The sequence below is a fragment of the Pseudomonas sp. LBUM1657 genome, assembly GCF_059716075.1.
Genome location: NZ_CP166799.1, coordinates 4,140,106 through 4,255,448, shown reverse-complemented (window position 1 = coordinate 4,255,448; position 115,343 = coordinate 4,140,106). Strand labels below are relative to the sequence as shown.

The window sequence follows — 115,343 nt, the reverse complement described above, 5'->3', positions numbered from 1 at the left end:
AAAAGCCTGGCTGAACCCCGGCAGTTGATCGGTCTTGCTCAACATCAGGTAGATCGGCGGGTTGGCGTCCAGGCAGTCGGTGTATTCCTCAATGCGTGACACCAGTTGTGCAGCGAGCTCGTTGCGCTCGGTGGCGCTGGCGGCCAGCAGTTCAGGCAGGCTCACCACCAGCACCAGGCCGTTGACGGCGGCTTTGTTGCGTTGTTTTTTCAGCATCCGCAGGAACGCGGCGAATTCGCTGGCCGACTGGTCGTCCCGCAGGTAGCGACCGGCCGTGTCGATCATCACGGCCTCAGGGCTGAAGTACCAGTCGCAATGTTGCGTACCGCTTTGTGTGTCATTGGCGCTGTTGGCGATGCTCGCGGACAGGCCGGAACGCGTCAGCAATGAGGTTTTGCCGGCACCGGACATACCGATGACCAGGTACCACGGTAAGTCATACAGCGCCGACGAGCCGCCGCCACCGGCCGAGCGGTCGGTGCGCAGCATCGCGATGGCGTGCTTGAGCCGTTCGCGCAGCACTTGCTGGTCGCGGAATTCACCGGTGGATTTAAGCGATCGATCCACCTCGATCTGCACCAGGTTCTCAAGGTTGTGTTCAGCGCGGATCCGCTTGTACTGACGCAGCACAATGATCAGCAAATAGAAGGCGCTGATGATCGCCATCGCCTCCAGCGTGTAACCACGCAACCAGCTCACGTGCGGTGCCGCGAACCAGCCAACCGCCAGGCTCGCCAGCCACAGAACGGGGATGACAAACCAAAAGCTTTTCAACAAACGCAATAATGTCTTCATGTCTTCCTGACTCGATTACCTGAGGTGTGCTCAGGCACTGAACAGCTGGCTGATTTGTTCGGACAATGCGGCTACGTCCTTGGCCAACAGCCAGTCCAGCGTCAGGTAGACACCCACGCAGACCAGCGCAATGAGCGCCAGATAGAGCCAAACGGGAACTTCATGGCGCAGCATCTGCGAGACCTGGTCGGGCAATGCCCAATCCGGCGAGAGCGCCTTGGGCGTCTTGCGGTATCGCGCGATGTCCTGGCCCAGGGTGTTGGCCAGATAACGCAATTGGTCTTTTTGGCCGAGACTGAATTTGCCTTCGAAACCCAGCGCCAGACACAGGTGATAGACCTCAAGCACATCCAGGTTTTGCTTGACGTCACTGCGCAACGAATCGATTTTCTCGAAAAAGCCTTCGCCCGCCAGGTGCACGCCGAAATAGCGGAACTGCAACGGCTGCAGTTCGAAGTGACGACGCAGATCGTTTTCCCCGGAGCGCAACACGCTTTCGTCGAGGAACGCACACAGTGCGTATTGCGTATCCTTCACCTGTTCAACGCTGTAGTTGGCGTTACGGGCTTCGCATTCCAGTGTCGAGAAGAAGGCATCGATGCTCGCCTCAAAAGCGGTGACCGAGGTCACTTGACGGCCTTTGCGCACGATCAGCGCCATGCTGATGAAGTCTTGCACCAGGTCTTTCAACACCGGTTTTTCAGTGGCGGCCGCCACGGCGCCTTGCATTACGGCTTCGTTCATTTGAGTACCGCCATCAGTTCAAGCTTGAGATTGGTAAAGGCGCTGGGTGCGTAAAAAGAGATGGCCTGGGCACTCATCATGCGTTCATACACCCGGCCATGCGGCTCGATGGAGAAGTAGTGATTGTCCAGTCGCACCGGAATTGCATTGGGCAAGCGGGTCGAGTGATTGAGCGTGACGCCGGGCATGGCGCTGTTGACCACCACTTCAATGTCTTCCGGCGAGCCGACTTTGAACGCGCGCGGCACCAGTTCGAGCAGGCTGGAACCGGGCATGTCGGCGTGCACCGAAATATAAAAATCAGCCTCGGCCAGGCGCGGATCGAGCAGCTGTCCCTGCCAGTACGAAGGCTTGGTCTGGGTCAGGTTGATCATCACGCACTGGTTAGGCACGACGTTGTCGAGCAGTACACGAATCATTTCATCGAGCTTGACCAGCGAGGCCGCCGGGTCGTGATGGTCATACTCGGGGATGTCGTTGAGTTGCGTGTCCAGCGAAAACGTCAGCAAGCCGCCCGCGAGTTCCGCCAGAAACAGATACAAGCGCTCGGGGTGCAGGCGCGGGTGGGCGAGCAGGTGCGCCAGGCCCGGGTGCGCACGGTTCACCGTGTTCAACAGCCAGAACAAGGTCACATCGCTGGAGCCGAACTCGGCAATCTGGTCCGCGCGTTCGCGACGACGACCCGACAGCGCCTTGCTTTTGGATTGCAGCGCGCCGAGCAATCGCTTGCCCAGACCGGTCAGGGTTTCGTGAGTGCCGACATGCAAGGTCGGGTGCACGAAGTGTGCATCGAGGTTGAAGCCGCCGATGTTGTTGCGCGACAGCCGGGCGATCGGGCAGTGGCTGTAGCCATCCAGGTTATCGCCGTCGATCAGCATCACCACGTTCAGGCGCAGGCTGGTGATTTCGTTCTCGAGGTCGCCTTCGTTGAGGTCCGGCAAGGTGTCGAACTGCTTGCGAAACCGCCTTGCGCTTTTTTGTTCCTGGCCGTCTTCGACGTAATTCATGCCGAACGGCTCAGGCAGTTTCAGCGCGGCGTAGACCTTCAGGTCGTTGCCCTTGAGCAAGTCCTTCAAGTCACGCGCTGCCGGCAGCGGGTCATGCTGCGGTGCGTCGTACAGGCTGCCGTCGGGAAACACCAGTTTCAACCGTTTCAGCTGCAAAGAGCCGGTTGCGAGCGCCTCTTCATCGACCTGCAGCATTTGCACACCCCAATGGAAAGGCGTGTTGCGCAGCGTCGCCTCTGCCAGCTGATGCTGGTGGAACTCATCCTGATATTGGAAATGTTGTGGCAAAAGGAACATGCCTTCCGACCACATCACCCGGCTTTGCTTACTCATGAACGCCTTCCAATAGAGAGTTTAATTTTGATTCGGTGGTTTTTTGCGCGGAGCTGGTCGCCGTGTCTTCAGCCTGTTGCACGGCCGCGTCCTGCACACGCTGGGGGAGGGTTGGCTTCGCTGGCGGGTCGGGCAGGGCAGAGGCTTGGGCGAGCTGCTCCTGAGTTTTGGGTTTGTTCAAAACATCGACACCGCTCACGGCGGAAACGGTGTTGTTGTCCACCAACACCCGCAGGCCATCGGCGGAAAGCCAGATGCCATCCTTGCGCAGCGAGTTGGCGTCAAACGCAACCTTCCAGCGGCTGTTTTCATCCGAGCGGAAAAACGCGGCAACGCCGACGTAGCCCGCGGCCTTTTTCAACGGCCACTTGTCGACTTGCCCCATGCCCGGCAGCAAGGTGATTTCACGGTTTTCGAGCAGCGTATTGCCGAGGGCTTTTTGCGGGTCGTCCCACAGCGTGTCGGCGTCGATCGACGAAAAGCGCTCCAGCGACGTCAGCTGATACACGCGAATCACTACGGACAGCGGTTTGCCGGACTCGTCGGGATTGAGCTGATTGCCGCCATCCGACGTCAGGATGACCTTCTCGTTATCGTCGAACAGCATGTCGCCGGCCCACGTATCGTCGACCCGCTTGCTGACACGGTCGGTGACGCCACAGGCCGTCAACGCCATCATCAATGCCACTGCGATCAGGCATTTTGCCAATGCCGGCTGCGCAGGGCGCTTCCTTGAATGTCTGTTATCCATGATGGCTACCTTTAAATACTCATTCAGCACAGGCTGTAGGCGAAATCGCCGTCGCTGCCCAACGCGATGTTCAAACTCTGGATCGGCTTGTCCTGCGCCATCCGCTCCAGGACCCGTTGCGCCAGTTCCGGCATCAGGGTTTTCGACAGGATGTTGTCGATGTTGCGGGCGCCGCTGTCGACTTCGGTGCAGCGCGAGGCAATGGCTTTGACCAGTGCTTCGTCGTAGCTCAGGACGGCTTGATGGTTGCGCTCGAAACGCTGGCGGATGCGCTCGAGTTTGAGCGCGACGATGCGCTCCAGAATGGCGTCCTTGACCGGGTAGTACGGGACGATGGTCAGGCGGCCGAGGAACGCCGGTTTGAACACCTGGTTCAACTCGTCGCGCAGACCTTCGACGATGTCTTCCGGCGTCGGTTGCTGCTCGGCATTCAGGCACCATTGCATGATGCGATCGGTGCCGGTGTTGGAGGTGAGGATGATCACGGTGTTGCGGAAGTTGATCTCCCGGCCTTCACCGTCATCCAGCACACCTTTATCGAACACCTGGAAAAACAGTTCGAGCACGTCCGGGTGAGCTTTTTCCACTTCATCCAGCAGCACCACGCTGTAAGGCTTGCGTCGCACGGCTTCGGTCAGCACGCCGCCTTCGCCATAACCGACGTAACCCGGTGGCGAACCCTTAAGGCTCGACACCGTGTGGGCTTCCTGGTACTCGGACATGTTGATGGTGATCAGGTTACGTTCGCCGCCGTACAAAGTGTCGGCCAGGGCCAGCGCGGTTTCCGTCTTGCCGACACCGCTCGGGCCAAGCAACAGGAACACCCCGATCGGCTTGTTCGGGTCTTCCATGCGTGCGCGGGATACCTTGATGCGCTTGCCGATTTCCTGCAGGGCGTGATCTTGTCCGAGTACCCGTTCGCCCAGCAGCGCGGGCAGGCGCTGGACGGTGTCGATTTCATCACGGAGCATTTTGCCCAACGGAATGCCGGTCCAACCGGAAATCACTTCGCCAATGGTCCCCCCGTCGACCAACGCATGCACCAGCGGTTGTTCACCCTGGACGCTGGTCAGCTCGGCGCGTACCGCTGCAATCTCGCGGGCATCGGGTGTCTGGTTGTCCGGATGGCTGAGCGCGCCGAGTTTTTCCACCAGTTCCAGTTCGCGTTGCCACTGTTGCTCCAATGCATCGCGGGTTTGCTGTTGCGCCAGTAACTCGGCGTCGAGGATCGCCAGGCGCCGGGCATGGTCGCTGCCTTTGGCGGCTTCTTGCTGCAGCACCGCGATTTCAGCCTGAAGGTTGTCGATGGTTCTTTTGCAGTCTTCCAGCGGCCCCGGCTGCGACGATTGGCCGAGGGCAACCCGCGCGCAGGCGGTGTCCAATACGCTGACGGCCTTGTCCGGCAACTGGCGCCCGGTGATGTAGCGATTGGACAAACGCACGGCTTGCACCAGCGCTTCGTCCATCACCGTGACTTTGTGGTGATCCTGCATCTTGGCCAGCAGGCCGCGAAGCATGTGGATCGCCTTGTCTTCGTCCGGCTCTTCGACCTTCACCACCTGGAAGCGACGTGCCAGGGCGGCATCTTTCTCGAAGTACTTCTTGTACTCGGCCCACGTGGTCGCCGCGATGGTGCGCAATTCGCCTCGGGCCAAGGCTGGTTTGAGCAGGTTGGCTGCGTCGTTTTGCCCGGCCTGGCCACCGGAGCCGATCAGGGTGTGGGCTTCGTCGATGAACAGGATGATCGGGTGCAGGCTGCGCTTGGTTTCTTCGATGACCGACTTGAGGCGGCTTTCAAACTCGCCTTTCACCCCGGCACCGGCCTGGAGCAAGCCCAGGTCCAACGTATGGATGGCCACGTCTTTAAGCACCGACGGCACATCTCCCTGGATGATGCGCAGCGCCAGGCCTTCAACCACGGCGGTTTTACCCACGCCGGCTTCACCGGTCAGGATCGGGTTGTTCTGGCGCCGACGGGTGAGGATGTCGACCATCTGCCGAACCTCGAACTCACGTCCCAGCACTGGATCAATTCGGCCTTCGCGCGCACTTTGCGTCAGGTTGATGGTGTATTGATCGAGAGCCGGAGTCTTGCCGTTGCCTTTAACCGTACTGCGCGCAGCGACGTCCGCACCCGCCAACGGCTTGGCTTGCTGCGATTCGGCGCTGCCTTCGACCAGCGCGCCGAGGTTGACCCGCAGGTCGTCGGCATTGATTTTTTCCAGCTCGGGGGCGGACGCGATCACTACCCGGCGCAGCTCGTTGTCATCCAGCAATGCTTGCAACAGATAACCGGTGCGAATCTGTCCTTGCCCGAACTCGATAGAGGCCAGCACCCAGGCTTGCTCAATCATTCGCGTAATGTGCGGCGACAGTGCAGGCGTGCGGGTGTTGCCTTTTTTGAAGGTCCCCAGCGCGGTCACCAACTGAGCCTGCAGGCGATCCGGCACCACATCGTAGTGACGCAGAATGGCCGGCAGGTCGTTGTCGTTGCTGTCGAGCAACTGCAATAACAGGTGCTCGATCTCGACGTCGTAATGCTGTTCCGACAGGCACAAGGCCGCAGCACTTTCGGTGGCGGTGCGACTGGTGTCGTTCAGTTTGGCAAACAGGGACTTCAGGTTCACAGGGAGACCCCATCAAAAGGAATGTGGAAGAGGGCACAACGGGAAGGTTCCACGTCGACACCAGGACGTTTGAGCCAGCCTTGCCAGCCCAGTGCAACGTTGCCCTGGCGACCGAGGCGGGCCACGGGGATTGCTTCGGGTTTGAGCCGGGGCGACAACTGGAAGTCCAGTTCGGCGCCGACGTAGAACCGCACCAGCTCCACCAGTTTCTGGTAGTCGACGGTGCCTGGCTGGAAGCGCTGATAGTCGACCAGGTCCAGCGGACCCAGCTCGATGCGCACGCACGATTGGTAATCCCAGACCCGGTTACCGGCGACTGCGCTTTGCCCGAGCACGGCGTTTTTGCGGCCCAATTGCGTGCATTGGCTGGCGTCGAGTTTCAGCCAGCGTCCGGCAAATGGCTTGACCTTGAATGGCAGCGAAAAATAGAAGGACAGCATCACTTCAAGGTTCAGCGAGTTGCGCGGCTTCTGGGCAAACAGGCCGGAGAAATAGCTGAACAATTCGCGCCGCAGCGGTGAGCCTTGCTTGTCGAATTTCTGCTTCTGCGCCTCAGGCCCGAAACCCACCAGGTTGAGCAGGTAGCGATCGAAATCCGAGGTGCCGTTGCGTTCGTACTCGATGTAGAACTTGTATTTCTGCCAGGCCTCGTAGAACAGCGTGGTCATGCGATGCGAGAACATATCGAGGAAAGCATGGGCCGCATCATCCCGATGCTGGATATGCCGCTCGATCAACAACTCGGTGTAGGGACGCGGCAACACGCCGGACGGTCCGACCAGTCCCATGAACGTGACTTGCACTTCAGACAGCGGCAAACCTGCCGCGGACACCTTGCCTTCACGCTCAAACTGCAAGTCGCTGACTTCACTCGCAGGGAAGTTCAGCGACAGCTGCGAGCGAAAACGCAAAGGGTCTTCGTGCGGTCGAGTGTCCAGGTCCATGCGACCGGTTCTGCTGTAATGCAGGCGGAGCAAACGCACCAATTGGAAAAACTCGAATCGGTGCGGCTCAGCCCGTGCCTGATCGATCAGACCAGGGGTTGATCGCCGGTTCGCGGTGGCCATTGGACGACTCTCTTTTCGCGCTGCAAGGTGCGAAGGGTTAATTGGGTAAAACTGTTCATGGTGCAGTACTGGCCAAAGAAGTGGTCGAGCACCATGCCGAACAAAAACACACCGCTGCCGGTGTATTGGCTTTCATCGAAATTCAGGGTGATGCCGACGCCTCGGACAAAGTTCGGACGCGGATGGCCGATGCGTGCCACCACCGGCTCGCTGCTGACCGAGACAATGCCATTGATCTGTTTGCGCAGCGCCGACACGTTGCGGTAGTTGTAGAGCGACAGCAGCTCCAGCAGCACTTCGCGCCCCTGGGACACCAGCGACATGTGGTTGAGCGAGAGGTGTGAAATCAGCCGCCAGATCACCCCGTTACCCAGCGGCACGCGCGCGGTTGCGGTGGGTTTGCGCAAGCAGCGGATGTCCTGGATCACCGAGTTGCCGGGGATGTTGAAGTCTCCGCGCTCACCGCCGAACGGCAGCATCAACGGCAGGTCACGATTGCTGCAGGTCAGGCGCAGGCTCAAGGTGTCGTTGCTGGAGTTGATCAACTCCAGTTCGCGATCCACCACCCGGATAAACACGTCCGAGCCATCACGCTGGCGCGACTGCACCGGCCGACGTCGTGCGATCCAGAAGCTCTGGCCGGGGCCTTGATCGCCACGCGGTTCGAAGAACGGATGACAGGTGCCGACCTGATCGACACCGCCGACTTTGCGCACCCGACGCACACGATCGATCGACACCACTTCCGCCGAGCCTTGCAGGCGCACATCCGGCGTCACGGCATACTCGTGCTGGGCGTGGGTCAACTTGATTGGCTCTGCCTGTTGGCGGAACAGATTGATGATCGGCGTGCAGTTGAGCTTGAAGTTATTGCGCCCGATGTTCTGCGTCAGGCGCGCCAGGCGATCGCTCAGGTCGTAGTCGGAAAAGTAGAAGTTGATCTCGATTTTCTCGAGGTTCTTGCCCGCTAACAGCCGCGCAAAACCCGACAGGTCGAAGAACATGAACTTGTCCGGGAAGGTGAAGTACTCGTGCAGCAAGCGATAACCCAGGAACGAGCGCTCCGAGTAATCCACCAGTCCTTCATCGCGACCATAACCGACGGCTTTCAATGCGTTCGCCGGCAGCGTGATCTCGCGGGTTCGCCCCTCATCCTCGAACGACAACGTAGCCTTGGCCAGATTGTTGAACAGCAGCTCATAGAGCTGCAGCATCAGGGTGCTTTCGCCGTCGAGGAAAAAGCGCAGGCTGTCCAGTTCCATCTTGCCGAACATCACGTCGGAGGTCGCCGTCAGGCCGATGCGCAGGCGTGCGACCAGGTCAGCGCTATGACCGTTGAACGCCGAGCGCTCCATTTCAATGAACGAGGCCTGATGCACCGCCACCGGCCAGAGTTCAACGGGGTAACAGGTGCGGAACTTGCACACCACGCCATCAATCGGGTTGGCGCTGAGTTCGGTGTGCCGGGCGACGTGGAAGGCTTCGGTGACTTTTTCCTGCTTGCCCAGGTTGAACTCGACGATCGACATCGACGGGGTAGGGCGCAGGTAATGCGGGTACAGCACTTCGAGAAACGACTCGACGATTTCCGGCAGCTCATCGTCGAGTTTTTTGTGCACGCGAGCGGACAGGAACGAGAACGCTTCGATCAAGCGCTCGGTATGCGGGTCTTCGCAGTTATCGCCCTCGATGAGCAACCGCGAAGCAATCTTCGGGTACTGGCTCGCAAACTCCTGCCCTAAAAAGCGCAGGTGCGACAGTTCCTTTTCGTAATAGGGCAGCAGATCGTCGAGCATCAGTTGAGGTTCTGCACTTTGTATTCCTGGGTGTTGACCTGCAGCACCGCGTCGAAGGACACCTGACGGGTGATGTCCTGCAGGCGCAGTACTGCGTCCACGCGAAAGGTCAGCATGCGTTGGCCGGTTTGTTGGGCGAGCAGTTGGACTTTTACGCTGCGAAACCGTCGATCGCCGACGGTGATCGCCTTCTCCAGTTGTCGTTGAATCAATAGACGGTCTTGTGGATCAAGCACGCTGCGACTGGTGAAATCCGGCATGCCGTAGTCGAGGATGGTTCCGTTCAAATTGACGAAACCCTCCAGCTCGTTGGCGACCAGGGACTGGCGCGTGTTGACCAGCACCTCCAGATCGCGAACGATGCTGGCCTTGTAATCGGCCAGCGAACACAAGCGTTGCGACGAGGCTTCCATGGATTGATGCGGATGATCGTCCAGCAATCGATCCAGCAGCGATGGCAACAGCTTGTGTTGACTACTCATATTGCCTCCCTGGCAATGGGGTGGATCAACCGCGAGTCGATTGCGGCAATTCAGCGACCAGGCGCAACGAAGCGGTCAGCTCGTCCAGTTGGTAATGCGGACGCAGATACGTCACGGCCTTATACACACCGGGCTTGCCTGGAACTTCGAACACTTCGGCCCGCGCTTCGCGCAACGGGAACTTGGCCTTGGCTTCCTGGCTGGCGGTGTCATCCAGCAGCACATAGCTCGACAGCCACTTGTTGAGGAACATCTCGACGTCCTTGCGGGACGCGAAGCTGCCGATCTTGTCGCGCATGATCGCCTTCATGTAGTGCGCGATGCGCGACGTGGCGAAGATGTATTGCAGCTGCGCGGAAAGCCGGGCGTTGGCGTTGGCGATGTCGGTGTTGTAGTGCTTCTGTTTCTGCGCCGACTGAGTGCCGAAGAACGCGGCGTAGTCGGTGCCTTTGCAGTGCACCAGCGGAATGAAGCCGAGGTCCGACAGCTCTTTTTCACGACGGTCGGTGATGGCTATTTCGGTCGGGCACTTGAGGGCGATTTCGCCGTCATCGGTTTTGAACGTGTGCGTCGGCAGGCCTTCCACCAGACCGCCACCCTCGACACCGCGAATCGCCACGCACCAGCCATAACGGGAAAACGCGTCAGTGACCCGGGTGCCCAGCGCGTAGGCGGCGTTCATCCACAGGTATTTGTTGTGGTCGCGGCCATCGACGCTTTCGACGAAGTTGAATTCTTCAACGGGCGTGGTATCCGGGCCATAAGGTAGGCGACCCAGCACGTGCGGCAGGGTCAGACCGACATAACGCGAGTCTTCGGAGGCGCGGAACGACTTCCACTTGGCGTATTCGACGGTGTCGAAAATCTTCGCCAGGTCCCGTGGGCCGGACATGTCGGTAAACGAATCCCAGCCAAACAGCTCAGGCGAGGCCGCCGAGATGAACGGGGCGTGGGCCGCCGCGGCGACATGGGAAATCTCTTCGAGCAGGTACATGTCTTCGGGGCTGCGATTGAACTCGTAGTCACCCAACAACATGCCGAACGGCGCACCACCGAAGGTGCCGTATTCTTCTTCGTAGATCTTTTTGAACAGCGCGCTCTGGTCGAATTCGGAGGCCGACTTGAGGTCGCGCACCAGGTCTTTCTTCGACGCATTGAGCAGGTGAATCTTCAGCGTGGTGCTAGTTTCGGTCTGGTCCACCTGATACTTCAGACCACGCCACGACGCTTCCAGTTGCTGGAATTCGCGAGCATGCATGATTTCGTTCATCTGCTCGGAGAGCATCGCATCGATTTCGGCGATGCGCGCGTCGAGCACGGCAATCAGGTCCTTGCTCGGCGTCATTTCGCCTTCCAGCACCTGGCTGACCAGCTCGCCGATCAAGTCACGTGTGCGGGTACGTTCGGTTTCGGAACGCGCGACGCGGCTTTGCGAAATGATGCTGTCGAGCAGCGAGGATTGCGGGGCGAAGTTTTCCACTTCAACCAGATCGCCGTCCTGTTGAGTCACGGTTTGCTTATCGTTCATCTTCAGGCTCCTACTCTTTGCCATCGGTGGCTGGAACAGCGGCTTCACGGCCGAATTCCTTGCCCAGCGTTTTCAACTTTTCGGTGTTCTGCAACACGTCCATGAGCAGCTCTTCGAGTTTGTCGTTGCCGCCCATCTTGTTGCGCAGATCTGCCAGCTTGTTGCGTACTTCCAGCAGCTTGCGCAGTGGCTCGACCTGCTTCACCACGTTCTGCGGCTCGAAGTCTTCGAGGGCGTTGAAGTTGAGCTCGACGCCCAACTGCGTGCCGTTCCTGGCCAGCGTGTTGTCGACCCGATAACTCAGGCGCGGTTTGATGCCCTTGAGCACGCCGTTGAAGTTGTCGCGGTCGATGAAAATGAACTTGCGGTCCTTGAGCTTCGGCAGCGGCTCCAGCGGGTTGCCGGAGAAATCGCCCAGCACTCCGACGACAAAGGGCAGCTCTTTCTTTTCCTGAGCGTCACCGATATCCACGTCGTAGGTGATATGGACCCGAGGCGCGCGAACGCGGTCGAGTTTGTGCTGGGTACTTTCCTTCTTCGCCATCGTGATCTCCTGGTGCGAACAATTCGCTGCAAGTCGTTTGCGTTCCGGCCATCGGGTGGTCGGACGCGTTACATTCCTTCGATCGTCAGCAGAAGGCGCTGACGGATTTCATCGTTCATTTCAATAATGTTTTCGTGCCCCACCAACTCTTCGAAGCTGGTGTTGCCGGCGATTTGCGTGCTGCTGCGGATAACCGATTCATCAGGCAATTGGGAGCGCACCGGTGAGCCAATGACGCAAAAGGGCAGGTCACCAAAATCTTTGAGTCGCTCGAAACTGAGGGGGAAGCGCAGGCCGCCAAACAAACGGCCCAGGCCAGGTGACTGGCTCAGGCAATAGAACAACACCAGGTAGTGCACGACGAAGCGGTACAACTCGGCGCTGCTGCGATTGGGGTCTTTGATGACGGTGCGAAAGCGCGCCAGGTCGAACGAGTTGAAGCCCACGACCCAGCGCACAGGGCTGGTGATGCGGATGGTCTGGCCGCTTTGCGAGAGCACCTTGTCGTACTCCAGCGGAAACAGTTCCGGCGTCGTGCCGATCAGGTTGAGAGGTACTTCCAGCTCATTGACCAGCTGGAAGGGCGCTGCCGACCCGATGCGGTCATAGAGTTCCTTGAACTCCTTGAAGTGATGCTGGGTTTCGCGGCCGCTGCTGCGTTGCGCACCTTGCAGGTATTCACCGAAAAACGTCTGCGGACGGATCAGCAATGCGAGTGTCGACAGATAATCCGAAGCCTGCGCCTTGAGCGCATCGGAAATGGCCCGGGTCTGGCTTCGCAATTTGATCAGTGCTTCAACGTCAAACGTCTGAGTCATCGGTATATCGTCCTTGAACCCTTCACGATTGCTTCCCGATTATTCAGGGAAAACGTGAAGAGCTACGAATTTCTCAATTGAGCACCTGTTCACAAAGTGCGATGACCGATGTTTCTACGTCGGAAATGCACATTGCCAGGATTTTGTAGGAACACAGTGCTGGCATATGGATGTCGAGTGGCCAGCAACGTCGTATATGGCAACATCTCGTACGGAAAAGTTCAGTCAGGAAAGGATTTTTTCTCGTTTTTGATACATGCCGCAATGATGTCCGCTTGCCATTAGGCGGTGGATCTGTCTGACAGAAGCCTCTGAAACCCAGCAGGTTCAATGGTTTCAGGCGGGTAATGGATCCAATTTTTAATTAAATAAAATTGCAAAAAGGTGAACCGGTTCACCTACTTCGAGGAATTTCCCTCCTGGAAAAACAATATCGAAACGCAGCGAACGACTTTTTTCAGGGTAAAAGTGATGGCCCTACGTCCATTGGGTTCATTTCTCAATAAAGATTGCCGGGTTGACACCACGTGTTACATGGGTGTTTCCTTTCGCACGTGTTCGGATTCGGCTTCACCAAATGTGACAGGGTTCTCTATTGTTGTTTGGCTCCGGCACTTATCAACAAGGTAGTTGTCGCAAGCCCGGATAAATTTCTGTTTGGTCGCTTCGCAGGGTAGGGAAGGTTGAGGGGATGTATTCGTCCTCGTTTGCTGCAGTGATGCAACCGTAATTTGAGCGTAATAGCCGGGTAAGTGAGTTCGCCCCTGCGCGATGGATAGTTTCCCTACGGAGTTTTTCGGGGGCGGAAATAGGAGAAAGGGACATGGACGAAATGTTTTTACCCTGCGCCGTGGCGAGTTCACGGGGAACTAGGGCCGCACTGAACCAAAGTGAAGGTTTGGCAGTCGCCTATGCTGTCGCGCTGAATGCAGGCTTTCGCCCTTCTGAAAGAGGGTTCGTTGAGTGAATAATGGATTGTATCCATGTACGGCTGCCGATCCGATGGGGATTGGGCCACAGGATGGACTATTGGGGGAGGGGTCATTACCTTGGCCAAGTGAAATAGCCGCCCGAGCGTTCCCTTCCTCGTTAGGTATCGGAGGGCTCTATTCGACAGACGATCTGAGCGCTGCGGAATTTTTGATAAAAGAATTAAGCTCGCAAGAGTCAGAGTTGAGTCAAGAGGAGTCCGAGGAGTACTGCACGCTGCTGATTTTTCTGATGGGCAAGCTGAAGACAGCTGCGAACATCACAAGCAAACAGTTTGTAGACATCAAACAAAAGGCCGAAGCGATACCTGTAGTGGGGCCTCTATTGTTCTCAACGGCCAACCTGCCGGGCACACTAGCAAGTGTTGGAGGCCTGATACACGCGGGTTCAAGAGCGACGAAAGTAGAAAACCTGCTCGATATCAGCCAATCAACCAAGAAACAACTAAAGAAGTGGGCTGCCTCACGTGGCAAACCTGGAGCTGTCTCTGCCCGAAAGGCATTCCGGGGGCGGATAAAGTTAATTCGCATGGGCGGTAACCTCTTCTTTGAAGTACCTGCTACGGCCAACGCCAGTATCTATAGGGTGGCGGGTAAAGTTGTAGGTGATGTTATTCATGTTCCCGCCTATAACACCGCTAAAGCTTTACGAGCAACAAGTCATGTCGATGCCGGTGCCTATGGTCAGCGTGGTGTGGGTCGAGTGCTGGTTGGTAGTGCGGCTGGACCATTGCTCGCCTTTGGGCCGCAGCTCGTGATGGATATTCATAGTTCAACGAGCACTGACGAGTTCCTGAGAAAGTCTGCTTATAGTCAACCTACAAATGGTTTGGTCTTCGCGAGCGGGGTCATAATCGGTGCGACCGTTAGTGCCCCCGCGATTGTAATAATTGCGCTGGGACTTGGGGCCGGATTGGTGATTCAGATGGTCATGAGTGATGAGGGAACAGGCTGGGGCACTGCGTTCGGTAATCTTATTACGGGGAAAAATCAATAATGTTCCACATTGAGTCTCATCGTTTTTTATCCAGGGTTTTCGGCGCTTGGTTTCTGTTTTCGATGCTGGCTGTTTTTTCGGCCGGTATTCAGCCGAAAGTGCTTATTCTGCCAGCAGTCATTGTGGTCCTTGGGCTGAGCTATTGGTGTGTGAACTGCGCTTACAGAACCGAGCGCTTCAGCAAGTACGCCAGCCTACGATTGTTCACCAATCTTGCTGTTGCACCTGGTTTTGCATTCGTTATGGCGTTGATGACTTGCTACAAGCAATTGAAGCTTGATCCAGTCACCTCTTTATTACTCAGCAGTATCCCCATCATTCTTGCAGTGGTGGTCTACGCGGTCTTATACGGCTGGCGCAGTAGTCGCAGTCCTTTGATAGTCCGAGGGGAACGTGTTGAGGTGATTGAGGCTGTACAGGACAATCATTGGTGGCTTGGTGCGCTTGGCGCGGGCTTGGGCACGTTAGTCTATCCGGTGTTCCACGCTTATAAGTCATCATCGTCAATGCTCGTTTTTATTTTTATCGTCATATCATTATTTATGTTGTTTTATCATCGCTCCAGCATCGCTGCGTTGCGGACATTGAAAGAGCAAGAGTCACGCGAGCGCCGCTACTTCACATTTATGAATGTGGAAGAAATTCGTGAAAAGCGCGCTGCGTCTCTGATTGGCCGAATGTTCACAGCAAGGGCAGATCGTTGAGGTCCGTCAGTAATCAGTTTTCAAGGAGAAACCTATGTTGATGGACGTGCTTTCGATGTTGAGCCCGCAGAATAAACGGCTTTTCAAGCTCAACACCTTTGCCCAGGCGGGTGACGAAGATCTGATGCTGGAGCACTTCTCCGGAACGGAAGGATTGTCACGACTTTTCCAAATGGATTTAGCCCTGCTAAGTCAGCGGACGGACGTGAAACTAAAATCTTTGATCGGCCGTCCTGCAACCGTTGAAATTGAACTTGCCGATGGCTCTACACGTTACATCAATGGATACATCAATCGCTTTAGCAGCAGAGGCAGTGATGGCGGTATCGTTCGCTACAGTGCGGTGCTTGCGCCGTGGTTGTGGATGCTGACCTGTCGATTTGATTCGCGAATCTTCCAGGGCAAGACTGTGCAGGACGTGGTGACTGAAGTTTTTGGTGAGTTTGGTGCTTTACCCAAGTTTGAGTTCCGACTGAGCAAGCCGCTTAAACAGCACAGTTACATTACGCAATATCGTGAGAGTGACTTCAATTTTGTACAGCGGTTACTAGAAAGTGAAGGGCTGTTTTACTACTTCGAACACACGGCTGACTCTCATGTAATGATCATCGCCGATGACTCCAGTACGTTGATGCCTTTGCCGGAGCAGCCCCAAATACGTTTTCATAGCGCTTCCGTGACAGAAACGGCCGATGCGATCACTCAATGGAGTGCGACTCGCCAGTTGCAATCAGGAAAAATTGCCGTACGTACGTTTGATTACCGGCAGCCGCGAAATTTCTTGCCTATTACTATGCAAAGTCTCAACGAGCAAGGGGATGTTGATAGTTTTGAAATCTATGATTTCCCAGGCCAGTACACCCATGGTACGTACGAGGCCGGCGAAGCACTGGTACGTAATCGGGTAGAAGCGCTAGAGTTGCTCGGGAAAACATTCTATGGCGACAGTAACTGTCGCGCCATGAAACCAGGTTTCACATTTGAACTGACTCAGCATTACGAACACGATCTGGGCTCTGCTGAAAATCGGCAGTTTTTGCTCATAAGCGTTGAGCAAAGTGGAAGTAACAACTACATGACCGGTGACCAGGCGGGTTACCAGAACAAATTCGTTTGTGTACGAAAAAAAATTGCCTACCGACCTCAACTAGCTACGCGCAAGCCGTCAATTAATGGCCCACAAACTGCCATTATCGTCGGTCCTCCTGGCGAGGAGATCTACACCGACGAGCTCGGACGCGTAAAAGTGCAATTCCACTGGGATCGCTACGGCGAATTTAACGACAAAAGCTCCTGCTGGGTTCGCGTGGCCCAATCGGGAGCCAGCGGCGGCTTCGGCAGCATTCTCATTCCACGGGTCGGCGATGAAGTTGTCGTGGTCTTTCTGGACGGCAACCCCGACCGCCCATTGATCATGGGCAGTCTCTACAACAGCCAGAACACACCGCCGTGGTCGCTGCCGGCGAACAAGACGCAGAGCGGGTTTTTGACGCGGTCGATGAAGGGCGATGGCGGCACGGCGAACTTTTTCCGCTTTGAAGACAAGGCGGGGGCCGAGCAGGTCATCGTGCATGCCGAGCGCAACATGGACACCGAGATCGAGGTCGACGAGATCCACAGCGTCGGCAGCAATCGCACGATCACGGTCGGTGGCACGCACACTGAAACGATCAAGAAAGACACGGTGATGAATGTCCAGGAAGGCTCGTTGACGATCCAAGTCGACAATCAGTTCATTCAGGTCAATGCCAAGCAACACATCATTCTTCAGGTGGGGGAGAGCAGCATCACCCTCACTCCGGATGGCATCGAAATCAAAGGCAAGACGATTGTCACGACCAGCACTGGCACCACCCAAATTACGGGCTCCGAGGTTCGGGTCAATGACTAGGGAATCGTGTCTATGACCAGAACCAGTATTTACGATCGTATTTCCGCCAAGCGTATTGCGCTGGAGGAAGCTGCGCGCCTTGAGCAGCAAAATGCGCCGGTCGTTGAACAAGCGCACGAGCCGGAACCCGTGCCTGTCGTTGCACTGCAAAGCACGCCCAGCAGCTTCAATTTCGGTGGTTTCAATCTGGCATTCCCAGCGGGTTTCAACTTCCGCGATATCCAGACGACCATCGAGCACGAAGGCGAGCCGATCATCTTGACGATCAAGCGTCGTGATGTCGCGCAGGGGCAGAATCTGGAAAAGCTGTTCGACGCCTCCGTGCAGATGTTTCGCACGATTTATCCGCAGTTGCGCATCATCCGTCAACGCGACTACAGCGTGGCGGGCAGTGCCGCGAAGTGCCTGGATTTTCACTTCAAGATCGGTCACGCCGAACGTCACGGACGCCTCGTCGGCGCCATCGTTCCGGTCGCCGGCAGTGACGAAGTGCAGTGGCTGAATATTTCTTGCGTGATTGATCCAACCAAGCCTGTCCTCAGTCTTTGGCTGGTTGATTTTGACAGCATGCTCGAAGGCCTCGCAGCCCGCTGAACGCATACTTTTTTCGATTTTCAGGAATTTACATCACATGGATTACGAGTTGCAGGAAGGCAGCATCGCGTTGCCGCAGGGTTTTCAGGACCGCACGGTCAATATGTTTGTACTGGGGGCGAGTGTTCCTGCGCCGTTAAGCATCACCATCTCCAGGGACATGCTGCTGCCCGCCGAGGCGCTCAAAGCCTACGTTGATCGTCAGGTGAAAATGCTTGCCTCCAAACTGCGCGGCTACACCCTGCTAGGCAAAAAGGCGGTTTCGCTGTCTACCTCTGCGCCGATCGACGGCATCCAGATCGATGCGTATTACATGACCGATGGTCGACCGTTCTATCAGCGCCAAGCGGCCTTTCTGATTGAGCCCGGCCGCGCGATTATTTTCTCCACCACGGCCCAGGCCGATTTCAGCAGCGAGCAAAACCAGAACTGGGTGGACTTGCTGGCCAGCTTCCAGCCTCGCCAGCCCGGCGCAACCAAGACCGACTCCAGCGAACAGGAGTAACGGCCATGTTTGAAGCCGCAAGGTTTGGCGATGAAATCGCCCACACCAGTGCGCTGGGCGGGTTTCTGATCGGTGCCGCGCTCGGTATTGCGCTGATTGCTACGGTTGCCATCGCGACGTTCACCTGTGGGTTTGGTGTGGCTTTGTTGGCGGGTCTCGCGGCAGGCATCGGAGGTAGTTTGCTGACTGCCGCAGGGGAGGCGATCGGCAGTATGTTTTCATCGCCCTCCGGAACCATCGTCACCGCGTCGGACAACGTATTCATCAATAGCCGCAAGGCCGCCCATGTCGAAAAAAGCATTGGCGCCTGTGACAAGCATCCCGGTCCGGTGCAAGTCGCGGAGGGCTCGACCAACGTCTTCATCAATGGCACGGCGGCGGCGCGCAAGGGCGACAAGATTACCTGCGGTGCGAAGATTTCCAGCGGCTCTGGCGATGTCTACATTGGCGGTGGAACACACCGCTATCTACCGGTAGACGACGAGATCCCCGGCTGGCTACGAACCACGGTCGATATCCTCATGGCAGTCGCCGGTGCGGCGGGCGGTATCGCTCAATTGATCAAGGCCGGGACACAGGCCGGCATGAAAGCCATCATGCCCTGCGTGTTGAAATTCACCGCCGGCTTCGTCGCCGGTGAGGTGGCCAGCCGTTACGTGATCGGGCCGTCCATCGAGCGTGCGGTCGGTGGTCTGGTGGGCAATCCCGTTGACGCTACCACTGGCCGCAAGGTCATTCCTGACGAAACCGACTTCAGCCTCCCTGGCCTGATGCCCATCGAATGGTCACGCTTTTATGCTAGTGACTTGACCGTCGACAGTGTGCTCGGCAAGGGTTGGGTGCTGCCATGGGAACAAAGCCTGCGTCGCAGTGGAAGTTTCGTTTACCTGACCGACAACCAGGGGCGCAGCGTGCCGTTTGTGGACGTGCCGCCGGGGGACCGCATCTACAATCCCCACGAGCAGGTTTATCTCGTCTGCACCGAAGGCGGTCACTACCTGCTGCAAACCCTCGACAACATCTTCTTCTACTTCGGCGAAGTACCGGACGACAACGTCCCCGTACCCCTGCAACGCATCGAAAATGCGCTGGGCCATTTCCTGCATTTCACCCACACGGTCGAAGGCACGCTCACCGACATCAGCGCCACCGGCGGCGTTCGTGTTCACTTGCATTACGACAACCCTCTGGGTCGCCTGACCGACGTCAAACGCGTCGTCGACAACCAGGCCGTCGAAACCCTGGCGCAGTATCGCTACGACGACAATGGCCAGCTCATCGAGGTGATCAATCGCAACAGCGATTCGGTCCGGCGCTTCAGCTACGTCGACGGCGTCATGGCCAGTCACAGCAACGCCTTGGGTCTGACCTGCAATTACCGCTGGGAAACCATTGGTGAGCAGCCCCGCGTGGTGGAACACTGGACCAGCGATGGCGAACATTTCCATTTCCGCTACGACGTGAAGGCCCGCACCACCTGGGTTACCGATGTGCTCGGGCGCGAAGCCGAAATTCACTACAACGGCGATCATCGCGTCACCGCCAGTCGCGACTTCGGTGGCGAGCACTACGTCATCGACATCGACGACAACGGCAACATGACTGGCCTCACCCTGCCAGACGGCAATGTCGTCAAGCTCAAGTACGACGAGTACGCGCGACTGCTGGAAGAAACCGACCCGCTCGGGCGCAAGATCAAGTACGAGTATCACCACCTGACGACCCTGGTCACGCAGGTCGATTACCCCGACGGCAGCACCTGGAAAGCCCGCTACGACGCCAAAGGCAACCTCATCGCCGAAGTCGACGCGATGGGCCACAAAACCGAATACCTCAACAGCGATGACGGCCTGCCCCACACCATCATCGATGCCACGCAAAAGTCCAAATACCTGTGGTGGAACACCCTGGCCCAGGTCGAACGCTTCCAGGATTGCTCGGGCAAAAACACCCATTACCGTTTCGACGAACGCCATCACCTGATCGCCGTCACCGACGCCCTGAACCAGACCACCACCCTGGAACGCAAACCCGACGGCGAAGTACTGCGCATCCAGCACCCGGACGGCAGCGCCGAGTCGTTTACCTACAATGCCCTCGGCCAAGTGCTGACGCACACCGACGGCAAAGGCCAGACCACGCGCCTGCTGCGCACCGCCCGAGGCCTGCCGAGCAGCCGTCAGGACGCCAAAGGCCAGCGCATCCGCTACGAATACGATCAGGCCATTAGGCTGACAGCATTGGTCAACGAGAACAACGCGGCGTACCAGTTTGCCTACGACGCGTCCGATCGCTTGATCGAAGAAAAACGCATCGACAACCTGACGCGCCGGTTCAGCTACAACCTGGGCGGGCATCTCACGCGGGTCGACGAAATCGGCTACGGCGAACGCGCCGAACGACCGCAACGCAGTACCGAATTCGAGCGCGATAGCATCGGCCGACTGCTCGCCAAGCTCAACGCCGATGCCCGCCAGGACTACACCTACGACGACGGCGATCGCTTGCTGTCCATCAATCGTTTACCGACAACCGCCGGCAAAAAACTCGGCGTCAGCGAAGAAAAACTCGATTTCTCCTACGACCTGCTGGGCCGTCTGATCAAGGAGACCACACCCCAAGGGGCTCTGTCCTACGACTACGATCCACTGAGCAACCTGACCACGCTGACCCTGCCCACCGGTCAACACCTGAACCACCTGTATTACGGCAGCGGCCACCTGCATCAACTCAACCTCGACGGCCAGCTGATCAGCGACATGGAACGCGATGACCTGCACCGCGAAGTGCTGCGCACGCAGGGCACGCTCACCAGCTGCTTCGGCTACGACGCCATGGGCCGCAAGGCCTGGCAGTTCGCCTCGAGCCTGCCGGCGGAAAAACTCTCGCAACTGCACAACCCCGGCATCCAGCCCGAACTGCTGGTGGAGCACGCCTACAACCCGATCCACCGCCGTCACCAGTACGACCCAGCCGGCGAACTGACCCGCACCCTCGACAAGTTGCGCGGCGAGATCAAGTACGACTACGAAGCCAACGGCCAACTGCACAGCCGTGACACCGGCAAGTTGGTGGACAGTGAAGAGTTCCGCTACGACGCGGCGGCGAACCGGTTGAACTTCAACACCAGTCAGTTTGATCACGTCAAAGACAACCGGATCAAGCAGTGGCGGGATCAGGAATATGCCTACGATGCGTGGGGCAACCTGATTGAAAAACGCAGCGGGATGAGCAGGCTGCAGACGTTCAGCTATGACGGTGAGAATCGGTTGGTTAAGGCTGAGACGTTGGTCAACGGCAAGCTGGAAAGTACCGGCACTTATCGTTACGACAGCCTGGGACGTCGTGTGGCCAAGGTGTCGCGGGTCAACGGCGTCACTAAACAGACGAATTTTCTCTGGCAAGGCTTGCGCATGTTGCGCGAGGAAACGCCGGGGCAGAGCAGCCTCTACATTTACGAGCCGGGTAGTTATGCGCCGTTGGCGCGGGTGGATCAGGCCGAGGGTGAGGAGCAGAAGCTTTACTATTTCCACACCGACCAGATTGGTACGCCGCTGGAGATGACTGACCGGGAAGGGCAGATCGTCTGGCAAGCGACGTACAAGGCGTGGGGGGCGGTGGAGCGGTTGGACGTCAACGAAGTGCAGCAGAATCTGCGGTTCCAGGGGCAGTATTTCGATGATGAGACTGGGCTGCACTACAACACGTTTCGGTATTACGATCCGGAGGTGGGGCGGTTTGTTACGCAGGATCCGATTGGGTTAGCAGGCGGATTTAACCTGTATCGATACGCCCCGAACACAAATAGTTGGGTCGACCCGTTAGGTTGGAGTTGCTGGGCTGCTAAAAGTGTTGCGGGTCGGAAGGTGTACCAGAGAAATGATATTTTTGATTCCAACTACGTAGATGACATAGGAAGAACGAATGTTCAAAGGATGAGAAAAGGGGATGCACCAATAGGTAAGGACGGACGTGAGGTCAACCTCCACCATCTCACACAAGACGAGCCTGGTTCTATGGCCGAAATTCTTAGTAGTTTTCACTCAAAAAATGACCGAGTCTTGCATATTTACTCTAATCAGTGGGATAAAAGTTGGGTTGGGTCGGATGGTGTTAGACGGCTTTACAATAGTGCGCCGCAAAGTATGAATCGAGGACCGTTTAATACTTGGAAGAAAAGCTATTGGAAAGAAAGATCTTTAGACTTTTGAGGATGCCTTATGAGCTATGTTGATTTAATTGAATCCGAGATCAATGCTTCTAGTGATGATCCGGCATATGCGGGTGGCGCAAGTGACACAATGATAGCTGAATTTGAAAAGAGGCTTGGTGTCAGTTTTCCGACTTCGTATAGGTTGTTTCTTAAAAAATTCGGAGCTTTGTCATTTGCTGGAGATACATATTACGGGATCACAAAAAGCGGTTTAGGCGCCACTTCCGTCCCTAGCGTTTTATTTGCTACACAGGACGCACGGTCTCTTGGAGATGCTGACGAGAATATGATTGTCATAAAGTCTTCGGGATATGGTCCTATATACTCTATTGATACTTCTATTATTGGAGAAACAGGTGAGCCGGTAGTTGTGCTGACGGAGCTTTCCTTCAAGAGGGATGGGGAAAAATCTATTATTTTTCAAAGCTTTGAAGATTTTTTTCGTGACACGATTCGACAGTCTATCATTGAGCTTTAAAGTCTTGGCGATGGACTATTCATAATCTGCACAGCAGGGTTATATGGCTCTTGGTGTGGCCTTGCTGGGTGGGATATCGGGAATGAGGACACTAGATGAGAGTATTCCTGAGTGTAACGCTGAAACCTATTCATGCTGGCGCTTCTAGAAGCCCTCGGCAGTCAATGAGGTCCAGTTAAATCTACGATAGGAGTAGTGTTCGATGGCGAGTCGAGGATGCACATGATAAAGAAAAAAGAAAGTATGACTTATGATGATAAATGGAAGCGCTCACCTTTGTGATGTATTAAAACGAAATCAAAAATGTTGAATGTTCTTCTGTTGTGACCATATTCTGGTTCTTTAAAAATTAATTATTGAGGGGCTGTATTGCATTTCAGCTATTCAGTTGTGTAATAACGTTGGCCGACGTCAAACGCATCGTCGACAACCAGGCCGTCGAAACCCTGGCGCAGTATCGCTACGACGACAATGGCCAGCTCATCGAGGTGATCAATCGCAACAACGATTCGGTCCGCCGCTTCAGCTACATCGATGGCGTCATGGCCAGTCACAGTAACGCCCTCGGCCTGACCTGCAATTACCGCTGGCAGACTATCGGCGACCAGCCTCGCGTGGTGGAACACTGGACCAGCGATGGCGAGCATTTTCATTTCCGCTATGACGTGACGGTCCGCACCACCTGGGTTACCGATGTGCTCGGGCGCGAAGCTGAAATTCACTACAACGGCGATCATCGCGTCACCGCCAGTCGCGACTTCGGTGGCGAGCACTACGTCATCGACATCGACGACAACGGCAACATGACTGGCCTCACCCTGCCAGACGGCAATGTCGTCAAGCTCAAGTACGACGAGTACGCGCGACTGCTGGAAGAAACCGACCCGCTCGGGCGCAAGATCAAGTACCAGTATCACCACCTGACGACCCTGGTCACGCAGGTCGATTACCCCGACGGCAGCACCTGGAAAGCCCGCTACGACGTCAAAGGCAACCTCATCGCCGAAGTCGACGCGCTGGGCCACAAAACCGAATACCTCAACAGCGACGACGGCCTGCCCCACACCCTCATCGATGCCACGCAAAAGTCCAAATACCTGTGGTGGAACACCCTGGCCCAGGTTGAACGCTTCCAGGATTGCTCGGGCAAAAACACCCACTACCGCTTCGACGAACGCCATCACCTCGTCGCCGTCACCGACGCCCTGAACCAGACCACCACCCTGGAACGCAAACCCGACGGCGAAGTGCTGCGCATCCAGCACCCGGACGGCAGCGCCGAGTCGTTTACCTACAATGCCCTCGGCCAAGTGCTGACGCACACCGACGGCAAAGGCCAGACCACGCGCCTGCTGCGCACCGCCCGAGGCCTGCCGAGCAGCCGTCAGGACGCCAAAGGCCAGCGCATCCGCTACGAATACGATCAGGCCATTAGGCTGACAGCATTGGTCAACGAGAACAACGCGGCCTACCAGTTTGCCTACGACGCGTCCGATCGCTTGATCGAAGAAAACCGCATCGACAACCTGACGCGCCAGTTTAGCTACAACCTCGGCGGGCACCTCACACGGGTGGATGAAATTGGCTACGGCGAGCGCGGCGAACGCCCACAGCGTCATACCGAATTCGGCCGACTGCTCGCCAAGCTCAACGCCGATGCCCGCCAGGACTACACCTACGACGACGGCGATCGCTTGCTGTCCATCAATCGTTTACCGACAACCGCCGGCAAAAAACTCGGCGTCAGCGAAGAAAAACTCGATTTCTCCTACGACCTGCTGGGCCGTCTGATCAAGGAGACCATACCCCAAGGGGCTCTGTCCTACGACTACGATCCGCTGAGCAACCTGACCACGCTGACGCTGCCAACAGGCCAGCACCTGAACCACCTGTATTACGGCAGCGGCCACCTGCATCAACTCAACCTCGACGGCCAGCTCATCAGCGACATGGAGCGCGATGACCTGCACCGCGAAGTCCTGCGCACCCAAGGCCAGCTCACCAGTTGTTTTGGCTATGACGCGATGGGGCGCAAAGCCTGGCAGTTCGCCTCGACCTTGCCGGCAGAGAAGCTCTCGCAAATTCTTAACCCGGGCATCCAGCCTGACCTATTGGTAGAACACGCCTACAACCCGATCCACCGCCGTCACCAGTACGACCCCGCCGGCGAACTGACCCGCACCCTCGACAAGTTGCGCGGCGAGATCAAGTACGACTACGAAGCCAATGGCCAACTGCACAGCCGTGACACCGGCAAGTTGGTGGACAGTGAAGAGTTCCGCTACGACGCGGCGGCGAACCGGTTGAACTTCAACACCAGTCAGTTCGATCACGTCAAAGACAACCGGATTAACCAGTGGCGCGATCAGGAGTACAGTTACGACCCATGGGGCAACTTGATCGAGAAACGCGTTGGTCTGACTACCCTGCAGACCTTTAGCTACGACTGTGAAAACCGCCTCGTCAAAGCGGAAACACTGGTTAACAGCAAGCTCGAAAGTATTGGCGCGTATCGCTATGACAGCCTCGGTCGACGGGTAGGCAAGACCTCAACCGTTAGCAATACCCAGCACAAAATCTTCCTCTGGCAAGGCCTGCGTATGCTGCGCGAGGAAGCGCCTGGGCAGAGCAGCCTCTACATCTACGAGCCCGGCAGCTATGCGCCGTTGGCCCGCGTTGATCAAAGCGAAGGCGAGGAGCAAAAGCTCTACTACTTCCACACCGACCAGATCGGCACGCCGCTGGAGATGACTGACGCCGAGGGCCAGATCGTTTGGCAGGCGACGTACAAGGCGTGGGGTCCATCGAAACGCTGGCGGTGAACGAGGTTGAGCAGAACCTGAGGTTTCAGGGTCAGTATTTCGATGATGAGACGGGGCTGCATTACAATACGTTTAGGTATTACGATCCGCAGGTTGGGCGCTTTATAACGCAGGATCCGATTGGGCTGGATGGTGGACTCAACCTTTATCGATACGTTACGAGTCCTACTGGTTGGATCGATCCTCTTGGATGGACTGGAATAGATGGAAGCGGCAGGCCGCTATCGAGCAGTCAGTATAGTGTGTGGACCAGTGTGGAAATGCCATCAGAAATTCATGCGTCTGACCGGCCGGTACACTTCCGGTATGCAAACGAAGAGTTATACAATCGGACGTTAAAATATCCAGAGCTGAAATCCTCTCTTCCACCTGAAGTGGTGACGCATATTCAGCCTGGGCTTAGAGGAGGATTTAAGCAAACCAGTCCGCCAAATCATTCTTGGCACCATAATGCTCAGACTCCTAAGGATATCGAGTTGATACCTAGGGCTCAGCATCAGGCGGCCGGACCGGTACAGCAAAGCCTCCATCCTAATCAGCAGGGTGGCTTCAAAAAATTGCAAGACTCTGCGTGTTGAGGTGAGTATGAAAACCTATAGTATTAGAGAAGTTTTAGAGAATATCGGGCAGATGCCAGAGACATGGTTTTATTTGCCAGCTACGACATGGACGTTGGATACGAAAGGAGCATTTTCTTTAGATAGTTGGGATTTTCCGCCCGACTCAACGGATTACCTTCCTCCACAGGTAGCTAGCGAGGGATGGAAGGCATCACTTGATAAAGCATCAATTGAAGATGTGATTTCAAATCTTGATCAGCAGTTACCTAGCCCAACAATTGATGAGTATTTTGAAGCGTTTAAGTTTTACTTTGAAAATGATGCGTTCATTGTTTTATAAGTCTTTCAGTTTTTAGAAGCAAGAGCAATGCGCTTGCTCGTTAGCGGCAAGCGCAGCTCTTTGAAGCTCATTAAGACACATCTTGACGTGATTGGGCTGGGTGAGTTGGGCGTCCCGCTAGGGCTAAATAAAAACTCTATCAGGGCAGGAGTGTGTTAATGAAACTGCTGACACCTTCAAATAATTAACCAGATAACTACTGGTTTTCTTATGGTCACGAGCATAGCCTTGATCACTTGAAGTTTCATGAGTGTAAAAAGATTTCTGCCTCTAAGCCTGCTCCAAAAATGACGTTGAAGAATAAGGTTTCTGTCGCGGCTATTCGCCGGTACGACTATTTATTTAGCGATGGGCCGGATTTGGTAAGCTCTAGGCTTGCAGATATTATTAATTCTTTAGCATTGGCCGATGATGTACAGCTTATTCGCATAGACGTCACCATAAATGGTGAAGGCTATAATGATTATTTTATAATTAATTATCTGAGGTCCGAGTCGGCTTTTGATATGGCTCAGTCTATTCATAAACCACTGGCCAGGTCTATGCCTGAAGGTCCCAAGAAGTTTAATAGCATTGCCCTGCTTGATAAAGATCCAGTCAGTAATATTTTTCGGGCTCTGGAAAGCAGTTCTCACGTAGTGTGTTCTGATCAAGCTGTTGCGTTTTTAAGGCTATGCACCTAACTCGACTGGATGGATAGACCCTTATGGATTGACCTGGTTCTTCGCACCGTCTACATTTATGGCTCCGTCTGGTAGTGTCCACACGGTTTATCAGCAAGCTATCGATTGGGACTTGCCAGTTAATACTCGGGGTGGTATCAGAACTAACTTGGATTTAGCCTCTGAGGGGAGAAGTCCGTTTGTAGTTAAGAACGGAAGCTATTCACAACTTAATTTGCACCATTCAAAACAAGACGGCTTAGGCTCTCTTTTTGAATTATCCGCTGACACGCATTAGAAATCTGGTAAAACTAATGCGCTCCATCCTCATCTGCCTGGTCAGCATCCGATCAATCCTGTGGATAGGGATCTATTTAATGGAGATCGGGAGGCGTATTGGAAAGGGCGTGCGCAGTCGGAAGTAAAAAATAGAAACTCTGGGGGCTCTAAAGGCTCTATGAATTGCGGGTGAAAAAATGATATCTAAAAAGTTGTAGATTATTGTAAGCAGCAAGGTTGGTGGTATGATGATGCTAGTTCGGATTATGAAGAGGAGCTTAAAAAGTTAGGTGTTGATCTTTCAACTGACTTTAGTCAATTCTATCTTCATGTGGAAGATGGACCTACTTTTATTAGTGGTGAGCTCATCAGGAAGGGACATCGTGCCTTGATCAGGCTACGAAGCCGGACAGCCACTCAGCCTTGAAGATCGAAACGGGATCTAGCGTTTTTACACACTCTGGGCCGGTTTCTGCCTGACACTACCGCCAGAGAACGACCCAAAGCCGCCAGTGGTGGACGATTGCAGTCACTCCGGCGTCATCATCACAGCCAGCGTCATCTTGATGAAATCCTCATTGCGGTCGATTACAGTCAAGGCGCCGCGCGCATTGTAAGCGACATCGACGGATCCTCGCTGCTCAAGCCAACTTGTTAGTTCCATAATCGCGGCTTCCAGGGCGAGTTGGTTTTCATTGAGCTTGAAGAGCAGTGAAGGCAGCAGGTCTGAGTTTGGCGTCGCGATTCCTCCTTGGAGCACAGATGTAATGTCATCTTTGGAAAACTAGACGAACCGACGAACACGAGAGCCCAAAACAAAACCACGTTAATCCGCATCTGGTTCGTTCACAGCGGACAAGCAACAGTCAATTGCACTCACCGCCCGCATCAGATCATTCCTCAATGAGGGAAGCGTTGTGCGCATTACAGCGCTATTTCGCTTGGCCATCTCGAGGAATGTTGCCAATGCGGCGTCGGAGTGCTGAACAAGACGGGCTAGATGTTCCCCACGAGGGCCGCAAGTCCCTTTTAACCAGTTTTTGGCAGTCCGTTCGTTTGCATTCGTCCATCTCATCAGTGTCTTGACGGCTTGGTGCGTCGAGCCCAACTCACCTTGTAATGCTACCGCCAACCCCGACGCATACTCTTGTCTGTCCGGAAAAGTTTTGCCCTTTTTAGGAAACATTTTTCCCCCTTTGATCCTCTATGGTTGAAAGACACACCGCTTGCTTGAGTAGCCAGCAGAACGGGTACGCCCCAACGGCGCACGTCCAGTGTGGATGCACGCAGGGGCTATTGCGTATGCGCAGTCGTAAAATTGCTCACTCAGAAAACTCACGCCAAGACCCAGGCCTGGCAGCGGCTTATGTCCGGATGTCCACAGAACATCAGCAGTACTCAACTGAAAACCAGCTAGACACAATCAAGCTTTACGCGGCGGCGCATTCTCTCGAAATCGTCAGAATTTATACCGACGCCGGAAAAAGTGGCCTTCGCCTGGAAGGACGCGATGGGTTAATTCAGCTGTTCAGCGATGTTGAGAGCGGAGCGCTCGGTTTTTCGACCATTCTCGTATACGACGTCAGCCGGTGGGGGCGCTTTCAAGATCCGGATTTGGCCGCCAGCTTCGAGGTCCGTTGCCGACAGGCAGGTGTCTTGGTTCACTACTGCGCGGAGCAATTTTCAAATGACGGCTCTCCCGTTTCTAACATCGTCAAAAGCCTGAAGCGAATGATGGCTGGCGAGTACAGTCGGGAGCTGTCCGTCAAAGTCTTCGCGGGGCAATCCCGACTTATCCAGTTGGGGTACCGGCAGGGAGGGATAGCGGGCTACGGGCTCAGGCGTCAGTTGGTGGACTCGGTTGGCAACCCTAAAGCGGAACTAGCAATAGGCGAACACAAAAGCATCCAAACCGACCGAGTAAGGCTAGTTCCTGGGCCACCCGAAGAGGTTGCAACCGTTCATTGGATCTACCAACGATTTGTTGAAGCGGGTTACTCGGAGACTGAGATCGCCCAGCAATTGAATAGTCGAGGACTTCAGAATGACTTGGCCAGGCCATGGACCAAAGGTGGCGTACATCAGGTCCTGACCAACGAAAAGTACATCGGCAACAACGTCTGGAACCGGTGCTCCTTCAAACTTAAACAAGAGCATGTGCGTAATGAGCCAGACCAATGGATACGCGCGGACGGTGTCTTTCCGGCCTTAGTCGATCACGTACTATTCGCCGCCGCGCGCGAGATCATCCAGTCACGCAGCTATCGTATGCCCGATGCCGAAATGCTGGAAAGGCTAAAAAAATTGTATGAGAAAGCCGGGTATTTATCCGGCCTGATCATCAATGAGTCTGACGACTGCCCTTCCAGCACCGCTTATCAATATCGTTTCGGCAGCCTTCTTCGCACGTACTCTCTCATTGGCTACACCCCCTCGCGGGACTACGACTATGTCGCCGCCAACCATCAACTTCGACTGATGCATCCGCTGCTACTGGCTCGAACGGTGGAGCATATTCAGCAAGTCGGGGGAAGAGTCGCCATCGACCCCATCAGCGACCTGCTTCAAGTGAACGAAGAACTGCTGATCTCTCTCGTCCTTTGCCGCTGTCAGCGCAGTGGCTCGGGAGCAAGTCGATGGAAAATACGCTTCGATCTTGGACTCTCACCGGATATCACCGTTGCCGTACGAATGGAGCCAGGTGAAGAGATCGCCCGCGACTACTACATTCTGCCGACTCTCGATATTCAGCAGCCAAATATTCGGCTGAGAGAATCCAACGCCTCCGATCTGGAAATCTATCGCTACGACAGCCTCGAAGCACTCGCGCAACTGTCTCGTCGCACTATCATTGGGAGAGCCGCATGAATATGCCGCAACACCCTCGAAGCCCACACCACGTGGGGGAAGCCACCACCGTCCAAATAATCAGCCTGGATCGTATCCGCGTCCTCAATCCACGAGCGCGTAACAAACAGGTGTTTGCCAAGCTGGTCGAAAACATTTCGAGCCTGGGCCTGAAGCGCCCGATTACGGTCACGCCCAGCAGCGGCCAGGACAATACTGGATTTTTCGAGCTCGTCTGCGGGCAAGGCCGATACGAAGCCTTTTGTGCACTGGGCGAGCAAGAAATACCCTGTGTTGTCGTCAGTGCCAGTGAAGCAGACCGGTTTCTCATCAGCCTGGTCGAAAACCTTGCACGCCGTAAACACTCGAATAAGGACTTGCTCTACTCCATCCAAATCCTGTCTGAACGCGGCTACACAACTAAACAAATCAGCATCAAAACCAGTCTGGATCCCACATACATCAACGCCATCCTGCTGCTCTTACGTCAGGGAGAGGAACGGCTCATCGCCGCAGTCGAAAAGGGCTGGTTACCGATCACCCTCGCAACGATGGTCGCTAGATCAAGTGATACCGAAGTACAGGTCGCAATGGTGGAAGCCTACGAAACAGGTGTCCTGAAAGGTGAGCAGTTGATCAAGGTCAGGCGCCTGATCGATAGGCGTCGTGCCTTAGGAAAACACTACGGTCAACAGCGTTCAGCCGTCGACCAACCGACGACGCCTCAAAAACTCCTGAGTACCTACCAAACTGAGGTCAGGCGACAGCAAGTCATGATTAAAAAAGCCGACATCAATGAGCAACGCGTATTGATCATCGTCACCGCCATGCGCCGACTGCTGGCCGACGACTATTTCTGCACGCTGCTTCGCAGCGAAAACATCTCGGACATGCCGAAGTCATTGGCTGACCGCATACTAGGAGAGGGGTGATCATGGGTCAGGTAAAACAAGCCTTTGAGCGGGAGATCATCCCGGTCCCACTCGACCGAATTCTCCCGACCCGATCTCTGGATAAGGATATAGAGCAGACCAAAAAATACTCAACCATCCTGACATCCATTCGGGAGTTGGGCGTCATCGAGCCGCTCGCGGTGCATCGGCAACAGACCAACGTGGAGGGCGCGCCAGCCTTCGTGCTACTCGACGGCCACCTTCGCCTACACGCCCTGAAAGCACTGGGCGCCCGTGAAGCCCTGTGCCTGTTGTCAACCGATGACGAAGGCTTCACCTACAACCGGCAAATTAACCGCTTAACACCTGTGCAAGAGCACAAGATGATTCTCACCGCTGTCCGTAAAGGCATATCTCCCGCCCTCATCGCCAAGGTATTGGGCATCAACATTGAGCGCATCCATGAACGGCAACGCTTGCTCGATGGTATTGCACCCGAAGTGGTGGAAATGCTCAAAGTCAAAATGGTCAGCCATGGCGTGTTCCGCACATTAAGAAAAATGAAACCAATGCGCCAAATTGAAACCGTGGAGCTGATGGTGTCCGCCAACTGCTTCACCCAAACCTATGCCGACATGGTACTTGCGGCTACACGCCCAGACATGTTGATCGAAAAGAAATCCAAGCTCTCCGCCGAGGTTAGCGTCGAAGAACTGGCGCGGATGGAGCGCGAGATGGAAAAACTGTTTCACGATTACAAGGTTGTTGAGGACACGTTGGGGGAGACGATGCTGTTTTTGGTCGTAGCCAAGGGCTACCTCGCCCGTCTGCTACGCAATGAAACCATATCCGGCTATTTGAAACGCTGCCACGGAGAACTCCTGGAGGAGCTGAGCGCGATCATGGAAGCAGTCAGCTCCGACGCCAGAAAGCCTGAGCGGGAGTGACCGACCCAGTGAGGATATAGATATTTTCAAATACCCCAGATGGATCTGGAGCGAGTCACAGAGAGTTGCCAAATTCTGAGGCTGTGTTGAGGGCTCGGTCTGATAGCTCGGCGTAAACCTAGAGCTTCTGTTTGCAAATCAGTATCTAGTTTCTCAATGACTGCATTTGGCCGATTCTGTTGAAAAAGTCGGCTTCGGTTTCCAGGGCAGAAAAGTACGCGTCGTAGATTGAAATCCTAACTTTCGGCAGTGGCTTCCTTGCTCAGATTTCACGTAGCAGCGCGCAAAAGAGGTGTTTCCACCCATCAATTTTCGAGCAGTTTGGAGAAACCGACTTTTTCAACACAATCGGCCGACAGCTGCCCGCAATGATAGGCGGCAGATGGAGACGCTGACGCTCGCCGGTACCGAAGCGCCTGTCGCTGACAGATCCTCAGACCCGCTGGACCGCTGGACCGCTGCTCCAGGCGGCCCAGCTTTCTACGCTTACTCCACGAATTATCTGATCGATACCGAGCACGGCGTAATCATGGATGTGGAACCCACACCGGCTCATCGAACCGCAGAAGTCGAGAGCACCAAGACGATGATCGATCGGGTCGAAGCGAAGTTCGACATCAAGCCGGAACGCCTCATTGGCGATACCGCTTACGGTACCGCGCCGATGCTGGCCTGGATGGTGGAGGAAAAAGACATCGAGCCGCATGTGCCGGTGTGGGACAAAACTGAGCGCAAGAACGACAGCTTTTCGAGTAACGATTTCCACTGGAATGAAGCGGCCGAGGAATACCGCTGCCCAGCCGGCAACGTATTACGCAGCGAATGGCGAGCCTTCAGAAACGAGCGTTCGCATGTCACAAAAGCCAACACCATCATCTTCCGATCCCGACAGGCCGACTGCGTAGCCTGTCCGATGAAGGCCAAGTGTTGCCCGAACACTGCGTTTCGCAAGATCGCTCGCAGCGTCCATGAAGCCGCTCGTGATGTGGCTCGGCGCATCGCAGCGACGCCGGCGTATCAGCGCTCTCGCCACGAGCGTAAAAAGGTCGAAATGTTGTTTGCCCATCTCAAACGCATCCTGAAACTGGATCGCTTGCGACTACGTGGCATGAGCGGTGCGACCGATGAGTTCACGCTGGCCGCTGCGGTGCAGAACCTGCGCCGACTGGCCAAATTTACCTCTCAAGGTCCACCGGTCACGGGATAGGTGCGCCTGCACGAAGCAAAAACCTCAAACTAACCCATTAACAGAGCAGCAAAGGTCAACGAAGGGCCGAAAAACCACTCGATGTGGTGAGTAGGTTCTCCGGTGGTGATCGTGCGTGAGTTCAGGAGAAGGGAAAATCCGACTTTTTCAACACAATCGGCCGATTGCAGTCTGTCAGGAAGAGGTCATTCAGCTGCAGTTAATATTGCTAACGCCATGTTGATGAATTCTTCGTTTCGACCAATCGCCTCAAGTGCACCGCGAACATTGCCGGCCACTTCCGCAGATCCGCGCTGCTCGATCCAGAGAGTGAGCTCCATGATGGCGGCTTCGAGGGCGAGCTGATTTTGGTTGATCTTGAAAAGAAGGGAAGGGAGCAGATCTGCGTTCGACATTGTAATTCCTCCGTGGAAGTGGAAAGCGTAGCAGGCCAGAGTTATTCCCGTTCAAGCTGTCTGGCGTCTGAGGTTACCGCTTCCATGATGGATACCAGCTCCTCCAGCAGTTCTGCATAGTAGCGGCTCAGATAGCCGGCAATAGCTTCATTGCGAAGCATGCGGACGAGATATCCTTTGGCCACAACCAAGACCAACATCGTCTCGCCCAGCGTGTCTTCAACCTGCTTGTAATCATGTTGCAGGTTCTCCATCTCTCGTTCCATCCGTGCGATATCCACCGCACTGACATCACTTGGTTTTTTCTTAACTTCCACCAGCATCTCTGGTCGCGACGCCGCCAAGACCATTCGCGCGTAATTTCGCGTAAAACAGTTGGCTGAGATCATCATTTCCACAGTTTCAATCTGTCGGATAGGCTTCATCAGGCGAAGGGCACGAAACACATCCTGCGAAACCATGCGAACCTTGAGCATCTCCGCAACCTCTGGAGCAATGCCTTTCAGTAAGTTCTCTCTCTCATGAACTTTATCGACATTCATCCCAAGCACTGCGGCAATGCGAGCGGCTTCAATGCCTTTCTTCAGCGCAGAGATGATCATTTTATGTTCTTGAATCGGTGTCAGTCGGTTGATTTGCCGATTGTAGGTGAAGCCCTCATCGTCGGTAGAAATCAGGCATAGCGCCTCAATTGCCCCTAATGCCTTGAGCGCCTCTAGGCGAAAATGCCCATCCAAGAGCATGAACGAAGAAACTCCATCCGCGATGATCGGTTTGGGGTGAACCACCAACGGTTCAACGACTCCGAGTTCTTTTATTGAGCTCAAAATGCTGGCGTACTTTTTACTTCCGGGTATTAGTTGTTCGACCCTACGCGAGGGTAGGATCCGCTCCAGGGGAATCGCAATGACTCGCTGCTCGAATGCCTGTTTGATCTCTGTCATCACTGCGCCTCTCCAAAAATCCGGTCGGCCAGGGGTTTGGGCATGTTCGGCATTTCTGCGTTACGAAGCAACGTCCTGAAGTAATCATCGGCCAGCAGTTTGCGCATTGTCGTGACAATGATCAGTAGCCGTTGCTCATTGATATCCGACTTTTTGATCATCACTTTTTGGCGTCGAACTTCTAACTGGTAGGTGTGCAGAAGCTTTTGAGGTGTCGGCTTTTCCGTACGCGGCGCTTGCTGTCCATAGCGCTTGCCGAAGGTTTTCCTTTTATCAATAAGGCGACGAACCCTCATTAGCTGCTCGCCTTTGAGTACTCCGCTTTCGTAGGCTTCCATCATGGCCTTTTGGAGATCAACATCCTTGGAGCGGGCAATTTCCATCGCCAATTTTATGGATAACCAACCTTTCTCGACCGCAGCAATTAGGCGCTCTTCTCCTTGGCGCAATAGCACAAGAATTCCGTGTATGTAGCCTGAATCCAAGCAGGTTTTGTCAGCTATCTGCTGGCAGGTGTATCCACGATCCGAAAGGATTTGAATTGATGTCAAAAGCTCGCGGTTCGAATGTTTTCGGCGCGCCAGGTTCTCAACCAAGCCGATCAGGTACCGATCCGCTTCGCTGGCACTGACCACGATGCAGGGAATTGTTTTCTCCCCCAACGCTTGAAACGCTTCGAAGCGACCTTGGCCACAAACAATTTCAAAAGGCTCGGTTCCGCTAGTCGTCGGTGCAACGGTAATGGGCCGCTTGAGACCTAGCGCCGAAATGTTCTCCACCAGTCTGGCAAACACTTGTTTATTACGTGCTCGTGGGTTGAGCACCCGAATATCATCAAGTGAAATTAGCTGAATCGTCGTCTCTTCCGCGACGTGCATCAGAGCTCTACGGTGGGTTTGAATTGCCGTCATGCCACTCTCCTGTGATCAGTGCGGCGCGATAGCTCAGAAAGGATATCGAGAGTGTCGAACCGGTAGATTTCGAGGCTGGCCTGATTGCTTTCAGCAAGGCGCAGGCGAGGGGTCTCAATGTCGATAGCAGGCAGGATGTAATAGTCCAAGGCTACTTCTTCTTGCTCCTTCATCCGCACAGCGACGGTGATGTCGGGGCTCAAGCCGAAATCAAAGCGTATGTTCCATCGTTTGTTGCCCCCTGGAGACACCTGACATCGGCTGAGGACGAGAGAGATTGTTACTTCCTCGTTGACCAGCATTAAATCAGTGCGAGGGTCGACCGTGACTTTTCCGCCAACTTCTGCAATTTTTGAAGTGGTTTGCTGAAGGAGCAGTGGGTGCATTTGCCGGAGTCGCTTGTTGGCTTCGATGTACTGGTAGTCGCGGGCCGGCGTATACCCAATCAGGGTGTAGCAGCGAAGCAGGCTTCCAAATCGATGCTGGTAGGCACTGCTAGAGGGGCAACCTTCAGCCTCATCAATCACCAGGCTCGATAGGTATCCGCTACGTTGGTAGATGGCCTGGAGCACCTGCAGCATTTCATCATCGGGCATCCGATAGGAACGCGTTTCGATGATCGATTGAGCCGCCTTAAATAGGATGGAATTCACGATAGGGCGGAAGGCGCCGTTTGCCCGAATCCACTCTTCAGGTGGGTTCTCTACACGCGTCTGTTTTAGCTTGAAGGAGCTGTGATTCCAAACATTGTTGCCAACGTATTTTTCATTGATCAACACCTGATGCACTGTGCCTCGAGACCACGATCTTGCACGGTCGTTGAGTACTCCCTGGGCATTCAACCAGTCGGCTATCTCACGTTCACTTCTGCCTTCCTCCACGAACAATCGATAGATGTGCTGCACCATTTCTACTTCGCCCGGTGGGCCCGGCACCAGAATCACTCGGTCTGTCTGGATGCTTTTGTGTTCGCCTATCTGCAGCTCATTTTTGGGTGAGCCGTGACTATCTACCAACTGCCGCCGGAGCCCAAACCCTGCTGGGCCACCTTGGCGGTATCCCAACTCGATAAGTCGAGACTGTCCGGCAAAGACTTTCACTGACAGTTCGCGACTGTACTCGCCTGCCATCATCCGCTTCACGCTCTTAACGATGTTGGAGACAGGCGATCCGTCGTTGGTGAATTGCTCTGCACAGTATTGAACGGAGACACCGGCCTGCCGGCAACGAACCTCGTAGCTCGCGCTCACATCAGGATCCTGAAAGCGCCCCCAGCGGCTAACGTCATAGACCAGGACAGTGGCGTAATCGGCACGACCGCTTTCCACGTCGAAGAACAGTTGCTTCAGCGCATCACGTCCCTCCAGGCGTAGGCCGCTTTTGCCCGCGTCGGTATAAACCTTGGTGATCTCAAGATCATGGGTTACTGCGTATAGGCGAATGGTGTCGAGCTGATTCTCGGTTGAGTACTGCTGGTGTTCTGTCGACATGCGGACATACGCAGCCGCCAAGGCCGTGCTTGATTCGTTGTGAGCAACACCCGCGCCAGTGAGTTTTTGCATCGACAACATCCTCAACCTGACCCACGGCCACTAGGGCGTCATCAAGCCGTGATCAGGCACTTCGTTTTTCGAAAATAGCTCTTAAAGAAGGTAGAAGACTGGGGAGGGAAAAATGTTCACGAAAAAGGGCAATTCTTTTCTGGCCCAAAAACAGTACGCCGCCGGTATCGCAAGAGCCCTGCATATGGAGCTTGGAGGAACGCATCAGGCGACAAAAATACTGATGCGCTGGACGAACGCGAATGAACGAACGGTCAAGAATTGGTTGGCTGGAAGTAATGGGCCCAGCGGCGAGCATCTGGTCGCGTTGGTCAAGCACTCTGACTTAGCACTAGCAGCATTTCTTGGTATGGCAGAGAGACCCGACGCATTGACTGCATCGGAGCTACCTATGCTTAGGCAAAAACTTCAGTCGGTTTTAGAGGGTATTGATTTATGTCTATGTCAGGGGCGACGTGAATGAAGAAAGCGATTTATTTGATTCATCTGCGCGACGTGAGACCGGAGACGCTACCTGCCGAAATCGCAAAGGGATCGCATTTGGGCTAGCAGCGACGGTCGAACCTCGACCGTCGCAGTGGAAGTTAGACTTCCGTCTGTTCTGCCATTTCAAGTTCATCATCTACCTCAATTCCCAGGTACCTGACGGTACTTTCAAGCTTCGTATGACCTAGCAGGAGTTGCACTGCTCTCAGGTTTTTCGTCCTGCGATAGATCAGTGATGCCTTGGTTCGCCGTAGTGTATGAGTACCGTACAAAGATGAGGCCAACAGCGGTCACCCATGCTTTGACTATTCGAGCGTATTGCCTGGTTGAGAGATGATTTGAGATGTGCAGTCGACTCGGAAACAAGAAGTTGTCGCTGCGAAGGTGGGCCTGTTGCATCCAAGCTTCTAGGACCGTTCGGGTCTGTTCAGTGATTTCAAATTGCACTGGACGTTTAGTTTTCTGCTGCATCACGATGGCCCGTGACGACACATGGTCCCCATGAGCAATGTCCCGTACACGCAGCGTGGTTAAATCACAGGCACGCAGTTTGCTGTCAATAGCCAAGTTGAAAAGCGCCAGATCCCGTATCTTCTCCGCAAGCTGGATGAGTCTGACCCGAATGGCCCAGATATCCCTGACTCGAAGCGGGGCTTTCTGTCTGACAAGCTTTCCCTTGTTCCAAGGCTGATGTCTGTTTTTAGCAATAATGTTCATGGCTCGTCCTCCACGTTGAGGGAGGACAAGGGTGGATCAGTCACAATGAGCGGAGGTCGCTAACCGACCCCAAGCGGTCATATTTGATATGAGCACTCTGAGAACGGCGTTAAAGATGGGCCACTACCGCAGGCACGGCCATAAAAATTTCATGTTTGCGGTGCGGTCCGTTATTCCCTGAAACGTCCGTTGCCATCAGCCCTGAGCTGAAAGCAACACGGCTAATCATCTCGCGATTTGAGAGGCTGTTGGTGGGGTCCGAAATGTACGAGTTCAGCGAAATCCATTTTGCGTCCTCGATCTCATCAACGTCCAAGATGTTAATAGCATGCGTCAAGGCTCTCATCTGGCAGATGAAATGGAGGTTTGATTTGCCAAACTGATAGGGGTGTTTGGTCGTAAAACCGACAATTGACTCAAATTTTGCATCGATTCCTGTTTCTTCCAGCACTTCTCGCTGGATTGAATCTTGAATTCGTTCTGTTGCTTCGACGTGACCGCCGGGCAGCTTGAATCCTTTGCTACCCCGTTCTTTTACGACCAAGATTTCGTTTGTGTCGCTCAGGACGATGGCACCTGCACCAATGGTATGTGTTGGGACATACGGTACGAAGGTTGGATATTCCGGTTGTCGAACCAAAGTCAGCTCATCTCGCAGGCAGCTATGGAACGTAAAGCCTGCATTGATGAAAAGAGGAATGCTTGCTGCGGACGCAATCGGGACTGAGATCCAGGCAAGCGATTTTCTCTGCCGCATCAAATAGGTGACTAATTCGTCGAGATCAATGATCAGATCATTAATGTCTGGCGGCAGTGAAGTCGGGTCGATCACGACTCCATTAAATCGATCTAGCTCAAATCTCATCAGCGTCTCCCTTCGCCTTTTATTTCCAAGAGCGATTCTAGAGCATCGACGTGTCTGGCGGGCTCAACCTACACAAATCTTTTGCCGCAATGACTGTTATTGGCCGATTCTGTTGAAAAAGTCGGCTTCGGTTTCCACGGCAGAAAAGCACGCGTCTGAGATTTAAATCCGTGTTTTGAGCAGACGGATCAGGGCTCAGAATTGACGTGGCAGCGCGCAAAAAAGGCGTTTTCACCGCTCAATGCATGAGCATCCTGCCCGGGTCGACTTTTTCAACACAATCGGCCGATTCCCGCCTGTCGCGAATTGGGTGGGTTTGCTTTCCCATTTTAAAAACTAAAGACTTCATTTTATTTTCTAATGACCACTGAAGGGAAGGTAGCCGGTAATTGCAATAAGCTGTGTAAACCCAAAGTTTATAGTGACATCTATGGAAACCTTCAGGTGTATCGAATGCTTTGTGTGCGGTGCCGGAGTCGGTAGCTTCGCCAAGACCGCTTGATGCTTGAGCGGTGCCAACTGCGGGGCCAAGAGTGTCTCCAAGCTGGAGGTGTGCTTCGGATTGCGGCTGTTCAGCGCCGCACCGCGGAAATTCTTCTAGCAATTGCCCAACATCACGACATAAAACCTTTCACAAACGGCGCCCATGCTGGCGTTTAAGGTTTTCACGACACGGCTGGCTATGGTTGGCTGATTCCATTCTTAATGAAAAGAATTCCAATCGTAGTGAAAACTCATGGCAGGGTTCGCGACTAGGGTAGGGCCCATACCGGCGCTTGCCAAGGGGCGCTGCGCATTTGGATCAATAAGTTGTCAGTTACGGTCATTGAGCGGCCAAGGGAGTGCTCATAGTCTGTTACACATGACAGAGGGGCGCCAAAGAGCGCCCACATTTTTTCCGTGATCGCTCGTTGTGGAGTTACCGATGGCCGCCACTCATTATCCGCACCTGTTAGCCCCGCTGGACCTGGGTTTTACCACGTTGCGCAATCGCACCCTGATGGGTTCGATGCACACCGGTCTTGAGGAAAAGCCCGGTGGTTTCGAGCGCATGGCGGCGTATTTCGCTGAACGTGCCCGGGGCGGCGTTGGCCTGATGGTCACTGGCGGTATTGGCCCGAACGACGAGGGCGGCGTGTATTCCGGTGCGGCCAAGTTGACCACGGAAGAAGAAGCGCTCAAGCACCGGATCGTGACGCGCGCGGTGCACGAGGCGGGCGGCAAGATTTGCATGCAGATTCTTCACGCCGGACGTTATGCCTACAGTCCGAAGCAAGTCGCGCCGAGTGCCATCCAGGCGCCGATCAACCCGTTCAAGCCTAAAGAGCTGGACGAGGAAGGCATCGAGAAACAGATCAGCGACTTCGTCACCTGTTCGACCCTGGCGCAACACGCCGAGTACGACGGTGTCGAGATCATGGGCTCCGAAGGTTATTTCATTAACCAGTTCCTCGCGGCGCACACCAACCACCGCACCGACCGCTGGGGCGGCAGCTACGAAAACCGCATGCGCCTGCCGGTGGAAATCGTCCGCCGTGTACGCGAAGCAGTAGGTCCGAACTTCATCATCATTTTCCGCTTGTCGATGCTCGACCTGGTGGAAGGCGGCAGCACCTGGGAAGAGATCGTGCAGTTGGCCAAGGCCATCGAGCAGGCGGGGGCGACCATTATCAACACCGGTATCGGCTGGCACGAAGCGCGGATTCCGACCATCGCCACCAAGGTGCCGCGTGGCGCGTTCAGTAAAGTTACGGCCAAGCTGCGCGGTTCAGTGAGTATTCCGCTGATCACCACCAACCGCATCAACACCCCGGAAGTGGCCGAGCAGATTCTGGCCGAAGGCGACGCCGACATGGTGTCCATGGCGCGGCCGTTCCTCGCCGACCCAGATTTTGTCAACAAGGCCGCCGCGGGCCGTAGCGACGAAATCAACACCTGCATCGGTTGCAACCAGGCCTGCCTGGACCACACCTTCGGTGGCAAGTTGACCAGCTGCCTGGTGAACCCGCGGGCGTGCCATGAAACTGAACTCAATTACCTGCCGGTGCAGCAGATCAAGAAAATCGCCGTGGTCGGTGCCGGTCCTGCTGGGCTTTCAGCGGCGACCGTGGCAGCCGAGCGTGGTCATCAAGTGACGTTGTTTGATTCGGCCAGCGAAATCGGCGGCCAGTTCAACATCGCCAAGCGTGTACCGGGCAAGGAAGAGTTCTTCGAAACCCTGCGTTATTTCAATCGCAAATTGCAGACCACCAACGTCGAGGTGTGCTTGAACACCCGTGTCGATGTTGCGCAGTTAATTAACGGCGGTTACGACGAGATCATCCTGGCCACCGGCATTGCGCCGCGTACGCCTGCGATTCCGGGTGTCGAGAACACTAAGGTGCTGAGCTACCTGGACGTCATTCTCGAGCGCAAGCCTGTGGGCAAACGCGTTGCGGTGATCGGTGCTGGCGGGATCGGTTTCGACGTGTCGGAATTCCTGGTTCACCAAGGTATCGCCACCAGCCAGGATCGCGATGCGTTCTGGAAAGAGTGGGGTATCGATACGCATCTTGAAGCGCGCGGCGGTGTCGCCGGTATCAAGGCTGAGCCCCATGCGCCGGCTCGTGAGGTGTTCCTGCTGCAACGCAAGAAGTCCAAGGTCGGTGACGGTCTGGGCAAGACCACCGGCTGGATTCACCGCACGGGGCTTAAGAACAAGCGTGTACAGATGCTCAACAGTGTCGAGTACCTGAAGATCGACGACGAAGGCCTGCACATCCGCATCGGCGAAACCGGCGAGCCGCAAGTGCTGCCGGTGGACAACATCGTGATCTGCGCCGGGCAGGACCCGCTGCGTGAGTTGCACGACGGTCTGCTGGCGGCGGGGCAGAACGTGCATCTGATCGGTGGCGCGGATGTGGCGGCGGAGCTGGATGCCAAGCGGGCGATCAACCAGGGTTCGCGTCTGGCGGCTGAGTTGTAATACGCAGGTCGAGCGTGCCAATGGCCTTCGCGAGCAAGCCCGCTCCCACATTTGATCTGTGACCTACCGAAGATCAAGTGTGGGAGCGGGCTTGCTCGCGAAGGCTGCCTTTGAGCGACTAGAATGCTGGCTCTTTCCGAGCACAATCAGACGCCGATGCTTTCTCCTCCTGCCAACTGGTTTCCCCAAGCCCCCCTCGAACCCCTCCATCTCGACTGGCTCACCGCCTTCGGCATTGAACTCGCGATCCTGCGTCTGGACCAGATCGACCCGCTGATCAGCGGCAACAAGTGGTTCAAACTCATCGAGCACCTCAAAGCCGCTGACCTCGCCGGTGCCGAAGGCATCATCAGCCTTGGTGGCGCTCATTCCAATCATCTGCATGCGCTGGCTGCCGCCGGTAAACGCTTCGGTTTCACCACCGTCGGCCTGCTGCGCGGACATCCACAGGAAACGCCAACGGTGAAGGATTTGCAGGCGTTCGGCATGCAGTTGCACTGGCTAGGTTATGGCGGTTATCGAGCGCGGCACGACGCGGATTTCTGGTTGCCGTGGCAGGCGCGCTACCCGATGTGTCACCCCGTACCGGAAGGGGGCGGCGGTTTGCCTGGCGCGCGTGGTTGCATGCAACTGAAGGCGCAAGTGGGCGAGCAACTCAACGGATTGGGCTGGAGTGATTACGACGGCTGGTGGCTGGCCTGCGGAACCGGTACGACCCTGGCCGGCCTGGTATTGGCCGAAGCGGGTGAACACCCGGTGTACGGCGCGTTGGCAGTCCCCGACGATCATGGCGTGGCGCAGTGGGTTGAGAAAATTGTGCAGGAAGCGGGAGTGGTCGATCCCGCGTATGAACTGTTCGACGCCTGCCGTGGTGGTTTTGCCAAAGTCGATCCGCCGTTACTCGAGTTCATCGAACAGACCGAACAGGCCATCGGCATTCCCCTTGAGCCGCTGTACACCGGCAAAGCGTTGCTGGCGCTCAAGCAGCACGTCGAGGCAGGGAGATTTGCGCAAGGGACGCGGCTGATCTTCATCCACACCGGCGGCTTGCAGGGTCGCCGGGGATTTCAATGAGCGCCCCCTTGTAGCAGGACGCGACATCGGTCACAAAAAAAAGCGCCAGTTCCTTTCAGGAGCTGGCGCTTTTTTATGCGGCGGGCGTCATCAAGCGGTTTGCGGCATATCGCCGTTGGCCAGGCGCTTGTTGATGTCGGCGATCACTTCCGGCAGGTCGGTGATGGTGTCGATCATGTAGTGCGGTCGCGAGCCTTCGAACATCGCGTGGATGCGTTTGCGTTCGCTGGCCAGTTTGTCGCTGCCGAGGGCTTTATAACCTTCGTAATCCAGGCCCAGCGCATTGCCCGAGCAGATCAACGCCACGGTCCACATGCCGGCGCGACGACCTTCGAGAATGCCCGGCACCGTGTCATCGATTTTCACACAGGCTGCGACATCATCGATGCCCAGGGCGATCACGTTGGCCAGGGCCTGGGCCGGCCATGGGCGGCCGTTGGGCACTTCGTCGGTGGCGACGACGTGGTCGGCCACGTAACCGTTGGTGGCGGCCAGTTCGACCACTTTGTCCATGACCTGTTTTGGATAACCGGAGCACGAGCCGATCTTGATCCCTTGCTGGCGCAGGTTGGCGATGGTGTCCAGGGCGCCCGGAATCAGTGCCGAGTGTTCGGCGATTTTTTCGATTTGCAGCGGCATGAAGCGTTTGTAGATGGCGGTCACGTCTTCGTCGGTTGGCGTGCGGCCGAACGCCTTGCGATAGCGTTCGGCAACTTGCGGCTGATCGCACAAGGTGCGGATGTGGTCCCACTTGCCCATGCCCATTGGCCCGCGGGCTTCTTCGATGGACACCTGGACGTCGAATTCGGCGAAGGCTTCGACAAAAATCTGCGTCGGCGCGAAGGAGCCGAAGTCGACCACGGTGCCGGCCCAGTCGAGGATGGCGGCTTGGAGTTTGGTTGGGTTTGCGTAGTTCATGGTGATCAAATCCTGTGGCAACTGGCTGATAGAGGCGCTGCTTTTGGTGGGAGCGGCTTGCTCGCGAAGGCGGTGGATCAGTTGACATCAATGTTGAATGTCAGGTCGCTTTCGCGAGCAAGCCCGCTTCCACAGTGGATTGCGGTGTGGTTCAGATTTCGAGGACTTCCATCTCGCGCAGCACTTCGGCGACCGCCGCCACGGCCGCATGCATCTCGGCCTGGTTGACGTGCCCGATGCAGCCGACGCGGAAGGTTTCGACCTGGGTCAATTTGCCGGGGTAGAGGATGAAACCCTTGGCCTTGACGCGTTCGTAGAATTCCTTGAACTGGTAGCGCGGGTCTTTCGGTGCGTGGAAGGTGACGATGATCGGTGCCTGGATCGCGGCGGGTAGAAAGCTGTGCAATCCCAGTTTGGCCATGTCGTCCAGCAGCACCTGGCAGTTATTGGCATAGCGCTGATGGCGGGCCGGCAAGCCACCTTCTTCGTTGTATTGCAGCAGGGCTTCGTGCAGCGCGGCGACCACGTGGGTCGGCGGGGTGAAGCGCCATTGGCCGGTCTTGGCCATGTAGGTGTGCTGGTCGTACAAGTCCATCGCCAGGGAGTGCGAGTTGCCGGCGGAACTGGCCAATGCTTCTTTGCGAGCGAAGACGAAACCCATGCCCGGCACGCCTTCCAGGCATTTGCCCGAAGCCGCGATCAGCGCGTCGAACGGCACTTGTTGAGCGTCCACTGGCAGGGCGCCAAAGGAACTCATGGCGTCGATGATCAGGCGTTTGCCGTGTTGCGCAATGACATGGGCAATTTCCGGCAGCGGGTTGAGGATGCCGGTACTGGTTTCGCAGTGAATCAGCGCGATGTGCGTGATGCTGGGATCGGCACGCAGTAGGCGGTCGACGTCGGCGGCGGTGGTCGGTTCGTCTTCGGCGGTTTCAAAGGTGCTGAAGGAGCGACCGAGCACTTCGCAGATTTTCGCCAGGCGTTTGCCGTAGGCACCGTTGATCAGCACCAGGACTTTGCCGTCCCGAGGCACCAGCGTGCCGATCGCCGCTTCGACCGCAAACGTGCCGCTGCCTTGCAGGGGCACACAGTGGTGGCTATTGCCGCCGTTGATGATCGCCAGCAGTTGTTCGCAGAGGCTGGCGGTCAGTTGATTGAAGCGGTCATCCCATGAACCCCAGTCGACCATCATCGCCTGACGGGTGCGGGCCGATGTGGTCAACGGGCCGGGGGTGAGCAGGATGGGTTCGGCAGTACTCATTCTCGTGTCCTCGCATTCGATGGGATGAAGCTACGGGGTCTAAATTGCAATTTGCCGTGCTATCAATCAAATTGTTTGTTGTTATGCCAGCCATCAGTGAGGGTTATTCATGAACCTGTTCCAACTCCGCGCCTTCGACGCCGTGGCCCGCGAGGGCAGCTTCACCCGGGCTGCCGCGCGGCTGTTCATCAGCCAACCGGCCGTCACCGGACACATCAAGGCGTTGGAGGAGCACTACCAGATCACTTTGTTACGGCGCACCGCGCGACGGGTGGAGTTGACGGAAGAGGGCACCAAACTGGCGGCGATCACCCGAGCGATGTTCGGTCTGGCGGAAGAGGCGCAGGTGATGCTCGAGGCCAACCGGCAGTTGCTGACCGGACGCCTGGAAATAGCGGCGGACGGGCCGCACATGGTCATGCCGATGCTCGCGAGCCTGCGTGCGCGCTATCCGGGGATCACCGTGAATCTGCGATTGGGCAATGCTCAGGAAACGCTCGCCGCGTTGTTGTCCGAGCACGCCGATGTGGCGGTGCTGACCGAAGTCGAGCCGCGCAAGGGTTTGCATTTGCAGGGCTTAAGCGAATCACGGATTTGCGCGCTGGTGCCCGACGGCCATCCGTGGGCGCAGAAGACAAAAGGCGTGCAGCTCAAGGAACTGGATCAGGTGATCATGGTGTTACGCGAGCCGAGTTCGATCACCCGGCGTACGTTTGATGAGGCTTGTGCTCAGGCGAAGGTCAATCCACGGGTGTTGCTGGAACTCGACAGCCGCGAAGCGGTGACCGAGGCCGTCGCCGCAGAGTTGGGGGTGGGCGTGGTGTCGTCGGTGGAAGTCAGCCACGATCCGCGGGTGGTGGCGGTGCCGATTATTGGGGCGGGGTTGGTGAATCGGCACATGATCGGGTGCATGGAGCGGCGGCGGGACTTGCGGTTGATACAGGCGTTTTTTGGGTTGGCGCCTGCCTGATAGACCGAGGTGCGGCCTTCGCGAGCAAGCCCGCTCCCACAGGTGAATGGCGGCGCACACAGATCCAATGTGGGAGCGGGCTTGCTCGCGAAGAGGCCGAACCTGCCTACACAAGACTCTCGCGAACCATCTCCAGAAACGTCGCCACCATCCGCCGCGAACTCTGTTCGCGCAAGCACACCAGTGTCTCGGTCAATCGCCGCTTGCAGTCGGTAATCGGCAGCGCACACACCCGCGAATCCGCACCGAATTCGGCGGCCGACACCACACCCACGCCAATCCCCACCACCACCGCCTCACGCGCCGCTTCCCGGCCTTCAACCTCGATCGCCGGGCGGATGCGGAATCCGGCCCGGGCCATTTCCTCTTCCAGCGTCTGGCGCGTCACCGAGCCGATTTCCCGCAGCACCAGCGGCGTGTCGTCCAGGTCTGCCAGGCAGATCGACTCACGATCGGCCCACGGGTGATTGCGCGAAACGAACGCGACCATCGGGTCATTGCGCAGCGGCAAGGAGATCAGTCGTTCGTCGCTGACATCACGGCCCAATAACGCCAGATCGGCCTGGTAGTTGAACAGGCGAAACAGCGATTCATCGGTGTTACCGGTTTCGATTTTCACGCTGATGCCGGGGTAGCGCTCGCAGAACCGGGCGATCTGCGGCAGCACGTGCACCGGTGCGTCCACCGCCAACACCAGGCTGCCGGTCTGCAACGCTTGGGAGGCCTGAAGCAGTTCCTGGGCTTCGGCTTCAATGACGAACAGTCGCTGAGTAATGCTCAACAGGCGCTCACCCAAATCGGTCAGGCGCACTGAGCGTTTGTTGCGGTGAAACAGCAGCACACCGAAACGTTCTTCGAGTTTGCGCACTTGGTCGGAAATCGCCGGTTGCGTGAGAAAAAGCCGCTCGGCGGCTTTGGTAAAGCTTCCGTGTACGGCCACGGCGTGGAAGGCTTTGAGCTGGGCGTGAGAAACCGACATCGAAATCTCCAGTAACAAGCTGAGCTTATATTGGAAATACGATAAATCGATTTCACTTATTAATCAGTAATTGTTTTTATCGACCTCAGCCCCGGTGACTGGTCAGTCGAACAGCGTCGGTGGCCATGAGCCTGTGCGTGCAAATGCAGGACTCATCTGACCGGTATCGCCTCAGGGAAGCAGCGATATCGCGGTGCTTAACAATAAAAAAACAGGCGTTTTCTTCCAAATTCTGCCGGCACACTCACACCCTGAGGTCAGAACCACAATGAACAAGCACATCGGCACCATCAAGCGTTGGCGCGTGCAGATCTTCGCCATCACCTGGCTCGCTTACGCCGCGTTCTATTTCACCCGCAAAGCGTTTTCCGTCGCCAAACTCGGGATCGCCGAAGACCCCACGTTCACCCTCGACAAGATGGCCATGGCCAACCTTGACGCTATCTACCTCGCCGCTTACGCCATTGGGCAATTCACCTGGGGCATCCTGGCCGACCGCTTTGGGCCACGGGTCGTGGTGCTCGGCGGTTTGTTGATATCCGCAGCGGCAGCGCTGGTGATGGGCAGTTTCGCCACGTTGCCGATCTTCGCCACCTGCATGTTGATTCAAGGGTTGGCGCAGTCCACCGGCTGGTCCGGGCTGTGCAAAAACATCGGCAGTTTCTTTCCCGCCGATCAGCGCGGGCGGGTGCTGGGGTTATGGAGTTCCTGCTATGCCTTTGGCGGGTTGGTCGCGTCGCCGTTTGCGGGCTGGTGGGCGTACACGCTGATCGGCACCTGGCACGCAGCGTTCATTTCCAGTGCGGCAGTGGTTGCCGTGGTGGCGGTGCTGTTCTTCTTCTTTCAGCGTAATAAACCTGAAGACGTTGGCTTGCCTGCGGTGGAGCCCGAACCCGAACTGACCGTTGAAGAAGCGCACGCACAAAGCAAGATCAGCGTCCTGGAGCCGATGCGCGAGATCCTGCGCAATCGCACGGTGCTGGTGCTGGGCCTGGCTTACTTTCTGCTGAAACCGGCGCGCTACGCGATTCTGCTGTGGGGGCCGGTGATCGTCTTCGAACAGATGCCTTCGGTGGGCAAGGTCGGCGCGGCGATCATTCCCACCGCGTTTGAACTGGCCGGGTTGCTCGGACCGATCCTGCTCGGCCTGGCGTCGGACAAACTCTTTGGCGCCCGGCGCATGCCGGCCTGTGTCCTCAGTCTGCTGGCGCTTACGGTGACCCTCGCGCTGTTCATGGCCGCCTTGAACACCGGCAGCGTGATGCTGGTGGTCGCGCTGCTGTTTGTCATGGGCCTGACGCTGTACGGGCCGGACTCGATGATCAGCGGCGCGGCGGCGATCGATTTCGGCACCGCCAAGGCTGGCGCGACGGCGGCGGGTTTCGTCAACGGCTGCGGTTCGGTCGGGGCGATTCTCGGCGGGCTGCTGCCGGGTTATTTCGACTCGGTCACCGTGTTCATCGTCTTCGCTGGCTGCGCGATGTTCTCCGCGCTGGTGTTGATCCCACACTGGAACAGCCGACCGGCCGGATTACTGGCCAAAGACGCCTTCGTGCCCAACCAGCCGATGACCGTCAAACCCCTGCGTACCTGAATCCCTTACCCCTCGCGGCCTGCTGCTTGCGGCAGGCCGACGTGTGGAAATCTGACTGGAGTTTTTCCCCATGAGACCCTTTTGGCTGGACCAGGCCTTGAAGGCCGATGCATCCGAAACCTGTGCGGCGCTGGACGGCGATACCCGTGCCGATGTGTGCATCGTCGGCGGCGGCTACACCGGGTTGTGGACCGCGATCATGCTTAAGGAACAGAACCCCGAACTGGACGTGCTGCTGATTGAAGCAGACATCTGCGGCGCCGGCGCCAGTGGGCGCAACGGCGGTTGTGCGTTGTCGTGGTCGGCCAAGTACTTCACCCTGGAACGGCTGTTCGGCGTTGAAGAAGCCGTGCGCCTGGTCAAGGAATCCGAGCGCAGCATCCATGCCATCGGCGCCTTCTGCGAGCAGTACGCGGTGGACGCCGATTACCGCCTCGACGGCACGCTCTACACCGCCACCAACCGCGCTCAATGCGGCTCGACCGACGCGGTAATCGCCGCGCTGGAGCGCAACGGCATCAACTCGTTTACCCAACGGCCGGTGGCCGATGTGCAACGCATGGCCGGTTCCAGCAAACATCTGGAAGGCTGGTTTTCCCCGGCCGCCGCGAGTGTGCAGCCGGGCAAACTGGTGCGCGGTTTGCGCAGGGTCGCCTTGCAACTGGGCGTGAGGATTCATGAAAACACCGCGATGACCGGGCTGGAGGAGGGCAAGCCGGCGGGGATTCAAACCCCGAACGGCACCATCCGCGCGGATCGGGTGGTGTTGGCGATGAACGCCTGGATGGCCCGCGCGTTCCCGCAGTTCGAACGCAGTGTGGCGATTGTTTCCAGCGACATGTTGATCACCGAACCGCGACCGGACCTGCTCAGTGAGATCGGTTTGACCAGTGGCGTCACTGTGCTCGATTCGCGGATTTTCGTGCACTACTACCACAACACCCCGGACGGTCGAATCATGCTCGGCAAGGGCGGCAACACCTTCGCCTACGGTGGGCGCATGCTGCCGGTATTCGATCAGCCGTCGCCCTATGCCGGCCTGTTACAGCACAGCTTGACGGAGTTCTTTCCGGCGTTTGCCGGGGTCAAGGTCGAGGCGACCTGGAACGGGCCTTCGGATCGCTCGGTGACGGGGCTGCCGTTCTTTGGCCAGATGAGTGCCAGCGGCAACGTGTTCTACGGTTTCGGTTATTCCGGCAGCGGCGTTGGGCCGTGTCATATGGGCGGGCAGATTCTCGCCTCGATGGTTCAGGGACTCGACAACGCCTGGACCCGTTCGCCATTGGTGAATGGTCCCTTGGGATTTTTTCCACCGGAGCCGATTCGTTACCTCGGCTCACTCATGGTGCGCAACGCCATCCGCCGCAAGGAGCGCGCCGAGGATCACGGGCAGCGGCCACGGCACCTGGACGTGCGCCTGGCGAAGTTCGCCGCGGCGGCAGGCAAGGCCGACAAGGGTTGAGCGTCAGGGTGTGTCATCCGGGCGATTGACCAGCCAGTCGAGCAACAGGCGAGTATCGCTGCGTGGCTCATGAGTTCGGGCAGGCCGAGGGCTGTGGTGTCTGCCCACACCGGCGCACAGCACCGGACGGTCCGGGTCGCTGTCGAGGAAGCTGATGAGCACGTCGTTGCCGGCCCTTGGCAGTCTGGACCGGTCGATCCGTCCGTCCGGTGCCGCCATGGCGACCGGTAGCCAGATGCCGACGGATTCCTCCTGATCGGCTTGCGGGTTTGGCCACAACCTGACGTGTATTCGACCCCGATCATCCAGCGCTGCCGGTTGCCCGACAGGGCCGAGCACACGGGCGGGTTGATAGCCCGGGATGCTCGGTCTGGCCTGTTTGAGCGCCGGCCTGAATGCCGTTGACCAGGGAATGGCAGTGAAATGGTTGCGGTAAAGTTCGGCAATGTCGGAGGTGTCTCGGGCAAGAATCGAAGGCTGTTGCCCTTGATGCCGGGTCTCGATGATCAGCCATTGATCGTTGAAAACCGGCTGCGGATGCTCTGCCACTTGCACGATCTGCGCGCTGTGCATCGCGCTCTGGTTGCTTTGGCCATGGATCTGCTGCTGTCGGCAGCGCAGTCGCTCCAGGTGTCGGCGGCTGAGCTGATCGCGATGAAGCTGCTCAGGTGCCGGACGGGCGCGCATCGGGGAGGTTCCGGCAAAGGCGTGGTTGGCCGCTCCATCATCAATGTTCAGCACGCCACGGTTCGGCGCGTCCGGTCGCGCAGGGGAGGGCGGCGAGTCATGCCGCTGGAATAATTCACTGATCGTCGGCTGGACACTTTCGCTGCAAACGTCGCCGTCGAAGGGCATCAGCAACGGCTCCTGCGGGAAGCTCAGGCTGTCATCGGCCAGCACCAGCACATGCCCGTTGCGGTGATGTTCGAAGTGAAAATGGATGCCTTCTTCTTCACACAGCCGTTGCAGCAAAGCCAGATCGCTTTCCTCGTACTGAATGCAAAAAGGTCGCAGGGGATAGTTTCCATTTGCCAGCTCAAAGCGGTAGCTGTCCTCGGGCAAGTCCTGTTCCTCAAGCAACTGGCGCAGGATCATCGGCACACTCGAATGATGAAACACGCGGCGGGAACGGTACTGGTCCAACGCTTGAAGGTAGGGCACCAGCTGCAGTTTGTAGCCGATCCGGTGCGGACCACGATGTTCGCGACTGGCGCTGTGGAGTACGCCGTGAATGCCCTGATCACCCTTAAGGCTGAGGAACGCCGGTTGTTGCAACAGGCGGTCGAGGTTGATGGCCGGCGCCAGTCCGATGATGTCGATGTCGAAGCGATAGGGCTGGTTGAGGGCCTCACGACCACTGAATTGCAACACCTGAAAGCTTAAATCGCCGTCGAGGAGTGTCAGGGTGAAGGGACTTTCCTTGTCGTTGTGCATCGCGCGCGCTTCTGCCATGGAATACGGCTGCTGAGGGTACGAAACCACGGCCCTTTATGGTCACCGCAAATCGATGTTTCAGAATCGCCCTACAACCGCCGGTGAAGATGTCGATCCCTGGCTGGAATTTTTGGTCGATTGCCGACTTTAGGCCGTATAAACTTGCCCAAAGCGTCGGCCAATAGATGTCTCGGCGCCACAGATAAGAGAGTGAGTAATGGGCGCACAGTGGAAGGTTAAACACAAAGAAGCGGCATCTAACGCCAAGGGCAAAATCTTCGGCAAACTGGTGAAAGAAATCACCATTGCTGCCCGTAACGGTGCCGATGTCGCCACTAACGCACACCTGCGTCTGGTGGTCGAGCAGGCGAAAAAGGCTTCGATGCCCCGTGAAACCCTGGAACGTGCGATCAAGAAAGGTTCGGGCCAGCTCGGCGAAACCGTGCAGTACCATCGCGTGACGTATGAAGGGTTTGCGCCGCATCAGGTGCCGCTGATCGTTGAGTGCGTGACGGATAACATTAACCGCACTGTGGCGGAAATCCGTGTTGCGTTCCGCAAAGGCCAATTGGGCGCTTCCGGTTCGGTGGCTTGGGACTTCAACCACGTCGGCATGATCGAGGCGTCCCCGGACAGCCCGGATGCCGATCCGGAAATGGCCGCGATCGAAGCCGGTGCCCAGGATTTCGAGCCCGGTGAAGAAGAGGGCACGAGCCTGTTCCTGACCGAGCCTGCTGACCTGGACGCGGTACAGAAAGCCCTGCCGGAGCAAGGCTTCACCGTGTTGTCGGCCAAGCTGGGTTACCAGCCGAAGAACCCGGTCAGCGGTCTGAGCGATGAGCAGATGGCTGAAGTCGAAGCATTCCTTGAAGGCCTCGATAACCATGATGATGTGCAGGACATGTTTGTCGGATTAGCGGGTTAAGTCTGTGTGTCATTGACGGTCCTGTTGCCTGACAGGCCGTCTTCGCGAGCAAGCCCGCTCCCACATTTGATCTTCCGTGAACACACGTTATGTGTGCGACACGAAACCCAATGTGGGAGCGGGCTTGCTCCGGGCGGCGATCCGACGAATGACCGCGCAGCGGTCACCGGATCTCAAGCAATCGCACAACCTCACTGAACCCCGGCCGCGCCAGCACATCCGGCTGACAACAGCGTTGCTGCAACTCCTCCAGCTGAGCACGCCTCTCATCGCTCAACCCCGACTCGATCCGCTCCAGCAATTCCCCCAGCAAAACCCCGAACGCCCGCACTTCAATCCGTTGCAAGGCGCGGCTTTCCGGGCTGTCCGACGTGGCGTGGAAGGACGCGGCACCGAAGTCCCCAAGCAAACACTCACCGTCGTCGTTCCACAGAATATTGTGACCATAGAGGTCGCCGTGGGTGATGCCTCGTCGGTGTAAATGCTCGGCCACCGAAGCGATGCCACTGGCGATCCGCAAGGCCACCCCAGCGCTGAAGCGGGTGTCGTTGGCGTAGACGTCCCGGGTGCAGGACGCCAGGCTCGGCAGCCCGGCCAGGTTGCGGTAGCTCGGTTCGATCAACTGCATCACCAGGCCGTTTTGCGCCTGGGGATGCCCGACGATCCGGCCTTCGATCCGGATCAGGTTGGGGTGAATGCCTGCGGTGATGCAGGCGTTCATTTCGTGCAACGGCGAGCCATCGCTGGTCATCTCGCCTTTGTAGAGCTTGACCGCGACCTCTAGGGGCGGTTGGTCAGGTCGTTCCCATAGCGCCCGATGAATGACTCCCGAAGCCCCTTCGCCCAGTTGCTGCTCCAGGCGCAGCTGCGACCAGGGGATGCTCGCGGTCGCTTCAAGGGCGCTCGCATCGGCTTCGGTTTCCAGCGGGTTACCGGCGTAGGCCAGCCAAGTCAGGCTCGGCAAAGTCAGCAACCACTCCGGCAGTTCCGTCAGCTGGTTGGCGGCGATGCGGATCAGTTCGAGTTGATGGCAGTGGCGCAAGCTCTCGGGCAAACCCTGCAAGCGGTTACCAGCAAGCATGAGTTTTTGCAGGTAAGGGCGTTCACCCAGCTCGGTCGGCAGCGTTTCGATGCAGTTGTCGGTCAGGATCAACCAGCGCAGTTGCGGCGGGAGGGCGGCGGCCGGCACGTTTTCGATGCGGTTGGCCTTGAAGCCGACCATCGTCAGCGCGGCACATTGGCCCAGGCAGGCGGGCAGTTCAGTGAACAGATTGTCCGAGCAGAACAGCACGCGCAAACGGGTCAGGCGGTGCAGATCGTCCGGCAGGCTGCTCAAGGCGTTGCCGCTGAGGTTGAGCACTTCGAGCGAGTCCGCCAGCTCGAAGATTTCCCGGGGGAACTCGGTCAGGCCGCAAGACAGGTCCAGGCGGGTGATGCCCGACAGTTGGCCGGCCCGCAGTTGTGCAAGGGTATCCATGGACAGATTCGCTATTGATCGAGAGAAGGGCGCGGGGGCCTGGAAATGGGCGACATGATAGCGGGAAAGGTGTGGTGACTGTGAGGTCGCCTTCGCGAGCAAGCCCGCTTCCACAGGTGATTGGCGGCGCACACAGATCCATTGTGGGAGCGGGCTTGCTCGCGAAGGGGCCGGCCGCTACGGCCGAAAAATACCGATCAGACCACTCCCTTGACCTCCACCAACTGCCCCAACCGGCTGCGCGTGCGCGACAGGTCGATGGCATCGCCGCCCAGGCTTTCGCGCAACGACTGGCGGCCGAGCAGAGTCAGGTGCTTGTCCTGGTCATACAAAACGTCGACCAGGTTGATAAAGCGTTGCTGGGCGGCAATCGAACAGTCGGCGAGGTTGGGCAGATCATCGATGATCCAGTGATCGAAACGCCGGCACAATTCCAGGTAATCCATGACCGCGGTCGGGTGATCGCACACATCGCTGAAGGTGAATCCGATGGTTCGCCCGACGCAGTATCGCGCTTGCAGGTGCCGAGTCCCGACGGGCAGCGCAATGGTCGGCGCGGCGTTTTCGGGCAGGTTCAGCGACTGCCGCTGCGCCACCGTGGCCGGCCAGATGTACCGCCCCTGGGTGAAAAGCTGCTGAGTGTGGGTTCTCACCTGACTGCGGTAATCGTGAGGACCGCCGACTTCCATGACCTGCATGCGCCCGTTGATCAGGTCGATCACCGGTTTGAAGCGCGCGTGGTAGAGCGGGTTGGGCAGCAGGCCTTCCGGCGGGTAGTTGGAGGTGACCAGCAGCAGGATGCCCCGGCGAAACAGGGCCTTGAACAGCCGCGTGATGAGCATCGCATCGCCGATGTCATGGACATGAAACTCGTCGAAACACAGCACCCGGCAATCGTGCAGCTGTTCATCGAGGGTCGCTGTCAGCGCATCGGGCTGATCGCGATGGCTGAACATGCCCTGATGGAGTCGGGCAAAAAATTCATGAAAGTGCAGGCGCTGTTTTTCCGCGATGGGGATGGCCTGGAAAAAGCCGTCGAGCAGCCAGCTTTTGCCGCGACCCACGGCGCCATGCAGGTAGAGACCGGGAAGTGTTTTCGCCGATGTGCCCAGCAGCGCGGTGGCGTGCTGCGCCATGCAATCGATCACGCGCTGTTGGCTGTGGCTGAGGGTGTAGCCCTGGGCGTGGGCCTTGTGGTGGAAGTAGTCGTGGATCACTCGCCCGCACGCACCGGCGGGCGCAGCCGATGCCTTGCCGAACAAGCGGCGCAGCGTGGGCCAGCGTGGTGTGAGTCGTGAACGGTTGGGCGGTCGAACGGCCACTGTATGTCACCCCCGATATCTTCAGGCCGGCTTCCCGAGCTGCGGCGGCGTAGTGTAACCAAAGGGGGAATTTCCATTCCAGTTGTGTCGACGAAGCTCCTGGGGCGAGGGAGCTTGTAATCGATGTGGGAGCGGGCTTGCCCGCGAATGCGTAGTGTCAGGCAACATAAATGGCGACTGACGTACTGCCTTCGCGGGCAAGCCCGCTCCCACAGGGTTTGCTGTGTTGCCTCAAGGGTTTGTATCAGCTGCCTACCGCTCGATACTGCGATTCCACCGCGCATTCCACGCCGGCCTTTGTTCGTTCACTTGATCCCAATCGACGGCAATCGCGGTTTCCAGATACTGTTTCATCGCCTCGACTTGACCACGGGTCTTGTCGGTGGTCGGGGTATTCGGGTTGGACGGGATCTGGTCGCCATCTTCCAGCGCGGCGGCCTGGGCTTCAGGTGTCAGCAGGAACGCTGCGAGTTTCTGCGCGAGTTCCGGTTGAGTGTTATTGGCGATGGCGCATTCGGCGACGTTCAGGACCACAGCACCTTCCTTGGGCTGCGCATATTCGACCTGCATGCCCTTGATCTTCAGGGCCGTGACCTGGGTCGGCGTCAGCGGGAACAGCGCCGCTTCGTCGGTCTGGAGCATTTCGGAAATTTTCGCCGAACTCGGGATGTACTCCAGCACGTTGCGCCCAACGGTGTTCGGCCAGGCCTTGAACCCCGGCTCGACGTCGGTTTCGCTGCCGCCCTGAATCCGGTTGAACATCAAGAAACCGTGCAGACCGAAAGTCGAAGAGGCCATCGACTGGAACACCAGTTTGTCCTTGAAGCGTGGGTCGGCCATGTCCATCCACGACGTCGGCGCGCTCCAGCCTTTCTCCTTGAACAGCCGCGTGTTGTACGCCAGCCCCGTGACCCCGAGGCTCACGGCGACGGCCTGATCCTTGATTCGCCCCTTGGCCGGAATCTGCGCCAGCGGCGCGCTGTCTTCGAGTTTGTCGCACAGGCCCATGGCGATGGCGCGGTACATGATGCCGTCGTCGAGGAACATCACGTGCATCTGCGGGTTGCCTTTGCTGGCCTGGACCTTGGCCAGAATGTCGGCGGAGGTACCGGGCACGATTACCACTTTGACGTTGTTGGCCTTCTCGAACGCCGGCAGCACCTTGTCGGCATAGAGCCGCTCCATGGTCCCGCCGTTCATGCCCAGGTAAAGCGTCGGTTCAGCCTGGGCCTGGCCGGCCGTGAGCAGGGCGCTCAGGCAAGAGAAACCCAGCAATGCAGTGCGTTTGACGTTATTCATTGGCGCGACCTTCCTCTATCAAGCAACGGAGATGGAGTGAAACCGGGTGATGGAAAACGCATCCAGCGACGTTTTTGAGGCGCCGCTGCAGATGATTTCGGTGAGCGCCTGGCCCACCGCGGGGCCGATCTGAAAGCCGGCGCCGGCAAAGCCGAACGCGTGCAACAGACCGGGTTGAGTGCCGCTGTGGCCGATCACCGGTTGGCGATCGGGCAGATAACCTTCGGTGCCGCTCCAGGTGCGAATCGCCTGGGCACCTTCAAGAAACGGGTAGAGCTCGACGGCCTGACGCAGGATCTCGATCACGGCGTTCTGCCCGGGACGGGCGCGGGCCTCGTCGAGGGCAAAGCCTTGACCGCCGCCCAGCACGCAATTGCCGCGAGCGACCTGGCGCGCATAAATACCACCGCCCTCGACGCCGGTGCTGGCATTCATCACCCACGGCAAGGGCTCGGTGACCAGCATCGCCGGGTGCCCGGCATGCATCGGCACGGCTTCACCGAACTGTTCTGCCAGGTTTCCCGCCCATGCTCCGGCGCAGTTCAATAGCCAGGGCGCGTGCAGTTCGACGCCGGTTTGCGTGCTGACGCGAAAGCGCTGGCCGTCGTGTTCCACCGCCGTCACCGCGCACTGTTCATGAATCTGCGCGCCATGCCGCCGCGCCGCCCGGGCAAACGCCGGGGACACCAGTCGCGGGTTGGCGTGGCCGTCGTCCGGGCAAAACGAGGCACCGACCGCTACTTCGCCAACCCACGGGAAACGCCTGCGCAATTCGATGCGGTCGAGTACTTGAAGATCGAGGCCGAAGCCCTGGCTGCTGGCGGCATAGTCTTGCAGTGCATGCAGGTCGTGGAGGCTGCGGGCCAGTTTCAGGTGACCGCTGCGCTGATATTCACCGTCGATGCCGATCAGCTGCGGCAGTCGCCCCCAGAGCTCATGGGCCCGTTGCGACAGCGGCAGTTGCGACAGCGGACGACCCTGGCGCCGCACGCCGCCATAGTTCACGCCGCTGGAATGCGAGCCGCAAAAGTCCCGTTCCAGCAGCGCAACGCGCCGACCCGACTGGCTCAGAAAAAGTGCCGCCGAAGCGCCGACAATTCCGCCGCCAATGATGACTGCATCGACCTCGATCATGCTTCGACCTCCAGACCAAACGGCAGGGGTTTAATCGGTGCCTGCGCTCGCAACCGACCGATCTCCGACACCGGGCGTTGGCTTTCGCAGGCAATGATTTCCGCGGCGGCGGCACCGCACATCCGACCCTGACAGCGGCCCATGCCGACCCGGCAATGGGCCTTGACCCGGTTGATTTCCCAATGGCCCTCGCGCACCACCTCGCGGATGTCCCCGGCGTGTACTTCTTCGCAGCGGCAGACCATCACCTCATCCGCGACGTTGGCGGCCCAGCCTTCGGGAAAGGCAAAGGCCTGCTCCAGGCCCTGACGAAAATCGCCCATGCGCTTGAGGGCATGTTCCAGTTCAGCGGGACGTTGCGGCGGGATCAGATGACCGATGTCTTCGAGCAACGCGAGGGCGGCCCGTTCGCCGGCCATTTCCGCCGCATCGGCGCCCATGATGCCGGCGCCATCACCGGCCAGATAAACCTCGGCGACACTGCTGCGACCGGTGCTGTCACGCCGGGGCAGCCAGGCACGGTTGAGTGGGTTCCAGGCGAATTCGCAGCCGAGCAAATCGGCGAGTTGGGTTTCACTGCGCAGGCCGTGGGCGAAGGCGACGGCGTCGCACTCCAGGCGTTGCTCGCCCTTGGCGTTACGCCAGTTCAGCGATTGCACACGTTGTTCGCCATTGACGCACACGAGGCTGGCACCCTGATGCACCGGGATGCCGTGGGCTGTCAGCCAGGCGCGGTAATAGATGCCTTTGGCCAATGTGGCCGGTTGCGACAACAGGCCGGGCAGGGCGCGGGCTTGGGCGCTGAACGGCGAACTGTCGAGCACCGCCACCACCTTCGCACCGGCCTTGGCGTATTGATAAGCCACGAGGTACAGCAACGGTCCACTGCCGGCGAACACCACGCGTTCACCGATGGCGCAGCCCTGGAACTTCAGAGCGATCTGAGCCGCGCCGAGGCTGTAGACCCCCGGCAAAGTCCAGCCCGGAACTGGCAGAATCCGGTCGGTGGCGCCGGTGGCGACAATCACCCGGGAGAACTCCAGCCGCGCGGCGCGTCCCTCATGCAAGGTGTCGAGGGCACCGTCCTCGGCATTCCACACCAGGGTGTCGGGACGGTAATCGAGTTGCTCGCGCAGCGCGTCGATCGTCTGATGCAATGCACTGGCCTTGCGCGCCTCGAAGCCGTAGAGCTTGACTGGAGAGCGCTTGAAATTAGCCGGCTGCCGCCGATAAATCTGCCCGCCACCGCGCGCCGCTTCGTCCAGCAGGACCGGGCGAATGCCATGGGCGACCAATGTTTGCGCTGCACGAATCCCGGCGGGCCCGGCACCGATGATGACTACAGGTTGCATACCCACCTCATTAGTGATCGATGCCGAACCAAAGTGGGAGCGGGCTTGCCCGCGAAGGGGGCGGCACATTGGGTAGAGATGTTGGCTGACTGACCGCTTTCGCGAGCAGGCTCGCTCCCACATTGGATTGGAGTTGCCCAGCGATTTTGTGACGGGCGCAGAACCCCTGTGGGAGCGGGCTTGCCCGCGAAGGGGACGGCACATTCGGTAGAGATGTTGACTGACTGACCGCTTTCGCGAGCAGGCTCGCTTCCACATTGGATTGGAGTTGCCCAGCGATTTTGTGACGGGCGCAGAACCCCTGTGGGAGCGGGCTTGCCCGCGAAGGGGGCGGCACATTGGGTAGAGATGTTGGCTGACTGACCGCTTTCGCGAGCAGGCTCGCTCCCACAGGTTTTACTCGTGTTCATAAGGTGCGCCCCGGCTCGCGGCTGATCTGTTGTCCGGCTTCGAGCAGCGTCGAGCAGGCACGCACCCGGCGGCCATCGCCCAGGCGTACCCAGCAGTCCTGGCAGGCGCCCATCAGGCAGAAACCAGCCCGGGGCTCGGCGCTGAAGTCGCTGCCGCGCAGGTGTTCGCTGCAGGTCAGCACCGCCGTCAGCAGGGTGTCGCCAAGCAGGCCGCTGACCGCTTGGCCGTCGAGGGTAAAGTCCAGAGCCGGGCGGTCGCCTTCGGCCAGTCGTTTCAGCAGAGCCATGGCGCCCTCATTGTTTGCCTACCAGAACCCGATCCAGGCCGTAGACCCGATCAAGCAAAATCATCGTCAGCGCGGTCAGCCCAATCACCAGCGCCGACACCGCCGCCATCATCGGATCGATAGATTCGGTGGCGTACACGTACATCCGCACCGGCAAGGTTTGCGTGGCCGGCGAGGTGACAAAGATCGACAGCGTGACCTCATCGAAACTGTTGATGAACGCCAGCAACCAGCCACCGGCCACACCCGGAAGAATCATCGGTAAGGTGATCTGCCGGAACAGCGTGAAACGCCCGGCGCCCAACGATTGCGCTGCATGTTCGGCACTGCGGTCCAGGCCGATGGCCGAGGCCAGCACCAGGCGCAGCACGTACGGCGTGATCACCAGCACATGGGCGAAGATCAGCCAGGTGAAGCTGCCGTTGACGCCCATCAGCGCGAACAAGCGCAGCAACGCGACCCCCAGCACCAAGTGCGGAATGATGATCGGCGACAAAAACAGGCCATTGAAAAAATCCCGTCCGGGAAACTCCAGGCGTGTGATCGCCAGGGCCGCCGGCACCGCAATCAGCGTTGCCAGCGTGGCGGCGCTGAACGCCAGGATCAGGCTGTTGTAGAACGCATCGACAAAGTCGGCGCGCTCGAATACCGCGCGAAACCAACGCAGGGAAAACTCCGTGGTCGGCAGGCTCAGGGTGTTTTCCGGGGTGAAGGCCACCAGGCAAACCACCACCAGCGGCGCGAGCATGAACAGCACCACCAGGGCATGGAACAGCAGGGCGAAAGGACCGTTCTTGGACATGACGAGTTATCCCAATGACTTCTTGTAGCGGCCTTCGATCATCCGGTTCCACGACAGCATGATCAGCAGGTTGAGCAACAGCAGGGCCACCGCGATGGCTGCACCCATGGGCCAGTTCAGCTCCGACAGGTACTGGTCGTAGATCAGCGTGGCGACCATCTTCAAGCGGCGTCCGCCGAGTAGACCGGGTATCGCAAACGAACTGGCCGCGAGGCCGAACACGATCAACGTGCCGGACAGCACGCCGGGCATGATCTGCGGCAGCACGACCTTGCGCATCACTGTGAGCTGGCTGGCACCGAGGGACAGCGCGGCTTGTTCGGCGGCCGGATCGAGTTTCTGCAGCGAGGTCCAGACCGGAATGATCATGAACGGCAGCATCACGTGGACCAACGCAATCACCACCGCGAACGGCGTGTAGAGCAGCTTCATCGGTGAGCCGCCAAAGGCTTGCAGCGTCTGATTGACCAGGCCGTCGGCGCCGAGCAGCAAGCTCCAGCCGAAGGCACGCACCACCACTGAAATCAATAACGGGGTGAGGATCAGAATCAGGAAAATCGAGCGCCAGGGTGTGCCCATGCGGCTGAGGATGTAGGCCTCGGGCACACCGATCACCACGCAGAGCAAGGTGGTCAGGGCGCTGATCCACATCGTGCGCAGGAAGATCTCGTAGAAGTACGGGTCGCCCAGGAGGCTGCTGTAATGGTCGAAGGTGAAGGCGTCGCTGTTGATCCCCGAGCTGTAGTCGAAAACGTTGAACGACAACACCAGCGTCAAGCCCAATGGGATGACCAACAAGCCGAGGTACAAGGCCAGGGCCGGTGCCGACAGCCAATAACCCTGGCGGCCCTGACGGATCGAGACGAGCGTATTCATGCCGACACCTCGTCGACACTCAGCACCCGCAGCAGCGTCGCGTCCCAGTCGAGGCCGACCGCCGTGCCTTCCGCCATCGGAGCCGAGCCGTCATTGCGGCGCACCACACTGAGTTCGCCCAAGGTCGTCGACACGCCGTACAACCATTGGCTGCCGAGAAAGAAACGGCTGACGATGTTGCCTTGCAGACGGCCCTGACCTTTTTCCCGCAGATCGATTTTTTCCGGGCGCAGGCTCAGGGTCAGTTCGCCGTCGCCACGGTTGCACACCTGAACGACACCGGCGCTGTCACGCTCGCCGGGCAGCAGGTTGGCTTTGCCGACGAACCCGGAAATGAACTCGGTGCGCGGGTGTTCGTAGAGGGTGTAAGGCGCGTCGATCTGGGTGATGCGTCCGGCCTGCATGACCACCACCCGGTCGCTGATCGACAGCGCTTCGGACTGGTCGTGGGTGACCATCAACGTGGTGATCCCGACTTCGCGCTGGATTCGACGGATTTCGAACTGCATCTCTTCGCGCAGGTTGGCGTCGAGGTTGGATAGCGGTTCGTCGAGCAGCAGTACCGGCGGTTCGATTACCAGCGCCCGGGCCAGTGCAACGCGCTGACGCTGACCGCCGGAGAGTTCCCGGGGATAACGCTCGGCATGCTGGTTGAGTCGCACAAGTTTCAACACCCGGTCTACCCGTTGCTGCAACTCGCCGTTGGGCACTTTGCGCATGCGCAGGCCGAAGGCAACGTTGTCCTTGACGGTCATGTGCGGGAACAGCGCGTAACTCTGGAACACCACCCCCAGGCCGCGACTGGCGGGTTTGGCGTGGGTGATGTCGCGACCGTCCAGCACAATGCGTCCGCTGCTGACTTCGACGAAGCCGGCAATCATTTGCAGGGTGGTGGTTTTGCCGCATCCGGAGGGGCCGAGCAGCGAGACGAACTCGCCTTTTTCGACCGAGAGGTTGGTGGCGACGACGGCGTCGATCTCACCGTAACGCTTGCCAAGTCCTTCAAGTTGCACAAAAGCCATAACTGCGCTCCACCTGAGATTGTTATGCGCGGCCTGAGGTCGCGCTTTTTTGTATGGGCAGATACGAAAGATTTTGCTGGGTGCGTTGGCGCTCGACTTGGGTCGGCTGCCGCTGTTGTTCGAATCGCCCCTGTATGGACGCAGAGTAGGACGAAGAATAGGATGGGCTCAATGACCTATTTCACTGAAGCGATAATTATTTTCAGTTTCATTCGGTGAGTAAATTAATTGTTGAGAAAATTCATGCCTGATTCCACTGAGCGGAACGAAAACAAAAATGATGTCGGCGTCGGTGCGGTCTCGAGACTGTTCGCCGTGCTGCGCAGTCTGGGCGACACCGTCGAGGGCGGGGAGCGAGTGACGCAGCTGGCCCAGCGCATCGGTTTGTCCCAACCGACTACGCACCGCTTGCTGCGCAGCCTGATGGACGAGGGCATGGTCGAGCAGGACGCACGCAGTAAACGCTATCGCCTGAGCCTGGAGTTTTTCGCTCTGGCCGCCCGCGCCGGCAATACCGGAAACCTGCGCGAACTGGTGCGGCCGTCGTTGCTGCGGTTGTCGGCATCGTTGGGGGATTCATTGTTTTTACTGGCGCGCAGTGGCTTCGATGCCATCTGCCTGGACCGCAGCGAAGGGCCGTTTCCGATTCGTACGTTTACCGGGGACATCGGTGGGCGGGTGGCGCTGGGTGTGGGGCAGGGCAGCCTGGCGATTTTGGCGTTTCTGCCGGAAGAGGAACGCGACACGGTGATTCACTACAACTTGCCGCGCCTGAAGGATTTCCATTTGTATGACGAGGTGTTCCTGCGTTCGGAAGTCGAGAATGTGAGGAGTCTCGGTTACGCCGGGCGCAACACCGGCGTGCTGCAGGGCATGGCCGGGGTCGCCGTGCCGATTCTGGATCGCGAAGGGCGGGCGGTGGCGGCGTTGAGTGTGGCGACCGTGAGTGATCGGCTGGGGCCGGATCGCCTGCCGACGGTGGTGGAAATGCTCAAGCGTGAAGCGGCGCTGATCGGGCCGCGGATCAATCCGTTTGATCCGCTGCTGCGCCGGCCTTCGCAGGTGTTTGGACAAGGTTGACTCCACCTATCCCCTGTGGGAGCGGGCTTGCTCGCGAAAGCGGAGTGTCAGGTAACATCAATGTCGACTGACACTCCGCTTTCGCGAGCAAGCCCGCTCCCACATTCATTGGCGGTTTGATCAGAAGTTCACGGTTTGCTTGAGCATCTGCGCCGCCGGTGCATCGCTCGGGCTGACCATCGCATAGTTGTAACCGCCCCCCGACCAGTACTCGGCCTGCAACTCGCCATCGCTGCGACTGCCCCGGGGCAGCAGGAAGTTTTTTGGTCCCGGTGGGCGCACGTAGAAGCTGACCTTGTGGCCGCCTTGATCCTCGTAAACCACCATCGCCGCAGGCCCTTGCTCAGTGCTGAGCAAGCGCCCGCTGACGGGTTTGAAACCGGCACCTGTGAGGTCTGGCAAGCGATTGGCCTGGTTGAAATAACGGTCGAGCCAGCCCTGCATATCGCCGTTGTCGCTGACCTGATAGTCGGCCGGCAGGATGCCTTGCTGGGCAAACAGACGATACGCCTGCATGGCATCGGTCATTGGCAGCGGGGCGCTGACGAGCGTCATTTCCCGCGCCTGCCAGCCGCTGAACCCGCCGATGCTCACGGCAATCAGCAGCACCGCAGCGCTGGCCAGGTGGCGACGGGATTGGTGTTTCAGGCGTTGGCGAATCAGCGCCGGGTCGAGATCCGGGTTGGCCGGCTGCTGCAAAGCGCCGCTCAGGGCCGCGCGCAGTTGTTGGGCGTCCTGTTGCCACGCACGGACTTGTGCAGCCATTTCAGCGTTGCCTGCCAGAAAAGTCTCCACCAGATGTCGGTCGGCATCGCTGAGTTGATGGTCAACGTAGGCGTGCAGGTCACGCTCGCTTGGGGGCATGCTGATCATTTGAGTCTCCGCAGGGAAGGGCGGGTGATTTCGCCGTCGCTGAGTTGGCGCAAGGCCTGGCGGGCACGGGACAGGCGCGACATCACGGTGCCGGTGGGCACGTCGAGAATCTCGGCAACCTCTTTGTAACTCAAGCCTTCGACCGACACCCAGAGCAACAATGCGCGCTGTTCGGTGCTGAGCTGATCGAAGGCTTGCAGCGTCGATTGGGCAATCACCGTGCGCTCCACCGATGGCTCTGGTTCGTCACGCCCGGTAAAGAATTCGAGCATCCGCGCATAACGGCGGGAACGCCGGTGAGCATCGAGAAACTGCCGATAAAGAATCGAAAACAGCCACGCGCGCAAGTCGCCCTCAGGGCGTTTGTCGCCCCAACTCGAGAGCGCCCGCTCAAGGCAAGACTGCACCAGATCGTCGGCGCTGCTGGGGTTGCGCGTCAACGACACGGCAAACCGGCGCAATCTGGGAATGATTTCTCTCAGCTGTTCGTCGATATCGTTCATGAGGTTCTGGCTTGTCACTACGCTTGGGGGAGTGTCCGGTCTCACAAATACGTTTCCTTTTTGGCGGCATCTGCCAAAAAAGGAAACGTATTTGCGAGACCGGACACCAGGAAGACGCCCGGCATTCGAGGTTATTCCACGACTGAAAAAATAAATACCGCACGAGGGAATAAACCTTCGTGAGGTTCGTCTGCTTGGTTCTTCTCACTTGTGGCCGATGGCCCTGGAGTCTTTCATGGTAGATCGCTCATCACCGCCAACGGGGCCCGCTCGGCCACCGCTGAGTGCCGCGAGCCTGACGTTGCGCCTCGCCGGCATTGCCGTGGTGGTCGCCGTCGTGGCCGGGGCTTTTGCCTACGTCAACGGCACCCTTGACCCACAGCGTCTGACGCCGAAAAAGCTGATCAATGTGCTGGAAACCAACAACGGCGTGCACCCTGGGTTCCGGCGTAACCACTCCAAAGGCGTGTGCGTGATCGGACACTTCGAGAGCAGCGGCGAGGCGCGCAGCTATTCCAGCGCGCAGGTCTTTAACGATGCGCGGACTCCGGTGGTCGGACGTTTCGCATTGCCGGCCGGTAATCCTTACGCCCCGGATAACAGCGTGCCGATCCGCAGCCTGGCCTTGCGTTTCACCCAGGCCAACGGTCAGCAGTGGCGCACCGGGATGAACAGCATGCCGGTGTTCCCTGTGGGCACGCCCGAGGCGTTCTATCAATTGCAACAAGCACAGTCGCCGGACCCCGCCACGGGCAAGCCGAACCCGACTGCAGTGCCAGCATTCTTCGGCTCCCATCCGGAAGCCGCACCGTTCCTGGCCTGGATCAAAACCGCCAAGCCATCGGCCAGTTACGCGACGGAAACCTACAACAGCGTCAACGCGTTTTACTTGGTGAATGCGGCCGGGCAACGGCAAGCGGTGCGCTGGAGCATGGTCCCGATGGTTCAGGACGCGGCAGGTGCTACGGCACCGGAGGGGGGCGATTTCCTGGAAAAAGACTTGGTTCAGCGTATCTCCACCGGACCGCTGCGTTGGCAGTTGACGATCACACTGGCCAACCCTGGCGATCCGGTCAACGACGCCAGCAAGGCCTGGCCTGAGGGCCGCAAGGTGTTGAACGCCGGCACGCTGGTACTGGAAAGTACACAGCCGCAACTCAACGGCGAGTGCCGTGACATCAACTACGACCCGCTCGTCTTGCCCGCCGGTATCGAAGGTTCCGACGACCCGTTGCTCGCCGCTCGTTCAGCGGGCTACGCCCGTTCATACTTGCGTCGCACCAGCGAAGTCAGCCAGTTGCCCGCTGCCAAACAGGAGGCTCAACAATGAGCACTCAACCGACTCATTTCGCACCTCTGGCGCGACTGCTCCACTGGCTGATGGCGCTGATGGTCATTGCGATGCTGTTTATCGGCGCGGGCATGGCGGCCTCAGTCTCTGAGCGTCATGAGTGGCTGATCAATCTGCACAAACCCTTGGGCGTTGCGATTCTACTGCTGGTGATCGTGCGCCTGGTCGTGCGCTTTTCCACCCGACAGCCACATCTGCCCGCGGACCTGCCGGGCTGGCAAGTGCTGGCGGCCAAGGCTTCGCATACCCTGCTATACGCCTTGATGCTGATTTTGCCGCTGCTGGGTTGGGCGATGATTTCCGCCGCGGGCGACCCTGTGATGCTAAGCAGTTCGCTGCAGTTGCCGTCGATCCTGCCGGCAAATCCACAGGTGTTCGCGTTCCTGCGCAAGGCTCATGGGTATCTGGCGTATTTGCTGTTTTTGACCGTGTTGCTGCACTTGGCGGCAGCGTTGTTTCACGGTTGGGTGCGTCGCGATGATGTGCTGGACAGCATGCTGCGGGGTAAGGATCGCGGGTGATTCCCTGTAGCGGCTGGCGACGCCTGCGTTCGCCACCAATAGATCAACGCCACAGCATTGATGCCTGCGCCCAGCAGGCATACGCCGAGCCATCCGGCCCACGCGTACATAGCCGTCGAACCGATTGACCCCAAGGCGCTGCCAATTGAATAGAACAGCATGTAGCCGGCGGTGAGTCGGCTTTGGGCTTCGGGGCGCACGCTGTAGATCATGCTCTGGCTGGTGACGTGCACGGCCTGCAAACCCAGATCCAAGGTAATCACACCAAGCAGCAATGCCCACAATGAGGACTGGGTGAAGGCGATCGGCAGCCAGGAAACCAACATCAACAAGAGTGACAAACCGCTGGTCCATTGTCCCAGGCCACGATCAGCCAGATGCCCGGCGCGAGCGGCGGCCAATGCACCGGCGGCACCTGCCAGTCCGAATAATCCGATTTGTGTGTGGGACAACGACAGCGGCGGGGCGCTCAGCGGTAGCACCATGGGTGTCCACAGCACCATGGCGCTGGCGAAGGTCAGTAGCGCGAGCACCGCCCGCTGGCGCAGCACCGGTTCTTCCTTGAACAGCGTGAATACCGAGCCCAGTAAGGCGCCGTAGGAACTGGCGGGTTGCGCATCTTCATGTTTGGGCAACACACGAAACAGCAGCAACGCCATCACCAGCGTCAAACCCGCTGACAACAGATAAATCGAACGCCAACCGGCGAGGTCAGCCATGCCGCCGGCCACTGTCCGGGCGAGCAGAATACCGACGACGATGCCGCTGGTGACCACACCGACCACACGCCCTCGCTGTTCCGGGATGGCCAATGTCGCGGCGTAGGCCACCAATACTTGTGTCACGACAGCCAATAACCCGGTCAATGTCATGCCGATCAGCAGCCAGATGTTGTCAGGTGCCAGTACGATCGTGAGCAAGGCCAGCGCCGACAGCACAGTTTGCGTAACGATCAGGCGCCGGCGATTGAGCAGGTCACCCAGCGGCACCAGCAACACCAAGCCTGCGCCGTAACCGACTTGAGTCAGCGTGACGACGATGCCGATGGTTGCGGGGTCCATGGCGAAGGCCTCGGCCATGGCATCGAGCAGCGGTTGTGCGTAGTAAACATTGCCGACGGCCAGGCCGCAGGCGATGGCAAACAGCAGCACCACGGCGCCGCTCAATGGATGTTCAGGTTTCATGACGGGCTTCCTTATGTGGTTTCAAAGTGAAACCAATTGTACGGTAAGGAAGCTGGTTTTATATTGCAACTACATTTGATTGATGTGAGCGCGCTCATGGCTAAACGTACAAGCATGGAAAACGCCGAATGCCCGGTTGCCCGTTCCCTGGATGCCATTGGTGATTGGTGGTCGTTGCTGATCGTGCGTGATGCATTTGACGGCATACGCCGATTCGGGGAGTTTCAGCGCAATTTGGGCATGGCCAAGAATATTTTGTCTGCGCGGCTGCGCACCTTGGTGGCCCACGGCATTTTCGACCTGGTGCCGGCGTCGGACGGCAGTGCGTATCAGGAATATGTGCTGACCGAAAAGGGCAAAGGTCTGTTCCCGTTGATCATCGGATTGCGCCAATGGGGCGAGGCGTTTTTCTATGAGGCAGGGGAGGCGCATTCGCGGGTTGTTGACCGAGAGAACGGCCGACCGGTGCAGACGCTGGAACTACGTGCCGAGGATGGGCGCTTGCTGGGACCAGAGGATTGCGTGCGGATCGCTGCCGAGTGAAGCATGGCTGCATGCCAGGCATGCAGCCATCGAGGGCGATTAACGCAGGGTATCGACTATATCGGCAACAGTCGTCAGGACATCCTTCCCCAACTGCTTCGAACGCTTCCCTGACCACCCAGTCAACGCATTCGGCGCATCATTGTTGTCCTTGAACGGCATTTCCAGGGTCAGCGACAAGCAGTCGAATTTCTCGCCGACGCTGTTGCAGGCCAGGGTCATGTTGGCTTTGCCCGGCTCGTCGCGGGTGTATCCGTGCTTGGTCTGGAAATCCTTGGTCAGGTGCTTCAGATGGCTGCGGAAGTGCTCTTCGAGTTTTTCGATTCGCGGCGTGTAGCCCGGGTTGCCTTCGCAACCGGCGGTGAACACGTAGGGGATTTCTTCATCGCCATGGATGTCGAGGAACAGGTCGACGCCGTACTTTTCCATCTTTTGCTGAACAAAAAAGACTTCCGGACTGATTTCCTGACTGGCGCTCTGCCAGGCGCGGTTCAGGTCCTGGCCCATGGCGTTAGTGCGCAGGTGACCGTGGAAGGCGCCGTCCGGGTTCATGTTCGGCACCAGGTACAGATCGGCGCTGGCCAGGAGTTTGTTCAACACCGTATCGTCGTGTTTTTCCAGACGCTCGATGACGCCTTCCATGAACCACTCGGCCATGTGTTCGCCCGGGTGTTGCTGGGCGATGATCCAGACCTTGCGCCGACCTTCGGCCCCTGTCCCTTTGCGCAACAGTTGGATGTCCCGCCCTTCGACGCTCTTGCCGGTGGCCAACAGTTCGGTGCCGGCCTTGGTCAGCGCCTGTTCGATCAGCCAGTCGTGACGGCCACGGCTATAGGGTTCGAAATAGGCAAACCAGGCGTGGGTGGCGGTGGCTTCGAGACTGAAACGCAGGCAGTCGCCTTCGAATATGGTCGGTACCCGGAACCAGTTAACGTGGTCGTAGGACGCTACCGCCTGATAACCATCCCAGGCTTTGTTATACGAAGATCTGCTGGCATTGTTCAGACGAAACCAGTGCTCCTGACCGACATGCAGACCGCTGGCTTTGAAATGGAACCATTGAAAGTGCTGGCTGCGGGTGTCTGGCTTGATGGCCAGCAGGGCTTGCAACGGGTTGCTGATGTCCAGTACTTCAATGTTGCCGCTGTCAAAGTTTGCGCTGATGCCTAAAGAGGATTTAGCCACGGTCATAGTCGATTCCTGAATATGATTTTTATGGCTGTTACTTTACACGCTGGGAAGGGAAAAACCGGGGAAATTGCGGGGTGAAAAGGGGGGCGTCCTCCTTGACGCCGACGCAGCTTAGAGACTGTGCGATTGATTCTCAAGTGCTATTTTTCATTAGTTTGACCCAATGATGCCGGGCTTCTCTTGCCAACGGATATTCTTTTGATATCATCCGCGCCAATCGAGTTTGCGACACCTAAAGTCTTCATTAGCCTGAAGCCAAAGCCAGAAAACTGGCAAAAAAAAGACCCGGCAAAAAGCCGGGTCAAAAACCGTGATTAGCCTGATGAGGAGATAGTCCAGGAGACCGACCTAAGGTCACTTGGACAATCGACTGATCTCGCGACCAGCTGCATGCAATAATAATCATTCTCGTTTGCAAGTCAAATGATTTTATCTGCCCGATTGGAAAATTCTTTCCCGTCCTCCTTGAAAGCACTCTTGTCTCAGGTGTTCTGATGCCCTTCCAGGGATCGGTCTACCATCGCCTTGGCCATGTCGATCATGTGCACTGTCGAAAATGCCAGATCCCGGTTTACGCCCTGCAGGTGATTGGCTGACTCGTACGCGGTCGCAGCGGCACAGCGCAATAGATCCGAAGCATGAACCAGCGCCTCTTCACTGCTGATGTTGCGGTTCACGTCAAAGAAACGCTCTTCGACCACCTCTTCTGAAACAGCTGGTTTCAAGTAATAGTCCAAAGCTCGCTGCGCGGCGGCAGAGCCTTGGGGCGAGGTGAGGGAGGTGTCGATTTGCATGTCGGGCAGGTCGTTACTGGGGATGTTCATGGCGAGGGCAAGCTCCGTGATAGATTCAGATCCGTGAAGCAATCCTAGTACGGACTGTATTTGTGACGAGGATTTAAATACTACAATTTGTGTTTTGAAGGCCGGAGGCGCCCACGTATCGTGCCGCACATGGATAAATGGATTGAATTGGTCAAGGCCAAGATGAGTGAACTCAAAGTCACTCAAGAAATACTCGCCGATCGCCTCGGGATGTCCCAGGGCGGCATTGGTCATTGGCTGAATAAACGTCGCGACCCCGGCATTGACAACATGAACCGCGTGTTGAAAGCGCTTGGAATGGACTTTCTCGAAGTGGCTCTGGTGATCCGTGAGCCTCTCGTCTCGGATGATGACGAGGTGCCTCTGGCGCATAAGTACAACCCGTACTTCCGCTACCCGGTCAGTGACTGGCGAGAACCGGCTGAGGTGCGTGACGGCGAGCTGACGGTCTACGCCAACGCGCGTTTCGAGCTGACCGATTACCATGCTCAAGGCGCGGCGTTCTGGCTCAGCGTGGTGGGTGATGCGATGACCGCACCCAGCGGTCTCAGCATTGCCGAGGGCATGTTGATCCTGGTGGACCCGGCCATTGTGCCGGAGCCCGGAAAACTGGTGATCGCCCAGTGGCCGGACAGCGCCGAGGCGACCTTCCGCAAGCTGATCGAGGAGGGCGGGCAGCGTTACCTGGTCCCGCTCAATCCGACGTATCCGAAAGCCCTTTACACCGAAGAATGCCGAATCATCGGCGTGGTGGTTCAGGCGACAGCCAAATTCTAATCAGATCGGTCCGCGCAAGGCGTAGGACCGATCTTCATTTCAGGCTTCTTCCAACTCGACCAACGCACTGCCTTCGCTGACCATCTCGCCTTCCTGGCAATACAGCGCCTTGATCACTCCGGCGTGTGGCGCACGAATGCTGTGCTCCATCTTCATCGCTTCCAGCACCACCAGTTGCGCGCCGGCCTCGACCGTTTGCCCGGCCTCTACCAGCACGCGCACGATGCTGCCATTCATGGGGGCAGTCAGCCCGCCCTGATGGCTGTGACTGGCTTCGACAGCGCTGATCGGGTCATAGGACTCAATGCGGCGCAATTCACCTTCCCATTGCAGGTACACAAAGTCGCCACGGCGGATGGCCCGATGCTGGCGACGCAGGCCGTTGTGCTCGGTCAGCAATTGCTCGCCTTTGAGTTGTGCGGTGTGGGCATCGGCGTTGCCCAATGTCAGCGCGCGGTCCTGGCCCTCGCAACTCAGGTGCAAGGTGATTTCTTTAGGAAGTCCGGCACGGAAACCGTTGCTGTTGCCCCAAGGCGAACTCAGGTCGTCGGCACGCGGGGAGTTCGGCTGGCTCTGGGCAACCGCTTGGGCGGCGGCTTGCCAGAATTCGTCACTGAGGTTCGCAGGGGCTGGCAGCAATTGCTCCTGATAACGGGGAATGAACCCGGTATCCAGTTCGGCCGCGGCAAACGCCGGATGGCCGATGATCCGCCGCAGGAAATTGATGTTGGTCTTGAGACCGCCGATCGCAAACTCATCGAGCATGCTCAACAAGCGCAGGCGTGCCTGTTCACGGTCCTCGCCCCAGGCAATCAGTTTGCCGAGCATCGGGTCGTAGAATGGCGAGATTTCATCACCTTCTTCAACGCCGCTGTCTACCCGGCGTCCCGGACCTTCGGCGGATTCGCGATACAGCTCCAGCTGCCCGGTCGCCGGCAGGAAATCATGGCCCGGATCTTCGGCGTACAGCCGCACTTCGATCGCATGGCCCATCAGCGGAACTTCGGCTTGAGTCATCGGCAGCGCTTCGCCACGGGCGACGCGAATCTGCCAGGCTACCAGGTCCAGACCGGTGATGGCTTCGGTCACCGGGTGCTCCACTTGCAAGCGCGTGTTCATTTCCATGAAGAAGAATTCGCCACGCGAATCCAGCAGAAACTCCACGGTGCCGGCGCCGACATAACCGATGGCCTGTGCCGAACGCACGGCGGCCTCGCCCATGGCGCGACGCAATTCCGGGCTCAGACCCGGCGCAGGTGCCTCTTCGACGACTTTCTGGTGGCGGCGCTGAATCGAGCAATCACGTTCGTTGAGGTACAGGCAGTTGCCGTGCTGATCGGCGAACACCTGGATTTCCACGTGACGCGGCTTGAGCAGGTACTTCTCCACCAGCATCCGAGAATCGCCGAACGACGATTGCGCTTCACGTTGGGCCGAGGCCAGGGCTTCGGCCAGTTGGCTGACATCCTCGACTACTTTCATGCCTTTGCCACCACCGCCCGCCGTGGCCTTGAGCAGCACCGGATAGCCAATGCGTTCGCAGGCATCGCGGAAGGTATCGAGGTCCTGAGCTTCGCCATGATAGCCCGGCACCAACGGCACGCCGGCAGTCTCCATCAGGGCTTTGGCGGCGGATTTGCTGCCCATGGCGTCGATGGCCGAGGCGGGCGGACCGAGGAAAATCAGGCCGGCTGCTTCGATCGCGCGAGCGAAGCCGGCGTTCTCGGAAAGAAAGCCATAACCCGGATGAATCGCCTGAGCACCGCTGGCCTTGGCGGCGGCGATCAGTTTGTCGATTTGCAGGTAGCTGTCGGCGGCTTTGCTGCCACCGAGGTCAACGCGGATATCCGCTTCGCGGCTGTGCCGGGCATCACGGTCGGTGGCGCTGTGCACGGCCACGGTGGTCAGGCCCAGGGCCTTGGCGGTGCGCATCACCCGGCAAGCGATTTCGCCGCGGTTGGCTACCAGCAGGGTGGTGAGAACAGGTGCGCTCATCAACGCGGCTCCTTGGTGGTGGTTTCGGCTTGCCAGCTCGGTGGACGTTTTTGCAAAAAGGCGCGCAGGCCTTCCTGGCCTTCGGGGCTGACGCGGATGCGGGCGATGGCATTTTCGGTGTAGCGGCGCAGCGCCGGGGTCAGAGCGCCGTGGCCGACTTCACGCAGCAAGTCCTTGCTTACGCGCATGGCTGCCGGGCTGTTGAGCAGCAGGTTGTCGATCCATTGTTCGACTTTTTGCTCCAGCTCAGTGGCTGGATAACTCTCTGACAACAAGCCGATTTCCCGGGCCCGTTGCCCGCCGAAACGTTCGGCGGTCAGCGCATAACGCCGTGCCGCACGTTCACCAATCGCTTGCACCACAAACGGGCTGATCACCGCTGGCGCCAGGCCGATGCGCACTTCCGACAGGCAGAACTGCGCGTCGTCGGCGCCAATCGCCATGTCGCAGCAACTGATCAGGCCGAGCGCGCCGCCGTAGGCCGCGCCTTGTACCACCGCCAGCGTCGGGATTTTCAGTTTGGCGAGGTTGTACATCAATTCCGCCAGTTCCCGGGCGTCGTCGAGGTTGGTGTGGTAATCGAGTTCGGCCGATTGCTGCATCCACGCCAGATCGGCGCCGGCGCTGAAATGCTTGCCGCGGCCGCGTACCAATAAAAACTTCAGGCTGGCATCGCTCGAGACCTTGTCCAGGGCGAGGATCAATTCGCGGATCATCTCGGCGTTGAAGGCGTTGTTCTTTTCTTCACGGCTGAGCCAAAGAGTCGCAAAGCCCCTTGGATCGCTCAGCAGTTCGAGGGTGTTGAAGTCGTTCATGTTCGTCCGTCTCCACGGTCCTTGTGGGAGCGGGCTTGCTCGCGAAAGCGGTATTTCAGTCACATCAATGCTGGATGTGCCGCCATCTTCGCGAGCGAGCCCGCTCCCACAAAAAATCACATCCGGAACACGCCGAAGCGGCTCGGTTCGATTGGCGCATTCAGCGACGCCGACAAGGCCAGGGCCAGCACATCGCGGGTCTGCGCCGGGTCGATGACGCCGTCGTCCCACAGCCGTGCGCTTGAATAGTAGGGGTGTCCCTGTTCTTCGTACTGGTCGAGGATTGGTTGCTTGATTTCGGCTTCCTGCTCGGCGCTGAAACCCTGGCCACTACGCTCGGCCTGCTCGCGCTTGACCTGCACCAAAACGCCAGCGGCTTGCTCGGCACCCATCACGCCGATCCGCGCGTTCGGCCACATCCACAGGAAGCGTGGGTCATAGGCCCGACCGCACATGCCGTAGTTACCGGCGCCGAAACTGCCGCCGATGATCACGGTGAATTTCGGCACCTTGGCGCACGCCACGGCAGTCACCAGTTTTGCACCGTGCTTGGCGATGCCGCCGGCTTCGTATTTCTGGCCGACCATGAAGCCGGTGATGTTTTGCAGGAACAGCAACGGGATGCCGCGCTGACAGGCCAGCTCGATAAAGTGCGCGCCTTTCTGTGCGGCTTCGGCAAAGAGGATGCCATTGTTGGCGAGAATCGCGATCGGGTAACCGTGCAGATAGGCAAAACCGCACACCAGCGTGGTCCCAAACAGCGCCTTGAATTCGTCGAACACCGAACCGTCCACCAGCCGCGCGATGACTTCGCGCACGTCGAATGGCTGCTTGGCGTCGGCCGAGACCACACCGTACAACTCGTCACTGTTATACAGCGGGGCAATCGGTGTGCGTTGCTGTACTTCGCCAAGTTTGCGCCAGTTGAGGTTGGCGATGCTGCGACGGGCGATGGCGAGCGCGTGTTCATCGCTCTCGGCGTAATGGTCGGCAACACCGGAGATCTTGCAGTGCACATCGGCCCCGCCAAGGTCTTCGGCGCTGACCACTTCACCCGTCGCGGCTTTCACCAGCGGTGGGCCGGCGAGGAAAATCGTCGCCTGTTGGCGGACCATGATCGCTTCGTCGGCCATGGCCGGCACGTAGGCGCCACCGGCGGTGCAGGAGCCCATGACCACCGCGATCTGCGGAATGCCCATGGCACTCATGTTGGCCTGATTGAAGAAAATCCGGCCGAAGTGCTCGCGGTCCGGGAACACTTCATCCTGGCGCGGCAGGTTGGCGCCGCCGGAGTCCACCAGATAAATGCACGGCAAGCGGTTCTGCTGGGCGATGGTCTGGGCACGCAGGTGTTTTTTCACGGTCAGCGGGTAATACGAACCGCCTTTCACAGTGGCATCGTTGGCGACGATCATGCATTCGACGCCTTCTACCCGACCGATCCCGGCGATCACACCCGCGGCCGGCACGTCTTCGCCATAGACCTCGTAGGCCGCCAGTTGGCTGATTTCAAGAAACGGCGAACCCGGATCAAGCAGGCGATTGATCCGTTCACGAGGCAGCAATTTGCCGCGCGAGGTGTGGCGCTCTTGAGCCTTTGGGCCGCCACCTTGCTGCACTTGGGCAAGCAGGGTGTGCAGGGCGTCGACCTGTTTGAGCATCGCCGCGCTGTTGGCCGCGAACTCCGCCGAACGGGGGTTGAGCTGGGTATGCAGGATAGCCATGGACAGCTCCGTTTAGCGGGTTTCGTTGAACAGTTCGCGACCGATCAGCATGCGACGGATCTCACTGGTGCCGGCGCCGATTTCGTACAGCTTGGCGTCACGCAGCAGACGACCGGCCGGGAATTCGTTGATGTAGCCGTTGCCACCGAGAATCTGGATCGCGTCGAGGGCCATTTGCGTGGCGCGTTCGGCGCTGTAAAGGATCACGCCAGCGGCGTCCTTGCGCGTGGTTTCACCGCGTTCACACGCTTGCGCTACGGCATAGAGGTAAGCGCGGCTGGCGTTGAGTTGGGTGTACATGTCGGCGACCTTGCCCTGGATCAGCTGGAATTCGCCGATGCTTTGGCCGAACTGCTTGCGGTCGTGGATGTACGGGACGATCAAGTCCATGCAGGCCTGCATGATCCCGGTCGGGCCGCCGGACAGGACAACGCGTTCGTAATCGAGACCGCTCATCAGCACCTTCACGCCGCCATTGAGCACGCCGAGGATGTTTTCTTCCGGTACTTCGACGTCGTCGAAGAACAGTTCGCAGGTGTTGGAACCGCGCATGCCGAGCTTGTCGAACTTGTTGCTGCGGCTGAAGCCTTTGGAATCACGTTCAACGATGAAAGCAGTGATGCCGTGCGGGCCTTTTTCCAGGTCGGTCTTGGCGTAGATCACGTAGGTGTTGGCGTCCGGGCCGTTGGTGATCCAGGTCTTGCTGCCGTTGAGGACGTAGTGATCGCCGCGTTTATCGGCGCGCAGTTTCATCGACACCACGTCGGAACCGGCATTGGGTTCGCTCATGGCCAGGGCGCCGATGTGCTCGCCGCTGATCAGCTTCGGCAGGTACTTGGTTTTTTGTTCGTGATTGCCGTTACGGTTGATCTGGTTGACGCAAAGGTTGGAATGGGCGCCGTAGGACAGGGCGACCGACGCCGAACCACGGCTGATTTCTTCCATGATCACCACGTGGGCCAGGTAACCCAGGCCAGCGCCGCCGTACTCTTCCGGGACGGTAACGCCCAGCAGGCCCATGTCGCCGAATTTGCGCCACAGGTCGGCGGGGAACAGGTTGTCGATGTCGATCTGAGCGGCGCGCGGGGCGATCTCTTTGGCAACGAAGGACTGAACCTGATCGCGCAGCATGTCGATGGTTTCACCGAGGGCAAAGTTCAGGGATGGATAGCTCATGGGTCACCTTTTGGCTTTTTTGTAGGGTAGGGAGGGCAGTGATCTGGCTCTCACCTTTACGTTAACGTAAGCCTGTGACGAATGGCTGTCAATCATCCTTTACGTTAACGTCAACTTGAGCGAGAGTAGAGCCAGTTCTGAATGATCGGGGCTACCCAAAAGTCCCGTTCCAACAACCCACTAATAAAGACAATAGGGGTCGTCATGGATCAACCCAGTGCAAGCCCGCAGCGCAGCTATACCCGTGGTTCCCAGGAAAAAACTTTGCTGGCGATGACCATCGGCCAGGCGTTCGATAACACCGTGGCGCAGTGCTCGACCGGGGAGGCGCTGGTCGTGCGCCATCAACAGCTGCGCTACACCTGGCAACAACTGGCCGAAGCGGTGGATCTGCACGCCAGAGCACTGTTGGCGCTGGGCCTGCAGACCGGTGACCGTCTCGGCATCTGGGCACCCAACTGCGCCCAGTGGTGCATCAGCCAATTCGCCAGCGCGAAAATTGGCGTGATCCTGGTCAACATCAACCCGGCCTACCGCAGTTCCGAACTCGAATACGTTTTGAAGCAATCCGGTTGCCAATGGCTGGTCTGCGCCGGCGCCTTCAAGACCTCGGACTACCACGGGATGTTGCAAGGCCTGGTGCCCGAGTTGGCAGAGCAATCCATCGGGAAATTGCACAGCGAACGTTTGCCCGAGTTGCGCGGGGTCATCAGCCTTGATGCGCAGCCGCCATCGGGTTTCCTGCCGTGGACGCAACTGACGGATCTCGCGGCCAGTGTCTCTGTCGAACAGCTAAGCGAACGCCAGAACAGCCTGCACTTCGATCAGGCGGTGAACATTCAGTACACCTCCGGTACCACCGGTTTCCCCAAGGGTGCGACCCTCAGCCACTACAACATTCTCAATAACGGTTACATGGTCGGCGAAAGCCTGGGCCTGACCGCTAATGATCGGCTGGTGATCCCGGTGCCGCTGTATCACTGCTTCGGCATGGTCATGGGCAACCTCGGTTGCATCACCCACGGCAGCACCATGATTTACCCCAACGACGCGTTCGATCCGCTGCTGACCCTGAGCACCGTCGCTGAAGAAAAGGCCACCGCGCTGTACGGCGTTCCCACCATGTTCATCGCCATGCTCGATCAGCCCCAGCGTGCCGAATTCGATCTGTCGAGCCTGCGCACCGGGATCATGGCCGGCGCGACCTGCCCGATCGAGGTGATGCGCCGGGTCATCAGTGACATGCACATGAGCGAAGTGCAGATTGCCTACGGCATGACGGAAACCAGCCCCGTGTCGTTGCAGACCGGTCCGTCAGACGAGCTGGAATTGCGCGTCACCACCGTCGGCCGCACCCAGCCGCAACTGGAAAGCAAGATCATCGACGAGGCGGGCAACCTGGTGCCGCGTGGCACTATCGGCGAGTTGTGCACCCGTGGTTACAGCGTGATGCTCGGCTACTGGAACAACCCACAAGGCACCGCTGAAGCCATCGATCAGGCGGGCTGGATGCACACCGGTGACCTGGCGAGCATGAATGATGAGGGCTACGTGTGCATTGCCGGACGCAACAAAGACATGATCATCCGCGGCGGTGAGAATATTTACCCGCGGGAGCTGGAAGAATTCTTCTTTACCCACCCGGCGGTGGCGGACGTGCAGGTGATCGGTATTCCGTGTTCGCGCTACGGTGAAGAGATCGTTGCCTGGATCAAATTCCACCCGGGCCACAGCGCCACTGAACAAGAGCTGCAAGCCTGGTGCAAGGAGCGCATCGCCCACTTCAAGACGCCGCGTTACTTTAAGTTCGTCGAAGAATTCCCGATGACCGTGACCGGCAAGATCCAGAAGTTTCGGATGCGCGAGATCAGCATTGAGGAGTTGGCGACCGCGCGCCATCCGGTGCCTTGAATGCCTTGGCCGGTACTGCCGGCCAGGGCATTGCTCCACTTATGAACCTGTCGCGTAACGTGTGGCTCGACTGTCGCTGTCTTTCAGTTCGTCCAGCCACGCCAGGCGGTTTTGCTCGTGGATGCGTCGGGTGGTGATTCGATCCGGGTAGCAGCGCATGAACATATGAGTGAAATGCTCACCGTAATGGATGCGTTCGTGGCTGTCCGGTTCGAACAATGGCCGAGCAGACGCTTCGAAATTCGGCTCGTGGAAGTAGGCGCAGGCGAAGCGCTCGCCGGTATTGAGTTTGACTTTGTGCGGGGTGGATAGCAGGTAACCGTTAGTCATGAACTGCATGATGTCACCCGGGAACACCGTCCACACTCTTGGCGTCGGTGTTACGAAAGTCCAGGGTTTCTTGCGTTCGAACAAGCCTGCTGAGCTTTCTTCCGGCAGCCAGTTGCGGTTGCGTTTTTCGCCCTTCACCGGAGGGCGAATGTACAGGCCGCCGACAGCGTCCTGAGCCGCAATCACCAGTAAGCCATAGTCCGTATGCGCACCAATGCCACGGGATGTCCTGGAATTTTTTGTCGGGAAGCGCAACACGCGCATGTGGTGCCAGCCATCGTGTGTCAGGTCGGTAAACGTACTGATCGGCAGGTTCATGCCCAACGCCGTTAATTGAAGTAGTTTTTCGCCGGCCACGCCGAGCTCATCCATGAACGCCTTCATGCTTTTCTTATAAGCGTTGTCGGGCCATGGCACCGGACCATGGCACGGCCAACCGTCCTGGACGCGTTGATCGGTTTCGGGCAGGTCCTTGCAGACGGTGAAGATTTCCGAGTAATCAGCTTTACCGGCGGTGACCTCCTCACCGGAAGCGATATAGCCGCTGTAGGTCAGGTCGCTGATGCAGCGACGCTTGAAGTCTGGTTGTTGCTGGAAGAAAAGCTTGCTGGTCGCCAATGCCGATTGCGTTATGCGATCTTGCCTCGCACTGGTCTCTATCTGGAAAATGCCGTCCGCACGCCAGGCGCCGATCAGTTTTTCTCCCAGCCTGATATCGGCGGTGTTACCCGTTACCTTGGCGGGCAGTTTGAAGGTCTGCAATGTGCTCATGTTCGTCTCCTTTCATAAGAAGAAGGGACGTGTGCTCATCCGAGAGGCATTGATGAAAAGCTTCGATCAACAGAACAACCCATGGCCTGCGCGGCATGGATCATGAGCGTCCCCGCAAATCCCCGGAGGGAAGGCGAGTTATAGGGCACACAATCTTTGTTTTGACCTGTCATCTCTGACAGTGTCGACGAACGGCCAGTTAGTCGCAGGGGGATATTACGCAGGGAGGAGGGGTGTACTAGAGGGACAGAAAGCACAAAGGGGAGCCGAAGCTCCCCTTTAATTTTGTCGTTACGTGCTCTTTTTTTATTATTGAGGGGCGGTCTGTTGTTGTTTTTGGAAACCGTGACCCTTTACCGCTGTTTTTGTCGATCCCCATCCGGGATCAAGAGCAAACGTATTTTTTTGAGCGCTGATCTACTTTTTCGCTACGCGATCCAACCAGTTCGGGAGCTACCTGAAGGTAGTTTTATTGTTCTCTGCCCGGTTGCGGGTTACTCCGAAAAGCACCCTGAAAAGCACACCTTCTCCAAAAAAATCTGTTAGCTGCGTCTCTGCCGTGTTGTTTTTGTTATGTCAGAGTCGTTACGTCTTATTTTTATTAGGTTTGCCGCTTTTTTTGTTCTTGTTATGCAGTAGAGATAGCAGAAGCCGTGCCAACTTTTAAAAACCCTTTAAAATCAATACTTTGAATTTTTTGAAGGATTTCCGCTCGGCCTGAATCCGACTATTTGTTTCCGTGTTACTCGCTTGTGCCCCACGTTCCGGACGTTGCGGTAACACCCGGACACATCCGCGCCCTCACTGCGCGCTACGAGCCTTCGCCACCCGAGAACCGGTAGGGCGGCCCAGCACGGTGCATATTTGCTGACCGGCGAGAATCAAGGCGTCCAGGTCAATGCCCGTCTCGATGCCCAGGCCGTTCAGCAGGTAAACCACGTCTTCAGTGGCGACGTTACCGCTGGCGCCCTTGGCATACGGGCAACCGCCGAGGCCGGCGATAGAGCTGTCGAATACCGAGATGCCTTCGAGCAAGCTGGCATAGATGTTGGCCATGGCCTGGCCATAGGTGTCGTGGAAGTGCCCGGCCAGTTTTTCTCGCGGCACATCGGCCGAGACCACTTCGAACATTTTGCGGGTTGCGCCGGCGGTGCCGGTGCCGATGGTGTCGCCCAGAGAAACTTCATAGCAGCCCATGGCGTAGAGCTCGCGGGCGACCCGGGCGACTTGCTCAGGTGCGACGTTACCTTCGTAAGGGCAGCCGAGCACACAGGACACGTAACCGCGCACGCTCACGCCGTACTGTTTTGCGGCGTCCATGATTGGCACGAAGCGCTCCAGGCTTTCGCTGATGGAGCAATTGATGTTGCGCTGGGAAAACGCTTCGGACGCGGCGGCGAACACCGCGACTTCCTTGACCCCGGCAGCAATGGCATCTTCAAACCCGCGCAGGTTGGGGGCGAGGGCGCCATAGGTCACGCCCGGTTTGCGTTGGATCTGCGCGAAGACGTCGGCGGAACCGGCCATCTGCGGTACCCATTTGGGTGAAACGAAGCTGCCGACTTCTATATAGCCCAGGCCCGCGGCGGTCAGTGCGTTGACCAATTGCACCTTGTCCGCGACGCTGATGGGCTGGGCTTCGTTTTGCAGACCGTCGCGGGGGCCGACTTCGACGAGGCGTACGTGAGTGGGTAGGGACATGGGATTGACCTGCTTTGGGTTGTCAATGCGCTAGAGGAGTCAACATCGATCAATGTGGGGGCGGGCTTGCTCGCGAAGGCGCACTTACATTCAACATTGATGTTGGCTGACAGACCGCATTCGCGAGCAAGCCCGCTCCCACATTGGATGTGTGTTGGTTATTGAATTGCTTCCTGGCTCTTGATCGTCTGCTCCAGCGCCTGCACGCAGCGTTCCTGCGCGGTGTCCAGTTCCAGCTTCATCTGCTCGATGTCGAGCATCTGCTGTTCCAGTTGTTCACGGCGTTCGGCGATTTTGGTCAGCATGGTTTGTAGCTGTTTCTGATTGCCGCCAGTGGGGTCATAGAGTTCGATCAACTCGCGGCATTCGGCCAGTGAAAAACCGATGCGCTTGCCCCGCAGGATCAGCTTCAGGCTGACCTTGTCGCGGGGCGTATAGATGCGTTCCTGACCGCGCCGTTCGGGGCTAAGCAGGCCTTGCTCTTCATAAAAGCGAATGGCCCGGGTGGTGATGTCGAGCTCGCGGGCGAGGTCGGAAATGCTATAGGTCTGGCTGCTCATGGAAGCGCTCGAAAAAGGTCATGGCGCTAAGCTAATGGCAGGTTGACGTTTACGTCAAGTGGCGTGGATCGTCGGTGTTCTTGCTGGCCTCTTCGCGAGCAACCCCGCTCCCACATTTGACCGGTTGTACTCAGGGCCAGTGTGGGAGCGGGCTTGCTCGCGAAGAACGATGACGCGGAGCAAAGTCCTACACCTTATCGAGCTTCTTCTCATGCGCCGTCACTTGCTGGCACAACTCGATCATCTGCTCACGCATCCAGCGGTTGGCCGGGTCTTGGTCGGTGCTTTCGTGCCAGTAGAGGTGGGTTTCCACGGGCGGCACATCGTTGACCGGCAAGTTCACCGAGTACAGGTCATGGCGACGGGCGAAGCGTTCCGGCACGGTCATGACCATGTCGGTCTGCTGTAGCACTTGAGACGCCATCAGGTAATGCTGGGAACGCAGGGCGATCTTGCGCTGGATGCCCATCTTGCCCAGCGCCAGGTCGACATGGCCCAACCCACTGCGGCGGCTGGAGATATGGATGTGGGTCAGGGACAGATAATCATCGAGGGTGAATTTTTCCTTGCCCGCCAGCGGATGCCCTTTGCGCATGGCACACACATAACGGTCTTCCATCAACTTGACGTGGCGCACTTGCGGGTCGGTGTTGAGCGGCGCATCCACCGCAAAATCGAGGCGTCCGGCCGCCAGTTCCTTGGTGGTCTCGCGGCGTTTGGACAGGAAGCTTTCGATGATCACCGTCGGCGCCAGGCGACGCAGGCGCTGGAACAGCGCCGGCAGGATCACCGCTTCGGTGAGGTCAGTCATGCTGATGCGATAGGTCTTGACCGCCTGCAACGGGTTGAAAATCCGGCTTTCCTGCACCGACACCCGCAGCAGGGAGAGGGCGTTGCGCACCGGGCCGATGATGTTCTGCGCCATGGGCGTCGGCACCATGCCTTGGGCGGTGCGCACGAACAAAGGGTCGTTGAACGTCTCGCGCAGGCGGGCCAGAGCGTTCGAGACCGCCGGTTGGGTGATGCCGACAATCTGCCCGGCGCGGGTCAGGTTGGCTTCGGTGTAGATCGCGTCGAAGACGATGAAAAGGTTGAGGTCGACCTTGCTCAGATTCATTGCGCGGCACTCTTCTTGTTGGTTCTCGATCACCCGATCATATATCGGTGATGAATGTTAATACACGCCGAGAATAGGCTAGGTAAATTTTCGTAGCTGTTCTAGCATCGATTCCATGACCTGAACAACTCATCAAAACCCAGTCAAAAGGTAGAGCTGCCCATGGATTTCGCTTATTCGCCCAAGGTGCAAGAACTGCGTGAGCGCGTGACCGCGTTCATGGACACCTACGTTTATCCCGCCGAAGCCGTGTTCGAGCGCCAAGTCGCCGAGGGCGATCGCTGGCAGCCGACCGCGATCATGGAAGAACTCAAACTCAAGGCCAAGGCTGAAGGCCTGTGGAATTTGTTTCTGCCTGAGTCCGAACTCGGCGCCGGCCTGACCAACCTCGAATACGCGCCCCTGGCGGAAATCATGGGTCGTTCGCTGCTGGGCCCCGAGCCGTTCAACTGTTCCGCGCCAGACACCGGCAACATGGAAGTGCTGGTGCGTTACGCCAATGAAGAACAGAAACAACGCTGGCTCGAACCGCTGCTGCGCGGCGAGATCCGCTCGGCGTTCGCCATGACCGAGCCGGACGTCGCGTCCTCCGACGCCACCAACATGGCCGCCCGTGCCGAGCGTGATGGTGACGAGTGGGTGATCAACGGCAAGAAATGGTGGACCTCAGGCGCTTGCGATCCGCGCTGCAAGATCCTGATCTTCATGGGCCTGAGCAATCCCGACGCGCCGCGTCATGCCCAGCACTCGATGATTCTGGTGCCGGTGGATGCGCCGGGCGTGAAGATTGTTCGTCCGCTGCCGGTGTTCGGTTACGACGACGCGCCCCACGGCCACGCCGAAGTGCTGTTCGAAAACGTCCGCGTGCCGTACGAAAACGTCCTGTTGGGTGAAGGACGTGGCTTCGAAATTGCTCAAGGTCGCCTTGGCCCTGGCCGCATTCACCACTGCATGCGTTCGATCGGCATGGCTGAACGTGCGCTGGAATTGATGTGCAAACGCTCGGTGAACCGTACCGCGTTTGGCAAACCGCTGGCGCGTCTGGGTGGCAACATCGACAAGATCGCCGACTCGCGGATGGAAATCGACATGGCACGCCTGCTGACGTTGAAAGCGGCGTACATGATGGACACCGTTGGCAACAAAGTGGCGAAGAGCGAGATCGCGCAGATCAAGGTTGTCGCGCCAAACGTGGCGTTGCGGGTGATCGACCGGGCGATTCAGATTCATGGTGGGGCTGGGGTTTCGAATGATTTCCCGCTGGCCTACATGTATGCCATGCAACGCACCCTGCGCCTGGCCGACGGCCCGGACGAAGTGCACCGCGCGGCGATCGGCAAGTTCGAGATCGGCAAGTATGTGCCTAAAGAAATGATGCGTAGCGGGCAGTAAGACCGCGTCATCGTTCTTCGCGGGCAAGCCCGCTCCCACAGGTTCAGTGTGATCCTTGTGGGAGCGAGCCTGCTCGCGATGGCGTCAGCCCATTCAACGCAGCAATATCAGATTGAGTGTGATCCTGTGGGAGCCGGGCTTGCCCGCGAAGGCGTCGGCCCATTCAACGCAGCAACATCTGACTCAATACACCCAAACCTCAACCCGCCGATTCTTGATCCGCCCCTCATCCGCGCTATTGGCCGCCACCGGCATTTCGGCACCAAAGCCACGAATCTCGCGAAATACCACGCCGCTTTTCACCAGTTCCCGTCGCACCGCCATGGCGCGCAGTTTCGATAGCAAGTCGGCGCGGGCCGGGTCGCTCTTGGCGTCGCCGAATCCCACCAGCGTCACCTGCCGACGGGTTTTGTCGTGCTGCTTTATATAGTCGAGCACCCGAGACAGGTCTTGCCGGGCCTTGTTGTCCAGCGTCGCACTGCCTTCTTCGAAGCGGAAGTTCACCGTCAGTCGCTGGGCATGACGACTGAGCGCCTGATAACCCTCGGGCATCAGCGCATTCGGCGTGACGGCCATGGCCTGGACGGTCTGGGCGATAAAGCCATTGGCGGCGACGATTGCCTGGCCCTTGCTGGTTTGTGCGTACGACACCAACGCCTCTGCCCAGGGATTTTTCCCGTTGGGCGGCAGGTAAAAGAACAGCCGACGCGACAATGGATAGTCTTCCGTGGCGATCAGGTTATTGAGCGGCAACATCGCTTGGGATTGGCCATCGGCAATCGCCACAGCCTTGGCTTGACGCACGTAGGGCAGGCCGATGAAGCCGATGCCCTGACGGTCGAGGCTGACCGCGTCGGACAATTGCTCGCTGGATTCGAACCGTTTCGCGGCGCCGCTCAGGGTTTTCCCACGACCGCTGAGGACCAATTCCTTGAAGGTGTCGTACGTGCCCGATTGGTCATCCCGCGCATAAAGATGAATGGCCCCACCGGTACCGCCGAGCTCTTCCCAGGTTTTGGTTTCGCCGCTGAAGATTCGCGCCAGTTGTTCGATGTTGAGTTGGTTCAGCGGGTTTTGCGGGTGAAGGATGATTGCCAGACCATCGATGGCGATGACCTGTTCGGCGGCGGGGTTTTTCAGATCGCCCAGCGGTTCGAGTTCCACCCGTTCGCGGTCCTTGATCGGGCGGGATGAGGCGGCCAGGTCGGCGGTGGTGGTTTTCAGGGCGGTGAAGCCGGTGCTGGAACCGTGGGCCGCGACTTCCACCACGACCCGGCGACCCTGAACGGTTTCGCCGACAACGCGCAGTTCGTTGGCTTTGTCCGGGGCCTCGCGGTGGACCTTGAGCAAGCCCTGTTCGCGCATCAAGCCCTCGACCAACGCCGGGCCGAGTGCCGCGCCGATGGTATTGGAGCCCTGGATGCGCAGCACCGGGCCCTGCTCGGGCGTCGGCAAGTCGCCGGCCGAAGCGGTAACGGGCAGCCAGGCGCACAGCATCAACAGGAACAACACGCGCAGCGTCATGCCGGCACCTTATATAGCCAAAGGAAGTGCCGGGAGATTAAGTCAGTAAGATGTCCGAAAGATGACAGTTGCTCCTGTGGGAGCGGGCGTGCTCGCGAAGGCGGTTCATCATTCAACATTGATGTCGACTGATCCACCGCCTTCGCGAGCAAGCCCGCTCCCACATTCGATCTATGCAAGTCTTTAGGGATCAGCTCAATTCAAGCCAGATCGGCGCATGATCGGAGGGTTTTTCCATTCCGCGCAGTTCGTAGTCCACGCCGGCATCCTTGACCCGCGGCAACAACCCATGGGACGCCAAAATCAGATCGATCCGCAGTCCACGCTTGGGTTCATCCTCAAACCCGCGGCTGCGGTAGTCGAACCAGCTGAAACGGTCGGCAACGTCCGGGTTCAGGTGTCGGAAGCTGTCCGTCAGGCCCCAGTTTTTCAAACGGGCCATCCACTCGCGTTCTTCTGGCAGGAAGCTGCACTTGCCGGTTTTCAGCCAGCGTTTCATGTTGTCCGGGCCGATGCCGATGTCGCAGTCTTCCGGGGAAATGTTCACATCGCCCATCACCACGACCGGCTGATCGTTGCTGAACTGGCTTTCCAGTAATTGCTGCAGATCACCGTAGAAGCGTTCCTTGGCCGGGAACTTGGTTGGATGATCGCGGCTTTCGCCCTGTGGGAAATAGCCGTTCATGATGGTCACCGGCACGCCATTGGCGTCGGCGAACGTGCCCCAGATGAAGCGGCGCTGAGCGTCTTCTTCATCGGTGGTGAAGCCTTTGTAGAGTGCCAGTGGTTCTTTACGCGAGAGCAGGGCGACGCCGTAGTGACCCTTTTGCCCATGGAAATACACGTGATAGCCCAGCGCCTGAACCTCGGCCAGCGGGAACTGGTCATCGTGGACCTTGGTTTCCTGCAGGCCGATCACGTCTGGCTGATGCTTTTCAATCAGCGCCGCCAGCTGATGGGGGCGAGCGCGCAGCCCGTTGATGTTGAAGGAGACGATCTTCATGGTCGGCAGTCCTGGCAAAAGGGCGATGCTAGCTGACATGTAGGACGGGGGCCAGTGTGGGGTGAGGGGATTCACTGAGTTCTGTCAGATCTACATTGGCAGCGAAGGCCTCTTCGCGAGCAAGCCCGCTCCCACATTAGATCCCGGAATGGACCGCTGATTTCTTCAGTCTGGTCTATACCTTTGTGGGAGCGGTGGGGCGACGATTCGACTTGCCCGCGAAGACGGCTTAAGCAGCAACACTGATTCGTATCAGCAAGGAACTGTGCCAGCGCTGTAGGCTCGTAATCAGAAGAGCGCTGTCATTTGAACAGCGCCCCGGGGAGAAATACCGTTATGCCCGAAACCTCGACCGCCATCGCCGATATTCACATGCTCGACAGCGGCTATTCCCGCGAAGCCCGCTCCCTGTTGTACCAGGCTTACCGGCATGAGCCGACCTTCGGCTATCTGTTCGAAGCAGAACGCCCCGGTTATGAACAGCGGGTGCGCGCCACCGTGCGCGAACTGGTCAAGCAGCACTTTTTTCAGGAGCTGCCGGCCATTGGCCTGTTGGTCAATGACCGCTTGATCGGCATTGCCCTGATCGCGCCGCCGCAACGTCGCCTGGGCATCACCGAAAGCTGGGCCTGGCGTCTGCGCATGGTGCTCAGTACCGGGTTTCGCTGCACCCGGCGCTACCTCGAATATCAAGATGCGGTGATGGCGTGCGTACCGTCCGACGCGGTGCACGTGCTGCCGTTGCTGGGCGTTCATCCGCAATTCCAGGGCAAACACTTCGGCGAGCAATTGCTGCAAGCGGTGCATAACTGGTGTGCAGTCGATGAGCATTCCCAGGGTGTGGTTCTCGATACCGGGAATCCTCGTTATCTGGAGTTCTATAAGCGTCAAGGCTATGAGGAAATCGGTGAGGTTGCCGTAGGACCGATACGCGAACACGTTTTTTTCCACGCCAATCCTCAGGTCTTACAAACCGCGAGCGCATAAAGGTCGAACTTTCCGGGCGCGCCAGGCTCTATCCCGCTCCCAAGCTCGTGATAGCATCCGCGCCTATGAAGTTTCCAGGAAGAATTACCAGTGGCGTGCTGATGCTGATCACCAGCTGCGCGGCGCTGGCGCAAAGTGAATTGGATGTGCGGATCAAACCGTCCAACGATGAACTGAAGGCCAATATAGAGGGCTATATCGGCAGCCTCGGCGATCGAGATGAAGAAGCCTTGCTGCGCTTCAGTCGGGGCGCCGAGGAACAGGCGCGCAAGGCCGCCCAGGCCTTGGGTTATTACCAGCCGCAGATCGAAAGCGACGTGAAGGGCGGCAAGACGCCGCGCCTGATACTGAACATCGACCCTGGCGAACCCGTGCATTTACGCAATGTCACGGTGCGTATCGACGGACCTGCCGCTTCTCTCAAATCCTTTCGTGTCCCTAAAAGCAATGCGCTGAAAACCGGCGCAGTGCTCAACCATGGGCATTACGAAGACGCCAAGCGACTGATCCAGAATCAGGCTTCACGCTACGGTTTTTTCAGCGGGCGCTTCACCAGCCAGAAGCTCTCGGTAGACCCGCGAGCCGGCGTCGCCGATATCGAACTGATCTACAACAGCGGTCCGCGCTATTCCCTCGGCAAGGTTAGTTTCGAAGGTGACACGCCGTTCGACGAAGACTTGCTGCAACGCATGGTGCCGTTCAAGGAAGGCGCACCTTACGACTCGGAACTGATCGCCGAACTCAATCAGGCCCTGCAATCGAGTGGTTATTTCGAAGGTGTGCGCGTCGATGCGGCGCCCACCGCGTCCAAGGACGATGTGATCCCGGTGGACGTCAAGCTCGAAACCCGCAAGCCGCGGACCATGGGCCTGGGCCTCGGCTATTCCACCGACGTCGGCCCCCGGGTCAAGGCCAACTGGACCCGGCACTGGGTCAACCCGCAGGGGCATAGCTATGGCTGGGAAACCGAAATTTCGGCGCCACGACAAAACGTCGGGGTGTTCTATGACATCCCCCTGGACCCGCCGCTGACCGACAAACTGCGCTTTGCCGGCGGCTATCAGAGCGAAGAAATTGCTGACAAGGACAGCCTGAGCAAGCTGCTGACCGTCGGTCCCGAGTGGCACAGCAAGTTGCCGAGCGGCTGGCAGCGGGTGGTGTCGCTCAAGTGGCAGCGCGAGGAATACCGGCTTGGCGATGACTCGGGGCTCAGCACCTTGCTGATGCCCGGTGTGAGCTATTCGTACCTCAAAAGCGACAACCGCATCGACCCGCACAACGGCTATCGCCTGGAGTTCGAGACCAAAGTCGCCAAGGAAGGGCTGGGCTCGGACAATAACCTGCTGTATGGCACGGCGCTGGTGAAAGGCCTGACCACGGTTTTCGATAAACACCGTTTCCTTGGCCGGGTGCAGGTCGGCGGCAGCGCCACCAACGGCTACAAATCGGTGCCGCCATCCCTGCGTTTCTTCGCCGGTGGCGATCAGAGCGTGCGCGGCTACGACTATCAAAGCCTGTCCCCGGAAAACTCCGACGGTGACCGCATTGGCGGTCGTTACATGATCGCCGGTAGTGTCGAATATCAGTATTCCGTCGCTGAAAAATGGCGGGTCGCGACCTTCATCGACCAGGGCAACTCCTTCAATACACTCGAACTGCCAAACCTCAAGACCGGCGTCGGTATCGGTGTGCGCTGGGTGTCGCCGGTGGGGCCGATTCGTCTCGACCTGGCCCACGCAATGGACGACGACGGCGGCATTCGACTGCACTTTTCCATGGGGCCTGAGCTGTGAAACGCGGTTTGAAAATAACGTTGCTGGCGATTCTGGCGCTGCTGATGCTGGTCGTCCTGACGGTCGCCACGGTGCTGGGCACGGCGACGGGCAGCCGCTGGGCGCTGGGGTTTGTGCCAGGTTTGACCGTCGAGAATTTCCAGGGGCGTTTGGGCGGGCAGTGGAGCGCCGACCATGTGTTTTGGCAGCACGATGCCAGCCGGGTTGAGCTGAGCAAGGTCATTTTCGCCTGGTCGCCGTTGTGTCTGACGCGCATGACCCTGTGCATCGAGCAATTGAAGGCCGATCAGGTCAGCCTGCAATTTCCTCCGGGCACGGAAGAAGACAGCAGCGGGCCGATCAGTCTTCCGGACCTGCAATTGCCTTTGGCAATCGAGCTGGGTGACGTCCAGGTCGGCAGCCTGCTGTTCAATGGCAGCGAAGAACTCAAGGGGCTGCAACTGGCGGCGCACTGGACCACCAATGGCTTGCAGATCGACTCGGTGAAATTGCAGCGGGACGAGCTGAGCCTGAATCTGTCCGGCCTGTTGCAACCGAGCGGCAACTGGCCGTTGACCGCAGAAGGCACACTGACCTTGCCGGCACCGGGCACCGAACCATGGGCACTGGCCCTGAAGATCGACGGCGATCTGCTGAAAACCCTGAATCTGAAAGCCGACAGTCGCGGTTACCTGAACGGCCAACTGACAGGCGAACTGCAACCGCTGGTGGAAAACCTGCCGGCCAAGGTGCGCATTACCGCCGATGGCTTCAAGCCCAGCGCCGATCTGCCGGACACTTTGCAACTCAATCAACTGGAACTCACCGGCGAAGGCGACCTGAAAAAAGGTTACCAGTTGCTCGGCAAAGCCATCTTGCCCGCAGAACTTGGTCCCGTCGCATTGTTGCTGCAAGGCAAGGTCGACGCCAACGGCGCGCAGATCGCCGGGCTGGACCTGACGGCCAACGACAAGCAAAGCCTCAAGCTCACAGGGCAGTTGGACTGGAGCAAAGGCCTGAGTGCCGACGCGAAAATCGACTGGCTGGATTTCCCATGGCACCGCCTCTATCCGCTGATCGACGAGCCGGAAGTGGCGTTGCGCAGCTTCAACGGTGAAGTCTCCTACACCGACGGCAAATACCTCGGCAACTTCAAGGCTGCGCTGGATGGCCCGGCCGGGGCATTCAGCCTGACCAGCCCGTTCGCCGGCGACCTGACAAAAATCTACCTGCAACAAATCCAACTCGAAGCCGGGCAGGGCAAGGCCCAAGGGCACCTGAACCTGCAATTCGCCGACGGCATCGCCTGGGACACCGCGCTGGATTTGTCGGCGATCAACCCAGCGTACTGGGTCGCGGAGTTACCGGGCACGTTGGCCGGACCGCTGCGCAGCAAAGGCGAGATGAAGAACGAGAAACTCAGCCTGACTGCCGACCTGGATTTGAAAGGCAAACTGCGCGGTCAACCGGCCGTTCTCCAGGCCAAGGCCGATGGTGGCGGCGAGCAATGGAACCTCAACGCGCTGCAAATTCGCTTGGGCGACAACAGCATCAACGGCAAGGGCAGCCTGCAACAGAAACTCACCGGGCAGATCGATATCAAGATGCCGCGCCTGGCCCAACTCTGGCCGCAATTGCGCGGCCAGCTCAATGGCCGGGTCGACGTCGCTGGCACGCTCAAGGCGCCACAAGGCAAGCTAGGGCTGCAAGGCACGCAACTGGCCTTTGAAGACAATCGCCTGCAAAGCCTGAACCTGGACGCCACCCTCGACAGCGCGCAACGGGCGAAAATCGACCTCAAGGGCAGCGGGATTCAGGCGGGTGACACATCATTGGGCACGCTGACCGCCAGTGGCCAGGGCGATATCAAAAACCAGAAACTCGCCCTCGACTTGCAAGGGCCGAAGCTGAAACTGGCCCTCGGACTCGACGGCTCACTGGACAAGGGCAACTGGCGCGGACGGCTGGCCAGCGGCACCATCCAGGCCGGTGGTCAGGACTGGAGGCTACAAGGCCCGGCGAAACTCGAGCGACTGGCGGATGGCAAAATCAACTTCGGTGCCCATTGCTGGGCGTCTGGCCCGGCCAGCCTGTGCGGTGAAGACCAGCGGTTGATGCCGGAGCCGAAGCTGCGTTATCACCTCAAGCAATTCCCGATCGACAGCCTGGCGCAGTGGTTGCCGAAGGATTTCGCCTGGAAAGGCCGGCTCAATGCCGACCTGCAACTGGACCTGCCGGCCAGCGGCCCGAACGGCCAGATCAGCATCGATGCGAGCGGCGGCACCCTGCGCATGCGTGAGAAAGACCAGTGGCTGGACTTCCCTTACCAGACCCTGAAACTCACCAGCAAACTCACGCCCAAGCGTATCGACAGCGAGCTCAACTTTGTCGGCGGCAAGCTCGGCGAGTTGATGGTTCAGGCGCAGATCAATCCATTGCCCAAGGACAAACCGCTGACCGGCTCATTCCGCTTGAATGGACTGGACCTTTCGGTGGTGCGGCCATTTGTGCCCATGGTCGAGAAACTGACCGGTCGTTTGAATGGCAGCGGCACGCTGTCCGGCGGGCTGCTGGCGCCTCAGGTCAACGGCAATCTGCTGCTCAGCGACGGCGAGATTTCTGGGCCAGAACTGCCTATGGAGATTGAAGCCTTGCAACTTCAAGCGGTGATTGCCGGCGAAACCGTGCAGTTGAACGGCGGCTGGAAAAGCGGCAAGACCGGGCAGGGCAGCCTGAACGGCACCATCGCCTGGGGTCAGGCGCTGGTGGTCGACCTGGCGCTCAAGGGCTCGCAGTTGCCGGTCACGGTCGAGCCTTACGCCAAGCTGGAAGTGGCGCCGGACCTGAAGATTTCGATGAAGGACGACAAACTGGCGATCGTCGGCAAAGTGCTGGTGCCCAAGGGTGAAATCACCGTGCGCGAACTGCCGCCGTCGACGGTCAAGGTCTCCGATGACACGGTGATCGTCGGCCAGCAGACCGAAGAGGGCAAACCGCCGATGGCCATGGCGATGGACATCGATGTGGTCGTGGGGCAGGACAAACTGAGCTTTGCCGGGTTTGGCCTGACCGCCAACCTGCAAGGCCAGGTGCACATCGGCGACAACATGGATACCCGCGGCGAGCTCTGGCTCAACGATGGGCGTTATCGCGCCTATGGCCAGCGGTTGACCGTGCGCCGGGCGCGCTTGCTGTTTGCCGGCCCGATCGATCAACCGTATCTGGACATCGAAGCGATTCGCCAGACCGACGACGTCATCGCCGGCATTCGCCTGAGCGGTAGCGCCGAGCAGCCGACCACGCAGATCTTCTCCGAACCTGCCATGAGCCAGGAACAGGCATTGTCCTATCTGGTGCTGGGGCGTCCGCTGAGCACCACGGGTGAAGATAACAATATGCTGGCCCAGGCCGCCCTCGGGTTGGGTCTGATGGGCAGTTCCGGCGTGACCGGCGGGTTGGCCAAGAACCTGGGCATTCAGGATTTCCAGCTCGACACCCAGGGCAGCGGCAACACCACCAGTGTGGTGGCCAGCGGCAACCTCTCGGAAAAACTCAGCCTGCGTTATGGCGTCGGGGTCTTTGAACCGGCCAACACCATCGCTTTGCGCTACAAGCTGAGCAAGAAGGTCTACCTCGAAGCCGCTGGCGGCGTGGCCAGTTCGCTGGACATCTTCTATAAGCGGGATTTCTAAACCGCGTCCCTTCTAAAACACCGAGTCGCTCCTTTCGCGAGCAAGCCCGCTCCCACATTTGATCTGCGGTGCACACAAATCCAATGTGGGAGCGGGCTTGCTCGCGAAGGCCGCGCTGCGGTCGTCAATCAGAAGCAACTTTTTCCCCGCCACTCATCACCCAAATAGAAAGCAACCTAACTATTACGTTGACATTGGCTGCCTAGGCAGTAACATCTCGACATACATTCTCTGCTTAGGCAGCTAATTGGTGGACAGATGAAACATTTCACGCCAGACGATTTCCAGAATTGCCATCTCGGCCTCTTGCTCGGGCGCGCTGCGCTGCTCAAGGACCGGATCATCGACACGCACATGGAACCCCACGGCATCACCGCCGCGCAGTTCAAGGTGTTGATCATCATGGCCCAGTTCGGCGTCGATACCCCGGCTGAGCTCTGCCGCCACTTGTCCCTGGACAGCGGTTCGATGACCCGAATGCTCGATCGTCTGGAACAGAAAGGTTTCCTCGCCCGCCAACGTTCCGAGGCGGATCGCCGTCAGGTGCAGTTGGTGCTGACCGAGCAAGGCCAGCAACTGACTGACCGTCTGCCGGAGATCGGCGCCGATGCCATGAACGAACTGGCCGGCGCGATCACCTCGGAAGAACTGAAAACCCTGGAACAGATCCTGAAGAAAATCCTGGTAGCAGCGGGTGACTCCATCACCTTGCTGCGGGTAGGTGACAAATGAGTAGCAAAACCTTGCGTACCGGCCTGAGCCTGGTGTTGTTGGCCATGAGCCTGGCCGGTTGCGCCAGCTACAGCGGCCTGACCACCGAAGGCGTCAGCCTTGAGGCGAAAAACCTCAAGGCCGGGCAATCCCTCAGCGGCGTGACCCTGTCGCCAGCGGCCTGGCCGAAAAGCGACTGGTGGAAAAGCCTCGGCGACCCGCAACTCGACGGTCTGATCCGCGAAGCCCTGCACGACAGCCCCGACATGCAGATCGCCGATGCCCGCGCCCATCAGGCCAGCGCCGCTGCATACGCCGCCGATGCCGCGCGGATGCCGACCCTCGATGCCAGCGCCGGTGTCAGCCGTTCGCGTCTGGCCCGGGACCAGGACCCACGGGGCGAGGGCGATGCGTACTCGACCGTGCGCAACATCAGCGCCAGTTTCAATTACAACTTCGACCTCTGGGGCGGTCAGCGTGACGCCTGGGAAGCCGCGTTGGGCCAGGCCCGCGCTGCCGAAGTCGATCAGCAGGCCGCGCAGTTGACCTTGTCCGCCGACGTCGCCCGTGCCTACAGCGATCTGGGGCAGGCACACATCGTCCATGACCTCGCCAGCGAAGACCTCAAGCGCACCAAGCAAATGCTCGACTTGAGTCAGCGGCGCCTGAGCTCCGGGATCGATAGCCAGTATCAGTTCCAGCAGACCGAAAGTCTGGAAGCCAGTTCTGAAGCCAGCCTGATTGACGCAGAAAAACGCCTGCAAAGCGCGAAAATCGCCTTGGCCGTGCTGCTCGGCAAAGGCCCGGATCGTGGCAACGACATCGCCCGGCCGCAAATCCTCAAGGCCAGCGCCGTAGCGTTGCCATCGGTATTGCCGGCCGAGTTGCTCGGTCGCCGTCCTGACCTCGTAGCTGCGCGCTGGCGGGTCGAAGCGGCGAGCAAGAACATCGAGGCTGGCAAAACCCGTTTCTACCCCAACCTCAACCTGAGCGCCGCAGCCGGTGCCGAGTCATTGCTGGGCGATGCGATGTTCGGTTCGGCCAGTCGTTTCTTCAACATTGCGCCGACGATTTCCGTGCCGATTTTCGACGGCGGCCGCCTGCGCGCCGACCTCGATTCCCGCGACGCTGATTACGACCTCGCCGTGGCGCAATACAACAAAAGCCTGGTGAAAGCCCTGGGCGATGTCAGCGACACCATCAACCAGTTGCGCGATATCGGCCGGCAAATCGGCGCCCAACAGCACGCCACCGACATTGCCCAGCAGTCATACAACACCGTGGTCCAGCGTTACGGTTCCGGCATCGGTAACTACCTGGACGTGCTCAGCATCGAGCAGCAATTGCTCCAGGCCCAACGTCAGTTGGCCAACCTGAATGCCGAGCAGATCGACCTCTCGATCCAATTGATGCAGGCGCTGGGCGGCGGCTTCCAGGGCGAAACCCTGACCGCTGCCAATCCAGCCCCAGCCACGCAGCACAACTAATTCAAGGTATTCGTCATGGCTACTGCCGATACAACTCAAGCCCCTGACAACACACAAGACATCCGCAATCAGCGCAAACGTAAAGTCATGCTGGTGGTGCTGGCGATCGTGGTGATCCTCGCCGGTGTTGGCGTCTGGGGTTATCACGAATTTTACGGTCGCTGGAACGAAAGCACCGATGACGCCTATGTGAATGGCAACGTGGTGGAAATCACGCCGCTGGTCACCGGCACGGTGGTCAGCATCGGGGCCGACGATGGCGATCTGGTCCACGAAGGTCAGGTGCTGATCAACTTCGACCCGAATGACGCCCAAGTCGGCTTGCAAAGTGCCGAGGCCAATCTGGCCCGCACCGTGCGTCAGGTTCGCGGCTTGTACAGCAACGTCGACGGCATGAAAGCCCAGGTCAATGCCCAGCAGGCTGAAGTGCAGAAGGCTCAGGACAACTTCAATCGTCGGAAGAATCTCGCCGCTGGCGGGGCGATTTCCCAGGAAGAACTGTCCCACGCTCGCGATGACCTGACCTCGGCGCAAAACGCCCTGGCCAACGCCAAACAGCAACTGAAAACCACCAGCGCGTTGGTGGATGACACCGTCGTTTCGTCGCACCCGGACGTGATGTCCGCCGCCGCGCAATTGCGCCAGGCCTATCTGAACAATGCGCGTAGCACCTTGATCGCGCCGGTCACCGGTTACGTGGCCAAACGCACCGTGCAACTCGGCCAGCGGGTGCAGCCGGGTACGGCGCTGATGGCGGTGATCCCGCTGGATCAGCTGTGGATCGACGCCAACTTCAAGGAAACCCAGCTGCGTGACATGCGCATCGGCCAACCGGTGGACATCCAGGCCGACCTGTACGGCAGCGATGTGAAATACAGCGGCACTATCGACAGCCTTGGCGCCGGCACCGGCAGCGCGTTTGCCTTGCTGCCGGCGCAGAACGCCACCGGTAACTGGATCAAGATCGTCCAGCGGGTACCGGTGCGGATTCACATCAACGCCGAAGAACTGGCCAAACACCCGCTGCGCGTCGGCCTGTCGACTCAGGTCTACGTGAACCTGCGCGACCAGAGCGGCCCGGTGCTGGCGCAACAGCCGCCGCAAAAGGCCTCGTTCAGCACCAACGTCTACGACCGTCAGTTGGCCGAGGCCGACGCGATGATCACCCGGTTGATCCACGACAACAGCGCGGCGGTCAGCAAAACCGCGCAGCGCTGATTCGCCAATCCGCCAGCGGCGCTCATTAACAGGCGCCGCGCCAGCCAAGTTTCAAAGGATTCGCGATGAGCAATAACGCCTCTTTCACGCCGCCCAGCCTGCTGCTCAGCACTATCGGCCTGTCGCTGGCGACCTTCATGCAGGTGCTCGACACCACCATCGCCAACGTGGCGCTGCCGACGATTTCCGGCAACCTCGGCGTGAGTTCGGAGCAGGGCACCTGGGTCATCACCTCGTTCGCGGTGAGCAACGCGATTGCGCTGCCGCTGACCGGCTGGCTCAGCCGACGTTTCGGTGAGGTGAAGCTGTTTCTCTGGGCCACCATTCTGTTCGTGCTGGCCTCGTTTCTCTGCGGTATCTCGACCTCGATGCCGGAGCTGATCGGCTTTCGGGTACTGCAAGGCCTGGTGGCCGGGCCGTTGTATCCGATGACGCAGACGCTATTGATCGCAGTCTATCCGCCCGCCAGGCGAGGCATGGCCCTTGCGTTGCTGGCGATGGTCACGGTGGTGGCGCCGATTGCAGGGCCGATCCTCGGTGGCTGGATCACCGACAGTTACAGCTGGCCATGGATTTTCTTTATCAACGTACCGATCGGTATTTTCGCGGTGATGGTGGTGCGTTCGCAGCTCAAGGCGCGGCCGGTGGTAACCAGTTATCAACCGATGGATTACGTGGGGTTGATCACGCTGATCATTGGCGTCGGGGCGCTGCAGGTGATTCTCGACAAGGGCAATGACCTGGACTGGTTCGAGTCGAACTTCATCATCATCGGCGCCGCGATTTCGGTGATTGCGCTGGCGGTGTTCGTGATCTGGGAAATGACCGACAAGCACCCGGTGGTCAACCTGCGGCTGTTCGCGTACCGCAACTTCCGGATCGGCACCATTGTGCTGGTGGGCGGGTATGCCGGGTTCTTCGGCATCAACCTGATCCTGCCGCAATGGCTGCAAACCCAGATGGGCTACACCGCGACCTGGGCTGGGCTGGCAGTGGCACCGATCGGTATTCTGCCGGTGCTGATGTCACCGTTTGTCGGCAAGTATGCGCAAAAATTCGACCTGCGCTTGCTGGCCGGCGGCGCGTTCCTGTGCATCGGTCTGAGTTGCTTTATGCGCGCCGGGTTCACCAACGAAGTGGACTTCCAGCACATCGCGCTAGTGCAACTGTTCATGGGTATCGGCGTGGCGCTGTTCTTCATGCCGACCTTGAGCATTTTGATGTCGGACCTGCCACCGAGCCAGATTGCCGATGGCGCCGGCCTGGCGACGTTTTTGCGGACGCTGGGTGGCAGTTTTGCAGCATCGCTGACCACCTGGATCTGGATTCGCCGGGCGGATCAGCACCATGCGTACCTGAGTGAAAGCATCACCACCTACGAACCGGCAACCCGGGATGCATTGACCAGTCTGGGTGGGGCGGGTAACCCGGCGTATGCGCAGCTGGATCACGTGCTGACGAGCCAGGCGTACATGCTCTCCACCGTGGATTACTTCACGCTGCTGGGGTGGGGGTTCATGGGGTTGATCTTGCTGGTGTGGCTGGCGAAACCGCCGTTTGCGGCGAAGGCGGGGCCTGCTGCCAGCGGTCACTGAGTGAAACGCGGTCAAAAATGTGGGAGCGGGCTTGCTCGCGAATGGGGTGTAACAGTCAACAGAGACGCTGAATGTTAAGCCGCCTTCGCGAGCAAGTCGAATCGTCGCACCGCCGCTCCCACAAGGATTTTGTGTTCGGCAGTCAGTTTCCGGGGGCTGCCAACTGCGGCGGCGGGGCGAAGTCGAACGGGGCCAGTGCAAACCCGTTCTCATCCACCTGCAACGCCCATCCCTGACGATCCCAATCCCCCAACACAATGCGCTTGGCCGACTGTTCGCCAATCTGCAATTTGTGAATGGCGGGGCGGTGTGTGTGGCCGTGGATCAGCGTTTTCACGCCAAATGCCTGCATGATCCGCGGCACTTCTTCGGGCGTGACATCAACAATGTCATTCGCTTTCATCCGCGTCTGGGTACGGCTTTCATTGCGCAGCTTGCGCGCCAGTTTTTGCCGGGTGCCCAGGGGCAGGTGACGCAGGATGAACAGGGTGATCGGGTTGCGCAGATAGCGACGCAGCTTCATATAGGCTTCGTCGCGGGTGCAAAGGCTGTCGCCGTGCATCAATAGCACTGGCTCGCCTGCGAGCTGCACGACACACGGGTCCTTCAGCAAGGTGCAGCCGGCCTGTTTACAGAAGGCCTGGCCGAGCATGAAGTCGCGATTGCCGTGCATCAGAAAAATCGCCGTGCCGCTGTCGCTGAGATCGCGCAGGGCCTGGCAGATGGAACGCTGGAAGGCTGTCATGGCATCGTCGCCAATCCACGCCTCGAAAAAGTCGCCCAGAATGTACAACGCACTCGCCGAGCGGGCGCGTCCGGCGAGCAAATCCAGAAACGCCCGGGTAATGTCCGGGCGCTCCTCTTCCAGATGCAAGTCTGAAATCAGCAGTATCACTCAATGATCTCGGCTTTCTCGATGATCACGTCTTCTGCGGGTACGTCCTGGTGACCGGACTTGGAGGTCGTGGCGACGCCTTTGATCTTGTCCACGACGTCGTTGCCTGCAACGACTTTGGCGAATACCGCGTAGCCCCAGCCCTGGGTGGTCTTGGCGCTGTGGTTCAGGAAGCTGTTGTCAGCCACGTTGATGAAGAACTGTGCGGAAGCCGAATGCGGCTCCATGGTGCGCGCCATGGCCACGGTGTACTTGTCGTTCGGCAGGCCGTTGTCGGCTTCGTTCTGGATGCTTGGGCGCTTGTCTTTCTTTTCTTTCATGCCAGGCTCGAAACCGCCGCCCTGGATCATGAAGTTACCGATGACGCGGTGGAAAACAGTGTTTTCGTAGTGACCGGCTTTGACGTACTCGATGAAGTTGGCAACGGTCAGCGGTGCCTTTTCAGCGTTCAGTTCCAGGACGATGTCGCCATGGTTGGTGGTCAGTTTGACTTGGGTCATGATCGGTACTCTTTATATGAATTCGTGGGTTTCGGGGCGTTACAGCCCCCAACCGGTCTGGCCAGCAACAGCCAAGGTGCGCAGTTTAGCGCGACAGACGCGAATTTCGAGGCTGTTTTTCATTTGCATCCGATTAAATGCAGCCGTTTTCGGACCTGCTCTGTCAGCGACTTGACGGCATCGGCTATGATAAGCCCCTTTGTTTTAACAGCCGCTTTGATTTGGCCAACTGGCCGCGCACTTGTACGTTCAAGGATCCTATGAGCAAGCCCACTGTCGACCCTACCTCGAATTCCAAGACCGGCCCTGCCGTGCCGGTCAATTTCCTGCGCCCGATCATCCAGGCGGACCTGGACTCGGGTAAGCACACGCAGATCGTCACCCGTTTCCCGCCTGAGCCCAACGGTTACCTGCACATCGGTCACGCCAAGTCGATTTGCGTGAACTTTGGCCTGGCCCAGGAATTTGGCGGCGTCACGCACCTGCGTTTCGACGACACCAACCCTGCCAAGGAAGACCAGGAATACATCGACGCAATCGAAAGCGACGTCAAATGGCTGGGCTTCGAGTGGTCCGGCGAAGTGCGCTACGCCTCGCAGTATTTCGACCAGTTGCACGACTGGGCCGTTGAGCTGATCAAGGCCGGCAAGGCCTACGTCGACGACCTGAGCCCTGAACAAGCCAAGGAATACCGTGGCAGTCTGACCGAACCGGGCAAGAACAGCCCGTTCCGCGATCGCTCCGTCGAAGAAAACCTCGACTGGTTCGCCCGCATGCGGGCCGGCGAATTCCCGGACGGCGCACGCGTGCTGCGGGCCAAGATCGACATGGCCTCCCCGAACATGAACCTGCGCGACCCGATCATGTATCGCATCCGTCACGCTCACCACCACCAGACCGGTGACAAGTGGTGCATCTACCCGAACTACGACTTCACCCACGGTCAGTCGGACGCCATCGAAGGCATCACTCACTCGATCTGCACCCTGGAGTTCGAAAGCCATCGTCCGCTGTACGAGTGGTTCCTCGACAACCTGCCCGTACCGGCGCAACCGCGTCAGTACGAGTTCAGCCGCCTGAACCTGAACTACACGATCACCAGCAAGCGCAAGCTCAAGCAACTGGTCGATGAAAAGCACGTTTTCGGCTGGGACGATCCGCGCATGTCCACGCTGTCCGGCTTCCGTCGCCGTGGCTACACGCCGAAATCGATCCGCAACTTCTGCGAAATGGTCGGCACCAACCGTTCCGACGGCGTGGTGGACTTCGGCATGCTGGAATTCAGCATCCGCGACGACCTCGACCACAGCGCCCCGCGTGCCATGTGCGTGCTGCGTCCGCTGAAAGTCGTGATCACCAACTACCCGGAAGGCCAGGTCGAGAACCTCGAACTGCCGTGCCACCCGAAAGAAGACATGGGCGTGCGCGTTCTGCCGTTCGCCCGTGAGATCTACATCGACCGTGAAGACTTCATGGAAGAGCCGCCAAAAGGCTACAAGCGCCTTGAGCCGAACGGCGAAGTGCGCCTGCGTGGCAGCTACGTGATCCGTGCCGACGAAGCGATCAAGGACGCCGATGGCAACATCGTCGAACTGCGTTGCTCCTACGATCCGGAAACCCTCGGCAAGAACCCTGAAGGCCGCAAGGTCAAAGGCGTGGTGCACTGGGTGCCGGCAGCGGCCAGCGTCGAGTGCGAAGTGCGTCTGTACGACCGTCTATTCCGTTCTCCGAACCCGGAGAAGGCCGAAGACAGCGCCAGTTTCCTGGACAACATCAACCCTGATTCGCTGCAAGTCCTCACCGGTTGTCGTGCCGAGCCTTCGCTGGGCAATGCACAGCCGGAAGACCGTTTCCAGTTCGAGCGCGAAGGTTACTTCTGCGCGGATATCAAGGACTCGAAACCCGGTCATCCGGTGTTCAACCGTACCGTGACCTTGCGTGATTCGTGGGGCCAGTGATTCAAGGATTTTAACGTGCTTACGATCTACAACACGCTCACCAAGAGCAAAGAAGTTTTCAAGCCGCTGGATGGCAACAATGTGCGCATGTACGTCTGCGGGATGACCGTGTACGACTACTGCCACATTGGCCATGGCCGCAGCATGGTCGCGTTCGACCTGGTAACCCGCTGGTTGCGTTTCAGCGGTTACAACCTGACTTATGTGCGCAACATCACCGACATTGAAGACAAGATCATCAATCGGGCCAAGGAGAACGGCGAGCCGTTCGACGCGCTGACCGAGCGCATGATCACCGCGATGCATGAGGACGAGGCGCGCCTCAACATCCTCAAGCCGGACATGGAACCGCGTGCCACCGATCATATCCCTGGCATGCTGAGCATGATCCAGACCCTGATCGACAAGGGTTACGCGTACGCACCGGGCAATGGCGACGTGTACTACCGCGTCGCCAAGTTCATGGGCTACGGCAAGCTGTCGCGCAAGAAGATCGAAGACCTGCGCATCGGCGCGCGGATCGAAGTCGACGAGTCGAAACAGGACCCGTTGGATTTCGTGCTGTGGAAAGCCACCAAGCCGGGCGAGCCGAGCTGGGAGTCGCCATGGGGCGCCGGGCGTCCGGGCTGGCACATCGAATGCTCGGTGATGTCGACCTGCTGCCTCGGTGAAACCTTCGACATTCATGGCGGCGGCAGCGACCTCGAGTTCCCGCACCATGAAAACGAAATCGCCCAGAGCGAAGCGGCCACCGGCAAGACCTACGCCAACGCGTGGATGCATTGCGGCATGATTCGCATCAATGGCGAGAAGATGTCCAAGTCCTTGAACAACTTCTTCACCATTCGCGACGTGCTGGAAAAGTACCACCCGGAAGTCGTGCGTTACCTGCTGGTGTCGAGCCACTACCGCAGCGCGATCAACTACTCGGAAGACAACCTCAAGGACGCCAAAGGCGCACTCGAGCGTTTCTACCATGCGTTGAAAGGCCTGCCGAACGTGGCGCCGGCCGGTGGCGAAGCTTTTGTCGAGCGTTTCACTCAGGTGATGAACGACGACTTCGGTACTCCGGAAGCCTGTGCGGTGCTGTTCGAGATGGTGCGCGAGATCAACCGTTTGCGCGAGAGCGATCTCGATGCGGCGGCCGGTCTGGCGGCGCGCTTGAAGGAACTGGCCAGTGTGCTGGGCGTGTTGCAGCTTGAGGCGGATGACTTCCTGCAGGCCGGCGCTGAAGGGCGGGTTGATGCGGCTGAGGTCGATGCGCTGATTGCTGCGCGTCTGGCGGCTCGTGCCGGGAAAGACTGGGCCGAATCCGACCGCATTCGCGACCAGCTCACCGCCATGGGCGTGGTGCTGGAAGACGGCAAGGGCGGCACGACCTGGCGTCTGGCTGACTGATTGCTGTGTTTGCTGCAAACAAAACCCGCCTTGTGCGGGTTTTTGTTTTTTTGGCTCGGGTACTGCGGTGGCAGGAATGGCGCCTTCGCGAGCAAGCCCGCTCCCACATTAGGTTTGCGTCGTACACAGAACTCAATCCCACCGCCGATCAACTGTGGGAGCGGGCTTGCTCGCGAAGGTCTCAAGTCGAACAGTGCCCGTGCGGCTCGCTTGTCACTCAGCCTGGCGCAATCGCTTGTAGAGCGTATTCCGACTGACTCCCAATCGCCGGGCCAGGTGCGAAATATTCCCCCCAGCCGCCTGCAACTGCCGATTCAATTCCTCGACATCATTCAAATCCACCGCCAACGGCTCCGCCGTATCTACCGGTTGCATCTCCAGATCGACAAAAAAATCATCCGGCAAATGCTCCGGCCGCACCGGTTGCTCCTCGGCCATGGCCAGTGCCACCTGCATCACGCTGCTGACCTGGCGCAAATTCCCCGGCCACGGATGGCGACTGAACAACTCCATGACCTCACGACTCAACCCGGCCCACTGCGATGGTTCACGGTGCTGCTCCCACAGCCGGTTGAACAGCGCCTGCTTGTCACTGCGCTCCCTGAGCGGCGGTAGCTCCAGGGTCAGGCCGCCGATGCGGTAGTAAAGGTCTTCACGAAACCGACCGAGTTGAACCTGTTCGCGCAAAGAACGGTTGGTTGCCGAAATAATCCGAATGTCCACCGGGAATAGCTCACTGCTGCCCACCGGTTGCACGCAACGTTCCTGCAGCACCCTTAACAGCCGAGCTTGGGTTGGCAGTGGCATGTCGCCGATTTCATCAAGGAAGAGGGTGCCTTTGTCGGCCTTGCGGATCAGTCCGATGCTGCCTTTCTGGTTGGCCCCGGTAAACGCTCCTTTTTCGTAGCCAAACAGTTCGGACTCCACCAGTTCGGCGGGAATCGCTGCACAGTTGACGGCAATAAAGGATTGTTTGCTCCGGGAGCTGGCTTGGTGCAGGGCTTTGACGAAAACTTCCTTGCCGACCCCGGTTTCCCCATGAATCAGCAGCGGAATGTCTTTTTCCAGCAAGCGCTCGGCCTGCCGCACGGCTTTTTCCACGCGGCTGTCGCCGAAGTGCAGGGTATTCAGGCTGATCGCTGCCGGAGCCGCTATGACAGTTTCGGCAAACATCCTTGCCTGAATCGGCATCTGTTTCGGGCGCTTCAACAGGCACTGAAAGCGGTTACTTCCGGAGGCTTGCAGGGCGAAGGGCAGGCCGTCGGGCTGGTTCAGCAGTTCCAGCAGCGAGACCTTGAACAGGCTTTCGATGCTGACCCGCGACAAGCTGATGCCCAATAGATTGTCAGCGCGGCGGTTGGCGGACAGCACTTGGCCGGTTTCGTCAAAGATCAGCAAACCCGCCCACTGGCTGTCGAGGTTAGTCAGCCCGGTATTAAACGTCAGTTGAAAGTGCTGACCATGGAACAGATTGAGGATCAGCCGGTTTTCCACGGTCTGGCTCATCATCTTGACCATGCCCAGGGTGTGGGAAGGTGGGAGGTAGCTGTCGCTGGACACATCCAGCACTGCAATCACCTTGCGCTCGGCATCGAAAATCGGCGCGGCTGAGCCGGTCATGAAGCGGTTGGCCTTGAGGAAATGTTCATCGTGCTCGATGTGCACTGCCTGCTCGCAAGCCAGGGCGGTGCCGATGGCATTGGTCCCGCTGCAACGCTCCATCCAGCTGGCGCCAGCGCTGAAGCCCCGGGTCAGGCTCGGCTCGATAAACCGCTGGGTGCCCCAGGACGTCAACACCTGACCTTGATTGTCGGCCAGCATGATCAGGCAATTGGAATTGCTCAGGATGTTTTCGTAATACGGCAGGACTTCCTGATGAGTGGTCTGCACCAGTGAATGCTGGCTCTCCAGCAACTGTGCGATGCCCTCGGCCGGCAGCTGATCGAACGCCGGGGCGCTCTGATGATTGAGGCCGAACGCACGGCAACGGGACCAGGAGTCCTGGATGATGGCGTCGTGGGACAAAACGGGGGCAGGTGCGGCCATGGTCGGCAGTCTCTGTAAATGCTTTGTTGTTTTTGTTATGGCGCTCGTCTTCGCGAGCCAAAAGCATCCGTAGAGTGTTGTTCACTATTGTTCATTGTCAATCCATGAGCTGTTCAATTGTTCAGTCGTGGTTGTTCATTTCTGTTCAGCAACGAACGCTGTTTTCGCTTGAGGTGGATGTTTTTCAAACCAGATCAAAGGCTTGTGATTTCTGGCACGAATGTCGCTCTATTGCTCCGGTCGCTTGACTCCAATAATAAAAAGGCCGAGCCATGTCATTAACCCTGGAGCATGTCAGCCGCACCGTTGAGGGCCAGACCTGGATCGACGATGCGTGCCTAAGTTTCGAACCCGGTTCCTTCAACGTTTTGCTCGGCCGCACGCTGTCCGGCAAAACCAGTCTCATGCGCCTGATGGCCGGTCTGGACAAGCCCGACAGCGGTCGCATCCTGATGAACGGCGTCGACGTCACCCAGCGCCCGGTGCGTTTGCGCAACGTGTCGATGGTCTATCAGCAGTTCATCAACTACCCGACCATGACGGTGTTCGAGAACATTGCCTCGCCGCTGCGCCAGGGCGGAGTGTCCAACGAGCTGATCCAGAGCAAGGTGCTGGAAACCGCGAAGATGCTGCGCATCGAGAAGTTCCTCCAGCGCTATCCCCTCGAACTCTCCGGCGGCCAGCAACAGCGCACGGCCATGGCACGCGCGCTGGTCAAGGACGCCGAGCTGATCCTGTTCGATGAACCGCTGGTAAACCTCGACTACAAGCTGCGCGAAGAACTGCGCCAGGAAATGCGCGAGCTGTTCAAGGCTCGCCACACCATCGCCATCTACGCCACCACCGAACCCAACGAAGCCCTGGCCCTGGGCGGCACCACCACCATTCTTCACGAAGGCCGGGTGATCCAGAGCGGCAAGTCCTCTGAGGTCTATCACCAACCACAAACCGTGCTGGCCGCGGAGCTGTTCTCCGAACCGCCGATCAACCTGATGCCGGGACGCATCGCCGGCAACGAAGTGAGTTTCGCCAATTTCGTGCACTTTCCGCTGAACGTCGACCTGCGACCCGTGGGCGAGGGCGAGTTCCGCTTCGGCGTGCGCCCGAGCCACATTTCGCTGGTGCCGAGTAATGACGACGACCTCGAACTGGCGGTGACCGTCGAGGTGGCCGAGATCAGTGGTTCGGAAACCTTCCTTCACGTGCGCAACGAACATTTCCTGCTCGTGCTGCACTTGCCCGGCGTTCACGAATATGACGTCGATGCGCCGATCCGCATCTACATCCCGACCCATAAACTGTTTGTGTTCGATGCGCAGGGGCGGCTGGTCCAGGCGCCCGGCCGCCGCATCGCGAGGGTTGCCTGATGGCCGAGATCCGTTTGCAGCACCTTGCCCACAGCTACACCAGCACCCCGACTGGCCCTGAGGACTACGCGATCCGCGAGATGGACCACGTTTGGGAGCAGGGCGGTGCCTACGCCTTGCTCGGCCCCTCGGGCTGCGGCAAGTCGACCTTGCTCAACATCATTTCCGGGCTGCTCAGCCCTTCCCAGGGCCAGGTGTTGTTCGACAACAAGGTGGTGAACAACCTGACGCCGGAGAAGCGCAACATCGCCCAGGTTTTTCAGTTTCCGGTGGTCTACGACACCATGACGGTGTTCGACAACCTGGCCTTCCCGCTGCGAAATCAGGGCATGGCCGAGGCGAAAATTCACAGCAAGGTGCAGGAAATTGCCGAAGTCCTCGACCTCCAGGCGCTCCTGAGCAAAAAGGCGCGCAACCTCACGGCCGATGAAAAGCAGAAAGTCTCTATGGGTCGTGGCCTGGTGCGCGATGACGTCTCGGCGATCCTGTTCGACGAGCCGCTGACGGTGATCGACCCGCACCTGAAGTGGAAGCTGCGGCGCAAGCTCAAGCAGATTCACGAGCAGTTCAACATCACCATGGTCTACGTCACCCACGATCAACTGGAGGCCTCGACCTTCGCCGACAAGATCGCGGTGATGTACGGCGGGCAGATCGTGCAGTTCGGCACGCCGCGGGAGTTATTCGAGCGGCCGAGCCACACCTTTGTCGGCTATTTCATTGGCAGTCCGGGGATGAACCTGATCGAGGTTCAGCCTACGCCTGGCGGTGTCGGTTTCGCTTCGACCCATTTGCCCCTGTCCGAGGCGATGCAGCAACGAATCACGGAGTCCGAGTGGAGAACCCTGAAGGTCGGCATTCGTCCCGAGTTCGTGCATGTGTGGGACGAGCCGTTTGATGACGCGATGCAGGCCCAGGTCGTACACGTCGAAGACCTGGGGACCTACAAGATCATGAGCCTGAACCTCGATGGCGCACCGCTGAAAGTGCGCCTGGCCGAAGATAAACCGGTGCCCGAGGGCATTGCGTACATCAGTTTTCCGGGCCAGTGGTTGATGGTCTATGCCGACGACTACTTGCTGGAGGTCTAGCCATGAACAAGGTGCAGAACAACAAGGCCTGGTGGCTGGTGTTACCGGTGTTTTTGCTGGTGGCGTTCAGTGCGGTGATCCCGATGATGACCGTGGTCAACTACTCGGTGCAGGACATCTTCGACCAGTCCAGCCGCTACTTCGTTGGTGCCGACTGGTACAGGCAAGTGCTGCTCGACCCACGCTTGCACGACTCGCTGCTGCGGCAATTCATCTATTCCGGGTGCGTGTTGCTGATCGAGATTCCGCTGGGTATCGGCATCGCCCTGACCATGCCGACCAAGGGTCGCTGGTCGTCGCTGGTGCTGATCATTCTGGCAATTCCGCTGCTGATCCCGTGGAACGTGGTCGGCACGATCTGGCAGATTTTCGGCCGGGCCGACATCGGCCTGCTCGGGTCGAGCCTCAACGCCATGGGCATCAGCTACAACTATGCATCCAACACCATGGATGCCTGGGTCACCGTGCTGGTGATGGACGTCTGGCACTGGACGTCGTTGGTGGCGCTGTTGTGTTTCTCGGGGCTGCGGGCGATTCCGGACGTGTACTACCAGGCGGCGCGGATTGATCGGGCGTCGGCCTGGGCAGTTTTCCGACACATCCAGTTGCCCAAACTCAAGAGTGTGTTGCTGATCGCCGTGATGCTGCGGTTCATGGACAGTTTCATGATCTACACCGAGCCGTTCGTGCTGACCGGTGGCGGGCCGGGCAATGCCACGACTTTCCTGAGTCAGACCCTGACCCAAATGGCCATCGGCCAATTTGACCTCGGCCCGGCGGCGGCTTTCTCGCTGGTGTATTTCCTGATCATCCTGTTGGTGTCCTGGCTGTTCTACACCGCCATGACTCACTCCGACGCCAACCGCTGAGGTCTGCCATGAGCAAAAGAAAGCTGATCCCGTTGCTGATCTACATTCTGTTCCTGCTGGTGCCGATCTACTGGCTGCTGAACATGTCCTTCAAGAGCAACTCCGAAATCCTCGGCGGCCTGACGCTGTTTCCCCAGGATTTCACGTTTGCCAACTACAAGGTGATCTTCACCGATCCGAGCTGGTACACCGGTTACCTCAACTCGCTGTATTACGTGAGCCTGAACACGGTGATCTCCTTAAGTGTGGCGTTGCCAGCAGCGTATGCGTTCTCGCGCTATCGTTTCCTCGGTGACAAGCACTTGTTCTTCTGGCTGCTGACCAACCGCATGGCACCTCCGGCGGTGTTTCTGCTGCCGTTTTTCCAGCTGTATTCGTCGATCGGGCTGTTCGACACGCACATTGCCGTGGCACTGGCTCACTGTCTGTTTAACGTGCCATTGGCGGTGTGGATTCTGGAGGGTTTCATGTCCGGCGTTCCGAAAGAGATCGACGAAACGGCTTACATCGACGGCTACAGTTTTCCCAAGTTCTTCGTGAAGATTTTCGTCCCGTTGATCGGTTCCGGAATCGGCGTCACGGCGTTTTTCTGCTTCATGTTTTCTTGGGTTGAACTGTTGCTGGCGCGAACCCTGACCTCGGTGAACGCCAAGCCTATCGCGGCGGTGATGACGCGCACGGTTTCAGCGTCGGGCATCGATTGGGGCGTGCTGGCGGCGGCGGGGGTGTTGACCATCCTGCCGGGCATGCTGGTGATCTGGTTTGTTCGCAACCATGTGGCCAAGGGCTTTGCCCTGGGCCGGGTATGAGGAACTGATGATGGAATGGATGAGTTGGACCACTCCGACGGCGGTGTTCTTCGGCGTTATCGCCTTGATCCTGGCAGGCATGACGACCTGGGAGTTGCGTTCGCCGAGCATTCTTCGGCGTGGCTTTTTGCCAATTGCCACCACCCGTGGCGATCGGCTGTTTATCGGTCTTCTCGGCAGCGCCTACTTGCATCTGCTGGTAATCGGCGTGACCGACTGGAGCATCTGGGTGGCGTCCGCGTTGTCCCTGGTGTGGCTGTTGGCTGTGATGCGTTGGGGCTAGTCGAATCGCTCGGCAATGTTGCTCCGAAATCTAAACAGGAGGTCTCTATGTTCGACAAAAACAATAAGCTGCGACATAGCATTTCATTGGCAGCCATGCTGGCACTCAGCGGTTTGAGCGCTTCGGCCTGGGCCGATGCCTACGAAGACGCCGCGAAAAAATGGATCGGCAGTGAATTCAAGCCGTCCACCCTGACGGCGGATCAACAACTCGAAGAGCTGAAGTGGTTCATCAAGGCGGCCGAGCCATTTCGCGGGATGAGCATCAAAGTGGTGTCGGAAACAATCGCCACCCACGAATATGAATCCAAGACATTGGCCAAGGCTTTCACCGAGATCACCGGGATCAAGCTGACCCACGACTTGCTGCAGGAAGGCGACGTGGTGGAAAAGCTGCAGACCCAGATGCAGTCGGACAAGAACATCTATGACGGCTGGGTCAACGACTCGGACTTGATCGGTACGCACTTTCGCTACGGCAAGACCGAATCGATCACCGATCTGATGGCCAACGAAGGCAAGAACTTCACTTCGCCGACTCTGGACATCAAGGACTTCATCGGCATTTCCTTCACCACCGCGCCGGACGGCAAGATCTATCAATTGCCTGACCAACAGTTCGCCAACCTGTACTGGTTCCGCGCCGACTGGTTCGAGCGTGCGGACCTCAAAGCCAAGTTCAAGGAAAAGTACGGCTACGAATTGGGCGTCCCGGTGAACTGGTCGGCCTATGAAGACATCGCCAAGTTCTTCAGCGAAGACGTCAAGGAAATCGACGGAAAGCGCGTCTATGGGCACATGGACTACGGCAAGAAAGACCCGTCCCTGGGTTGGCGTTTCACCGATGCCTGGTTCTCGATGGCGGGTGCCGGCGACAAAGGCATTCCCAACGGCTTGCCGGTGGACGAGTGGGGCATCCGTGTCGAGGACTGCCACCCGGTCGGTTCCAGCGTGACCCGCGGTGGCGACACCAACGGCCCGGCGGCGGTGTATGCGACCACCAAATACGTCGACTGGATGAAAAAATACGCGCCACCGGAAGCGGCGGGCATGACCTTCTCCGAATCCGGTCCGGTGCCGTCCCAAGGCAACATCGCCCAGCAGATTTTCTGGTACACCGCATTCACCGCCGACATGACCAAACCGGGTCTGCCGGTAATGAATGCCGACGGCACGCCGAAATGGCGCATGGCACCGTCGCCGAAAGGTCCGTACTGGGAAGAGGGCATGAAGCTCGGTTATCAGGATGCCGGCTCCTGGACTTTCCTCAAGTCCACGCCTGAAAAGCAAAGACTGGCGGCCTGGCTGTATGCGCAGTTTGTCACCTCGAAAACCGTATCGCTGAAGAAAACCATCGTCGGCCTGACGCCGATCCGCGAGTCGGACATCAACTCGCAGGCCATGACCGACCTGGCACCGAAACTCGGTGGCCTGGTGGAGTTCTATCGCAGCCCGGCGCGCGTGCAATGGACCCCGACCGGGACCAACGTGCCGGACTACCCGCGTTTGGCACAGTTGTGGTGGAGCCACATTGCTGAAGCCGCCAGCGGCGAAAAAACCCCGCAACAGGCGCTGGATGGTCTGGCCAAGGACCAGGACGCGATCATGACCCGTCTGGAGCGCTCGAAGGCGCAAGCCACCTGCGCACCGAAAATGAACCCCGAGCGCGATGCCCAGTACTGGCTTGATCAACCAGGCGCACCGAAACCGAAACTGGCGAACGAAAAGCCCAAGGGTGAAACCGTGAGCTACGCCGAACTGCTGAAATCGTGGGAGGCGGCGCGTAAGTAAATTGGTTGTCCTGTGAAATGCAAACGGCACCGGAAGGTGCCGTTTTTGTTGGTACCTGTTCCGCCGCCTTCGCGAGCAAACCCGCTCCCACAGTAGTTTGTGTCGGCTCGCGGATAATGCGTACAGCGCAGATCCACTGTGGGAGCGGGCTTGCTCGCGAAGGCGTCATTGAAAACGACGTCGGCAATTCAGGTAAGCGCCGCCAGTTGCTCTACAGTTTCCGGAAAGCGCTCGACCAGTCGGATCAGCGTGGTGGCTTGAGCATTGGGTTTCGCTCGCCCTTGTTCCCAGTTCTCCAAAGTACGGGTGTTGGTGCGCAGGTACATGGCGAACACCGGCCTGGAGAGATTCAACTGCTGGCGTATCCCAACCACTTCCTCCGCCGTAATCGGGGCGAGCTTGGCCAGTTTTACCTTGTGCGTACGCAGTGTGACTTTACCTTGGCGCTCATCGGCCAAGGCTTCAAACCCCTCTACCAGTTCGGAAAAAATGTCACGTTTCATCATTTGTTCTCGCTTTGATTTCTCTATAAAGCAGTTGTTTAAGCAGCTTTTTCTGATGTGGGGTCAGATCGCCCTGTTCGTTCTTGCCATAAAGGGTAAAGAGCCAGAATTGGTCGAAGCCGGACCACCAGTAATAAATCACCCTCAGTCCGCTGCGTTTACCCTTGTTCCGTCGCTCATCAACAACACGAATTTTGCGCAGGCCTCCGGTACCTTCGACGACATCTCCCGCTTCCGGGTTTCTCAGCAGTTCCTGCTGGAAGCCATGAAAGAGATCATCATCCATATAGTCGCTTCGATGCTTCTCAAATGCGGGCAATTCAATAAAAAGAGCGTCCATGTTCTGTACGTTACCTGCGTATATTTCTATCACAAGAATCGAATAGGTCAAGGCTTCTGTTCCTGCCAATTCGGTCAGGTCGTTACGTTAAGGTCGAAGACAGGGACAGGGATGTAGGACGCGACTGATTTACCAGCGAGGCTATTCTGGATATCCGCAAGGATAGGGGGGAGGCTGGAGTGAGATCCCCTAAACGCAAAAACGGCACCCGAAGGTGCCGTTTCTGTTTTCTGCCAAGTGCGCTACGCGATCAACCCGCCAGACCCGATTGTTGAACCAGGTTCAGCAGCGGTTGCGGATACAGCCCGAGGAAGAACGCCAGTGCGGCGATGGCCAGCAGCATCACGCCGCCTGCCTTTTGTTCCCAGTGCAGTTGTGCATCGTGGCGACGCAGGTTCGGTTCGATCAGGTACAAAGTGACCATGACGCGCAGGTAGTAGAAGACGCCGATGGCGCTGCCCAGTACCAGGGAACCGACCAGCCACCATTGGTGCGACTCGACACCGGTCGCGATGATGTAGAACTTGCCGATGAAGCCCGCGGTCAGCGGGATACCGGCCAGGGACAGCATCATCACGGTCAGTACGGCGGTCAGGTACGGACGGCGCCAGAACAGGCCGCGGTATTCGTACAGGGCATCCGCGTCACGGCCGTTGTACGGCGAAGACATCAGGGTGATCACACCGAAAGCGCCGAGGCTGGTGATCACGTAGGTGACCAGGTACACGCCGATGGCTTCCACGGCCAGACCCTTGCTCGCCACCAGGGCGATCAGCAGGTAGCCGAAGTGCGCGATGGACGAGTAACCCAGCAGACGCTTGAGGTTGCTCTGGGTCAGTGCCAGCAGGTTACCGAACAGGATCGACGCAATGGCGATGATGGTCAGTACGTCGCTCAGCACACCGCTGCTCGCCGCTGGCGAGATCTGGAACAGACGCACCATCACCGCGAACACGGCGACTTTCGAAGCGGTGGCCAGGAACGCCGCCACCGGTGCCGGAGCACCTTCGTAAACGTCTGGCGTCCAGAGGTGGAACGGCACCAGCGACAGCTTGAACGCCAGACCGATCAGCATCATGCCCAGGCCCAGTTGAGCCAGCGAGCTTGGCAGGCCGGTGGCCGCCAGGGCTTGGCCGATACCGACGAAGCTCAGGCTGCCGGAGTCGGCGTAGAGCAGGGCCATACCGAACAACAGAAACGCGGAACCGGCGGCCGACAGCACCATGTACTTGATACCGGCTTCCAGCGAACGCTTGTTGAAGAAGGCATAAGCCACCAGACCGTAGACCGGCACCGACAGCAATTCCAGACCGATGAACAAGCCGGCCAGGTGCTGCGCGCTGACCAGTACCAGGCCACCGGCGGCGGCCATCAGGATCAGCAGGTAAAGTTCTTCACGGTTGCCCGGGTAACCCGAACCGCCATCGCCGAGGTAGGCGTGGGCGAGGGTGACACAAGCGAGGGTGGCGACCAGGATCAGCGCCATGTACAAGCAAGCGAAGGTGTCGATCTGCAGCAACGGAGTCACGGCCAGCGGCGCGACTTTCAGGGCCGGCAGGATCGACAGCAAAGCCAGGTTCAAACCCGCCACGGAAATCAGGAAGGTCTGCGAGTGGTTGCGGCGCCAGGCGATCGCCAGCATCACCACGATGATCGTGGCGCTGGTGATCAACAACGGCGCAAGCGCGATAAAGTGTTGAGTCGTGAATTCCATAGCGCTCTTACCGGGCCGAAGCGAGTTGAGTGAAGGCGGTGCCGAGCCATTGCTGCACGCCATGCATCGTAGCGGCAGAGGTATCGAGGAACGGTTGCGGGTACACGCCGATGTAAATCAGCAGCGCCGCAAGTCCAACCACCATGATCATTTCGCGACCGTCCATGCCATGCAGCACCGCGTCCGATTTGGCCGGGCCGAAGTACGCACGGTGGATCATGATCAGCGAGTAGACCGAACCGAACACCAGACCGGACGTGGCGATGATGGTGATCCATGGGGCGCTCGGGAACGTGCCGAGCAAGATCAGGAACTCACCGACGAAGTTACCGGTACCCGGCAAGCCCAGCGACGCGGCGGCGAAGAACAGGCTGAGGGCCGGCAGGTAAGCGATCTTCGACCACAGGCCACCCATTTCACGCATGTCGCGGGTATGGGTGCGTTCGTACAGCTGACCACTCAGGATAAAGAGTGCCGCGGCCGACAGACCGTGGGCCAGCATCTGCATCACCGCACCCTGCAGCGCCAGTTGGCTGCCGGAATAGATGCCGATCAGTACGAAGCCCATGTGGGAAACGGACGAGAAGGC

At 58.4% G+C, this 115,343-nt stretch carries 95 protein-coding genes and 3 pseudogenes (2 of these 98 only partly in view); 44 read left to right on the top strand and 54 right to left on the bottom strand.

Going from position 1 to position 115,343, the window contains the following annotated elements; translation table 11 throughout:
* From ACA055_RS19685 to ACA055_RS19635, 11 genes are all read right to left on the bottom strand, one after another.
* A protein-coding gene (locus tag ACA055_RS19685; RefSeq protein ID WP_497680169.1) for a type VI secretion protein IcmF/TssM N-terminal domain-containing protein crosses the window boundary here: on the bottom strand, positions 1-795 show its 5' end (the start). Its footprint begins 3,090 nt before the window's first position; only the first 795 of its 3,885 coding nucleotides appear in the window; it begins with the start codon at positions 793-795; the stop codon falls past the left edge of the window.
* A 30-nt stretch (positions 796-825) separates the two neighbouring features.
* Complete coding sequence (gene icmH, locus ACA055_RS19680) at positions 826-1,539, bottom strand: type IVB secretion system protein IcmH/DotU (RefSeq protein ID WP_497680168.1); 714 nt, start codon at positions 1,537-1,539, stop codon at positions 826-828.
* Complete coding sequence (gene tssK, locus ACA055_RS19675; protein WP_497680167.1) at positions 1,536-2,879, bottom strand: type VI secretion system baseplate subunit TssK; 1,344 nt, start codon at positions 2,877-2,879, stop codon at positions 1,536-1,538. The genes icmH and tssK overlap by 4 nt, the downstream gene beginning before the upstream one ends.
* Positions 2,872-3,630 (bottom strand): type VI secretion system lipoprotein TssJ, encoded by a 759-nt coding sequence (gene tssJ, locus ACA055_RS19670; protein WP_497680166.1) that lies wholly within the window; start codon positions 3,628-3,630, stop codon positions 2,872-2,874. Before tssJ ends, tssK begins: the two co-directional genes overlap by 8 nt.
* 23 nt (positions 3,631-3,653) lie before the next feature.
* Positions 3,654-6,257: a type VI secretion system ATPase TssH gene (gene tssH, locus ACA055_RS19665; RefSeq protein WP_497680165.1), complete on the bottom strand. Its 2,604-nt coding sequence runs from the start codon at positions 6,255-6,257 to the stop codon at positions 3,654-3,656.
* Positions 6,254-7,324: a type VI secretion system baseplate subunit TssG gene (gene tssG / locus ACA055_RS19660; RefSeq protein ID WP_059404747.1), complete on the bottom strand. Its 1,071-nt coding sequence runs from the start codon at positions 7,322-7,324 to the stop codon at positions 6,254-6,256. The genes tssH and tssG overlap by 4 nt, the downstream gene beginning before the upstream one ends.
* A complete protein-coding gene (tssF, locus tag ACA055_RS19655) occupies positions 7,288-9,120 on the bottom strand; it encodes a type VI secretion system baseplate subunit TssF (protein ID WP_497680164.1) in 1,833 nt (610 codons plus the stop codon). Before tssF ends, tssG begins: the two co-directional genes overlap by 37 nt.
* The gene (gene tssE / locus ACA055_RS19650; RefSeq protein ID WP_497680163.1) at positions 9,120-9,602 is read right to left on the bottom strand and encodes a type VI secretion system baseplate subunit TssE; all 483 of its coding nucleotides are present in this window, start codon (positions 9,600-9,602) and stop codon (positions 9,120-9,122) included. The genes tssF and tssE overlap by 1 nt, the downstream gene beginning before the upstream one ends.
* Before the next feature lie 25 nt (positions 9,603-9,627).
* Positions 9,628-11,130: a type VI secretion system contractile sheath large subunit gene (gene tssC / locus ACA055_RS19645; RefSeq protein WP_059404744.1), complete on the bottom strand. Its 1,503-nt coding sequence runs from the start codon at positions 11,128-11,130 to the stop codon at positions 9,628-9,630.
* 10 nt (positions 11,131-11,140) lie between these two features.
* Entirely contained in the window at positions 11,141-11,674 is a 534-nt protein-coding gene (gene tssB / locus ACA055_RS19640; RefSeq protein ID WP_150816351.1) for a type VI secretion system contractile sheath small subunit, read from the bottom strand.
* A 68-nt stretch (positions 11,675-11,742) separates the two neighbouring features.
* Complete coding sequence (locus ACA055_RS19635) at positions 11,743-12,492, bottom strand: hypothetical protein (RefSeq protein WP_497645200.1); 750 nt, start codon at positions 12,490-12,492, stop codon at positions 11,743-11,745.
* A 963-nt stretch (positions 12,493-13,455) separates the two neighbouring features.
* On the opposite strand from ACA055_RS19635, the gene ACA055_RS19630 reads away from it, so the two are divergent.
* The 11 genes and pseudogenes from ACA055_RS19630 to ACA055_RS19580 all read left to right on the top strand — a co-directional run bounded on the left by ACA055_RS19630 (position 13,456) and on the right by ACA055_RS19580 (position 27,545).
* On the top strand, positions 13,456-14,478 hold the full coding sequence (locus ACA055_RS19630) for a hypothetical protein (protein ID WP_497680162.1): 1,023 nt from the start codon (positions 13,456-13,458) through the stop codon (positions 14,476-14,478).
* On the top strand, positions 14,478-15,182 hold the full coding sequence (locus tag ACA055_RS19625) for a hypothetical protein (RefSeq protein ID WP_497680161.1): 705 nt from the start codon (positions 14,478-14,480) through the stop codon (positions 15,180-15,182). The genes ACA055_RS19630 and ACA055_RS19625 overlap by 1 nt, the downstream gene beginning before the upstream one ends.
* A 34-nt stretch (positions 15,183-15,216) precedes the next feature.
* The gene (locus tag ACA055_RS19620) at positions 15,217-17,073 is read left to right on the top strand and encodes a type VI secretion system Vgr family protein (RefSeq protein ID WP_497680160.1); all 1,857 of its coding nucleotides are present in this window, start codon (positions 15,217-15,219) and stop codon (positions 17,071-17,073) included.
* Between the two features lie 12 nt (positions 17,074-17,085).
* Positions 17,086-17,667, top strand: coding sequence for a hypothetical protein (locus ACA055_RS19615; RefSeq protein WP_497680159.1), 582 nt, complete (start codon positions 17,086-17,088; stop codon positions 17,665-17,667).
* A 37-nt stretch (positions 17,668-17,704) separates the two neighbouring features.
* Positions 17,705-18,172, top strand: a complete 468-nt coding sequence (locus ACA055_RS19610) for a DcrB-related protein (protein ID WP_497680158.1) — start codon at positions 17,705-17,707, stop codon at positions 18,170-18,172.
* A gap of 5 nt (positions 18,173-18,177) precedes the next feature.
* Positions 18,178-22,383 carry an RHS repeat-associated core domain-containing protein gene (locus ACA055_RS19605; protein ID WP_497680157.1) on the top strand — a complete coding sequence of 1,402 codons (4,206 nt, stop codon included), beginning with the start codon at positions 18,178-18,180 and terminating at the stop codon, positions 22,381-22,383.
* A gap of 9 nt (positions 22,384-22,392) precedes the next feature.
* Complete coding sequence (locus ACA055_RS19600) at positions 22,393-22,863, top strand: SMI1/KNR4 family protein (protein WP_497680156.1); 471 nt, start codon at positions 22,393-22,395, stop codon at positions 22,861-22,863.
* A 401-nt stretch (positions 22,864-23,264) separates the two neighbouring features.
* Positions 23,265-25,879, top strand: a pseudogene (locus tag ACA055_RS19595) (RHS repeat-associated core domain-containing protein); the annotation flags it as partial.
* A 391-nt stretch (positions 25,880-26,270) separates the two neighbouring features.
* Positions 26,271-26,585 carry a DUF7716 domain-containing protein gene (locus tag ACA055_RS19590; RefSeq protein ID WP_169374135.1) on the top strand — a complete coding sequence of 105 codons (315 nt, stop codon included), beginning with the start codon at positions 26,271-26,273 and terminating at the stop codon, positions 26,583-26,585.
* Positions 26,586-26,872: 287 nt separating this feature from the next.
* Positions 26,873-27,268, top strand: coding sequence for an imm11 family protein (locus tag ACA055_RS19585; protein WP_497680155.1), 396 nt, complete (start codon positions 26,873-26,875; stop codon positions 27,266-27,268).
* Between the two features lie 58 nt (positions 27,269-27,326).
* The gene (locus ACA055_RS19580) at positions 27,327-27,545 is read left to right on the top strand and encodes an HNH/ENDO VII family nuclease (protein ID WP_497684454.1); all 219 of its coding nucleotides are present in this window, start codon (positions 27,327-27,329) and stop codon (positions 27,543-27,545) included.
* Positions 27,546-28,055: 510 nt separating this feature from the next.
* Here the strand turns inward: ACA055_RS19580 and ACA055_RS19575 are convergent.
* The gene (locus ACA055_RS19575; protein ID WP_497680154.1) at positions 28,056-28,286 is read right to left on the bottom strand and encodes a hypothetical protein; all 231 of its coding nucleotides are present in this window, start codon (positions 28,284-28,286) and stop codon (positions 28,056-28,058) included.
* 66 nt (positions 28,287-28,352) lie between these two features.
* Complete coding sequence (locus tag ACA055_RS19570; RefSeq protein WP_497680153.1) at positions 28,353-28,712, bottom strand: hypothetical protein; 360 nt, start codon at positions 28,710-28,712, stop codon at positions 28,353-28,355.
* 116 nt (positions 28,713-28,828) lie between these two features.
* Here ACA055_RS19570 and ACA055_RS19565 point away from each other — a divergent pair, with 116 nt between their 5' ends.
* The 4 genes and pseudogenes from ACA055_RS19565 to ACA055_RS19550 form a co-directional block, all read left to right on the top strand.
* Positions 28,829-30,394, top strand: a complete 1,566-nt coding sequence (locus ACA055_RS19565; RefSeq protein ID WP_497680152.1) for a recombinase family protein — start codon at positions 28,829-28,831, stop codon at positions 30,392-30,394.
* Positions 30,391-31,305 (top strand): plasmid partitioning protein RepB C-terminal domain-containing protein, encoded by a 915-nt coding sequence (locus tag ACA055_RS19560; RefSeq protein WP_497680151.1) that lies wholly within the window; start codon positions 30,391-30,393, stop codon positions 31,303-31,305. The genes ACA055_RS19565 and ACA055_RS19560 overlap by 4 nt, the downstream gene beginning before the upstream one ends.
* Positions 31,306-31,307: 2 nt before the next feature.
* Positions 31,308-32,213, top strand: a complete 906-nt coding sequence (locus tag ACA055_RS19555; RefSeq protein WP_497680150.1) for a plasmid partitioning protein RepB C-terminal domain-containing protein — start codon at positions 31,308-31,310, stop codon at positions 32,211-32,213.
* A 404-nt stretch (positions 32,214-32,617) separates the two neighbouring features.
* A pseudogene (locus ACA055_RS19550) lies at positions 32,618-33,420 on the top strand (transposase); the annotation flags it as partial.
* 185 nt (positions 33,421-33,605) lie between these two features.
* Here ACA055_RS19550 and ACA055_RS19545 read toward each other — a convergent pair.
* Genes ACA055_RS19545 through ACA055_RS19530 form a run of 4 tightly spaced genes read right to left on the bottom strand, consistent with a single transcriptional unit; the run spans position 33,606 to position 37,232 of the window.
* Complete coding sequence (locus ACA055_RS19545) at positions 33,606-33,815, bottom strand: hypothetical protein (protein ID WP_497680149.1); 210 nt, start codon at positions 33,813-33,815, stop codon at positions 33,606-33,608.
* Between the two features lie 41 nt (positions 33,816-33,856).
* A complete protein-coding gene (locus ACA055_RS19540) occupies positions 33,857-34,759 on the bottom strand; it encodes a plasmid partitioning protein RepB C-terminal domain-containing protein (RefSeq protein ID WP_497680148.1) in 903 nt (300 codons plus the stop codon).
* Positions 34,759-35,670, bottom strand: coding sequence for a ParB/RepB/Spo0J family partition protein (locus ACA055_RS19535; protein WP_497680147.1), 912 nt, complete (start codon positions 35,668-35,670; stop codon positions 34,759-34,761). The genes ACA055_RS19540 and ACA055_RS19535 overlap by 1 nt, the downstream gene beginning before the upstream one ends.
* A complete protein-coding gene (locus tag ACA055_RS19530) occupies positions 35,667-37,232 on the bottom strand; it encodes a recombinase family protein (protein WP_497680146.1) in 1,566 nt (521 codons plus the stop codon). Before ACA055_RS19530 ends, ACA055_RS19535 begins: the two co-directional genes overlap by 4 nt.
* Positions 37,233-37,344: 112 nt before the next feature.
* Between ACA055_RS19530 and ACA055_RS19525 the strand changes: the two genes are divergently transcribed.
* Entirely contained in the window at positions 37,345-37,695 is a 351-nt protein-coding gene (locus ACA055_RS19525) for a hypothetical protein (protein WP_497680145.1), read from the top strand.
* Between the two features lie 121 nt (positions 37,696-37,816).
* On the opposite strand, the pseudogene ACA055_RS19520 reads toward ACA055_RS19525, so the two are convergent.
* Both ACA055_RS19520 and ACA055_RS19515 read right to left on the bottom strand, forming a co-directional pair.
* Positions 37,817-38,435, bottom strand: a pseudogene (locus ACA055_RS19520) (tyrosine-type recombinase/integrase).
* A 109-nt stretch (positions 38,436-38,544) separates the two neighbouring features.
* Positions 38,545-39,300, bottom strand: coding sequence for an NUDIX hydrolase (locus tag ACA055_RS19515; protein WP_497680144.1), 756 nt, complete (start codon positions 39,298-39,300; stop codon positions 38,545-38,547).
* Positions 39,301-40,225: 925 nt separating this feature from the next.
* On the opposite strand from ACA055_RS19515, the gene ACA055_RS19510 reads away from it, so the two are divergent.
* Both ACA055_RS19510 and ACA055_RS19505 read left to right on the top strand, forming a co-directional pair.
* Entirely contained in the window at positions 40,226-42,265 is a 2,040-nt protein-coding gene (locus tag ACA055_RS19510; protein ID WP_497680143.1) for an oxidoreductase, read from the top strand.
* Between the two features lie 156 nt (positions 42,266-42,421).
* Positions 42,422-43,339, top strand: coding sequence for a 1-aminocyclopropane-1-carboxylate deaminase/D-cysteine desulfhydrase (locus ACA055_RS19505; protein ID WP_497684453.1), 918 nt, complete (start codon positions 42,422-42,424; stop codon positions 43,337-43,339).
* Between the two features lie 90 nt (positions 43,340-43,429).
* Here ACA055_RS19505 and phnX read toward each other — a convergent pair whose 3' ends face one another.
* Positions 43,430-44,257 carry a phosphonoacetaldehyde hydrolase gene (phnX, locus tag ACA055_RS19500; protein WP_497680142.1) on the bottom strand — a complete coding sequence of 276 codons (828 nt, stop codon included), beginning with the start codon at positions 44,255-44,257 and terminating at the stop codon, positions 43,430-43,432.
* 151 nt (positions 44,258-44,408) lie between these two features.
* Complete coding sequence (locus ACA055_RS19495; RefSeq protein ID WP_497680141.1) at positions 44,409-45,518, bottom strand: 2-aminoethylphosphonate--pyruvate transaminase; 1,110 nt, start codon at positions 45,516-45,518, stop codon at positions 44,409-44,411.
* A 109-nt stretch (positions 45,519-45,627) separates the two neighbouring features.
* On the opposite strand from ACA055_RS19495, the gene ACA055_RS19490 reads away from it, so the two are divergent.
* A complete protein-coding gene (locus tag ACA055_RS19490) occupies positions 45,628-46,488 on the top strand; it encodes a LysR substrate-binding domain-containing protein (protein WP_497680140.1) in 861 nt (286 codons plus the stop codon).
* A gap of 106 nt (positions 46,489-46,594) precedes the next feature.
* Here the strand turns inward: ACA055_RS19490 and ACA055_RS19485 are convergent, their stop codons facing one another.
* Entirely contained in the window at positions 46,595-47,467 is an 873-nt protein-coding gene (locus ACA055_RS19485) for a LysR family transcriptional regulator (RefSeq protein WP_497680139.1), read from the bottom strand.
* Between the two features lie 268 nt (positions 47,468-47,735).
* Here ACA055_RS19485 and ACA055_RS19480 point away from each other — a divergent pair, with 268 nt between their 5' ends.
* The gene (locus ACA055_RS19480; RefSeq protein WP_497680138.1) at positions 47,736-49,061 is read left to right on the top strand and encodes an MFS transporter; all 1,326 of its coding nucleotides are present in this window, start codon (positions 47,736-47,738) and stop codon (positions 49,059-49,061) included.
* 70 nt (positions 49,062-49,131) lie between these two features.
* Complete coding sequence (locus tag ACA055_RS19475) at positions 49,132-50,523, top strand: FAD-dependent oxidoreductase (RefSeq protein WP_497680137.1); 1,392 nt, start codon at positions 49,132-49,134, stop codon at positions 50,521-50,523.
* 3 nt (positions 50,524-50,526) lie between these two features.
* On the opposite strand, the gene ACA055_RS19470 is transcribed toward ACA055_RS19475, so the two are convergent.
* The gene (locus ACA055_RS19470) at positions 50,527-51,957 is read right to left on the bottom strand and encodes a type VI secretion system Vgr family protein (RefSeq protein WP_497684452.1); all 1,431 of its coding nucleotides are present in this window, start codon (positions 51,955-51,957) and stop codon (positions 50,527-50,529) included.
* Positions 51,958-52,174: 217 nt separating this feature from the next.
* Between ACA055_RS19470 and ACA055_RS19465 the strand changes: the two genes are divergently transcribed.
* Complete coding sequence (locus tag ACA055_RS19465; protein ID WP_497680136.1) at positions 52,175-52,882, top strand: YebC/PmpR family DNA-binding transcriptional regulator; 708 nt, start codon at positions 52,175-52,177, stop codon at positions 52,880-52,882.
* 163 nt (positions 52,883-53,045) lie between these two features.
* On the opposite strand, the gene ACA055_RS19460 is transcribed toward ACA055_RS19465, so the two are convergent.
* The 9 genes from ACA055_RS19460 to ACA055_RS19420 all read right to left on the bottom strand — a co-directional run bounded on the left by ACA055_RS19460 (position 53,046) and on the right by ACA055_RS19420 (position 62,863).
* On the bottom strand, positions 53,046-54,359 hold the full coding sequence (locus ACA055_RS19460; RefSeq protein WP_497680135.1) for a leucine-rich repeat-containing protein kinase family protein: 1,314 nt from the start codon (positions 54,357-54,359) through the stop codon (positions 53,046-53,048).
* Between the two features lie 197 nt (positions 54,360-54,556).
* Positions 54,557-55,681 (bottom strand): cell division protein ZapE, encoded by a 1,125-nt coding sequence (zapE, locus tag ACA055_RS19455; RefSeq protein WP_497680134.1) that lies wholly within the window; start codon positions 55,679-55,681, stop codon positions 54,557-54,559.
* A 252-nt stretch (positions 55,682-55,933) separates the two neighbouring features.
* Entirely contained in the window at positions 55,934-56,980 is a 1,047-nt protein-coding gene (locus ACA055_RS19450; RefSeq protein WP_497680133.1) for an ABC transporter substrate-binding protein, read from the bottom strand.
* A gap of 18 nt (positions 56,981-56,998) precedes the next feature.
* Positions 56,999-58,114, bottom strand: a complete 1,116-nt coding sequence (locus ACA055_RS19445; RefSeq protein ID WP_497680132.1) for an NAD(P)/FAD-dependent oxidoreductase — start codon at positions 58,112-58,114, stop codon at positions 56,999-57,001.
* Positions 58,111-59,466, bottom strand: coding sequence for an FAD/NAD(P)-dependent oxidoreductase (locus ACA055_RS19440; RefSeq protein ID WP_497680131.1), 1,356 nt, complete (start codon positions 59,464-59,466; stop codon positions 58,111-58,113). The genes ACA055_RS19445 and ACA055_RS19440 overlap by 4 nt, the downstream gene beginning before the upstream one ends.
* A gap of 406 nt (positions 59,467-59,872) precedes the next feature.
* Entirely contained in the window at positions 59,873-60,163 is a 291-nt protein-coding gene (locus ACA055_RS19435; protein WP_497680130.1) for a (2Fe-2S)-binding protein, read from the bottom strand.
* Between the two features lie 7 nt (positions 60,164-60,170).
* Positions 60,171-60,965 (bottom strand): ABC transporter permease, encoded by a 795-nt coding sequence (locus tag ACA055_RS19430; protein ID WP_497680129.1) that lies wholly within the window; start codon positions 60,963-60,965, stop codon positions 60,171-60,173.
* Between the two features lie 6 nt (positions 60,966-60,971).
* Positions 60,972-61,841 (bottom strand): ABC transporter permease, encoded by an 870-nt coding sequence (locus ACA055_RS19425; RefSeq protein ID WP_497680128.1) that lies wholly within the window; start codon positions 61,839-61,841, stop codon positions 60,972-60,974.
* A complete protein-coding gene (locus tag ACA055_RS19420) occupies positions 61,838-62,863 on the bottom strand; it encodes an ABC transporter ATP-binding protein (protein ID WP_497680127.1) in 1,026 nt (341 codons plus the stop codon). The genes ACA055_RS19425 and ACA055_RS19420 overlap by 4 nt, the downstream gene beginning before the upstream one ends.
* Before the next feature lie 243 nt (positions 62,864-63,106).
* Between ACA055_RS19420 and ACA055_RS19415 the strand changes: the two genes are divergently transcribed.
* A complete protein-coding gene (locus tag ACA055_RS19415; RefSeq protein WP_497680126.1) occupies positions 63,107-63,943 on the top strand; it encodes an IclR family transcriptional regulator in 837 nt (278 codons plus the stop codon).
* Positions 63,944-64,063: 120 nt separating this feature from the next.
* Here ACA055_RS19415 and ACA055_RS19410 read toward each other — a convergent pair whose 3' ends face one another.
* Both ACA055_RS19410 and ACA055_RS19405 read right to left on the bottom strand, forming a co-directional pair.
* Positions 64,064-64,816: an anti-sigma factor family protein gene (locus ACA055_RS19410; RefSeq protein WP_497680125.1), complete on the bottom strand. Its 753-nt coding sequence runs from the start codon at positions 64,814-64,816 to the stop codon at positions 64,064-64,066.
* A complete protein-coding gene (locus tag ACA055_RS19405) occupies positions 64,813-65,319 on the bottom strand; it encodes an RNA polymerase sigma factor (protein WP_497680124.1) in 507 nt (168 codons plus the stop codon). Before ACA055_RS19405 ends, ACA055_RS19410 begins: the two co-directional genes overlap by 4 nt.
* A 235-nt stretch (positions 65,320-65,554) precedes the next feature.
* On the opposite strand from ACA055_RS19405, the gene ACA055_RS19400 reads away from it, so the two are divergent.
* Both ACA055_RS19400 and ACA055_RS19395 read left to right on the top strand, forming a co-directional pair.
* Positions 65,555-66,649 (top strand): catalase family peroxidase, encoded by a 1,095-nt coding sequence (locus ACA055_RS19400; protein WP_497680123.1) that lies wholly within the window; start codon positions 65,555-65,557, stop codon positions 66,647-66,649.
* Positions 66,646-67,191: a cytochrome b gene (locus ACA055_RS19395; protein WP_497680122.1), complete on the top strand. Its 546-nt coding sequence runs from the start codon at positions 66,646-66,648 to the stop codon at positions 67,189-67,191. Before ACA055_RS19400 ends, ACA055_RS19395 begins: the two co-directional genes overlap by 4 nt.
* Here ACA055_RS19395 and ACA055_RS19390 read toward each other — a convergent pair.
* Positions 67,128-68,375, bottom strand: a complete 1,248-nt coding sequence (locus ACA055_RS19390) for an MFS transporter (protein WP_497680121.1) — start codon at positions 68,373-68,375, stop codon at positions 67,128-67,130. The genes ACA055_RS19395 and ACA055_RS19390 overlap by 64 nt on opposite strands.
* 96 nt (positions 68,376-68,471) lie before the next feature.
* On the opposite strand from ACA055_RS19390, the gene ACA055_RS19385 reads away from it, so the two are divergent.
* Positions 68,472-68,918 (top strand): winged helix-turn-helix transcriptional regulator, encoded by a 447-nt coding sequence (locus ACA055_RS19385; protein ID WP_123366482.1) that lies wholly within the window; start codon positions 68,472-68,474, stop codon positions 68,916-68,918.
* A gap of 39 nt (positions 68,919-68,957) precedes the next feature.
* Here ACA055_RS19385 and ACA055_RS19380 read toward each other — a convergent pair whose 3' ends face one another.
* Both ACA055_RS19380 and ACA055_RS19375 read right to left on the bottom strand, forming a co-directional pair.
* Entirely contained in the window at positions 68,958-70,109 is a 1,152-nt protein-coding gene (locus ACA055_RS19380) for a M14 family metallopeptidase (protein WP_497680120.1), read from the bottom strand.
* A 482-nt stretch (positions 70,110-70,591) separates the two neighbouring features.
* Positions 70,592-70,933 (bottom strand): DUF6124 family protein, encoded by a 342-nt coding sequence (locus ACA055_RS19375; RefSeq protein ID WP_497680119.1) that lies wholly within the window; start codon positions 70,931-70,933, stop codon positions 70,592-70,594.
* A gap of 129 nt (positions 70,934-71,062) precedes the next feature.
* Here ACA055_RS19375 and ACA055_RS19370 point away from each other — a divergent pair, with 129 nt between their 5' ends.
* Positions 71,063-71,710: a LexA family protein gene (locus tag ACA055_RS19370; RefSeq protein WP_497680118.1), complete on the top strand. Its 648-nt coding sequence runs from the start codon at positions 71,063-71,065 to the stop codon at positions 71,708-71,710.
* A gap of 39 nt (positions 71,711-71,749) precedes the next feature.
* Here the strand turns inward: ACA055_RS19370 and ACA055_RS19365 are convergent, their stop codons facing one another.
* The 4 genes from ACA055_RS19365 to ACA055_RS19350 all read right to left on the bottom strand — a co-directional run bounded on the left by ACA055_RS19365 (position 71,750) and on the right by ACA055_RS19350 (position 77,420).
* A complete protein-coding gene (locus tag ACA055_RS19365) occupies positions 71,750-73,705 on the bottom strand; it encodes an acetyl/propionyl/methylcrotonyl-CoA carboxylase subunit alpha (protein WP_497680117.1) in 1,956 nt (651 codons plus the stop codon).
* Positions 73,705-74,520 carry a gamma-carboxygeranoyl-CoA hydratase gene (locus ACA055_RS19360; RefSeq protein WP_497680116.1) on the bottom strand — a complete coding sequence of 272 codons (816 nt, stop codon included), beginning with the start codon at positions 74,518-74,520 and terminating at the stop codon, positions 73,705-73,707. Before ACA055_RS19360 ends, ACA055_RS19365 begins: the two co-directional genes overlap by 1 nt.
* 116 nt (positions 74,521-74,636) lie before the next feature.
* Positions 74,637-76,244 (bottom strand): carboxyl transferase domain-containing protein, encoded by a 1,608-nt coding sequence (locus ACA055_RS19355; RefSeq protein WP_497680115.1) that lies wholly within the window; start codon positions 76,242-76,244, stop codon positions 74,637-74,639.
* A 12-nt stretch (positions 76,245-76,256) separates the two neighbouring features.
* Positions 76,257-77,420 carry an isovaleryl-CoA dehydrogenase gene (locus ACA055_RS19350; protein WP_129436997.1) on the bottom strand — a complete coding sequence of 388 codons (1,164 nt, stop codon included), beginning with the start codon at positions 77,418-77,420 and terminating at the stop codon, positions 76,257-76,259.
* Between the two features lie 204 nt (positions 77,421-77,624).
* Here ACA055_RS19350 and ACA055_RS19345 point away from each other — a divergent pair, with 204 nt between their 5' ends.
* Positions 77,625-79,331 carry an AMP-binding protein gene (locus ACA055_RS19345; protein ID WP_497680114.1) on the top strand — a complete coding sequence of 569 codons (1,707 nt, stop codon included), beginning with the start codon at positions 77,625-77,627 and terminating at the stop codon, positions 79,329-79,331.
* A 39-nt stretch (positions 79,332-79,370) separates the two neighbouring features.
* Here ACA055_RS19345 and ACA055_RS19340 read toward each other — a convergent pair whose 3' ends face one another.
* The 4 genes from ACA055_RS19340 to ACA055_RS19325 all read right to left on the bottom strand — a co-directional run bounded on the left by ACA055_RS19340 (position 79,371) and on the right by ACA055_RS19325 (position 83,810).
* Complete coding sequence (locus ACA055_RS19340) at positions 79,371-80,432, bottom strand: 2OG-Fe(II) oxygenase family protein (RefSeq protein WP_497680113.1); 1,062 nt, start codon at positions 80,430-80,432, stop codon at positions 79,371-79,373.
* A gap of 801 nt (positions 80,433-81,233) precedes the next feature.
* The gene (locus ACA055_RS19335) at positions 81,234-82,133 is read right to left on the bottom strand and encodes a hydroxymethylglutaryl-CoA lyase (protein ID WP_497680112.1); all 900 of its coding nucleotides are present in this window, start codon (positions 82,131-82,133) and stop codon (positions 81,234-81,236) included.
* Between the two features lie 158 nt (positions 82,134-82,291).
* A complete protein-coding gene (locus tag ACA055_RS19330; protein ID WP_497680111.1) occupies positions 82,292-82,693 on the bottom strand; it encodes a MerR family transcriptional regulator in 402 nt (133 codons plus the stop codon).
* A 187-nt stretch (positions 82,694-82,880) separates the two neighbouring features.
* Positions 82,881-83,810, bottom strand: coding sequence for a LysR family transcriptional regulator (locus ACA055_RS19325; RefSeq protein ID WP_046047541.1), 930 nt, complete (start codon positions 83,808-83,810; stop codon positions 82,881-82,883).
* A 162-nt stretch (positions 83,811-83,972) separates the two neighbouring features.
* Here ACA055_RS19325 and ACA055_RS19320 point away from each other — a divergent pair, with 162 nt between their 5' ends.
* Positions 83,973-85,202, top strand: coding sequence for an acyl-CoA dehydrogenase (locus ACA055_RS19320; RefSeq protein WP_497680110.1), 1,230 nt, complete (start codon positions 83,973-83,975; stop codon positions 85,200-85,202).
* 183 nt (positions 85,203-85,385) lie between these two features.
* Here the strand turns inward: ACA055_RS19320 and ACA055_RS19315 are convergent, their stop codons facing one another.
* A complete protein-coding gene (locus tag ACA055_RS19315; protein WP_497680109.1) occupies positions 85,386-86,726 on the bottom strand; it encodes a substrate-binding domain-containing protein in 1,341 nt (446 codons plus the stop codon).
* A gap of 190 nt (positions 86,727-86,916) precedes the next feature.
* On the bottom strand, positions 86,917-87,729 hold the full coding sequence (gene xthA, locus ACA055_RS19310; RefSeq protein ID WP_497680108.1) for an exodeoxyribonuclease III: 813 nt from the start codon (positions 87,727-87,729) through the stop codon (positions 86,917-86,919).
* Positions 87,730-88,065: 336 nt separating this feature from the next.
* On the opposite strand from xthA, the gene ACA055_RS19305 reads away from it, so the two are divergent.
* The 7 genes from ACA055_RS19305 to ACA055_RS19275 all read left to right on the top strand — a co-directional run bounded on the left by ACA055_RS19305 (position 88,066) and on the right by ACA055_RS19275 (position 99,191).
* Complete coding sequence (locus ACA055_RS19305; RefSeq protein ID WP_497680107.1) at positions 88,066-88,716, top strand: GNAT family N-acetyltransferase; 651 nt, start codon at positions 88,066-88,068, stop codon at positions 88,714-88,716.
* Positions 88,717-88,781: 65 nt separating this feature from the next.
* Positions 88,782-90,509, top strand: a complete 1,728-nt coding sequence (locus ACA055_RS19300) for an autotransporter assembly complex protein TamA (RefSeq protein ID WP_497680106.1) — start codon at positions 88,782-88,784, stop codon at positions 90,507-90,509.
* Positions 90,506-94,180 carry a translocation/assembly module TamB domain-containing protein gene (locus tag ACA055_RS19295; RefSeq protein WP_497680105.1) on the top strand — a complete coding sequence of 1,225 codons (3,675 nt, stop codon included), beginning with the start codon at positions 90,506-90,508 and terminating at the stop codon, positions 94,178-94,180. Before ACA055_RS19300 ends, ACA055_RS19295 begins: the two co-directional genes overlap by 4 nt.
* A 258-nt stretch (positions 94,181-94,438) precedes the next feature.
* Positions 94,439-94,912 carry a MarR family winged helix-turn-helix transcriptional regulator gene (locus ACA055_RS19290; protein WP_497680104.1) on the top strand — a complete coding sequence of 158 codons (474 nt, stop codon included), beginning with the start codon at positions 94,439-94,441 and terminating at the stop codon, positions 94,910-94,912.
* Positions 94,909-96,378 carry an efflux transporter outer membrane subunit gene (locus ACA055_RS19285; protein WP_497680103.1) on the top strand — a complete coding sequence of 490 codons (1,470 nt, stop codon included), beginning with the start codon at positions 94,909-94,911 and terminating at the stop codon, positions 96,376-96,378. The genes ACA055_RS19290 and ACA055_RS19285 overlap by 4 nt, the downstream gene beginning before the upstream one ends.
* 15 nt (positions 96,379-96,393) lie before the next feature.
* Entirely contained in the window at positions 96,394-97,596 is a 1,203-nt protein-coding gene (locus ACA055_RS19280) for an HlyD family secretion protein (RefSeq protein WP_497680102.1), read from the top strand.
* A gap of 65 nt (positions 97,597-97,661) precedes the next feature.
* The gene (locus ACA055_RS19275) at positions 97,662-99,191 is read left to right on the top strand and encodes a DHA2 family efflux MFS transporter permease subunit (RefSeq protein WP_497680101.1); all 1,530 of its coding nucleotides are present in this window, start codon (positions 97,662-97,664) and stop codon (positions 99,189-99,191) included.
* A gap of 142 nt (positions 99,192-99,333) precedes the next feature.
* Here the strand turns inward: ACA055_RS19275 and lpxH are convergent, their stop codons facing one another.
* Together lpxH and ACA055_RS19265 are read right to left on the bottom strand one after the other, a co-directional pair.
* Complete coding sequence (gene lpxH, locus ACA055_RS19270; protein ID WP_497680100.1) at positions 99,334-100,086, bottom strand: UDP-2,3-diacylglucosamine diphosphatase; 753 nt, start codon at positions 100,084-100,086, stop codon at positions 99,334-99,336.
* Complete coding sequence (locus ACA055_RS19265; RefSeq protein WP_497680099.1) at positions 100,083-100,586, bottom strand: peptidylprolyl isomerase; 504 nt, start codon at positions 100,584-100,586, stop codon at positions 100,083-100,085. The genes lpxH and ACA055_RS19265 overlap by 4 nt, the downstream gene beginning before the upstream one ends.
* 260 nt (positions 100,587-100,846) lie before the next feature.
* On the opposite strand from ACA055_RS19265, the gene ACA055_RS19260 reads away from it, so the two are divergent.
* Positions 100,847-102,544, top strand: coding sequence for a glutamine--tRNA ligase/YqeY domain fusion protein (locus tag ACA055_RS19260; RefSeq protein ID WP_497680098.1), 1,698 nt, complete (start codon positions 100,847-100,849; stop codon positions 102,542-102,544).
* A 15-nt stretch (positions 102,545-102,559) separates the two neighbouring features.
* Complete coding sequence (gene cysS, locus ACA055_RS19255) at positions 102,560-103,942, top strand: cysteine--tRNA ligase (RefSeq protein WP_497680097.1); 1,383 nt, start codon at positions 102,560-102,562, stop codon at positions 103,940-103,942.
* Positions 103,943-104,155: 213 nt separating this feature from the next.
* Here cysS and ACA055_RS19250 read toward each other — a convergent pair whose 3' ends face one another.
* On the bottom strand, positions 104,156-105,988 hold the full coding sequence (locus tag ACA055_RS19250) for a sigma-54-dependent Fis family transcriptional regulator (RefSeq protein ID WP_497680096.1): 1,833 nt from the start codon (positions 105,986-105,988) through the stop codon (positions 104,156-104,158).
* A gap of 272 nt (positions 105,989-106,260) precedes the next feature.
* Between ACA055_RS19250 and ACA055_RS19245 the strand changes: the two genes are divergently transcribed.
* The 6 genes from ACA055_RS19245 to ACA055_RS19220 are packed head-to-tail and all read left to right on the top strand — an operon-like array spanning position 106,261 to position 112,197.
* Positions 106,261-107,355, top strand: coding sequence for an ABC transporter ATP-binding protein (locus ACA055_RS19245; RefSeq protein ID WP_497294767.1), 1,095 nt, complete (start codon positions 106,261-106,263; stop codon positions 107,353-107,355).
* Complete coding sequence (locus ACA055_RS19240) at positions 107,355-108,446, top strand: ABC transporter ATP-binding protein (RefSeq protein ID WP_497680095.1); 1,092 nt, start codon at positions 107,355-107,357, stop codon at positions 108,444-108,446. The genes ACA055_RS19245 and ACA055_RS19240 overlap by 1 nt, the downstream gene beginning before the upstream one ends.
* A 2-nt stretch (positions 108,447-108,448) precedes the next feature.
* Positions 108,449-109,315: a carbohydrate ABC transporter permease gene (locus tag ACA055_RS19235; protein ID WP_497680094.1), complete on the top strand. Its 867-nt coding sequence runs from the start codon at positions 108,449-108,451 to the stop codon at positions 109,313-109,315.
* Positions 109,316-109,323: 8 nt separating this feature from the next.
* The gene (locus ACA055_RS19230; protein WP_497680093.1) at positions 109,324-110,124 is read left to right on the top strand and encodes a carbohydrate ABC transporter permease; all 801 of its coding nucleotides are present in this window, start codon (positions 109,324-109,326) and stop codon (positions 110,122-110,124) included.
* A gap of 10 nt (positions 110,125-110,134) precedes the next feature.
* Positions 110,135-110,407, top strand: coding sequence for a DUF2160 domain-containing protein (locus tag ACA055_RS19225; RefSeq protein WP_497680092.1), 273 nt, complete (start codon positions 110,135-110,137; stop codon positions 110,405-110,407).
* A gap of 47 nt (positions 110,408-110,454) precedes the next feature.
* Positions 110,455-112,197 (top strand): ABC transporter substrate-binding protein, encoded by a 1,743-nt coding sequence (locus tag ACA055_RS19220; protein WP_497680091.1) that lies wholly within the window; start codon positions 110,455-110,457, stop codon positions 112,195-112,197.
* 188 nt (positions 112,198-112,385) lie between these two features.
* On the opposite strand, the gene ACA055_RS19215 is transcribed toward ACA055_RS19220, so the two are convergent.
* The 4 genes from ACA055_RS19215 to nuoM all read right to left on the bottom strand — a co-directional run.
* Positions 112,386-112,700, bottom strand: a complete 315-nt coding sequence (locus tag ACA055_RS19215; RefSeq protein ID WP_429547330.1) for a helix-turn-helix domain-containing protein — start codon at positions 112,698-112,700, stop codon at positions 112,386-112,388.
* Complete coding sequence (locus tag ACA055_RS19210) at positions 112,690-113,040, bottom strand: toxin (protein WP_497684451.1); 351 nt, start codon at positions 113,038-113,040, stop codon at positions 112,690-112,692. Before ACA055_RS19210 ends, ACA055_RS19215 begins: the two co-directional genes overlap by 11 nt.
* Positions 113,041-113,290: 250 nt before the next feature.
* Positions 113,291-114,754: an NADH-quinone oxidoreductase subunit NuoN gene (nuoN, locus tag ACA055_RS19205; RefSeq protein ID WP_497680090.1), complete on the bottom strand. Its 1,464-nt coding sequence runs from the start codon at positions 114,752-114,754 to the stop codon at positions 113,291-113,293.
* 7 nt (positions 114,755-114,761) lie between these two features.
* Positions 114,762-115,343 carry the 3' end of an NADH-quinone oxidoreductase subunit M gene (nuoM, locus tag ACA055_RS19200; RefSeq protein ID WP_497680089.1) on the bottom strand. It continues 951 nt past the right edge of the window, so only the last 582 of its 1,533 coding nucleotides appear in the window; its start codon lies off the right edge, out of view; its stop codon occupies positions 114,762-114,764.

Bases quoted from the DNA above. Each gene is read 5' to 3' on its own strand.
- ACA055_RS19300 (WP_497680106.1), top strand. From the start codon at position 88,782: ATGAAGTTTCCAGGAAGAATTACCAGTGGCGTGCTGATGCTGATCACC.
- ACA055_RS19355 (WP_497680115.1), bottom strand. From the start codon at position 76,244: ATGGCTATCCTGCATACCCAGCTCAACCCCCGTTCGGCGGAGTTCGCG.
- ACA055_RS19215 (WP_429547330.1), bottom strand. From the start codon at position 112,700: ATGAAACGTGACATTTTTTCCGAACTGGTAGAGGGGTTTGAAGCCTTG.
- tssG (WP_059404747.1), bottom strand. From the start codon at position 7,324: ATGGCCACCGCGAACCGGCGATCAACCCCTGGTCTGATCGATCAGGCA.
- ACA055_RS19610 (WP_497680158.1), top strand. From the start codon at position 17,705: ATGGATTACGAGTTGCAGGAAGGCAGCATCGCGTTGCCGCAGGGTTTT.
- ACA055_RS19600 (WP_497680156.1), top strand. From the start codon at position 22,393: ATGAGCTATGTTGATTTAATTGAATCCGAGATCAATGCTTCTAGTGAT.
- ACA055_RS19625 (WP_497680161.1), top strand. From the start codon at position 14,478: ATGTTCCACATTGAGTCTCATCGTTTTTTATCCAGGGTTTTCGGCGCT.
- ACA055_RS19580 (WP_497684454.1), top strand. From the start codon at position 27,327: ATGGCTCCGTCTGGTAGTGTCCACACGGTTTATCAGCAAGCTATCGAT.
- ACA055_RS19445 (WP_497680132.1), bottom strand. From the start codon at position 58,114: ATGATCGAGGTCGATGCAGTCATCATTGGCGGCGGAATTGTCGGCGCT.
- ACA055_RS19475 (WP_497680137.1), top strand. From the start codon at position 49,132: ATGAGACCCTTTTGGCTGGACCAGGCCTTGAAGGCCGATGCATCCGAA.
- ACA055_RS19390 (WP_497680121.1), bottom strand. From the start codon at position 68,375: ATGAAACCTGAACATCCATTGAGCGGCGCCGTGGTGCTGCTGTTTGCC.
- tssB (WP_150816351.1), bottom strand. From the start codon at position 11,674: ATGGCGAAGAAGGAAAGTACCCAGCACAAACTCGACCGCGTTCGCGCG.
- icmH (WP_497680168.1), bottom strand. From the start codon at position 1,539: ATGAACGAAGCCGTAATGCAAGGCGCCGTGGCGGCCGCCACTGAAAAA.
- ACA055_RS19430 (WP_497680129.1), bottom strand. From the start codon at position 60,965: ATGTCCAAGAACGGTCCTTTCGCCCTGCTGTTCCATGCCCTGGTGGTG.
- ACA055_RS19380 (WP_497680120.1), bottom strand. From the start codon at position 70,109: ATGACCGTGGCTAAATCCTCTTTAGGCATCAGCGCAAACTTTGACAGC.
- ACA055_RS19245 (WP_497294767.1), top strand. From the start codon at position 106,261: ATGTCATTAACCCTGGAGCATGTCAGCCGCACCGTTGAGGGCCAGACC.
- ACA055_RS19435 (WP_497680130.1), bottom strand. From the start codon at position 60,163: ATGGCTCTGCTGAAACGACTGGCCGAAGGCGACCGCCCGGCTCTGGAC.
- ACA055_RS19530 (WP_497680146.1), bottom strand. From the start codon at position 37,232: ATGCAAAAACTCACTGGCGCGGGTGTTGCTCACAACGAATCAAGCACG.
- ACA055_RS19230 (WP_497680093.1), top strand. From the start codon at position 109,324: ATGAGCAAAAGAAAGCTGATCCCGTTGCTGATCTACATTCTGTTCCTG.
- ACA055_RS19635 (WP_497645200.1), bottom strand. From the start codon at position 12,492: ATGACTCAGACGTTTGACGTTGAAGCACTGATCAAATTGCGAAGCCAG.
- ACA055_RS19225 (WP_497680092.1), top strand. From the start codon at position 110,135: ATGGAATGGATGAGTTGGACCACTCCGACGGCGGTGTTCTTCGGCGTT.
- ACA055_RS19510 (WP_497680143.1), top strand. From the start codon at position 40,226: ATGGCCGCCACTCATTATCCGCACCTGTTAGCCCCGCTGGACCTGGGT.
- ACA055_RS19525 (WP_497680145.1), top strand. From the start codon at position 37,345: ATGTTCACGAAAAAGGGCAATTCTTTTCTGGCCCAAAAACAGTACGCC.
- ACA055_RS19320 (WP_497680110.1), top strand. From the start codon at position 83,973: ATGGATTTCGCTTATTCGCCCAAGGTGCAAGAACTGCGTGAGCGCGTG.
- ACA055_RS19415 (WP_497680126.1), top strand. From the start codon at position 63,107: ATGCCTGATTCCACTGAGCGGAACGAAAACAAAAATGATGTCGGCGTC.
- phnX (WP_497680142.1), bottom strand. From the start codon at position 44,257: ATGAACTACGCAAACCCAACCAAACTCCAAGCCGCCATCCTCGACTGG.
- tssE (WP_497680163.1), bottom strand. From the start codon at position 9,602: ATGAGTAGTCAACACAAGCTGTTGCCATCGCTGCTGGATCGATTGCTG.
- tssF (WP_497680164.1), bottom strand. From the start codon at position 9,120: ATGCTCGACGATCTGCTGCCCTATTACGAAAAGGAACTGTCGCACCTG.
- ACA055_RS19305 (WP_497680107.1), top strand. From the start codon at position 88,066: ATGCCCGAAACCTCGACCGCCATCGCCGATATTCACATGCTCGACAGC.
- xthA (WP_497680108.1), bottom strand. From the start codon at position 87,729: ATGAAGATCGTCTCCTTCAACATCAACGGGCTGCGCGCTCGCCCCCAT.
- ACA055_RS19485 (WP_497680139.1), bottom strand. From the start codon at position 47,467: ATGTCGGTTTCTCACGCCCAGCTCAAAGCCTTCCACGCCGTGGCCGTA.
- ACA055_RS19565 (WP_497680152.1), top strand. From the start codon at position 28,829: ATGCGCAGTCGTAAAATTGCTCACTCAGAAAACTCACGCCAAGACCCA.
- ACA055_RS19495 (WP_497680141.1), bottom strand. From the start codon at position 45,518: ATGAGTACTGCCGAACCCATCCTGCTCACCCCCGGCCCGTTGACCACA.
- ACA055_RS19555 (WP_497680150.1), top strand. From the start codon at position 31,308: ATGGGTCAGGTAAAACAAGCCTTTGAGCGGGAGATCATCCCGGTCCCA.
- ACA055_RS19285 (WP_497680103.1), top strand. From the start codon at position 94,909: ATGAGTAGCAAAACCTTGCGTACCGGCCTGAGCCTGGTGTTGTTGGCC.
- ACA055_RS19465 (WP_497680136.1), top strand. From the start codon at position 52,175: ATGGGCGCACAGTGGAAGGTTAAACACAAAGAAGCGGCATCTAACGCC.
- ACA055_RS19260 (WP_497680098.1), top strand. From the start codon at position 100,847: ATGAGCAAGCCCACTGTCGACCCTACCTCGAATTCCAAGACCGGCCCT.
- ACA055_RS19280 (WP_497680102.1), top strand. From the start codon at position 96,394: ATGGCTACTGCCGATACAACTCAAGCCCCTGACAACACACAAGACATC.
- ACA055_RS19340 (WP_497680113.1), bottom strand. From the start codon at position 80,432: ATGAGCACATTGCAGACCTTCAAACTGCCCGCCAAGGTAACGGGTAAC.
- ACA055_RS19615 (WP_497680159.1), top strand. From the start codon at position 17,086: ATGACCAGAACCAGTATTTACGATCGTATTTCCGCCAAGCGTATTGCG.
- ACA055_RS19365 (WP_497680117.1), bottom strand. From the start codon at position 73,705: ATGAGCGCACCTGTTCTCACCACCCTGCTGGTAGCCAACCGCGGCGAA.
- ACA055_RS19410 (WP_497680125.1), bottom strand. From the start codon at position 64,816: ATGATCAGCATGCCCCCAAGCGAGCGTGACCTGCACGCCTACGTTGAC.
- ACA055_RS19490 (WP_497680140.1), top strand. From the start codon at position 45,628: ATGAACCTGTTCCAACTCCGCGCCTTCGACGCCGTGGCCCGCGAGGGC.
- ACA055_RS19545 (WP_497680149.1), bottom strand. From the start codon at position 33,815: ATGTCGAACGCAGATCTGCTCCCTTCCCTTCTTTTCAAGATCAACCAA.
- ACA055_RS19220 (WP_497680091.1), top strand. From the start codon at position 110,455: ATGTTCGACAAAAACAATAAGCTGCGACATAGCATTTCATTGGCAGCC.
- ACA055_RS19570 (WP_497680153.1), bottom strand. From the start codon at position 28,712: ATGTTTCCTAAAAAGGGCAAAACTTTTCCGGACAGACAAGAGTATGCG.
- ACA055_RS19325 (WP_046047541.1), bottom strand. From the start codon at position 83,810: ATGAATCTGAGCAAGGTCGACCTCAACCTTTTCATCGTCTTCGACGCG.
- ACA055_RS19480 (WP_497680138.1), top strand. From the start codon at position 47,736: ATGAACAAGCACATCGGCACCATCAAGCGTTGGCGCGTGCAGATCTTC.
- ACA055_RS19350 (WP_129436997.1), bottom strand. From the start codon at position 77,420: ATGAGCTATCCATCCCTGAACTTTGCCCTCGGTGAAACCATCGACATG.
- ACA055_RS19250 (WP_497680096.1), bottom strand. From the start codon at position 105,988: ATGGCCGCACCTGCCCCCGTTTTGTCCCACGACGCCATCATCCAGGAC.
- ACA055_RS19420 (WP_497680127.1), bottom strand. From the start codon at position 62,863: ATGGCTTTTGTGCAACTTGAAGGACTTGGCAAGCGTTACGGTGAGATC.
- ACA055_RS19560 (WP_497680151.1), top strand. From the start codon at position 30,391: ATGAATATGCCGCAACACCCTCGAAGCCCACACCACGTGGGGGAAGCC.
- ACA055_RS19265 (WP_497680099.1), bottom strand. From the start codon at position 100,586: ATGACCCAAGTCAAACTGACCACCAACCATGGCGACATCGTCCTGGAA.
- ACA055_RS19585 (WP_497680155.1), top strand. From the start codon at position 26,873: ATGACGTTGAAGAATAAGGTTTCTGTCGCGGCTATTCGCCGGTACGAC.
- ACA055_RS19605 (WP_497680157.1), top strand. From the start codon at position 18,178: ATGTTTGAAGCCGCAAGGTTTGGCGATGAAATCGCCCACACCAGTGCG.
- tssK (WP_497680167.1), bottom strand. From the start codon at position 2,879: ATGAGTAAGCAAAGCCGGGTGATGTGGTCGGAAGGCATGTTCCTTTTG.
- ACA055_RS19450 (WP_497680133.1), bottom strand. From the start codon at position 56,980: ATGAATAACGTCAAACGCACTGCATTGCTGGGTTTCTCTTGCCTGAGC.
- ACA055_RS19505 (WP_497684453.1), top strand. From the start codon at position 42,422: ATGCTTTCTCCTCCTGCCAACTGGTTTCCCCAAGCCCCCCTCGAACCC.
- ACA055_RS19620 (WP_497680160.1), top strand. From the start codon at position 15,217: ATGTTGATGGACGTGCTTTCGATGTTGAGCCCGCAGAATAAACGGCTT.
- ACA055_RS19385 (WP_123366482.1), top strand. From the start codon at position 68,472: ATGGCTAAACGTACAAGCATGGAAAACGCCGAATGCCCGGTTGCCCGT.
- ACA055_RS19515 (WP_497680144.1), bottom strand. From the start codon at position 39,300: ATGAGATTTGAGCTAGATCGATTTAATGGAGTCGTGATCGACCCGACT.
- ACA055_RS19370 (WP_497680118.1), top strand. From the start codon at position 71,063: ATGGATAAATGGATTGAATTGGTCAAGGCCAAGATGAGTGAACTCAAA.
- ACA055_RS19540 (WP_497680148.1), bottom strand. From the start codon at position 34,759: ATGACAGAGATCAAACAGGCATTCGAGCAGCGAGTCATTGCGATTCCC.
- ACA055_RS19240 (WP_497680095.1), top strand. From the start codon at position 107,355: ATGGCCGAGATCCGTTTGCAGCACCTTGCCCACAGCTACACCAGCACC.
- ACA055_RS19290 (WP_497680104.1), top strand. From the start codon at position 94,439: ATGAAACATTTCACGCCAGACGATTTCCAGAATTGCCATCTCGGCCTC.
- tssC (WP_059404744.1), bottom strand. From the start codon at position 11,130: ATGAACGATAAGCAAACCGTGACTCAACAGGACGGCGATCTGGTTGAA.
- ACA055_RS19460 (WP_497680135.1), bottom strand. From the start codon at position 54,359: ATGGATACCCTTGCACAACTGCGGGCCGGCCAACTGTCGGGCATCACC.
- ACA055_RS19345 (WP_497680114.1), top strand. From the start codon at position 77,625: ATGGATCAACCCAGTGCAAGCCCGCAGCGCAGCTATACCCGTGGTTCC.
- ACA055_RS19395 (WP_497680122.1), top strand. From the start codon at position 66,646: ATGAGCACTCAACCGACTCATTTCGCACCTCTGGCGCGACTGCTCCAC.
- ACA055_RS19330 (WP_497680111.1), bottom strand. From the start codon at position 82,693: ATGAGCAGCCAGACCTATAGCATTTCCGACCTCGCCCGCGAGCTCGAC.
- ACA055_RS19315 (WP_497680109.1), bottom strand. From the start codon at position 86,726: ATGACGCTGCGCGTGTTGTTCCTGTTGATGCTGTGCGCCTGGCTGCCC.
- ACA055_RS19335 (WP_497680112.1), bottom strand. From the start codon at position 82,133: ATGTCCCTACCCACTCACGTACGCCTCGTCGAAGTCGGCCCCCGCGAC.
- ACA055_RS19275 (WP_497680101.1), top strand. From the start codon at position 97,662: ATGAGCAATAACGCCTCTTTCACGCCGCCCAGCCTGCTGCTCAGCACT.
- ACA055_RS19360 (WP_497680116.1), bottom strand. From the start codon at position 74,520: ATGAACGACTTCAACACCCTCGAACTGCTGAGCGATCCAAGGGGCTTT.
- ACA055_RS19235 (WP_497680094.1), top strand. From the start codon at position 108,449: ATGAACAAGGTGCAGAACAACAAGGCCTGGTGGCTGGTGTTACCGGTG.
- tssJ (WP_497680166.1), bottom strand. From the start codon at position 3,630: ATGGATAACAGACATTCAAGGAAGCGCCCTGCGCAGCCGGCATTGGCA.
- ACA055_RS19425 (WP_497680128.1), bottom strand. From the start codon at position 61,841: ATGAATACGCTCGTCTCGATCCGTCAGGGCCGCCAGGGTTATTGGCTG.
- ACA055_RS19210 (WP_497684451.1), bottom strand. From the start codon at position 113,040: ATGGACGCTCTTTTTATTGAATTGCCCGCATTTGAGAAGCATCGAAGC.
- ACA055_RS19375 (WP_497680119.1), bottom strand. From the start codon at position 70,933: ATGAACATCCCCAGTAACGACCTGCCCGACATGCAAATCGACACCTCC.
- ACA055_RS19470 (WP_497684452.1), bottom strand. From the start codon at position 51,957: ATGCACAACGACAAGGAAAGTCCCTTCACCCTGACACTCCTCGACGGC.
- nuoN (WP_497680090.1), bottom strand. From the start codon at position 114,754: ATGGAATTCACGACTCAACACTTTATCGCGCTTGCGCCGTTGTTGATC.
- ACA055_RS19535 (WP_497680147.1), bottom strand. From the start codon at position 35,670: ATGACGGCAATTCAAACCCACCGTAGAGCTCTGATGCACGTCGCGGAA.
- ACA055_RS19400 (WP_497680123.1), top strand. From the start codon at position 65,555: ATGGTAGATCGCTCATCACCGCCAACGGGGCCCGCTCGGCCACCGCTG.
- ACA055_RS19590 (WP_169374135.1), top strand. From the start codon at position 26,271: ATGAAAACCTATAGTATTAGAGAAGTTTTAGAGAATATCGGGCAGATG.
- ACA055_RS19440 (WP_497680131.1), bottom strand. From the start codon at position 59,466: ATGCAACCTGTAGTCATCATCGGTGCCGGGCCCGCCGGGATTCGTGCA.
- ACA055_RS19405 (WP_497680124.1), bottom strand. From the start codon at position 65,319: ATGAACGATATCGACGAACAGCTGAGAGAAATCATTCCCAGATTGCGC.